106 protein-coding genes (1 of these 106 cut by a window edge) are annotated in these 115,343 nt (G+C 35.8%); 69 read left to right on the top strand and 37 right to left on the bottom strand.

The window, feature by feature from the left end; genetic code table 11:
* Positions 1-287, top strand: the 3' portion of a protein-coding gene (gene lepB / locus ATZ35_RS16705) for a signal peptidase I (protein ID WP_341843832.1). Its footprint begins 235 nt before the window's first position; 287 of the gene's 522 nt are visible here — the last part of the coding sequence; its start codon lies off the left edge, out of view; its stop codon occupies positions 285-287.
* 38 nt (positions 288-325) lie between these two features.
* The gene (locus ATZ35_RS16700; protein ID WP_208928233.1) at positions 326-2,929 is read left to right on the top strand and encodes a YfhO family protein; all 2,604 of its coding nucleotides are present in this window, start codon (positions 326-328) and stop codon (positions 2,927-2,929) included.
* Positions 2,930-3,186: 257 nt separating this feature from the next.
* Here the strand turns inward: ATZ35_RS16700 and ATZ35_RS16695 are convergent, their stop codons facing one another.
* Complete coding sequence (locus tag ATZ35_RS16695) at positions 3,187-3,792, bottom strand: Crp/Fnr family transcriptional regulator (RefSeq protein ID WP_208928232.1); 606 nt, start codon at positions 3,790-3,792, stop codon at positions 3,187-3,189.
* Between the two features lie 217 nt (positions 3,793-4,009).
* Here ATZ35_RS16695 and ATZ35_RS16690 point away from each other — a divergent pair, with 217 nt between their 5' ends.
* The 12 genes from ATZ35_RS16690 (at position 4,010) to ATZ35_RS16635 (ending at position 12,957) form a co-directional block, all read left to right on the top strand.
* Positions 4,010-4,381 carry a GntR family transcriptional regulator gene (locus ATZ35_RS16690; protein WP_208928231.1) on the top strand — a complete coding sequence of 124 codons (372 nt, stop codon included), beginning with the start codon at positions 4,010-4,012 and terminating at the stop codon, positions 4,379-4,381.
* Entirely contained in the window at positions 4,374-5,078 is a 705-nt protein-coding gene (locus ATZ35_RS16685; protein WP_208928230.1) for an ATP-binding cassette domain-containing protein, read from the top strand. Before ATZ35_RS16690 ends, ATZ35_RS16685 begins: the two co-directional genes overlap by 8 nt.
* Positions 5,062-5,727 (top strand): hypothetical protein, encoded by a 666-nt coding sequence (locus tag ATZ35_RS16680; protein ID WP_208928229.1) that lies wholly within the window; start codon positions 5,062-5,064, stop codon positions 5,725-5,727. The genes ATZ35_RS16685 and ATZ35_RS16680 overlap by 17 nt, the downstream gene beginning before the upstream one ends.
* A gap of 13 nt (positions 5,728-5,740) precedes the next feature.
* Positions 5,741-6,091, top strand: a complete 351-nt coding sequence (locus ATZ35_RS16675; RefSeq protein WP_244148185.1) for an ABC transporter permease — start codon at positions 5,741-5,743, stop codon at positions 6,089-6,091.
* A 21-nt stretch (positions 6,092-6,112) separates the two neighbouring features.
* Positions 6,113-6,643 (top strand): hypothetical protein, encoded by a 531-nt coding sequence (locus ATZ35_RS16670; protein WP_208928228.1) that lies wholly within the window; start codon positions 6,113-6,115, stop codon positions 6,641-6,643.
* Positions 6,644-6,732: 89 nt separating this feature from the next.
* A complete protein-coding gene (locus ATZ35_RS16665; RefSeq protein WP_208928227.1) occupies positions 6,733-7,134 on the top strand; it encodes a DUF3224 domain-containing protein in 402 nt (133 codons plus the stop codon).
* A complete protein-coding gene (locus tag ATZ35_RS16660) occupies positions 7,127-8,014 on the top strand; it encodes a helix-turn-helix transcriptional regulator (RefSeq protein ID WP_208928226.1) in 888 nt (295 codons plus the stop codon). Before ATZ35_RS16665 ends, ATZ35_RS16660 begins: the two co-directional genes overlap by 8 nt.
* A gap of 72 nt (positions 8,015-8,086) precedes the next feature.
* Positions 8,087-8,518, top strand: coding sequence for a hypothetical protein (locus ATZ35_RS16655; protein WP_208928225.1), 432 nt, complete (start codon positions 8,087-8,089; stop codon positions 8,516-8,518).
* A gap of 317 nt (positions 8,519-8,835) precedes the next feature.
* Positions 8,836-9,105, top strand: coding sequence for an ACT domain-containing protein (locus tag ATZ35_RS16650; protein ID WP_208928224.1), 270 nt, complete (start codon positions 8,836-8,838; stop codon positions 9,103-9,105).
* 139 nt (positions 9,106-9,244) lie between these two features.
* Positions 9,245-10,588, top strand: coding sequence for a PFL family protein (locus ATZ35_RS16645; RefSeq protein WP_208928223.1), 1,344 nt, complete (start codon positions 9,245-9,247; stop codon positions 10,586-10,588).
* A gap of 125 nt (positions 10,589-10,713) precedes the next feature.
* A complete protein-coding gene (locus ATZ35_RS16640) occupies positions 10,714-11,100 on the top strand; it encodes a DUF1149 family protein (RefSeq protein WP_208928222.1) in 387 nt (128 codons plus the stop codon).
* A 465-nt stretch (positions 11,101-11,565) separates the two neighbouring features.
* Positions 11,566-12,957, top strand: coding sequence for an L-cystine transporter (locus ATZ35_RS16635; RefSeq protein WP_208928221.1), 1,392 nt, complete (start codon positions 11,566-11,568; stop codon positions 12,955-12,957).
* 79 nt (positions 12,958-13,036) lie between these two features.
* Here the strand turns inward: ATZ35_RS16635 and ATZ35_RS16630 are convergent, their stop codons facing one another.
* The 9 genes from ATZ35_RS16630 to ATZ35_RS16590 all read right to left on the bottom strand — a co-directional run bounded on the left by ATZ35_RS16630 (position 13,037) and on the right by ATZ35_RS16590 (position 22,892).
* Complete coding sequence (locus ATZ35_RS16630; protein ID WP_208928220.1) at positions 13,037-13,846, bottom strand: MBL fold metallo-hydrolase; 810 nt, start codon at positions 13,844-13,846, stop codon at positions 13,037-13,039.
* A gap of 106 nt (positions 13,847-13,952) precedes the next feature.
* A complete protein-coding gene (locus ATZ35_RS16625) occupies positions 13,953-15,620 on the bottom strand; it encodes a recombinase family protein (protein ID WP_208928219.1) in 1,668 nt (555 codons plus the stop codon).
* 236 nt (positions 15,621-15,856) lie between these two features.
* Entirely contained in the window at positions 15,857-16,609 is a 753-nt protein-coding gene (locus tag ATZ35_RS16620) for a replication-relaxation family protein (RefSeq protein WP_208928218.1), read from the bottom strand.
* A 235-nt stretch (positions 16,610-16,844) separates the two neighbouring features.
* A complete protein-coding gene (locus ATZ35_RS16615; protein ID WP_208928217.1) occupies positions 16,845-19,049 on the bottom strand; it encodes a type IV secretory system conjugative DNA transfer family protein in 2,205 nt (734 codons plus the stop codon).
* Positions 19,050-19,053: 4 nt separating this feature from the next.
* A complete protein-coding gene (locus ATZ35_RS16610) occupies positions 19,054-19,263 on the bottom strand; it encodes a hypothetical protein (protein WP_208928216.1) in 210 nt (69 codons plus the stop codon).
* Positions 19,264-19,447: 184 nt separating this feature from the next.
* The gene (locus tag ATZ35_RS16605) at positions 19,448-19,618 is read right to left on the bottom strand and encodes a hypothetical protein (protein ID WP_208928215.1); all 171 of its coding nucleotides are present in this window, start codon (positions 19,616-19,618) and stop codon (positions 19,448-19,450) included.
* A 65-nt stretch (positions 19,619-19,683) separates the two neighbouring features.
* A complete protein-coding gene (locus tag ATZ35_RS16600) occupies positions 19,684-19,923 on the bottom strand; it encodes a hypothetical protein (protein WP_208928214.1) in 240 nt (79 codons plus the stop codon).
* A 15-nt stretch (positions 19,924-19,938) separates the two neighbouring features.
* Positions 19,939-20,238 (bottom strand): hypothetical protein, encoded by a 300-nt coding sequence (locus ATZ35_RS16595; protein WP_208928213.1) that lies wholly within the window; start codon positions 20,236-20,238, stop codon positions 19,939-19,941.
* Between the two features lie 110 nt (positions 20,239-20,348).
* Positions 20,349-22,892: a tetratricopeptide repeat protein gene (locus tag ATZ35_RS16590; protein WP_208928212.1), complete on the bottom strand. Its 2,544-nt coding sequence runs from the start codon at positions 22,890-22,892 to the stop codon at positions 20,349-20,351.
* A 262-nt stretch (positions 22,893-23,154) separates the two neighbouring features.
* Here ATZ35_RS16590 and ATZ35_RS16585 point away from each other — a divergent pair, with 262 nt between their 5' ends.
* Both ATZ35_RS16585 and ATZ35_RS16580 read left to right on the top strand, forming a co-directional pair.
* The gene (locus tag ATZ35_RS16585; RefSeq protein ID WP_208928211.1) at positions 23,155-23,595 is read left to right on the top strand and encodes a hypothetical protein; all 441 of its coding nucleotides are present in this window, start codon (positions 23,155-23,157) and stop codon (positions 23,593-23,595) included.
* 166 nt (positions 23,596-23,761) lie between these two features.
* On the top strand, positions 23,762-24,067 hold the full coding sequence (locus ATZ35_RS16580) for a hypothetical protein (protein ID WP_208928210.1): 306 nt from the start codon (positions 23,762-23,764) through the stop codon (positions 24,065-24,067).
* Between the two features lie 85 nt (positions 24,068-24,152).
* Here ATZ35_RS16580 and ATZ35_RS16575 read toward each other — a convergent pair whose 3' ends face one another.
* Both ATZ35_RS16575 and ATZ35_RS16570 read right to left on the bottom strand, forming a co-directional pair.
* Positions 24,153-26,123 (bottom strand): LPXTG cell wall anchor domain-containing protein, encoded by a 1,971-nt coding sequence (locus tag ATZ35_RS16575; RefSeq protein ID WP_208928209.1) that lies wholly within the window; start codon positions 26,121-26,123, stop codon positions 24,153-24,155.
* Positions 26,124-26,376: 253 nt separating this feature from the next.
* Positions 26,377-27,042: a recombinase family protein gene (locus tag ATZ35_RS16570; protein WP_244148184.1), complete on the bottom strand. Its 666-nt coding sequence runs from the start codon at positions 27,040-27,042 to the stop codon at positions 26,377-26,379.
* 144 nt (positions 27,043-27,186) lie between these two features.
* Here ATZ35_RS16570 and ATZ35_RS16565 point away from each other — a divergent pair, with 144 nt between their 5' ends.
* The 3 genes from ATZ35_RS16565 (at position 27,187) to trhO (ending at position 32,942) form a co-directional block, all read left to right on the top strand.
* The gene (locus tag ATZ35_RS16565) at positions 27,187-31,083 is read left to right on the top strand and encodes a YobI family P-loop NTPase (protein WP_208928208.1); all 3,897 of its coding nucleotides are present in this window, start codon (positions 27,187-27,189) and stop codon (positions 31,081-31,083) included.
* A 226-nt stretch (positions 31,084-31,309) separates the two neighbouring features.
* On the top strand, positions 31,310-31,681 hold the full coding sequence (locus tag ATZ35_RS16560) for a VOC family protein (RefSeq protein WP_208928207.1): 372 nt from the start codon (positions 31,310-31,312) through the stop codon (positions 31,679-31,681).
* A gap of 319 nt (positions 31,682-32,000) precedes the next feature.
* The gene (gene trhO, locus ATZ35_RS16555) at positions 32,001-32,942 is read left to right on the top strand and encodes an oxygen-dependent tRNA uridine(34) hydroxylase TrhO (protein WP_208928206.1); all 942 of its coding nucleotides are present in this window, start codon (positions 32,001-32,003) and stop codon (positions 32,940-32,942) included.
* A 55-nt stretch (positions 32,943-32,997) separates the two neighbouring features.
* Here the strand turns inward: trhO and ATZ35_RS16550 are convergent, their stop codons facing one another.
* The 3 genes from ATZ35_RS16550 to ATZ35_RS16540 form a co-directional block, all read right to left on the bottom strand.
* Complete coding sequence (locus ATZ35_RS16550) at positions 32,998-34,101, bottom strand: SLC13 family permease (protein WP_208928205.1); 1,104 nt, start codon at positions 34,099-34,101, stop codon at positions 32,998-33,000.
* Between the two features lie 131 nt (positions 34,102-34,232).
* Positions 34,233-34,970 carry an amino acid ABC transporter ATP-binding protein gene (locus ATZ35_RS16545; RefSeq protein ID WP_010760672.1) on the bottom strand — a complete coding sequence of 246 codons (738 nt, stop codon included), beginning with the start codon at positions 34,968-34,970 and terminating at the stop codon, positions 34,233-34,235.
* A 1-nt stretch (position 34,971) separates the two neighbouring features.
* Complete coding sequence (locus ATZ35_RS16540) at positions 34,972-37,125, bottom strand: amino acid ABC transporter substrate-binding protein/permease (protein WP_208928204.1); 2,154 nt, start codon at positions 37,123-37,125, stop codon at positions 34,972-34,974.
* A 403-nt stretch (positions 37,126-37,528) separates the two neighbouring features.
* Between ATZ35_RS16540 and uvrB the strand changes: the two genes are divergently transcribed.
* The 7 genes from uvrB (at position 37,529) to ATZ35_RS16505 (ending at position 46,854) form a co-directional block, all read left to right on the top strand.
* Entirely contained in the window at positions 37,529-39,523 is a 1,995-nt protein-coding gene (uvrB, locus tag ATZ35_RS16535; RefSeq protein ID WP_208928203.1) for an excinuclease ABC subunit UvrB, read from the top strand.
* A 396-nt stretch (positions 39,524-39,919) separates the two neighbouring features.
* The gene (gene uvrA, locus ATZ35_RS16530; RefSeq protein WP_208928202.1) at positions 39,920-42,736 is read left to right on the top strand and encodes an excinuclease ABC subunit UvrA; all 2,817 of its coding nucleotides are present in this window, start codon (positions 39,920-39,922) and stop codon (positions 42,734-42,736) included.
* Positions 42,737-43,178: 442 nt separating this feature from the next.
* Entirely contained in the window at positions 43,179-43,385 is a 207-nt protein-coding gene (locus ATZ35_RS16525) for a hypothetical protein (RefSeq protein WP_086278899.1), read from the top strand.
* Positions 43,386-43,758: 373 nt separating this feature from the next.
* Positions 43,759-44,643, top strand: coding sequence for an RNase adapter RapZ (gene rapZ, locus ATZ35_RS16520; protein ID WP_208928201.1), 885 nt, complete (start codon positions 43,759-43,761; stop codon positions 44,641-44,643).
* Positions 44,640-45,638: a gluconeogenesis factor YvcK family protein gene (locus ATZ35_RS16515; RefSeq protein WP_208928200.1), complete on the top strand. Its 999-nt coding sequence runs from the start codon at positions 44,640-44,642 to the stop codon at positions 45,636-45,638. The genes rapZ and ATZ35_RS16515 overlap by 4 nt, the downstream gene beginning before the upstream one ends.
* A gap of 31 nt (positions 45,639-45,669) precedes the next feature.
* Complete coding sequence (whiA, locus tag ATZ35_RS16510; protein WP_208928199.1) at positions 45,670-46,605, top strand: DNA-binding protein WhiA; 936 nt, start codon at positions 45,670-45,672, stop codon at positions 46,603-46,605.
* A gap of 48 nt (positions 46,606-46,653) precedes the next feature.
* Positions 46,654-46,854: a hypothetical protein gene (locus ATZ35_RS16505; protein ID WP_208928198.1), complete on the top strand. Its 201-nt coding sequence runs from the start codon at positions 46,654-46,656 to the stop codon at positions 46,852-46,854.
* 15 nt (positions 46,855-46,869) lie between these two features.
* Here ATZ35_RS16505 and ATZ35_RS16500 read toward each other — a convergent pair whose 3' ends face one another.
* Together ATZ35_RS16500 and clpP are read right to left on the bottom strand one after the other, a co-directional pair.
* Positions 46,870-47,391, bottom strand: a complete 522-nt coding sequence (locus tag ATZ35_RS16500; RefSeq protein ID WP_208928197.1) for a DsbA family protein — start codon at positions 47,389-47,391, stop codon at positions 46,870-46,872.
* Between the two features lie 104 nt (positions 47,392-47,495).
* Positions 47,496-48,092: an ATP-dependent Clp endopeptidase proteolytic subunit ClpP gene (gene clpP / locus ATZ35_RS16495; protein ID WP_010760682.1), complete on the bottom strand. Its 597-nt coding sequence runs from the start codon at positions 48,090-48,092 to the stop codon at positions 47,496-47,498.
* Positions 48,093-48,342: 250 nt separating this feature from the next.
* Between clpP and ATZ35_RS16490 the strand changes: the two genes are divergently transcribed.
* From ATZ35_RS16490 to ATZ35_RS16460, 7 genes are all read left to right on the top strand, one after another.
* Positions 48,343-48,858 (top strand): hypothetical protein, encoded by a 516-nt coding sequence (locus ATZ35_RS16490; RefSeq protein WP_086278904.1) that lies wholly within the window; start codon positions 48,343-48,345, stop codon positions 48,856-48,858.
* 476 nt (positions 48,859-49,334) lie between these two features.
* Entirely contained in the window at positions 49,335-51,026 is a 1,692-nt protein-coding gene (gene ilvD / locus ATZ35_RS16485; protein ID WP_208928196.1) for a dihydroxy-acid dehydratase, read from the top strand.
* Positions 51,027-51,039: 13 nt separating this feature from the next.
* Entirely contained in the window at positions 51,040-52,734 is a 1,695-nt protein-coding gene (gene ilvB, locus ATZ35_RS16480) for a biosynthetic-type acetolactate synthase large subunit (RefSeq protein WP_208928195.1), read from the top strand.
* 1 nt (position 52,735) lies between these two features.
* Positions 52,736-53,218, top strand: a complete 483-nt coding sequence (ilvN, locus tag ATZ35_RS16475) for an acetolactate synthase small subunit (protein ID WP_086278907.1) — start codon at positions 52,736-52,738, stop codon at positions 53,216-53,218.
* A gap of 54 nt (positions 53,219-53,272) precedes the next feature.
* Positions 53,273-54,268 (top strand): ketol-acid reductoisomerase, encoded by a 996-nt coding sequence (gene ilvC / locus ATZ35_RS16470; protein ID WP_208928194.1) that lies wholly within the window; start codon positions 53,273-53,275, stop codon positions 54,266-54,268.
* Between the two features lie 82 nt (positions 54,269-54,350).
* Positions 54,351-55,604, top strand: coding sequence for a threonine ammonia-lyase IlvA (ilvA, locus tag ATZ35_RS16465; protein ID WP_208928193.1), 1,254 nt, complete (start codon positions 54,351-54,353; stop codon positions 55,602-55,604).
* Between the two features lie 427 nt (positions 55,605-56,031).
* On the top strand, positions 56,032-57,900 hold the full coding sequence (locus ATZ35_RS16460) for an acyltransferase family protein (RefSeq protein WP_208928192.1): 1,869 nt from the start codon (positions 56,032-56,034) through the stop codon (positions 57,898-57,900).
* Between the two features lie 157 nt (positions 57,901-58,057).
* Here the strand turns inward: ATZ35_RS16460 and ATZ35_RS16455 are convergent, their stop codons facing one another.
* Entirely contained in the window at positions 58,058-58,579 is a 522-nt protein-coding gene (locus ATZ35_RS16455; RefSeq protein ID WP_208928191.1) for a GNAT family N-acetyltransferase, read from the bottom strand.
* Between the two features lie 39 nt (positions 58,580-58,618).
* Positions 58,619-59,446, bottom strand: a complete 828-nt coding sequence (locus tag ATZ35_RS16450; protein WP_208930521.1) for an NUDIX domain-containing protein — start codon at positions 59,444-59,446, stop codon at positions 58,619-58,621.
* A 195-nt stretch (positions 59,447-59,641) separates the two neighbouring features.
* On the opposite strand from ATZ35_RS16450, the gene ATZ35_RS16445 reads away from it, so the two are divergent.
* The 6 genes from ATZ35_RS16445 to ATZ35_RS16420 all read left to right on the top strand — a co-directional run bounded on the left by ATZ35_RS16445 (position 59,642) and on the right by ATZ35_RS16420 (position 65,928).
* A complete protein-coding gene (locus ATZ35_RS16445; protein ID WP_208928190.1) occupies positions 59,642-60,187 on the top strand; it encodes a biotin transporter BioY in 546 nt (181 codons plus the stop codon).
* 1 nt (position 60,188) lies between these two features.
* Entirely contained in the window at positions 60,189-60,503 is a 315-nt protein-coding gene (locus ATZ35_RS16440) for a CHY zinc finger protein (protein WP_208928189.1), read from the top strand.
* Positions 60,504-60,787: 284 nt separating this feature from the next.
* Positions 60,788-62,233: a PTS mannitol transporter subunit IIBC gene (locus ATZ35_RS16435; protein ID WP_208928188.1), complete on the top strand. Its 1,446-nt coding sequence runs from the start codon at positions 60,788-60,790 to the stop codon at positions 62,231-62,233.
* Positions 62,234-62,262: 29 nt separating this feature from the next.
* Positions 62,263-64,344 (top strand): BglG family transcription antiterminator, encoded by a 2,082-nt coding sequence (locus ATZ35_RS16430; RefSeq protein ID WP_208928187.1) that lies wholly within the window; start codon positions 62,263-62,265, stop codon positions 64,342-64,344.
* A gap of 1 nt (position 64,345) precedes the next feature.
* On the top strand, positions 64,346-64,780 hold the full coding sequence (locus ATZ35_RS16425) for a PTS mannitol transporter subunit IIA (protein WP_208928186.1): 435 nt from the start codon (positions 64,346-64,348) through the stop codon (positions 64,778-64,780).
* Positions 64,777-65,928, top strand: coding sequence for a mannitol-1-phosphate 5-dehydrogenase (locus tag ATZ35_RS16420; RefSeq protein WP_208928185.1), 1,152 nt, complete (start codon positions 64,777-64,779; stop codon positions 65,926-65,928). The genes ATZ35_RS16425 and ATZ35_RS16420 overlap by 4 nt, the downstream gene beginning before the upstream one ends.
* A 56-nt stretch (positions 65,929-65,984) precedes the next feature.
* Here the strand turns inward: ATZ35_RS16420 and ATZ35_RS16415 are convergent, their stop codons facing one another.
* Both ATZ35_RS16415 and ATZ35_RS16410 read right to left on the bottom strand, forming a co-directional pair.
* Positions 65,985-67,172, bottom strand: a complete 1,188-nt coding sequence (locus ATZ35_RS16415) for a toxic anion resistance protein (RefSeq protein WP_208928184.1) — start codon at positions 67,170-67,172, stop codon at positions 65,985-65,987.
* A 198-nt stretch (positions 67,173-67,370) separates the two neighbouring features.
* Positions 67,371-68,036 carry a 5-bromo-4-chloroindolyl phosphate hydrolysis family protein gene (locus ATZ35_RS16410; protein WP_208928183.1) on the bottom strand — a complete coding sequence of 222 codons (666 nt, stop codon included), beginning with the start codon at positions 68,034-68,036 and terminating at the stop codon, positions 67,371-67,373.
* Positions 68,037-68,310: 274 nt separating this feature from the next.
* Here ATZ35_RS16410 and ATZ35_RS16405 point away from each other — a divergent pair, with 274 nt between their 5' ends.
* The 6 genes from ATZ35_RS16405 to ATZ35_RS16380 all read left to right on the top strand — a co-directional run bounded on the left by ATZ35_RS16405 (position 68,311) and on the right by ATZ35_RS16380 (position 72,643).
* Positions 68,311-69,003, top strand: a complete 693-nt coding sequence (locus ATZ35_RS16405; RefSeq protein ID WP_208928182.1) for a hypothetical protein — start codon at positions 68,311-68,313, stop codon at positions 69,001-69,003.
* Between the two features lie 199 nt (positions 69,004-69,202).
* On the top strand, positions 69,203-69,787 hold the full coding sequence (locus tag ATZ35_RS16400; protein ID WP_208928181.1) for an NUDIX domain-containing protein: 585 nt from the start codon (positions 69,203-69,205) through the stop codon (positions 69,785-69,787).
* Positions 69,784-70,080, top strand: a complete 297-nt coding sequence (macP, locus tag ATZ35_RS16395) for a cell wall synthase accessory phosphoprotein MacP (RefSeq protein ID WP_208928180.1) — start codon at positions 69,784-69,786, stop codon at positions 70,078-70,080. The genes ATZ35_RS16400 and macP overlap by 4 nt, the downstream gene beginning before the upstream one ends.
* Positions 70,081-70,096: 16 nt before the next feature.
* On the top strand, positions 70,097-70,789 hold the full coding sequence (locus ATZ35_RS16390; protein WP_208928179.1) for a 5'-methylthioadenosine/adenosylhomocysteine nucleosidase: 693 nt from the start codon (positions 70,097-70,099) through the stop codon (positions 70,787-70,789).
* A gap of 27 nt (positions 70,790-70,816) precedes the next feature.
* A complete protein-coding gene (locus ATZ35_RS16385; RefSeq protein ID WP_208928178.1) occupies positions 70,817-71,365 on the top strand; it encodes a cysteine hydrolase family protein in 549 nt (182 codons plus the stop codon).
* 177 nt (positions 71,366-71,542) lie between these two features.
* The gene (locus tag ATZ35_RS16380) at positions 71,543-72,643 is read left to right on the top strand and encodes a low temperature requirement protein A (protein ID WP_208928177.1); all 1,101 of its coding nucleotides are present in this window, start codon (positions 71,543-71,545) and stop codon (positions 72,641-72,643) included.
* A 44-nt stretch (positions 72,644-72,687) separates the two neighbouring features.
* Here the strand turns inward: ATZ35_RS16380 and ATZ35_RS16375 are convergent, their stop codons facing one another.
* From ATZ35_RS16375 to ATZ35_RS16360, 4 genes are read right to left on the bottom strand one after another with little or no spacing between them, the layout of a single operon-like run.
* Positions 72,688-73,161 (bottom strand): GNAT family N-acetyltransferase, encoded by a 474-nt coding sequence (locus tag ATZ35_RS16375; protein ID WP_208928176.1) that lies wholly within the window; start codon positions 73,159-73,161, stop codon positions 72,688-72,690.
* Entirely contained in the window at positions 73,152-73,427 is a 276-nt protein-coding gene (locus ATZ35_RS16370; protein ID WP_208928175.1) for a GIY-YIG nuclease family protein, read from the bottom strand. Before ATZ35_RS16370 ends, ATZ35_RS16375 begins: the two co-directional genes overlap by 10 nt.
* Positions 73,417-74,151 carry a tRNA1(Val) (adenine(37)-N6)-methyltransferase gene (locus ATZ35_RS16365; protein WP_208928174.1) on the bottom strand — a complete coding sequence of 245 codons (735 nt, stop codon included), beginning with the start codon at positions 74,149-74,151 and terminating at the stop codon, positions 73,417-73,419. The genes ATZ35_RS16370 and ATZ35_RS16365 overlap by 11 nt, the downstream gene beginning before the upstream one ends.
* Positions 74,152-74,181: 30 nt before the next feature.
* Positions 74,182-74,598, bottom strand: a complete 417-nt coding sequence (locus ATZ35_RS16360) for a GNAT family N-acetyltransferase (RefSeq protein WP_208928173.1) — start codon at positions 74,596-74,598, stop codon at positions 74,182-74,184.
* A gap of 159 nt (positions 74,599-74,757) precedes the next feature.
* On the opposite strand from ATZ35_RS16360, the gene ATZ35_RS16355 reads away from it, so the two are divergent.
* From ATZ35_RS16355 to ATZ35_RS16340, 4 genes are all read left to right on the top strand, one after another.
* The gene (locus ATZ35_RS16355) at positions 74,758-75,378 is read left to right on the top strand and encodes a lysophospholipid acyltransferase family protein (protein ID WP_208928172.1); all 621 of its coding nucleotides are present in this window, start codon (positions 74,758-74,760) and stop codon (positions 75,376-75,378) included.
* A gap of 199 nt (positions 75,379-75,577) precedes the next feature.
* On the top strand, positions 75,578-76,717 hold the full coding sequence (locus tag ATZ35_RS16350; protein WP_208928171.1) for an exonuclease SbcCD subunit D: 1,140 nt from the start codon (positions 75,578-75,580) through the stop codon (positions 76,715-76,717).
* Between the two features lies 1 nt (position 76,718).
* Positions 76,719-79,862 (top strand): AAA family ATPase, encoded by a 3,144-nt coding sequence (locus ATZ35_RS16345; RefSeq protein WP_208928170.1) that lies wholly within the window; start codon positions 76,719-76,721, stop codon positions 79,860-79,862.
* Positions 79,863-79,882: 20 nt separating this feature from the next.
* Entirely contained in the window at positions 79,883-83,080 is a 3,198-nt protein-coding gene (locus ATZ35_RS16340) for a DEAD/DEAH box helicase (RefSeq protein ID WP_208928169.1), read from the top strand.
* Between the two features lie 49 nt (positions 83,081-83,129).
* On the opposite strand, the gene ATZ35_RS16335 is transcribed toward ATZ35_RS16340, so the two are convergent.
* Complete coding sequence (locus tag ATZ35_RS16335) at positions 83,130-83,840, bottom strand: HAD family hydrolase (RefSeq protein ID WP_208928168.1); 711 nt, start codon at positions 83,838-83,840, stop codon at positions 83,130-83,132.
* Positions 83,841-84,358: 518 nt separating this feature from the next.
* Positions 84,359-84,706: a hypothetical protein gene (locus ATZ35_RS16330; protein WP_208928167.1), complete on the bottom strand. Its 348-nt coding sequence runs from the start codon at positions 84,704-84,706 to the stop codon at positions 84,359-84,361.
* 271 nt (positions 84,707-84,977) lie between these two features.
* On the opposite strand from ATZ35_RS16330, the gene ATZ35_RS16325 reads away from it, so the two are divergent.
* Positions 84,978-86,693: an ABC transporter ATP-binding protein gene (locus ATZ35_RS16325; RefSeq protein ID WP_208928166.1), complete on the top strand. Its 1,716-nt coding sequence runs from the start codon at positions 84,978-84,980 to the stop codon at positions 86,691-86,693.
* Positions 86,694-86,730: 37 nt separating this feature from the next.
* Here ATZ35_RS16325 and trpS read toward each other — a convergent pair whose 3' ends face one another.
* Positions 86,731-87,747: a tryptophan--tRNA ligase gene (trpS, locus tag ATZ35_RS16320; RefSeq protein WP_208928165.1), complete on the bottom strand. Its 1,017-nt coding sequence runs from the start codon at positions 87,745-87,747 to the stop codon at positions 86,731-86,733.
* Positions 87,748-88,110: 363 nt separating this feature from the next.
* Between trpS and spxA the strand changes: the two genes are divergently transcribed.
* The 4 genes from spxA (at position 88,111) to pepF (ending at position 92,553) form a co-directional block, all read left to right on the top strand.
* Positions 88,111-88,509, top strand: a complete 399-nt coding sequence (gene spxA / locus ATZ35_RS16315) for a transcriptional regulator SpxA (protein WP_010760718.1) — start codon at positions 88,111-88,113, stop codon at positions 88,507-88,509.
* A 256-nt stretch (positions 88,510-88,765) separates the two neighbouring features.
* A complete protein-coding gene (locus tag ATZ35_RS16310; protein ID WP_208928164.1) occupies positions 88,766-89,416 on the top strand; it encodes an adaptor protein MecA in 651 nt (216 codons plus the stop codon).
* 92 nt (positions 89,417-89,508) lie between these two features.
* Entirely contained in the window at positions 89,509-90,699 is a 1,191-nt protein-coding gene (locus ATZ35_RS16305; RefSeq protein WP_208928163.1) for a competence protein CoiA, read from the top strand.
* 36 nt (positions 90,700-90,735) lie between these two features.
* A complete protein-coding gene (pepF, locus tag ATZ35_RS16300; RefSeq protein WP_208928162.1) occupies positions 90,736-92,553 on the top strand; it encodes an oligoendopeptidase F in 1,818 nt (605 codons plus the stop codon).
* Between the two features lie 56 nt (positions 92,554-92,609).
* Here the strand turns inward: pepF and ATZ35_RS16295 are convergent, their stop codons facing one another.
* Together ATZ35_RS16295 and ATZ35_RS16290 are read right to left on the bottom strand one after the other, a co-directional pair.
* Entirely contained in the window at positions 92,610-93,260 is a 651-nt protein-coding gene (locus tag ATZ35_RS16295; protein ID WP_208928161.1) for a ClpXP adapter SpxH family protein, read from the bottom strand.
* Between the two features lie 117 nt (positions 93,261-93,377).
* The gene (locus ATZ35_RS16290) at positions 93,378-93,962 is read right to left on the bottom strand and encodes a CYTH domain-containing protein (RefSeq protein ID WP_208928160.1); all 585 of its coding nucleotides are present in this window, start codon (positions 93,960-93,962) and stop codon (positions 93,378-93,380) included.
* 194 nt (positions 93,963-94,156) lie between these two features.
* On the opposite strand from ATZ35_RS16290, the gene yjbM reads away from it, so the two are divergent.
* The 6 genes from yjbM to ATZ35_RS16260 all read left to right on the top strand — a co-directional run bounded on the left by yjbM (position 94,157) and on the right by ATZ35_RS16260 (position 99,134).
* Complete coding sequence (gene yjbM / locus ATZ35_RS16285) at positions 94,157-94,837, top strand: GTP diphosphokinase (RefSeq protein ID WP_208928159.1); 681 nt, start codon at positions 94,157-94,159, stop codon at positions 94,835-94,837.
* Positions 94,838-94,847: 10 nt separating this feature from the next.
* On the top strand, positions 94,848-95,645 hold the full coding sequence (locus ATZ35_RS16280) for an NAD kinase (protein WP_208928158.1): 798 nt from the start codon (positions 94,848-94,850) through the stop codon (positions 95,643-95,645).
* A 7-nt stretch (positions 95,646-95,652) separates the two neighbouring features.
* Positions 95,653-96,546, top strand: a complete 894-nt coding sequence (locus tag ATZ35_RS16275; RefSeq protein WP_208928157.1) for an RluA family pseudouridine synthase — start codon at positions 95,653-95,655, stop codon at positions 96,544-96,546.
* A 37-nt stretch (positions 96,547-96,583) separates the two neighbouring features.
* On the top strand, positions 96,584-97,927 hold the full coding sequence (gene mgtE, locus ATZ35_RS16270; RefSeq protein WP_375179625.1) for a magnesium transporter: 1,344 nt from the start codon (positions 96,584-96,586) through the stop codon (positions 97,925-97,927).
* 196 nt (positions 97,928-98,123) lie between these two features.
* Positions 98,124-98,762 (top strand): TetR/AcrR family transcriptional regulator, encoded by a 639-nt coding sequence (locus ATZ35_RS16265; RefSeq protein WP_208928156.1) that lies wholly within the window; start codon positions 98,124-98,126, stop codon positions 98,760-98,762.
* 123 nt (positions 98,763-98,885) lie between these two features.
* A complete protein-coding gene (locus ATZ35_RS16260) occupies positions 98,886-99,134 on the top strand; it encodes a hypothetical protein (RefSeq protein ID WP_208928155.1) in 249 nt (82 codons plus the stop codon).
* 59 nt (positions 99,135-99,193) lie between these two features.
* Here ATZ35_RS16260 and ATZ35_RS16255 read toward each other — a convergent pair whose 3' ends face one another.
* On the bottom strand, positions 99,194-99,826 hold the full coding sequence (locus ATZ35_RS16255; protein ID WP_208928154.1) for a copper homeostasis protein CutC: 633 nt from the start codon (positions 99,824-99,826) through the stop codon (positions 99,194-99,196).
* Between the two features lie 138 nt (positions 99,827-99,964).
* Here ATZ35_RS16255 and ATZ35_RS16250 point away from each other — a divergent pair, with 138 nt between their 5' ends.
* A complete protein-coding gene (locus ATZ35_RS16250; protein WP_208928153.1) occupies positions 99,965-100,810 on the top strand; it encodes a methyltransferase domain-containing protein in 846 nt (281 codons plus the stop codon).
* 241 nt (positions 100,811-101,051) lie between these two features.
* Positions 101,052-101,558, top strand: a complete 507-nt coding sequence (trmL, locus tag ATZ35_RS16245; protein WP_208928152.1) for a tRNA (uridine(34)/cytosine(34)/5-carboxymethylaminomethyluridine(34)-2'-O)-methyltransferase TrmL — start codon at positions 101,052-101,054, stop codon at positions 101,556-101,558.
* A gap of 68 nt (positions 101,559-101,626) precedes the next feature.
* On the opposite strand, the gene gloA2 is transcribed toward trmL, so the two are convergent.
* Positions 101,627-102,007, bottom strand: coding sequence for an SMU1112c/YaeR family gloxylase I-like metalloprotein (gloA2, locus tag ATZ35_RS16240; protein WP_208928151.1), 381 nt, complete (start codon positions 102,005-102,007; stop codon positions 101,627-101,629).
* Positions 102,008-102,224: 217 nt separating this feature from the next.
* Here gloA2 and ATZ35_RS16235 point away from each other — a divergent pair, with 217 nt between their 5' ends.
* The 3 genes from ATZ35_RS16235 to ATZ35_RS16225 all read left to right on the top strand — a co-directional run bounded on the left by ATZ35_RS16235 (position 102,225) and on the right by ATZ35_RS16225 (position 106,886).
* Entirely contained in the window at positions 102,225-102,854 is a 630-nt protein-coding gene (locus tag ATZ35_RS16235; RefSeq protein ID WP_208930520.1) for a histidine phosphatase family protein, read from the top strand.
* Between the two features lie 32 nt (positions 102,855-102,886).
* The gene (gene recD2, locus ATZ35_RS16230; RefSeq protein WP_208928150.1) at positions 102,887-105,478 is read left to right on the top strand and encodes an SF1B family DNA helicase RecD2; all 2,592 of its coding nucleotides are present in this window, start codon (positions 102,887-102,889) and stop codon (positions 105,476-105,478) included.
* Between the two features lie 292 nt (positions 105,479-105,770).
* On the top strand, positions 105,771-106,886 hold the full coding sequence (locus ATZ35_RS16225; protein WP_208928149.1) for a PLP-dependent transferase: 1,116 nt from the start codon (positions 105,771-105,773) through the stop codon (positions 106,884-106,886).
* Positions 106,887-106,936: 50 nt separating this feature from the next.
* Here the strand turns inward: ATZ35_RS16225 and ATZ35_RS16220 are convergent, their stop codons facing one another.
* Positions 106,937-107,896: a diacylglycerol/lipid kinase family protein gene (locus tag ATZ35_RS16220; protein ID WP_208928148.1), complete on the bottom strand. Its 960-nt coding sequence runs from the start codon at positions 107,894-107,896 to the stop codon at positions 106,937-106,939.
* Positions 107,897-108,128: 232 nt separating this feature from the next.
* Between ATZ35_RS16220 and ATZ35_RS16215 the strand changes: the two genes are divergently transcribed.
* Together ATZ35_RS16215 and ATZ35_RS16210 are read left to right on the top strand one after the other, a co-directional pair.
* On the top strand, positions 108,129-108,635 hold the full coding sequence (locus ATZ35_RS16215) for a QueT transporter family protein (protein WP_086278954.1): 507 nt from the start codon (positions 108,129-108,131) through the stop codon (positions 108,633-108,635).
* A 158-nt stretch (positions 108,636-108,793) separates the two neighbouring features.
* Positions 108,794-109,999 (top strand): aminoacyltransferase, encoded by a 1,206-nt coding sequence (locus ATZ35_RS16210; RefSeq protein WP_208928147.1) that lies wholly within the window; start codon positions 108,794-108,796, stop codon positions 109,997-109,999.
* A 32-nt stretch (positions 110,000-110,031) separates the two neighbouring features.
* Here the strand turns inward: ATZ35_RS16210 and ATZ35_RS16205 are convergent, their stop codons facing one another.
* From ATZ35_RS16205 to ATZ35_RS16190, 4 genes are read right to left on the bottom strand one after another with little or no spacing between them, the layout of a single operon-like run.
* On the bottom strand, positions 110,032-110,676 hold the full coding sequence (locus tag ATZ35_RS16205; RefSeq protein ID WP_208928146.1) for an ECF transporter S component: 645 nt from the start codon (positions 110,674-110,676) through the stop codon (positions 110,032-110,034).
* 16 nt (positions 110,677-110,692) lie between these two features.
* On the bottom strand, positions 110,693-111,235 hold the full coding sequence (gene coaC, locus ATZ35_RS16200) for a phosphopantothenoylcysteine decarboxylase (protein ID WP_208930519.1): 543 nt from the start codon (positions 111,233-111,235) through the stop codon (positions 110,693-110,695).
* Between the two features lie 2 nt (positions 111,236-111,237).
* Positions 111,238-112,005, bottom strand: coding sequence for a phosphopantothenate--cysteine ligase (gene coaB / locus ATZ35_RS16195; RefSeq protein ID WP_208928145.1), 768 nt, complete (start codon positions 112,003-112,005; stop codon positions 111,238-111,240).
* Between the two features lie 15 nt (positions 112,006-112,020).
* A complete protein-coding gene (locus tag ATZ35_RS16190; RefSeq protein ID WP_208928144.1) occupies positions 112,021-113,010 on the bottom strand; it encodes an oxidoreductase in 990 nt (329 codons plus the stop codon).
* Positions 113,011-113,820: 810 nt separating this feature from the next.
* Here ATZ35_RS16190 and ATZ35_RS16185 point away from each other — a divergent pair.
* Together ATZ35_RS16185 and ATZ35_RS16180 are read left to right on the top strand one after the other, a co-directional pair.
* The gene (locus tag ATZ35_RS16185; RefSeq protein WP_208928143.1) at positions 113,821-114,363 is read left to right on the top strand and encodes an FUSC family protein; all 543 of its coding nucleotides are present in this window, start codon (positions 113,821-113,823) and stop codon (positions 114,361-114,363) included.
* 243 nt (positions 114,364-114,606) lie between these two features.
* Entirely contained in the window at positions 114,607-115,149 is a 543-nt protein-coding gene (locus tag ATZ35_RS16180) for a helix-turn-helix domain-containing protein (protein WP_208928142.1), read from the top strand.
* The last annotated feature ends 194 nt before the right edge of the window (positions 115,150-115,343 follow it).

The raw sequence follows: 115,343 nt of genomic DNA, 5'->3' as shown, positions 1-115,343 counted from the left end.
GTATCATTGGACTGCCTGGTGAAAAAATTGAGTATCAAGAAGGACGATTATTAATTGATGGTTATGAGCAACCAGAACGATTTTTAACTAGATCAGAAAAAGAAATGGGAAACATAAATGGAGTAGCTGATTTTAATTCTGGTCAATTGATTGGAAATGATCATGCTCGAGTACCTAAAGGAAAATATTTGGTAATGGGAGACAATCGTTTCTATGCCTCTGATAGTCGTTTTTATGGATTTGTGGATGAAAAAGAGATTATCGGGGTAGTAAAGTCAAGTACTTAAACAAAATATACAAAAGAAAGCAGAGAAGTGAGGATTTTATGAAAATAAAGATAATAAGTTATCTGAAGGCTAATTGGTGGATGGCTATGTTAAGCTTTTTTATCCCCATAATTGTTTTAGGATATGTTTATTTCAAAATGGGGATATACCCTGGAAGCCAAGACAGAACGATTTTAGTTAGTGACGCTTTTTCGCAGTATTCCAATTTCCATGCTAGTTTCAATAACGTATTAAAAGGAAAACAGAATATATTCTATAGTTGGAATGCATCGATGGGATTAAATTATTGGTCATTTTTATCCTATTATCTCGGGGGAATTTTTACGCCGCTAGTCTTCTTTTTTGATAATATACAAATGGCTGACTATTTATATTATCTAACATTATTAAAAATTGGTTCATTAGGACTGTCTTTTTGGGTATTTGCGAATCAAACTTTTAAAATCCCTAAAATAGCTTATGTTGTATTGAGTATTTGTTATGCACTAATGTCCTATGTTATTGCGTTTTCCGAAATACTTATGTGGATGGATGCATTGATGTATTTGCCACTTGTCATTTTAGGCATTCATCGTGTAATGGATCAGAAAAAGCCATTAGTATTGTTTATTAGTTATTTTCTATTATTTATATCCAATTTTTATATGGCATTTATCGTCGGCCTATTTTCTTTTTTCTATTTTCTGGCAAGAGTTTTGACAAATCCTAAAGTTTATATCAAACAAGTTCCCATGTATCTTATTACTTCTTTTCTCGCTGGAGGAGCTTCAATGGTTCTCTTGTTGCCGACAATTTTAGATTTGAGAAATAATGGTGAAGCACTTACACCTATTACGACTCTATTAACAAAAGCAACGGGACCACTAGATATTGTTATAAAAAATATGGTTGGAGTATATGATACCACAAAATTTGGTTCAATTCCGTTCCTATTCATAGGATTACTACCGCTTATTTTCTGTGTATACTTCTTCATTGCAACGACTATTTCACTAAAAGAAAAACTTTGTTATGGTAGTTTATTTCTCTTGTTAATAATTAGTTTCTACTTTGAACCACTGAATTTATTTTGGCAAGGAATGCATGCACCGAATATGTTCTTGTTCCGTTACAGTTTTTTATTTTCTTTTTTAGTAGTTTTACTAGCTGGATATGGTTGGGAAAAATTCGACAGTAAAAAAGCTGATCAATTGACTACAATTATTCTTATTCTATTAGGATTGTTTATTGGAACAAAAATGATTACTGATCGTGGCTCTTACGATTATCTAAATCCTTGGTCTCTTATCTGGACAATCTTCTTTCTAATTGCTTATCTGGGAATTTTTTATGTTATAAAGAAAAAATCAAACTATGGAAAGGTCATTAGTGTGTTATTTGTTTTAGTAGTGACACTTGAGATGGGGATAAACTCGTTTCAATTAATCAATGGGATTGGAAGTGAATGGAATTATCCAGCAAGGCACTACTATGATGAATCTTATTCATCTATAAAAAAATTGGTGGACTATACAAAAGAGAATAATTCTTCTTTTTATAGGATGGAAAATTTAAATCCAGTTTCAGCAAATGATAGTTTTAATTATGGTTACAGTGGTATTTCAATGTTTTCATCCATTCGCAACCGCCATTCTTCCTACTATTTAAATGCACTTGGTTATCGTTCTTTAGGAACAAATTTAAACATTCGATATGCTAATAATACATTGCTGATGGATTCACTAATAGGCATGAAATATAATTTATCTAAAGAATCTTTGAATAAATTTGGGTATAAAAAAATAGCAACAGCTGATAATTTTTCTTTGTACGAAAATAACTATCAATTACCGCTAGGTGTAATGACAGACGATGAAATTTATGAGGCTGGAGCCGTCGAAACACAAGCAACTCTTTTTAACCATTTAGCAGAAACAGATGAAAATTTCTTTACTTTCGATTCTTTAAAACAAATAACAAGTAAAAACCTCATAGAAACATCAAAAAAAATAAATCAAACGAAGATTTCAATATACGCTCCTAAAAATATTGAAGAGCCAATGGAAGTTGAGTGGGAAGCAAAAATACCTGCAAACAAGCAAGCGTATTTTAGTTTTTATCCAATTAATTACCAAACGTTAGGAAGTACAAAGTTATCAGTAGAAGTCAATGGGGAAACATATACTACTGGTGCATTTGATACTGGTCAATATTATTCGCTAGGTTATTACGACAAAGAGAGCACTGTTCGTTTTAAAACCATCTTTTCAAATTTAAAAGACAAAAATAAAGTTGAATATGTAGCACCTGATTTGGCTTTAATGGATACACAAAAGTTTGCAGCTGCCTTTGATAAAGTAAAAGAAAAAGGAATTGAGTTATCGATTAAGGGGAGGAAAGTCAACGGAACAGTTGACCTAAAACAAGACCAAGTACTTTTGACCAGTATTCCTTATGATAAAGGATGGAAAGCGTATATTGATGGAAAAAAAGTATCGATACCTACCTTTAAAAGTGCACTGTTAACGTTACCGATACCAGCCGGAAAGCACAAGATACAATTTGTATTTTTGCCTGAAGGATTAGTGGTGGGGCTTCTCCTATTGATAGTGTGTTTTAGTACTTTTATTGTGTATCTGAAGTTAATAGCTCGGAAAGAATAGAACAGTTTAGATTATCTGCCAAAATTGATACATGCAAACCCGTATGTAAACCAATATCAAATTGATTCTATTATAGATAAATTTGAAGTCGTGATTTCATTTATTAAATAGAAAAAGAGATTTTATGTAATAAATAAAAAAAATAGAAAAATTGACGAAGTTGGACAAGTATTCTATATACAATCCATTGAGCTGATACAATAAAAAAGCTAGTAATAAACAGTAGTGAAGATTGCTGTTTGTTACTAGCTCTTTTTTCATTTTATAGTAATCGGCACTTTCTTCTTTAATAACCAGCCTGTTTTTTTTAACTCACTTAAAGAAACAGAAACTCTTGATTGAGATGTACGGCAGAATTTTGATAGTGTTTCTTGTGTGATAAATTTCGGCAATTCTAAATGCTCTATCTCAGTGACAATACCAATATGATCACTTAAATAATGCAATGCATTTTTTATTCGTTCTGTAGTTGGCAAATAAAGAAAATTGAAATAACCATAATGTCGCTGAAAAATATCTGAAAAATTAGTTAGTAGCAATTCATAATATTCAGGAGCGTCATTTAATGAAATTAGAAGTTTTTTTTTAGATAAACAAAAAACTGTAGCATGTTCACTAATAACGCGAATCTCATGTTCTTTTTGTTTAAAAGTGGAAAAGCTATCCAAGCCGAAAAAATCATTTTGAAAAATAAAAGAGGAGATATATCGTTTGCCATCATTAAGAATTTCAACACAAATGACTCCTTCTAAAACATAATAGATATTTTCGGTTTTTTCATATTCATTAATGATCAAGGAATCTTTTTTAAATGCTTTTTCAGTCCATTTGTTGCGAGGGTCATTTTTTAAATAATTAATCAACGTCAGATTATTTTTATATAATTCGATCGTTCTCCTCCCCTTTCAAGTATAAAAAGTATAGCATAATCTGGTTATTTTTGGAGGTAAGATTCATAAAAAGACAATTTCAAACAATTTATATCAACGGTATAAATTGTTTTTTTGTTTTTCTCTAAAATAAGATTTATCAGCTGAGTGTGTGGCTAAAGCAGTACAGTGAAGAACTAGAAAAGGGAGGATGCATGTGAATTATGACGGGAATAGACCGATCTATCAACAAATTATTGAGCAAGTCGAGCATTGGATCGCAAGTAATCATTGGCAACAAAATGAAAAAGTTCCATCTGTCAGGCAATTAGCCGAAGATATGGAAGTGAACCCAACCACGATTCAAAGAGCCTACAGTGTTTTAGAACAAGAAGAAATTTTGATCAGTCAGAGAGGAATCGGGAAGTTCGTGACAAATAAAACCGAAAAAATCAACGATTTACGTTTGCGATTGATTGAAGCGCATTTGGCAGCATTTATCACGCAGTTACGAAAATTAGAACTAACAGAAAATGAAAGGGAGCATATCATTGAACGGATTGTGAGGAGTGCAAATGAATAAACTACAAGTAATAGAGATTGGTAAGCACTATAAGAAAAGCATTTTTCAAGATTTGTCTTTTCATTTAAATGGAGGTCAGATTCTTGGAATCCTCGGGAAAAATGGCACAGGAAAAACAACGTTGCTCGATTGTATATCAGGGAAAAAACAAGTAAGTGCAGGAACGGTTCAATATAATGGATACCTGCAAAACAGCGTAAATTTTAAAACAAGTGTTGCGTACGTTTCAACGAGAAACTATTTTGAACCTACGGAAACGATCCGACAAATTTTACTGGAATACAGGATCTTGTTTCCGACCTTTCAGTTAGAAAAAGCTGTGGAGCAACTGGAGTTATGGCAGATTTCTCCTAAGCAAAAATGGCAAGAACTTTCGGAAGGAAGTAAAGTCAAAGTCAAACTAGTGTGTGAATATGCAAAAGCCACAAGTCTTCTTCTATTAGATGAACCCTTTGCTTACTTGGACTATTCTTCCCGTATTCAAGTAAAAAAGATGTTGAGAAAAGCTAGTGGTGAAAACAAAATAATTATCGTTTCCACTAATTTTATCGAAGATATGGATACGTTATTTACAGATGTTTTGTTTATGAATCCCTTTAGATATTGTGATGTCATTAATTTAGAAGACTTACGAGAACGAAAGGGGAAATCCCTGAAAGAAATCTATGAGGAGGAAGCCGATGATTCATTTATTTAATTTTTATCATGAAAAAAGTAAAAAGTTTTTTTTGAGCAGTGTGCTATTAATTTTAACTAGCTATTTTGCTAAATCAATTTTTCAATTGATCATGCCTGAATCTCAATGGGAACGTCTGCCGATCTTACTCTCAGTTATTGCCGCTGCTGTATTGACGTTTCGGATCAATCAGCTTGATATACAGTCAAATCATCAAACGCTAGCGAGTACAGCAGGACAGTCGGAATTTGAGAAAATCATTGCAAAGTACTTACTTTCTTATTTTCAAGTGTTAGTGATTGGGGCTGTCAACTTAGTGTTTAATGCCACGACGATTTCGTTGGGAGGAACTCAGCTATTGATTATAGCGCTAGAGATAGCAGTTTACTTGGCGGGGATGATTAGCTATTTGATCTTGTTTAGAGGTATTATCGCTCAGCTTTGGCTGCCAAATGTTTCGAAACCATTCGTTATTGCTGTTGGTTGGATCGTAATCGTCCTACTAAATGACGTCGCACGCTATTACTTCCCTCACAACATGAATAGTCTATTTACAGTCAATGAGGGCACCTTTTATCCGAGTACCTTTATTTTAAATACTTGTTTATCCGCTGCAATCGTGTTCGTCTATCTTTGGCTGGAAAAAAATCAAATGAAAGACGATCAATAATAGGAGGAGTAAGATGTATCAACTAAAAAAAGTATCCAAAAGTTTTATGATCGACAACAAAAAAGATCCCGTCTTGCATTCTATAGGGTACAAAAAAGATTATATCAAGCGTCTATTCAGGATGGAAGCAATCTATATTATGGTGTTATCAAATGTTATCTCGGTCATTTTTGCTTATGTGATTCAATTGCTGGCAAATCCGTTGATTGAATCAAGTATTGGTTTTACTCAAGTTATTCAGGTAGCCCCTCTTAACGCGTTCGTTACGTTAGCAATAACAGGAATACTAGGAGTGATTTTTGCACTATATCCAGCTGCAAAAGCAGTAAAATTAGATTTTATAACAGCATTACGCTATGAATAAAAAGGAAAGTGGGAAAAATAAATGAAAAAACTATGGAAAAACAAACCGTTTAAGTATGGTGTGATCAGTATCTTTTTACTTGTTCTAGGTGGTGCTGGATTTTTAGGGTATTACCGTATAGCCAGAATCCAAAATGTTAGCTTAAGTTATGAAATAAATGGAGAATTGAAGGATAAAGAAAATTCATACAAAGCGGTCATTTATACGCAAGATCGTGCCTTTAAAAATGATGTAATCGATGAAGTCAAAAATAACTTAGCAGATGAAAATATTTATATAAAAGTCGAACCTGTTGAAGAAATCGGAGAAAATAGACTTGAGGATTGGGATAAAGTCATTATATTGTCAACAGTACAATCAAGTGATCCGCCCAAGCCAGCACTAGATTACATGAATAAGCATAAAGATGAAGCTAAATTGAGTGTTTTTTTAACGGCAGATTCAGGTGGTTGGTCGAAAGACCCAGGTCATCTAGATGTGACAACAGCAGCATCCAAATCAGAAAATGTGACAGTATTTAGTCGGAAAATCAAAGAATTTTTACTAAATTAGCGAGAAGTTCAATGTGAAAAAATATGGGAGTGTTCGCTTGTAAAAAGAACGTATGTTTGCTATTCTGTTATTCATAAGGGGGAATAAGTATGAATGCAACATTTCACGTGACAAAATGGGACGAACAAACAGCGGATGAGCAAAAGCCGGAATTCTCTGTGAACCGAGTTCAAGCAGAATACGAGCTTGAAGGGGATCTACAAGGCAAAGCGTGGATAGAATATCTTCTATACTATTTAGAAAGCAATAAAGAAGATGGTCATTTGGCGACTGCGAGAATCAGTGGATTTCTTTTATTTGAAGGCCAATATAAAGGAAAAACAGGAACTTTTACTGCGGCTGAAAAAGGAATTTTCGATAAAGGGTTGCTTGACTCTCCAGGGATGATCATTAAGAGTAGTGGAGAACTATTGGGGCTAACAGGTTCATATCAATATGATTTCGTTGGAGAAGATAGCAAGTTGATTTTGGATTTTAAGGATTATGAATAGTCTATCTAGATTGTTTTATATTCTACATTCTCTAACCTTGCATAGTAATATTAAAGCAACAATCTTGGCTGAACAGTTGGAAGTCTCTGTACGTACAATTTACCGCGATATTGATACATTATCCTCGTTAGGATTTCCAGTGTATGCTCAAAGCGGTCGAACTGGTGGGATTCGTTTGTTGGATACGCACCAGTTGTCCGCTACTTTTGTCGATGATGATGAACAAGATCAGATTATGCTCGCTTTACAGCATTTAGCAGCGACCGATTTAAAAAACGTCACACCATTAGTCAATAAGCTATCCTCCTTATTTAACAAAGAAGTGGAACCGTGGATCGATATTGATTTTTCAACTTGGGGACGTGAAGATGAGTCAGTGGCGATTGAACGGATTACTAAAGCTAAAAAACAAAAGAAATGTATTCTTTTTTCCTATACGAATGGCAAAGGCAAAAAATCAACAAGAGAAGCAATGCCAAATAAATTGATTTTTAAACAGAATGCGTGGTATTTAGCTGGCTATTGTTGTGTTAGAAAAACAACTAGGTTATTTAAATTAAGACGAATGACTAACCTGAGTATTTCAATAAATGATATTGATGAAGCCTATTTGATCAAAGATTATCAGCCAGAGTTTTCAAAGATGTTAATTGAATTCAAGATAAAAAATGATTTACTCTATCGAGTGCAAGAAGACATACTAGATCTTGAATTAGAGGAGTTTGCAGAATATACGGTGGTGAAAAGTTGGCAGGTGGAAGGAACGTGGTTGACTGCTTACTTGCTATCATTTGGTTCTGCTATTGAAGTGGTAAAACCAACCGAATTAAAAGAGAAGATCAAAGACGAAATTATGAAAATCAACCAAATTTATTTTTGATTTATTTGTCTCATTTTCCCCCTTGAAAGAATACTCATTGATTGAGATAATAGCTAAGAAAAGAGGGATTATATGGGACAAATTTGGCTTGAACGATTACTTCGTTGGAATGCAAAGATTCAAAAATTATTGATAGGAAGATATGCTCAGATGGATCGGTTGAACAATATGTTGATGAAAAGCAGTTTAGTCTTGCTATTGCTAAACCTATTCATACCAACTTCAATTGCTTTTTGGTTAGCAGCAGCTCTTTTAGTCTGGATTAACTACCGCTTTTTCTCAAAAAGAATCTATCCACGTTCCAATGAAAATACGCGTTATGTCTTAATAATGCAGCAATTAAGAAAGAAATTCACCAATGCAAAGGAAAAAGTTCAGGCACGTAAGATCTATACTTTTTTTAAATGCCCAAATTGTAAACAACAATTACGGGCACCAAAAGGAAAAGGAAAGATTAAAGTAACCTGTTCAACTTGCAAAGAACAATTCACTAAAATAGTATAAAGAAAACTTCTGAGACTCTGCTAAATCTCAGAAGTTTTTCTTGATCTATATAAAAAACGAACGATATTTCTTTTTATGAGTCTTTCGTTCTGATTTTTTGTTAATAATCAAACAAATTATGATATAATAGGAAAAACTTATTTAGGATTAGAAGATGGATAGTTTGATCAGCTTTTAAAATTATCTAGCTTCATGGGCTAGCACCTCGGAAAAAAGATAAAACCTGAATGAGGCAGAGAGCGCCTCAGTCTTGTTTTTCTATTTTTCAGTCGTTGCTAAACGAGCTCACTTAGCTTTTAAAATTAGGAGGAATGGATATGCGCGCAGTATTAACTGTAATTGGGAAAGACAAAGTAGGAATTATTGCAGGTGTTAGTCAAAAATTAGCTGAGCTTGATATGAATATTCTTGATGTTTCTCAAACGATCATGGATAGCTATTTTACAATGATGATGGTGTTAGAAATTTCTAAAGAAAAAAGTGATTTTGAGGAGATTCGTTCTGAATTGAACACGTTAGGAGAAAAATTAGGCGTGACAATCAGTATTCAAAATGAAGAAATCTTCAATGTTATGCATAAACTATAATAAAGGTCCGTTCCATCAGCTAGCACTTTGGGGAAAAGATAAACCACAAATGAGGCAAAAGGCGCCTCAGGTATGATTTTCTATTTTTCTGTCAGAACTAAACAAGCTCATTCAGCTTTTAAAATTAGGAGGAATCATTTTGGAAACAAATCAGATTTTGGAAACGATCCGTATGATCGAAGAAGAAAATTTAGATATTAGAACCATTACAATGGGGATTTCATTGTTAGATTGTATTGATAGTGACAGTGATCGTGCTTGTCAAAAAATTTATGACAAAATAACGCGTTTAGCGAAGAATCTAGTCAAAGTTGGAGAAGAGATTGAATCTGAGTACGGGATTCCAATCATCAACAAGCGGATTTCTGTAACGCCGATTGGAATCGTAGCAGCAGCTAGTTCGGATTCAAATTATGTTAAATATGCGAAGGTTTTAGACAAAGCGGCTCGAGCAGTTGGGGTTAATTTTATCGGTGGATTTAGTGCTTTAGTTGAAAAAGGGTATCAACACGGAGATGAGATTTTGATCAATTCTATTCCGCAAGCTTTAGCTGAAACCGAATTTGTTTGTTCTTCAGTAAATATCGGTTCAACAAGAGCTGGGATCAATATGGATGCTGTTCGTCATATGGGGTATGTCATCAAAGAAACGGCGGCCCAATCTGATATGGGTTGTGCTAAATTAGTCGTATTTGCAAATGCGGTGGAAGATAATCCCTTTATGGCGGGTGCTTTTCATGGTGTGGGGGAAGCTGATTGCGTAATCAATGTTGGTGTGAGTGGACCTGGCGTTGTCAAACGTGCATTAGAGAAGGTCAAAGGAGAACCTTTTGATGTAGTCGCAGAAGTCGTCAAACAAACGGCATTTAAAATTACTAGAATGGGTCAACTAGTTGGGAAAATTGCGTCAGAACGTTTGAATGTTCCCTTTGGCATTGTGGATCTATCGTTAGCTCCAACGCCGGCTGTGGGTGATAGTGTGGCTTACATTTTAGAAGAGATGGGTTTAGAAAGTGTTGGGACACATGGAACGACTGCTGCACTAGCTTTATTGAATGATGCAGTAAAAAAAGGCGGCGTGATGGCATGTAATCATGTTGGAGGATTATCAGGTGCGTTTATCCCTGTTTCAGAAGATGCAGGAATGATCGATGCAGTCAATAATGGTGCGTTGAATTTAGAAAAATTAGAAGCGATGACGGCAATTTGTTCCGTTGGTTTAGATATGATCGCTATTCCCGGTGAAACATCAGCTGAGACGATTGCCGCAATGATCGCAGACGAAGCAGCAATCGGTGTGATCAATCACAAAACAACAGCTGTCCGTATCATTCCAGCTGAAGGGACAAAAGTCGGTGATATGGTCGAGTTTGGTGGTTTGTTAGGAAGAGCACCCGTTATGAAAGTTAATGATTATGCTTCAACAGACTTTATTCTCCGTGGTGGTAGAATCCCTGCACCAATCCATTCATTTAAAAATTAGATTAGAAAAAATGAGTATAACTATTTGTGATAAAAAGATGTATGGTATAATAAAAACATAGATAAACTATATTCATTATAGAGTGAACGAATAGTTATTGAACATAAAAAAGGAGATTTTAATACATGGAAATAAAACGTCAACAAGAAGTCGTAGAGGCTTTTCATTATGATATGCGTACGCAGGATATGGAAGAAGTAGAAACGGATCTTAGAGTAGGCTTTTCACCAATTGAATCAACTGATGAAAATTATCCAAAAGAAAATTCAATTATCGCAGCTCGTTTAGAGTTTCGTCTCGTTTTTGAAGAGTATGTTTTATCAGGTTCAGTGAGTCAAATCAATCATGTGATCAATCATAAAATTGAAAATCAAGAAGATATCTCACAAGAAGAAGTAGATGAATTGGTTAGTCCATTATTCAGCATTGTTCAACGTATGGCGTATGAAGTGACTGAAATTGCATTGGATAAACCAGGGATTCAATTGAACTTTCAATCAGCTGCTGAATAATATTGACAGCGACAAAGTAAAATAAAAGAGTTGGTGATAGTTTTTAGCTATCACCAACTCTTTTTTCTATCATTCTAGAAACAAAATAATACCCCATGACCTATTAAATCAGGTACAATAGAGCTATCACTGAAAATGAAATGCTTTTATTTTTAGGGGGATCGTTGAAGAATGATCCCCGGGAACCTTTACTTCCTTTGATGTACTTGTCATTTGTATTATCTAGCTTTATGAGTTACAACCTCGGAAAACAAAAAAATATGGATGAGGCAAAAACACCCCAGTCCTATTTTTTCAGTTGATACAAGGCGAGCCCGTTCAGCTTTTAATACATCTAGCTGCGCAAATCAATTCTTAGGAAAATAGATAAAATGTCAATGAAACATAGATCGTTTCAATGCCGATTTCCTAATTTTCTACAGGATTAATCTATTTGCTATGCTTATAAATTTAGGAGGGAAAAAAATGACAACACTCATCACTGTTTTAGTGGTCCTTGCTTTTCTTGCAGTGTTATACGTCTTTTATCGTATGCAAACAAAACACTATAAGTTCTCTACACGTGTTTTTGCAGCATTAGGTGTCGGGATTGTATTAGGTGCAATTATTCAATTCGCATTCGGTACCCAAGACAAAGTTACAACGCAAGCAATGGAATGGATCGGTATTGTAGGTAATGGATATGTAGCATTTTTACAAATGCTCGTAATCCCCTTAGTTTTTGTTTCTATCGTAGGAGCATTCACTAAGATGAAAGAATCCAAACAGCTAGGTAAAATCAGTTTCAATGTATTAGCTACATTGCTAGGCACAACAGCTGTTGCTGCCTTGATAGGAATTGGTACAACATTATTGTTTGGGCTACAAGGCGCACAATTTACGCAAGGAACGGCAGAAACAGCACGAATTGCAGAACTTGCAACGAGACAGGAAACCGTTGAAAACCTATCGATTCCTCAACAAATTTTAGCTTTTATTCCTAAAAATGTGTTTGCAGATTTTGCAGGCACTCGTCCAACAAGTACGATCGGTGTTGTAATCTTTGCTGCATTTGTAGGAGTTGCTTATCTAGGTGTGAAGAGAAAAGCACCGAAAGAAGCAGAATTTTTTGCTAATTTGATCGACAGTCTTTATAAAATCACAATGCGTATTGTGACTTTGGTTTTACGTTTAACACCATATGGGGTTTTAGCGTTGATGACCAATGTTGTTGCAACCAGTGATTTTGATGCGATCCTTAACTTAGGAAAATTTGTGCTAGCTTCCTATACTGCGTTGATTATTGTAATGCTCGTTCACTTATTGATTTTAGTGGCGGTGAAAGTAAACCCGGTGAATTATTTGAAAAAATCATTCCCAGTTTTGAGTTTTGCTTTTACATCAAGATCAAGTGCTGGAGCATTGCCTTTAAATATTGAAACACAAACCAAAGCCTTAGGTGTTGATGATGCAACAGCAAACTTTGCTGCAAGTTTTGGCTTATCCATTGGTCAAAACGGCTGTGCTGGAGTTTATCCTGCGATGTTGGCGACAATCGTTGCACCAACTGTGGGAATCAATGTCTTTAGTTTAGAATTTATATTAATGTTAGTTGCAATCGTCACAATCAGCTCATTTGGTGTAGCTGGTGTTGGCGGTGGAGCAACATTTGCTTCATTGATCGTTTTAGGTGCTATGAATTTACCGGTCGCAATCGTTGGTTTAGTTATTTCTGTAGAACCATTGATCGATATGGCAAGAACTGCTGTTAACGTTAGTGACAGTATGGTAGCTGGTATCGTGACAAGTTCTCGAATCAAAGAATTAGATCGTGACGTATTAAATGATAGTAACTTAGTGATTGAAGAAAATGCTTAAGATGTGATCCGCTTCTCTTCCCCAAGAGAGTTATAATAAAAAGAAGGTAAGATCGTTTAAATGTGATCTTACCTTTTTTTTAATGCCATTCAAGCTGCAGACCAACGCCAACTTCCTCGATTGGTATATGATAATGAAGTTTAGCTTTGGCTTGAAAGGAAACACAGTGACAAGGATAGAGCGTAGTAATTTGATTTTTTTCAAAATAGTCAATCGTTTTGTCTAACTGTTGATCCTCCTCAAATAAGTGGAACCCGCCAATAATACTCTTAATCGTCTGGATACCGGTAACTTGCTTGGCGTACTCACAAATATTACTAATACCACTGTGAGAACAACCAGTGATAATATAAAGACCATCATGACCTTCATAGACCAAGGCAGAGTCGTCTAGCACATAGTCAGGTGTAAAATGATCGGATAATTTTGTTTCGCCTACTTGTTTACGTGGCTCAAAATCTACTAGTTCAGGTATCTCCCCTAAAAATGTAATATTAGGTGAAAGTTTAACTGGATCTTTTGTAAGCACCAGCTCATAGTTTTCTTTGAGTTCTTCTTTAGTCACAGCTGAACCGATAACTAATTCTTCTTCTTTTTTAGGAAAAAAAGTGAGCGGGTGGGCAATGATTTGTGGTTTCTCTTTTGTAAAAATGCTAGAAATTAGTTTCAAACCACCAGTGTGATCGTTGTGACCATGAGATAACGCTAACTTTGTAACTTGGCTCAGGTCAATAGAAAGCAAGTCTGCATTTTTTATAAAAACATCACTGTAACCTGTGTCAAAGAGAATTTTTTCGTCACCATCTTCTAGATAAAAAGATAAAGCGGGTTCTCCTAAGTAATAGTGATCGATATAGACATTATTATCTACCAAAACAGTTAAGTTCATTTTTTCTCCTTTTTGAAGCAAATTTATTTTCATAAAGCTTACCATATGGTAACTTATCATAAAGACTAATAATAGCGAAATGCTCGCCATTATTAGTCTATTCTTTTTAGACAGATTCAACAATTTTATTGTAGGTATTCGCAAACTTAAATTCAATTGTAATACTTTTATCCGCATGAACATAAATTCTCTCTACTAAATCAAGTAAAATTGCTCGATTGAGTTCTGTCACATTTTTGTGTTCTCGAAAGGTTTCTAAATAGGGTGTGATTTCATCAGCCTTATTTTTTCGATCTTCAAGTTCATATTTAATAGTCTCTATAACTTGCTTCAAGTGTGAAATTTTCTCTTCAAAAGACGACTTCATGCGGATATACTCACTTTTGGTTAAAACCTCACTTTTCCAGTCAATATACAGATTATCTGCGATTTTCTCCATCTTACTCAATTCATTCAGTTTAATTCTTAACGTTTTATCAAGGCGATTCTGTTCGGTCTTTGCAATTTTTCCGCGTTGAGCTTGGTCAAGTAGTTGCTCTAGATTACAAACTGTTTCAATTTGATTTTGAATAGCCTTTAAAACCACCTGTTTCAAGCTTTTCTGATTGATATAGTGGTTAGAGCAAGCTATTTTTGATCTCATTACATATGTTGAGCAGAGGTAACAAGGGCTAGCTCTTTCACCTTTTTTAGTTATATAGGTGTTTTGCCTAAAAACCATTGTCATTTTGCAATCTGCACACTTTAAAAACCCAGAAAACAAATCGACAGATTTCCTATTTTTAGGCGTACGGTGCCGAACAACTCGTAAGCTTTGAGCTTTCTCAAACAATTCATCTGAAATAATCGGCTCATGGGTGTTTTTTACGATAACCCATTCTTCTTTAGGAACTTGCTCGCTTTTCTTTAATACAGGGCTAATTGTTTTATACCTACCTTGAACCATGTTTCCGATATATACTTCATGACTAAGGATAGCGCCAACTGTCGTGATATTCCATAAACCGTCATTCATTGGAAATCTACCTTTATACTTTGTTCCTTTAATGCGTTTATAAGTCGTTGGGTTAGGTACTCCTAAAGAGTTGAGTTTTTCGGTGATTGTTCGCATTCGCATACCATCATAGACAAACCAGTTAAAAATCTTTCTAACAGTTTCGGCCGCTTCTTCATCAATAAATAGTTTATGACGAGTTTCCTCAGTGTCACCCTTGGTATATCCATATGGGGCAAATCCACCAGTAAACTTGCCATCCTCACGCATAGACTTAAATGTTTTATTGATCTCTTCTGAAATCATTAGCGGATAACTTTCATTAAAGGCACCGTAAAAACTAACATCCATAGCGAAAGCCTGTTTAGGATTCAAGTAAGTGTCAATGTGTGGCGTGTCAGTCGTGATAAAACGAGTTTTGTGTTGAGGAAAGAAAACTCTTAGATATTCGGCTTGGTCGCCAGAATTACGAAAGGCACGAGATAAACTTTTACAAATTACTGTATCAATTCGTCCTTTAGTAATATCTGTTGTCATGCGTAAAAATTCAGGTCGATGAATTGCTGTAATCCCACTAATACCATCATCAATATAAGTATCAATGATTTCATATTCACCAGAAAACCGATTATCTAGATAATCTAAGATGATTTTACGCTGATTGGATATGCTTTGGCTTTCTTCTTTGCCGTCTTCTTGAGAAAGTCGCAAGTAAATTGCGACTTTCCACACTTTTCTAGTTGTCAATGTTCGATTATAAGCAGTTTCAAGTTGTTCCATTTATAGGTCCTCCTCAAATCTTGCCCACATGTCTATTTTACCATATTGCAAGCTATTTTTCACTATCATTCACACCTTTAAAGTGCCTAAATAACAAGGTTTCTAAGCTCTCGCCGTCTTTGTTAAAGGTTATAAATACAGTCGTTTCACCAACTTCAATTTTAGTGATTTTTTCTGGTAAATTAGAAGACAGAGGCACTTTTTTAGGCTTAATATTCTTGTCTTGGTTTTCGTTTTTAATCCTCCTCCTTATTAGTGTCAAAGGTCAACGTTTCTAATTCCTCCATTGTAATTATTCTGAAAATCCGCTCGGCGTTTGGGATAGCTTCATGAATATATCGAGTTAACTGTTCTCGTCGTTTTTTAATTGGCGTTATCCAGACTACCCAAGGTAAAACGCCGTTTACTCGCTGTTCAATGCCAGATTTATAGTAAGCTAAAAACTGTTTACACTTCCTAACGACTCGTGACGGTGCTTGCGTTGCTTGATCTAATTCATAATATACGAAGTCTTCCGTTTCATCATCAACAGCGAAACGAGCGAACAAATCAGGCTTCAAAAAGGTAGCCACGCCGTCTTTTTTCATATAGGAGCGCCAACATTGAGGTTCAAAACTTACTTGTAAATCATGAATCTTATTCTTTTGGTTCATCTCATGCAAGCGAGTATAGGTTTCAGTGATTGCTAAAGTATGCTCTAAGAATAAAATGTTTGGTTCATAGAGTCTTTTTCTAGTTGCATTTAGTGTCATGTCGTCTAATCTTAGAAACTGGTAACCTGCGGAGGTGATAGCCCAAATTGTTGAACTACTGCCAGATTTCCGCCCTCCAACCTGTCTTGGTAGGTCAGCGATTAAACCAAAGTTCTTTAATCGTCGTAACTTTCGATTACATCTTCTAAGATTTGTAACTCGGTTATCTGTTTTAGTAAAATATAGCCGTTGTAATTGATTAGCTGTAATAAATTTTACTTGGTTAATTGTTTGCACAATTTCAATTTCGCGCGAGTCCAGTAGTGCCGATAGGCGACGTAACTCGGGTTTAGATATACGTTTATTTTCTTTGTCGTTCATGGTAGGTTCCCCCTCGGGAGAGTTTAGATTTATACATTTAATTAGAAAAAATTATAAATATAAAGTCCTCTCCACTAATTTTAAATTGCTTAGTTTTTCCACCTTTAACAAACCGCGCTTGGTTAACTCGATAGGTCAGGCGGTCAGACAGTTAATTGTCTGCTTTTTTCTTTGGTTTTTTGCCTATGATTAGGTCAATATCTAAATCGTTTAGGTCATCATCTTGTGAATTACTTTGATTCATTAGGTCGATATATTCTTTTTCAATTTCAGCAATATCTCGTCCGTATTTTTCGGCACTTCGAGCAAAAACTTCAATCGGTAATCGCTTGCTAGGTTTGGAGGGAAAAGTTTTTCCGCTTAACCAAACATTAGCAATATCTTTTCTATTTAGAGTCGCGTATACTCTAAATTGAGGTAGTGTAAAATCTATCTCACTCAACTGGGACGCTGTTAGGTCTGCAAACTGAACAGCGTCTCTTTTATTTGGAACTGAAAAAATTATCTTTGATTTTGCATTAGCAAATACTAACTCCTTTAATTCCTTTGAAAGTTGTCCTAAATTCTGACAAACAAGAGTATAGCCGACGCCTAGAGAACGGCACATTTCTAACATTTGTTGAAAATTAGCTTCTGAATATTTTAAAAAACTATGGAACTCGTCAATATAAATCATGACCGGCTTACGGTCTTTTTCAGGTTGTTCGGCACGTTTTAAAATGATATTCCACAGCAAGTTAATGACTAGACTACCTACAAGCTCCGCCGCCGTCTCACCGACAATCCCAGAGTTGAGCGGAATGAGTAGAATGGTATTTTTATTCTTATCAAAGACATCCTCTAGGTTAAACTTTGGGTATGGCTGTCCTAACAAATTTCTAAGAGCTGGACGCATTAGAAGAACATTCAAGCGGCGATTTAACGCACCTAGCTGCACTTTACGCTCTTTCTCTGGCATGGCCTCAAAATTTGCCCAATAGCTCTTTAAATACATATCCGTCAGCTTCGAAGTGACTTTGTGGCGAAAACTAGCATTAGTGAATAGAATCGGTAAATGTAATAGAGTCATATTTTTACTTTGTGCTAGTGTCAATAGACCTGTTGTGAGTAGTTCTTCTGTAAAGACTCCAAATTCAGGAAATAACCCTCTTAAAGCCGATAAAACAGATTCGGCGACTATTTCTGAATTTTTACCGTCAATAAATTGAAGCGGGTTTATGCCTATTGGGTTATATCCGCCAATTTCAAGCACTACACAATCTTTTAGGCGGTGTTCTGGTAATCTTTCAGCTACTGATTCGACTAGACTTTGCTTTACGTCTAGCAAAACAAAACCATGCCCATTTTGCGCATCTGCTAGGCAAAGATTTTCAAGAATGACTGACTTACCTGAGCCAGTACTTCCGACAATAAAAGTATTTGTTCTTGCATCATTTGCGGATAAGTGGAGTAATCGTCTATCTTCTGAATTTTCGTTTAGCGTTGTTCCAAATGCTCGAGCTTGATTTTTCGGTGGGTCTTTCATGCCAAGGGGCGGAAGTAGCAGTTTCGGATGAATTGGCGTAATTCCGCTTAAATCCTCTTGTCCGATTGGGGCAATCATAAAGTTAGCTAACTCAGGAACAGAAAGCTTAGAATACTTCCATGGTAATTTAGCCGTATCAATATTGAGTGGGTCTTCTGGGTGAAGGTTTAGCTTATTTCCGCCAGCTTCTAACATTCTAAATGCCGACAAAACGCTTAGAATATAGCTACGAGCTTTAGCTTCATCTTTGCAAGAAGCACCAATTCTAATCATCGTTCTAAGGCGGTGTGATTTAACCTTGTTCTTAATAGCCGTTCTAGTATCACTTGAAGCAACTGGTGGATTGCCGTTGCTGATTATCTGCCACCAACTAGTGTGCGGATCAGGAACGTTTTTATTAGGTAAATGTTCAGGCGGAAGGCTAGAAGCTACAAGCAACTGAATTACTATTTCGTCTTTAAGACTAGCTTGTGCAATGGTAGCTGTTATTATGCGGGTTAGCTCATTAGCTTTGTCTGTCTTAAGGGAAAGTATCGGTTTAGCTATCGAAAGCTTTCTAGCGACCTTTATAGTCTTTCTAGTACTAGTATCTTTGATTAGTTCCGTCCCAAAGTCTACACCATGCGTTTTAAAGATTTTCTGAATTTTCGCAAACTCGTCTTTTTCAGTACCTAAAAAATAAGTAATCTTACCACTAGTAGCTCTAATCTCATATGCAACAGGCTTTTTCTCTGTAACTGCTAAGTGATGAACTAAATTCTGGATATTTTCAAATTCAATGGGTCTAGTCCATGAGAGTTTATGCCAGGTCAGGTTTTCAATTTTTTTCATTTTATCATCTCCAATCGTTAAACCTTTTTAGCCGATAGCCGATAACTAGTAAGACAATGAAGATGACTAAACAGACTAGAGGAAGCCAGACTTCGGCTAATAATTTGATAGCAATGTTTAAAGCCACACAGCCAACAAATATGCTGAAAATCCAACCTGATATTTTGCCTTTCAAAGAAACCACGTCCTTTTTTTCGTTGTCTTGTTTTTTCATTATTCATATACAACTCCTTTCATGGGTTTTAAGCGAATAATAGAGCCATTAAAAACTATTATTCATTCAATGTAAATCTTCTCCACAGGCTCTTAGTTGACCGAAAAACCAACTTCTTTCTGATCAGAATACAACGTTAAAGGAGGAGTATTTGGCTATTGTTTTATTTACATCGGGTAACCTATTACGGCGGAATTTCTGGTTCTTTTTCGACTTGATTTTTTAGTCCAGTGATTTCACTGAAAGGCTTGCCCCAATGTATATAAAATTCTTGGACAGCTCTAGGGTTTGAATTTGTTGCTTGGTCTTGTTTTATTTCTTCGTATAGGTCATTGAAATTGAAAGATTTGCTCATGATTGATTCACCTCCTTAGAGGTAAGTGCTAGCTATAAAGCCAGCACCATATTTTAGTGTTTATATCATCGGTCATCTTTTCTTGCAGTGTCATGCATCATTTGTCTAAATACTTGGTAGCGTGTATCTGACCTTGCTTTAGCTTCGAGATATTGAGCCATGCGAATTTCATCATCAGTGTACTTGCTTTCAACTGGTTTATTTTCTTTTCTCGGACTAGCCAATTTATTCCATATGAAACCTATAACCTCTAGGACAACATAGAAAGTACCTATTGCACATAAGAAAAATAGAATATCACTCATTTTCAAGTTCCTCCTTTATAATAAATCTTGAGCAGTTAAGTACGTAAAATAGTCAGCAAGATACCGCAAACGACTGCTAGCTTCTGGATTTTGCATAGACAATTCAGCAGCCTGTAAAGAGATGCTAGACACTTTCTGCATGCCATCTGAGAGAATAAGTTCACGAGCGGTATTTTTCTTTAATTGCCCCTCCACTTGACGAGCCAGTTCTAAAGAATCGGTCTTAAGAATTAACTGTTGAGTCGGTGTAGTTATCTCATTACTTACATTTACACTTGATAAGAAGCTTGCTAAATTGTTAGTTGGTGTTGTCATGATAAAAACCTCTTTCTTTTTTATTTTAAGCAAGGCGCCTTTGCTTGGTTTCAGAATACTAAAAAATCCACTTCTGTGGGTAGAAGTGGAAAATAACTAGGATATAAATCCTAAAGTCCATTTTTTTTAATTTTAGCACGTATATCTGCCAAAAAATTTGTGAGGTCTGAGGCCCTAACCTCTAAATCCAAAAATTTTGTTTCCGACAACACAGCATATAAAGTAGATATATAGAATTCTGACTCTACATATTGATGTTCTTCACAACAAACTATTCCTAGCTGTAAATAGACATTTACAGTACCGATATGATTTTTACCATATAGTTTTTCGAATATTTCTTTCGAATTTAAAAGATAGCTTTTTGCATCAGAATACTTTTTTTGGTTTATATAGATTGAGCCTAGTGATATGCAACTACGAGCAATGTAATAATATAAGTCTATTTTTTCAGCATTTTCAATATTCATTTTCTCTTGCTTATTGTAATAGCTGGCACAATCGATGTAGTATTTTTCTGCTTTATCTATTTTATTTTCTATACTATATATCTCCCCAAGATTATGAAGCGCTTGAGTTATCCCAACTTGATTGTTGAATTTTTTTGATAATTGTAGTGCTCGTAATGAATAGTATCTAGATTTTTTATTATTATTTCTTTTTTTATGCATCTCAGCAAGGTTATTACAATGATTAATATGAACCGGATTATCTGCTCCGTAAGTTGCTTCATCTTTTTGTAGTCTTTTGTACAAATATTTATCAATTTCTATATTCCCCTGAGTATACGCAGATAAGTTATTTATCCATTCCTTTGTTTTGTTAGCAATTAAAGGATTAGCAAAAATAATCTCTTCAGCTAATAGCAGGAGTCTTTTTTGAGTTTCAAATTGTTGCCATGATTTAAACCAATTTGAAAAACTTCCAATAAAAACTACATGTTCCGATGAATTAAATAACTCTTTACAGACATTTATAAAAGAGAGAATATGTTCTAAGATTTTAAACTGTTCAATTGGTGTAAAATAATTCTCTGAGTCTATGACTACCTGAAATTTTTCAAACATTTCTGTAAATATCAAGTTTAAATCAGTTTGCTCACAAATTGCTATAGATGCAATCCTGTGAATTGAGAAAGAGTCATATTTTAAATCAAAATTCTTAGTTATATTTTTTTTCTTTAACCACCCATGATTGACTAAAGAATGCAGTACACTAAAATCTTCAAGACCGAACCAATCGGTAATTTGTGATATATTTAATTCCAAACCGCCAAAAATCGATATTTTTTGTAAAAGCATCAATTCGTTGTTGTCTAAAGTGTTCTCATAAATAGAAAATAATAGTTTCACTTGATTTATAACTGTTTCTTCCTTCAATCTTTCATGTTCTGACATAACTTTCAAATTACTGTAGTCTAGTTTATTTTGCTTTAGCTTATCAAGAATAGATTCCAAAGTTATCTTGTCATTGCTAGCAACTTTAGCTGTTAGCTCTATTGCTAGTGTATGAAATCCTAATTCTTTTACTATAGACTTAGTTATAGCGGGGGCAATTATTTCTTTTTGGTAATGCTCACAAAAAAGTTCAATACTCTGTTTACAGTTCAATAAGGGAAGGTCATAATTTAAAAAACCCCTGTAATGAATATTTTCTATGGTTGTAATCATAACTTTACAGTGCATTCCACCAAGCACTCTCAAAAAATTGTCATTGCTATTTGATCTATAATTGTCAATGATTATAAATAGATCTTTTCCGCATTCCATCAGAATAGACTTCATTATTCTTTTCTGTTCTTCTATTTTAATAGTCTGAGAAATACTTAAAAAAGATTTGCACAATGATAGCTCTATATCCTCATTGAAATCTACCCATGCTATAAATTTCACTGAGCCATTACTAGACAAATCGTGAAAAATTTTTCTTGCTATCTCACTTTTTCCCACTCCTGAAATGCCAGTTAAAACTATCTTATTATTTCTAGAAGTGATTATATTTTTAATTTGCTCCACTTCTTTTCTTTCCACGAATGTATCTATTAAAGAAAATGCGGGTGTAGTTAGAAAGATTGTCTCTTCTTTGACAGGAAAGTTATTTGTTTCATTTTTTAAAATACGTCTGTATTCTGCAACATATCTAAAAACTTCAAGTATATAATATCCTGCGCCATTTATTTTTGCGTCATTAAAAGAGTCAATATCCTTTTTAGTAATCTTTGAGTCTTTTTCTAGACAAAAATCAATATTAGCTTTTAATTCATTAAAATCAAAACTGTTAATAAACTTATCAAAATTAGGAACATTATATCCCTCTTTAACTAGAAAATATTCTTTGCTTTTAAAACTGTCCAACAGCACATTAATGCTAAACTTATTCATAAATATTGAATATTTTTCTGGAAAATCGTCTGTTCGCTTAAACAAATTACTTGGTTGACTTTTATTTAAAGCATACCCATTCTTTTTCAAGCTGTTCTCCCATTCTCTTTCAAAGTATTCTTCATCTAAAATACTACAGATAAATGCAATATTCGTGGATAAGTCCATTAATATTTTTCTTTTTGCCTTTTTTGTTTTCTTATCTTCTAACAATGACTTTTCTAAACACTCAATAAAAACCACTACATCAAAATTTTCATCTGATATATTCAAATCTTCCACCCCCTTTTAAGTAATTTTACACTAGAAAGTAAATATTTCCAGTACTGGTACATAACTGGAAATATTTTTTTAATAATGACATAAACTAGTTAGTGAGCTCAATTTATATAAAGGCGGATGATAAAATAAAAAAATTCTTTTTAATTGTAGAACTACTTTATATATCCTTTGAAAACAGTGGCATCTAAAATCTTAGCAATACCGAATAGAACCATATATATTATTGAATATTTAGATAGGGAGGAGAGGCATTATGAATATACAAAAGCTAAATAGTATAGAAGATGAACTAGTCTATTTAAGAAAGAATACAGGTTTTACTCTTGCACGTTTTGAAGATTTAATTACTTTACCAGAGGTGCTAGGTGGGAAAAATTTATCATTTTTACAGCATAAAGCAAAATTCATCATTGCTATAAATATGCTGGGTGATAAACAGTCTATAAACTGCCTTTTAGCTGCTTATGGACTGAAAGAAGGATTTGATTCTATCCCATTATTGAAAAATAGGAGGAAACTCTACTGCACGGAACATTGTTTGGATAGAGACAGAATTCTTTACTTGGAACGGGCTGCTATTAAATCTTTAGCCAAATTATTATACACCTTCGATAATGACCCTATGAGGTTACCGAATGGATATGAGCAAATTTTGTCAGAAGCTATCAAGGTTTATATTGTTTTTGAAAAATAATCTTCCTATACGCACTTGACAAAATAACTGAATTGTGATTAAATACAATCGCATATGAGCGTAGTCCCTTAATATTTTTCAAATTAAATAACACTTACCTGTAGATTTCTATTTACTAGTCTACGGGTAAGCGTGGACTAAATTCATTGAATTGGAGCTCTAAAACATGGAAAAAGATAAACGGTATTATCAAAAACTGCAACTAGAAAGAGATGCATTAGAAAAGAGAGACGAAATTTTTGATACTGGTTCGTCTATTGAAATTAGGCTGGAGATTATTAGGAGGTTACTGAGTGAAGATGTACCTCCAGAGGTAATTAAAAGGGCTACTGGAATAAAAATGACGGGGATTCTTCATATTCAAAGAGATCTTATTGATGAAAAAATAAAGAGCGAACGAGCAAAAGAGCATGATACTTTTAATCAATTCAAAAAATTAGAATTGTGGGAAGAAAACTCTTGTAATGACTAGACTCATATAGAACATTTTGGCACCCTTGCTATTGGAGCAAGAGTGCCTTTTTCATATACATAATGTCTAATTTATGCTTAATTTGTCATCTAACCCGTTTTCTTATCTTTGTAATAAAACAGAATAAAATAGTACTTATTAATGCAAATCCACTTAAGATCATACTATAAGCTGAAGTCTCTCCAGTTGTTGGTAAGTTCTTGTTTAGGTCTTGGTTTGAGGTGTTAATGGCTTTAGTACTATTTACTTTATGTTTCTTATTGTCAACGTTACCGTCATTGTTTCTATCTCCACTAGTGTCTATGTTGTTATTACTACCAGAACCAGCTTTGTTTTCGTCATCATTCCCCGATCCGTCTCCACCTGCTTCTGGATTTAGTACTGCCGTATCTTTAGATATAGTGACGGTTAAACCAATTATTTTAGTAATAGCTTTAGTTTTACTTGTAAAAGTAACTTCTCTTGTTCCTTCTTCTCCAAACTTAATACTATTATTTGTAATGACGTCAGAAGTATTTGAGCTTGTTAGATTGTATCCTTTTGGGATAGTAATATTTTTATTTAGCTTCACACTATCATCACTGAAAGTGATTTTTTCATCAACGCCATAAGCTTTAGTTTCACCTTGTTTTGCTGTAGTTTCACCAGTTACAATCCATTGGGTTGATTTAATTGTTGGTGGTGTAGGTTTAATAGTTTCTCCTGATACTATTACCGTTAGCGGTTCAGAAGTGGCAGCACCAGACAATTGATAAGTTCCAGGTTTAAGGAATTTTATTTTTCCAGCAGTAATTTCCGCAGCAGATGGGTCTGAAATTACAATTGGGTTATTCGTTTCAAAGTTTAAATAATCGATTCTAGGATCACCATAATTAAAGTAGGTCGTTGATTCCATAATATAGTCTTTAGTTTCACCAACATTAGCAATTGTTGCACCTAAGATGATAACATCATTCATAGTAGCCATGATTTTTTCGTAGTTGAATGTAATAACTGCTCCTTCGCTTGCAGATGCAATTGTTTGAGAAGCATCACTAGTTCTATAGAACTTAGGTCCAGTTGACTGTGTAAACGTATCTGGCGCAGTGGCAGTGAAAGGCTTACCTTCAATAGCTTCTTGCGTCAGAGTATTGATAGTTCCATTTTCAGGGCTAACGTAATTGATAGTAACATTTACTTTGTCTTCTGAATCAGTTGCTAAAACTAACTGGTCGAATCTGTAGTTTAACTCGTTAATTGTGACCCAGTAACCTGCATATGCTCGATAATATTGGTCAATGGTATAAGTTTTATTGAGAATTTCATAACCTTGATTAATTATCTGATCTAACGTACCCCCTTCTGAATCATCTTCAAACAGAGCAAAAGATTCAGGCGTGTATTTTTCTTTGTTAGCTTTAACTTCCTCAGCTTTATCTAAGACGTCTTTTAGAACAGATGAATCTAAGCCAAATTCGTCCAGTGTTTTAAAGTCATTCGCAATCTCATTTCTCAAGGCTTGCAAATCACTTAAATTCTTTTGTAATTCTGGGATAGCGTAGCTATACCAAGAGTCCCAGCCAGATGAATTTATATAGTTTTCTTTAGAGGAAATTATATTATTATAGACTGGCTCAAGAGATTCATAACTTTCCCGATATTCAAAATCTCTCGTGATTAGTTCTAAATCTGTGAGTAAGGCTTCTATGTCTGAACTTAATTGCTCGATTTCTGCATCTTTAGCAGGGTCTTGTTGTCCAGTAGTTTCTGCTACTTCTTTTAAATCAGTTTCTTCCTCTGGTTTAGCTAGATTAGGAACCATTTCAAGGAGTGGCTCTTCTTCCTTAGCTACATCATTGTTTTCTGTGTCCTCTAACTTTAAATCTTCTGTTTTTTCTTTCTCAGCTACTGCTGGGGTAACTTCTTCCGTTACTGGTATTTCTTCTACATTTTCCGCCAGAGCTTTAACCGCTCCAATTGCTAAAGGGCAGACTAACATTGCTACTGTGGCAAAATTAGCTAGTTTTTTAACTCGTTTATTGCGGATAAGCCTTGCAATACGTGTGTTTTGTTTCACTCTTCATTTCATCTCCTCATTGTGATTTAAAACCATTTTTCCATTTAGTAAAGCTACTTTTCACCTCCGTTATTCAACTGTTTATATCGAACGAAATAAGAAGATAACAAAAAACGCCAACCTAACAAGGTAAAAACCTTATTAAATCAGCGTTTTGAAGTAAATATTTATATGTATAATTGCTTAATCAGTTGTCTGTTTTTAACGTTCGATATAAAAACAAATGGCTATATCAAAAGTTTAACATAAATTACTAGTGTTTTAAAGAACTGTTTTTCGGTTTACGTCGCTTAACTTGGCTATCTCGTAGTGTTTTGTAGATTGAGCTCTCACTAATATTGAGGCGTTTTGATATATCCGCCACCGTCATTGAGTTTAATTGGTATAGGTCTAATATCTGCTGTTTTTTCTTTTCGGTTAAATCAGGTCTTCCTAATCTCACTCCGTTTTCACGGGCTTTTTGTAGCCCTTCACGAGTTCGTTGTTTAATATTGTTTAGCTCAAATTCTGCAAATATACCAAGTAACTGGTACATTAGTATGCCTGTTGGCGTAGATGTATCTATATTTTCTTTAATACTGACAAATTCGATATTTGCTTCTTTTAGTTCTTCTACAATTTTTAGGAGAGTAGAGGTTTTACGGCTTAGCCTGTCCATCTTGTAGACACAAAACATTACTTGTTTGCCGTCACTGGCTAGTTGTTTGGTAAGTTTAATTGCTTTATCGAGCTGTGGGCGATCGTCATCACTTCCTGATTTTTTCTCTTTGAATAGAACGTTGCAATCCTTCAATGCCTCTGTCTGGATGGACAGCCCCAGTTTTTGCCGATCATCTAATGAGCTAACTCTAGCATATCCAACCTTTACTACATCTAGTTTTTCTAGATCCTTGAACTTCATATTTTGGTATCTTATCATTTCATCTGCCTCCATATACATTATTTTGTTGATATATGTATATAGTACAGGAGGTTTTTATAAATATATTATACTAATTACTAATGAATATACATGTTATAATATGTATAAAAGGATTGACTGCAAGGAGATGTTAAGAAAACCATGGAAAATAATCAAAAACTCTTAAAAAACGATGGTCTAATGAAAGAAGTGGAAGAAAGTATCGAAGATATTGAGCCTGAATTTAATCCTAATTTTCAAAAGTTAACTCCTGAAAAAAGCATAAGCGATGAAGCCCTTTCTGGGTACAAAGAAGCACTTGATTATGTATTTACAGATGAAGACATAGATAATATAGCCTTGACAGGGGTTTATGGATCTGGTAAGAGCAGTATCTTGGAAAGTTATAAGCAAAATTCAAAATTAAAATTTCTTCATATTTCATTAGCTCATTTTGATAAAAACGAAAATACTAAGACCCCAGAAGAAATTAGTGACGCTCAAGAAAAGATATTAGAGGGAAAAATTCTCAATCAATTGCTTCATCAGATAGATTCTAAAGAGATTCCCCAGACAATATTTCGAACTAAGAAGAAAGTAAAAAGACAATCCATATTTCTTATTACTAGTTTGTTTTTATTATCCGTACTGTCAATATTATATCTTCTCAATGCAACTCCTTGGGTAAGCTATTTAAAGATTTTTTTCTTAGACTTTTATAAGTTACAATCAATTTTTCCAGTCCCGAGTAAAAACACCATGGATAAATTAGCTATTATGATAATTTTATTATCTTCCTTTTATTTGATATATAAACTAATTGTTACTCAGCTAAACAGAAGGATATTTAAAGGATTCTCTTTTAAAAGTAGTGGTATTGAAAGTGATATAGAAATATTTGCAGAAACAGATGCTTCTTACTTTGACAAATTTCTTGATGATGTTTTATACTTGTTTGTGCAATCCAAAGCGGATGTCATAGTATTGGAAGATATTGATAGATTTGAAGTTGATGGGATCTTTGAGAAGCTAAAGGAAATTAATACACTAGTTAATAATAAGCTAGAATCTGAAAAAAATTGGTTTAAATCTAAGAAAAGAAATAAAATAAGATTTCTATATCTTTTAAAAGATGATCTCTTTTTATCAAAAGATAGAACTAAATTTTTTGATTTTATTATCCCAATTGTACCCGTTATAACAAGTACAAATTCCTATGAAAAATTGAAGGAATTATTAGATGCAAGTTCAATTTATAAAAAATTTGATCGGAATTTTTTACAAAAAATTTCTCTTTATATAGATGATATGAGATTAATGAAGAATATCTATAATGAATTTCTAATTTATTCCAGAAGAATTAATATCAAAAAATTAAACTTAAACAATAATGAACTATTAGCACTTCTTACTTATAAAAATATTTTTCCTAAAGACTTTTCTGATTTATTATTTAACAGAGGTTTTGTATATAACCTGTTTGAAGAGAAAAAAAATTATATTCTAACTCGTGAGGTAGATATAAAAGAAGACATTGAGATTTTACAAAAACGTCTCAGTAATGCCGATAACGAGCTCGCTTCTTCAATAGACGAGCTTATGTCTTTCTATATGCCATATACTTTACGAATTGGCATTGATAAGCGTCTAGAGCATTTTTCTAATGGTGGAAAATTTATTTCTGCAATGAGAGATACACAAGAAACAATTCAATATATGTCTGATAATTACAATTGGTCTAGTATTACTTTTGAGACGATTAAGAATAAAATTGAAGAGAAGCCTGATTTTATTAAACGAAAAGAATTACTTTTAGATAGACATGCAAAAACAAGTATTCAAGAGGAATTAGATAATCTAAGTATAGAACTAAAATCATTAAAAAACTGTAAAATTAAGGATATTATTTCAAAAGATGAAATTGTTAAATTAGCAAAAGATTCTTATAAAACTATAGAAAAAAATGAATATTTTGAATTAATAGTCTTTTTAATTCGCAATGGTTATATTAATGAAGGCTACTCAGATTACATTACTTATTTTTATGATAACAGTTTGAGAATAAATGATAAAAACTTCCTAAGAAGTATTTCTGATGAAAAAGCATTAGATTGGAGCTTTTCTTTAACAAAACAGGAAGATGTGAAAGCCGAAGTCTTAGATAGGATGGATGTTTCTGACTTTTCAAGAACGGAGTCTTTAAATTTTGATTTACTAGAGTATATGCTTTTAACAAAATTTAATCCTCATATAACTAATTACCTAGATATATATTTTCAGATGATTAAGAATCATGGGAAAATTCAGTTTATCATAGAGTCATTTTTACACTACGAAATAGATACCCAGAATGAGCTTATCTTATCAATATTGAAATATGACAATAGTTTGTTTGCAGATGTTTTTTCTATTAACTACTTCTCGGATGATCAGTTGAGCAAATTTTCAATGGCACTATTGACATTTTTAGATAGTAGTCAGTTTAAAACCAGTAACTTAGCCACCAATGCATTACTGAGAGAATTTATTAGTACGTCAACTAATTTCTTGACTGAGCCTATAGACGCTAACGGATATCTCATTGAAAATATAACAACCCTCTCTCCCTGTTTTAAAGTGGTAAGTTTCTCAGAAATAAATGAGAACATAGCGGATGTAATATTTAAAAATAATTTATACGAAATCAATTTCGATAACTTATCTAATGCACTAGGCCATTTTTTCAATATAACCGATGATTCGCAAATTAGACATAAAAATTACGCAACCATCCATAATATAGATGATAACTCAATTCTAAACTATATTGAAAGTGCAGATGAAATAGATAACTATGTAAATAAGTATATTAGCTTCTCTAAAGAAAGAATAGATGATGATTTAGAGAGCATTTATAGATTACTGAATAACGAATATTTATCTTTTACAGAAAGCGATAAGTACATTCGCAGTTTAGAAGTAAATGATTTAGAACTAGATAAAATAAATTACAAAGAAAACTATCCCTCTATAATCAATAATAGGAAAGCCAGAGCGAATGAAACAAATATCATGAATTATTTCTCTAGCCAAAAAAATGAGTGGTCAGATGAATTAATAGAATTTATAAAAGATGAAAATACTGACTATTCTTTTGATAAAGTAAAAGCCAATGAACTTATTAAAAGTGGAAAGACTAAAAGCTTCTTCGGAAAAACTGCGCAGAACAATAATATACCCAATGAATTATATAGAGACATTATAAAGAAAGTTAGCAGACACTTCGTTGCTTTTGAATATGAAAACATATCTGCAGAAAAAATTGAAATACTAATAGAATGCAATAGTATTGCATTGAATGAGACATCATTAGAAACTTTCAGAAACAGTTATCCAGAGTATTTAACAAAATTCATATTGAAAAATATCGACGATTATATTGATCTCGTACAAGCTGTAGATCTCACAGAGGAAGAAAATAAAGTGTATTATGAAGAGCTATATACTGTACTATATCAAAGTAAAGATTTATCAATTGAACAACAGAAGGCACTTGTGGAATGTTTCGAGACAGATGAAAAAATTTCTATAAGTAATGACTATTTTAGCAATGAGTTGGTAGCATATATATTGTCCAATCGTTTCAATACTAAAGATTTAGAATATATTTGCGAAGTATATGACACTCAACCTAATATAATCAAAACTGAAGTGTACAAACAAGTTAAAATCAATTTAAACTCTATAATTAATCAAAGTATTAATCTATCAAAAAAACTATTAGATACTATACTGAATGATGAAAATATAGAATTAGAGGATAAACAATTATTAATGAGCAGAAATATTAAAAATATTGGCCTCAATAACCTTGTTGAGACCCTTACTAATCTAAGTCTCCCAATATTTGCAACTCTATTTGATAAAAAAGAACCCACTTTCGAGATAAATGAAACAAGTGAAAATATATTAACATATCTTAATAATCAGAATGTGATTTCTAGTTTTAGAGAAGATAATGGAAAATACAAAGCATACAATAGGAGTAGAAAAAAGAAACGCCCTAATTTTATTGATTAACCTAAATAAAATATTACGAAATTCTATCCATCTCATTATGTTCAGCTTTTTCAAATCAAAAAATAAAAGTCTGTAGATTTAATCGCTACAGGCTTTATATGTGGGCAAGATTATTAATTTTTATATTATTGTTCTTTATGATAAGCTATCATAAGCTATGATAAAAAGTATATAATGAAAAAGCATTTAGTTTAAAATGAGAAAAAAATGATGAGGAGCTAAAACCATGTTTACCAATCAAATCAAAATCATGTTATACGTCACAAATGTAGAAGAATCAAGCCAATTCTGGCAAAAAATTGGCTTTGTAGAAAAAGAAAGAGATGCAGTGGACGGTACCCTAGTAGTAGAGATTGCACCAATTGAAACTGCAGAAACAATGATTGTGTTATATGACTTAGCATTTATCCAAAAACATTCACCAGAAGTTGCAGGAAATACACCATCATTGATGTTTTTTGCAGAAGATGTAGTGGAGCTATATAAAAAAATGAAAGATGCTGACGTGCGTGTTGGTGAATTAGTACAATTACCAACTGGTTTAGTCTTCAACTTTGCAGACAATGATGAAAATTATTTTGCAGTATCTGGTCAATAAAGAGTCAATTTAAATGAACTACCCACATTTTTTTTAAGTGCGGGTAGTTTTTCTATTTTCAGTGCGTGTTAATGGTTCATTCCGCTTTTCATGATCTAGCTATATAAACCAGCTCTTCGGAAAAAAGATGAATTCTATTTTTCTGTCAGAGCTAATCGGTTCATTTCGCCTTTCGCTTTATGTTCACTATTCCACAAGCAAATACCTCGCTTTTCGTATTTCTTTTTTTATATACTTAGTACGTATGAATAGAAAATGGGAATTGTACGGTTATTTTGGAGATAGCTAAGCAGTTTCTAGAAAAAAGGAGTAAGATAAAATGGATTACCGCGTATTACTGTATTACAAATATACGACGATCGAAAACCCAGAAGAATTTGCAAAGGAGCATTTAGCTTTTTGTAAATCGTTGAACTTAAAAGGTAGAATTTTAGTAGCGACTGAAGGGATCAATGGGACACTTTCAGGTACGATTGCTGATACAGATGCTTATATGGAAGCAATGTTAGCAGATGAGCGTTTCAAGGATACGTATTTCAAAATCGATGAGGTGCCAGAAAATGCCTTTCATAAAATGTTTGTCCGTCCTAGAAAAGAACTGGTTTCTTTGAGTCTGGAAGAAGATGTGAATCCATTAGAGTTAACAGGGAAATATTTGGAGCCTACTGAATTTAAAGAAGCACTTCTAGATGAAGATACAGTAGTGATTGATGCTCGAAATGATTATGAGTATGATCTAGGTCACTTTAGAGGGGCTGTTCGTCCTGATATTCGTAACTTTAGAGAATTACCACAATGGATCAGAGACAATAAAGAACAATTTATGGATAAAAAAGTGGTAACATACTGTACTGGCGGTATTCGCTGTGAGAAATTTTCTGGATGGTTGATCAAAGAAGGCTTTGAAGATGTTGCTCAGCTACATGGCGGTATCGCTGTTTATGGGAAAGACCCAGAAACAAGAGGTGAGTTATGGGATGGGAAGATGTACGTCTTTGATGAACGAATCAGTGTTGAAATCAATCATGTTGATAAAAAAATCATCGGAAAAGATTGGTTTGATGGCACGCCTTGCGAACGTTATATTAATTGTGCTAATCCATTCTGTAATAAACAAATTTTAGCCTCAGAAGAAAATGAAGCAAAATACCTTGGCAGCTGTTCAGATGAGTGTCGTCATCATCCAGCAAATCGTTATGTGATGAGAAATGAACTTTCTGAACAAGATGTAAAAGCTAGACTTGAAGCGATTGCGAATTAATTACTAAAACAAAAAATTCGACACAAAGCGATTGATCGTTGTGTGTCGAATTTTTTTATAGTATAAAAGCAAAAAATAAGAGAAAGAAAAGTAAAAATACTAGATTCACAGCAGTGAACTGCCAAAGAAATGTTTTTGATTGGGTAGGATAATACTCTTTATACAATTTGAATCCGATCAGATTTGCTAAAGAAGCAATAATAGTTCCTAAACCGCCAACATTCACACCCCAAAAAAGTGCTTGAGCTTGGTCTGTAAATGGCGCAATCAAAATGGCTGCGGGAACATTACTAATAATTTGACTGACTAGAATACTGCCAAAAAAAGTCCGAGTACTTGTCGTAAATTGTACCTTTATAAATGAAGAAAGTAATTCTACTTGTGCAAAATTTCCAACAGCAATAAAGAAAAAAATGAACGTCCCTAACAATTTATAGTCAAGTTGTGTAAGCAACTCTTTATCATAAACAGTGAGGATTATCACAGCAATTGGAATGACAATATAATAAGGCAGAGCATTAAAAATGCCTAAAAGAATCAACCCTCCAATCATACTTAAGAAAACTGTTTTCTTCTTGTTGATTGTTGGAATCAAAGTATGCTGTGTGGGAATCACGCTTTTCTTTATAAACAGAAAAGAAATCAATAAAAACAAAGTTGAAGAAAAAAGTAGTACAATAGACCACTTAAAAAAAATCAACGTGGAGAGAGAATAATACGAAAATAAAAAGAGGTTTTGTGGATTCCCAAAGGGGAAAAAACTACTCCCTAAATTTGCCGCAACAATCAGTAAAACGGCCCCAAAAACCTTATTTTCCATTTCTGGAAATTTTTTGATGATCGTTAAGTAAATTGGCATTAATGTAAGTATTGCGACATCATTCGTCAAAATCATAGAACTAATAAAGGATAAGATCACAATATTTCGGATCAAACTGCGGGTATTAGCAGAATAATCGATCATCTTATCAGCAAAATAAGTTAGAATCCCTAGTTTTTCAAAATTTTTAACCAAAAGCATCAAACCCAATAAACAAAAAATAACTTTAAAATCAATTGAGTCTAAAGAGAATCGACCAAATGCACAACTGATGAGAGCAACCAGAAGCGAAAGTGAAAATAATAAATCATCGGTAAAAAAAGTGTATAATCGTTTCATTTAGTAACACTCCTTTTTTAGGAAAAGATATTCTGAAGACTGTTCAAATTTACTTTAAAAAGACTAAATTATCAAGTGTAAAGCAAAAAAGAGAGATTGCCCTGCAATAGAAGCATTCTCTCTTTTTTTGTCTAAATATTAAGCACTTTATCCAAGAAATCTTTTGTCCGTTCGTTTTGCGGATTTTCAAAGATTTGTTGCGGCGTGCCATCTTCTAAGAAATTACCGCCATCAATAAACATCACGCGATTTGCAACTTCTTTAGCAAAGCCCATCTCATGTGTTACGATCACCATGGTCATGCCTTGTTTTGCTAATTTTTTCATAACGTTCAGTACATCACCGACCATCTCTGGATCAAGTGCAGATGTTGGTTCATCGAACAACATGATATCAGGATTCATCGCTAAGGCACGAGCAATCGCTACCCGTTGTTTTTGTCCACCAGATAATGATTCAGGATAGCTATCTTTTTTATCCGCTAGACCAACCGTATCTAAAAGCTTTATGGCTTTTTCTTCTGCTTCTTTTTTTGAAAGACGACCTAGGTCAGTCGGGGCTAATGTAATATTTTCCATGATCGATAAGTGAGGGAACAAATTAAAATGTTGAAACACCATACCGATATGTTGACGCACTTTGTTGATATTTGTATTTTTATCCGTTAGATTAGCACCATCGATGATAATATCACCACTAGTTGCTTCTTCAAGTTGATTCAAACAACGAAGAAAGGTACTTTTACCAGAACCAGAAGGACCGATAACACAAACTACATCACCTTCTTGAATGGACACATTGATATCGTTAAGCACGGTATTATCACCGTACTTTTTTACTAAATGTTCTACTAGAATTTTTTCAGCCATATTATTTCACCTTCTTTTCTAAAACTTTAGCTAATTTCGTCAAGGCTGTGATCAAGATCAAATACATCATGGCAATTACGAAGTAGACCATGGTACTTTGTAAGTTTCTAGCAACGATGATTTTACCTGTTTGCAACAACTCGATCAAACCAATTGCAGAAAGGATCGTTGTATCTTTTAATGAGATAACAAATTGATTGACGAAAGAAGGAATCATGATTTTGATAGCTTGTGGTAAAATGATTTTTTGCATCGTACGATTGTATGACAGACCTAAACTACGTGATGCTTCCATTTGACCGACTGGTACTGCATTGATCCCGCCACGGACAATTTCAGAGATATAGGCACTTGCGTTTAAGGTCAGTGTAATGATTCCGGCAAGAAATACTGGAATATTGAAACCTAGGATTCCTGGTAAACCAAAGTAGATAAAGAATGCTAATACCATTAAGGGAATCCCACGAATAATATCAACATAAATCGTCGAAATCACGCGTAAAGTTTTTGATGGTGAGGCACTGAATAATCCAAAAAGTACTCCCACGATCAGGGCTAAAATAAATGAAATCAAGGTTAATTGAATCGTCATCCATAATCCGTTTAATAATCGTTTCCAGTTATTTTGAATCATGCCGACGAATGTTGATTCATCCACTTTATTTTCAGTAGAGCCGTCTTTTACGTATTTTCCGATGATTTCATCATATTCACCAGTTCGTTTTAATTCTGCTAAACCTTCATTAAACATTTGAATCAGTTCAGGATTTTTACCTTTTTTAACAGCAAATCCATATTTTCCACCTTCTTCACGTGGAATTGGCGTTGTTAATGGTTGTTTTTGAGCCACACCATAACCAATGACAGGATAGTCATCCATCATAGCATCGATCTCATTGATTTCAAGTGCACTGTATAATGCGTCTGTCGTATCTAGATATTTGATCGAATAACCATACTTATCTTTGTTCGTTTCAAGGAAATCAGCACTTTCAGTTCCGATTTTAGCGCCGACTTTTTTATCTTTTAAATCCTCGTAAGAATGGATTTTGTCATTGCCTTTTTTTACAGCAATTTGAATTCCACTATTGAAGTAAGGAGTAGAAAAGTCAAAGGATTTTTCACGTTCATCTGTGATCGTCATGCCGGCGATCATTGCATCGGCTTGACCAGACTCGACGGCTTGAACAGCTGAGCTGAAACCAATAAATTTAAACTCAATAGTAAAATCTTGTAGTTCTGCGATTCGATTGACTAAATCAACATCGATTCCTTCATATTTGCCATCAGAATTTTGAAATTCAAATGGAGCGAAAGTCGAATCGCTAGCGACTACATAAGTGTCTTTTTTTGGTTGGATTTTTTTCATTTTAGATTCTGAGTCGCTTTCAGTTCCAGTAGAAATATACTTACTTACGATCTCATCATATTTGCCTGAACTTTTTAGTTTTTTTAAACCAGCATTGAATTTTTCAATCAATTCTTTTTTTTCGCCCTTTTTCACAGCGAAACCGTAAGAACTACCAGTTTCTTTTTCACCGACTAACTGTAATTTTTGACCATTTGTTATGGCATATCCTAAAACCGGATAATCATCAAAGATAGCATCGGCTTCACCATTTTCAAGAGCTTGATAAAGACCTGTAGCATCATCAAAATTTTTGATTGTATAGTCATATTTTTCTTGATTCTTTTCCAAGAAAGTGGCGCTTTCCGTCCCTACTTTTGCGGCTACAGTTTTTCCTTTTAAGTCTTCATAGCCTTTGATTTTATCATTGCCTTTTTTGACGGCCATTTGTAAGCCACTATCAAAATAAGGTTCTGAAAAGTCGAATGATTTTTTACGTTCATCTGTAATACTCATACCTGCGATCATGCCATCGACTTGTTTTGATTGGACAGCTTGAATGGCACTATCAAAGCCCAAAGGTTTCAAATTCACTTCAAAATTCTGATCCTCAGCGATCGCATGAAGTAAATCAACATCGATTCCTACATATTCTCCTTTAGAATCTTGAAATTCAAATGGGGCAAATGTCAAATCTGTTCCTATATTATATGTTTTTTCCTCAGCCTGAGCATTCTGCCCAAGGGTAAATGTCAGTAGACTTGCCATCATTACAATGAATGAAAGTAAAAAGTGTTTCCTTTTCATAAAATACCTCCTATATTTGCATATTGGATAATTATATAGTAAGAAAAGGCAAAAACACAAGTCATTCACCATGATAAAGTCAAAAAAAAATCATTTCCTTACATCACATGTTACGTAATATAACATATCCGAGATGAGTTAAAAATCTTAACGGCTATTTTTGGGTGGCAGAAGGATGCAAACAAAAGATTAAATAAAATGTAAATCAGCAAAGAATGCGTATACGCAATCCGTTCTAAAACTAGCGAAAATATGTTCGGTATGTTAAAATAATTTCAGAAGTTTCTTTTCAATTTTAAGGTGATCATTCAAAAAAATAGAATATATTTTGGTGTAACACATGATCGTTTTCATTTTGATTGAATTGAATTTACAATTATTATAGGCAAGAGGAGGATGTTGAATGATAGAAAGAGAGACCTCCAATACATTTGACTTAGTATCAAAATATAAGCCAGATGGAGATCAACCAGAAGCAATCAAAAGGTTAGTAGAAGGTATCGAAGGCGGAGAGAAAGCACAGATTTTGTTAGGTGCTACGGGAACCGGTAAAACATTTACGATGTCTAATGTCATTACGGAAGTAAACAAACCGACATTAGTTATTGCTCATAATAAGACATTAGCTGGACAGCTTTATGGAGAGTTCAAAGAATTCTTTCCAAATAACGCGGTCGAGTATTTTGTTAGTTATTATGACTACTATCAACCAGAAGCTTATGTTCCTTCAAGTGATACATATATTGAAAAAGATGCTAGTATCAATGACGAAATCGATAAATTGCGACATTCGGCAACTAGTTCATTATTAGAACGAAACGATGTGATCGTAGTGGCATCTGTCTCATGTATTTTTGGTTTAGGTGATCCCAAAGAGTATAGTGAGCAAGTTGTTTCGATTCGTGTAGGCATGGAGATGGATCGTAGTCAGCTGTTGACTGATTTAGTAAATATTCAATTTGAGCGAAACGATATAGATTTTCAACGTGGGCGCTTTCGTGTTCGTGGCGATGTTGTTGAAATTTTCCCAGCATCACGAGATGATCATGCGTTACGAGTTGAATTTTTTGGCGATGAAATTGAGCGGATTCGAGAAGTTGATGCATTGACTGGTGAAGTGATCGGTGAGACAGAACATGTCGCAATCTTTCCAGCAACGCACTTTGTGACCAATGAAGATCATATGGAACATGCTATTTCGCAAATCCAAGAAGAGCTGGACGCTCGTCTAACTGTTTTACGTAATGAAAATAAATTATTAGAAGCACAACGTTTGGAGCAGAGAACAAATTACGATATCGAAATGATGCGAGAAATGGGCTATACATCTGGTATCGAAAATTATTCTCGTCATATGGATGGCCGATCAGAAGGCGAACCGCCGTATACATTGATTGACTTTTTCCCAGATGACTTTTTACTTGTGATCGATGAGTCACACGTGTCGATGCCGCAAATTCGTGGTATGTATAATGGTGACCGTGCTAGAAAACAAATGCTGGTAGATTATGGTTTCCGTTTACCTAGTGCTTTGGATAATCGCCCGTTACGGTTAGAAGAATTTGAAAAACATGTGCATCAAGTGGTGTACGTTTCTGCAACACCTGGACCATACGAGTATGAACAAACAGATACTGTTATTCCTCAGATCATTCGTCCGACAGGCTTATTAGATCCATTGATCGAAGTTCGTCCGATCATGGGACAAATCGATGATTTAGTAGGCGAGATCCATGAACGAGTTGAGAAGGATCAACGTGTATTCATCACCACTTTAACGAAAAAAATGTCTGAAGACTTAACCGATTATCTTAAAGAGTTGGGGATCAAAGTCAAATACCTGCATAGTGACATTAAGACCTTAGAACGAACAGAAATCATTCGAGATTTACGTTTAGGTGAATTTGATGTCTTGATCGGGATCAACTTGCTCCGTGAAGGGTTAGATGTACCTGAAGTATCATTGATTGCGATTTTAGATGCTGATAAGGAAGGTTTCTTGAGAAGTGAGCGTTCACTGATCCAAACCATTGGTCGTGCCGCTCGTAATTCAGATGGTCGCGTTATTATGTATGCTGATAAAATCACTGATTCGATGCAAAAAGCGATGGATGAAACAGCACGACGCCGTTCGATCCAAGAAAAATATAACGAAGAACATGGTATTACACCGAAAACAATCATTAAAGAAATCCGTGAGTTGATTTCAATCTCTAAAACAAATGAAAAAGGTGAACCAATCAAGATCGATAAATCTTATCATGAATTGAGTCGTCAAGAAAAAGCCGATTTATTAATGAAGCTAGAAAAAGAAATGCGCGATGCAGCTAAAGCATTGGACTTTGAAACCGCGGCGACTTTAAGAGATACGATTTTGGAGTTGAAAGCAGCAGAGTAAGGCGGATGGGCTAAAGGGAAATAATAAGGATCAATGTCTTAGTAACAGAAGGAAGCAACGTTCCTTGCAGTCACCTTGTACCAAGTCTTTTCGTGCGACGAGTAATCGCAGGAGCATTCAACATCAACTCATTTCTTCGTTGTGTTTCTTGGCATGTTTCACAGCAAAGGAGAGCCGTTACTCTTGCGAATTTATTCGTTAAGAGGTAAGGGACATCAGGTAAAGGGAATAGAAGATACTAAGGATCAACGTTCCCTGCGGTCACCTTGTACTGTTCAACATCAGTTCAGAAAAACATTATCACTGTGTTTCACAGCAAAGGAGAGCCGTTACTCTTGCGAATTTATTCGCTAAGAAGTAAGGGGCATCGGACCAATAAGTATAAGGAGAGTAGTAATGGCAAATGATAAAATCGTCATTCATGGCGCACGTGCACATAATTTAAAAGATATAGATGTTACGATTCCTCGTGACAAAATGGTTGTAGTAACTGGGCTTTCTGGTTCTGGGAAAAGTTCACTAGCTTTTGATACGCTATACGCAGAAGGGCAACGCCGTTATGTGGAAAGTCTTTCAGCTTACGCAAGACAATTTTTGGGTCAGATGGATAAACCTGATGTAGACAGTATTGATGGGTTGAGTCCAGCGATTTCGATCGATCAAAAAACGACAAGTAAAAACCCACGCTCAACAGTAGGAACCGTAACCGAGATCAATGATTACTTAAGATTGTTGTTTGCTCGAGTAGGGCATCCAATTTGCCCAAATGATGGTACTGAAATCACGAGTCAATCTGTTGAACAGATGGTAGACAAAGTCTTAGAACTGCCGGAAAAAACGAAGCTCCAAGTACTAGCACCTGTGATCGTGAAGAAAAAAGGGCAACACAAAAAAGTATTTGAAATGATTCAACGAGAAGGCTATGTTCGGATGCGGGTAGATGGGGAAACCTATGATGTAAGCGAAGCACCTGAACTTGAAAAAAATAAAAAGCATGATATTGCGATCGTGATCGATCGTATTGTTGTAAAGGAAGGCATCCGTTCCCGTTTATTTGATTCATTTGAAGCAGCCTTAAGATTGGCAGACGGTTATGCACTAGTTGACGTAATTGGTGGAGAAGAAATGTTGTTCAGCGAACATTATGCTTGTCCATACTGTGGTTTTACAGTAGGTGAATTAGAACCAAGATTGTTTTCTTTTAATGCGCCATTTGGAGCGTGTCCTGATTGTGATGGATTAGGAATAAAATTGGAAGTCGATCGTGATCTAGTCATTCCAGATCCAACTAAAACATTGCGAGAAGGGGCAATTGCACCTTGGAATCCAATCAGTTCTCAATATTATCCGCAAATGTTGGAACAAGCAGCTGACAGTTTCAATATTGACATGGATACACCATTCAACGAACTTCCCGAGGAACATCAAGAAATTATTTTGAATGGTTCGAATGGAGAACCTTTCCACTTTCATTATGAAAATGATTTTGGCGGAGTGCGTGATGTGGAAGTTCCATTTGAGGGTGTCTTAACAAATATCAAACGTCGATACCATGAAACAAATAGTGACTTTACTCGTGATCAAATGCGATTATATATGACTGAATTAACTTGTCAAACATGTAAAGGGTACCGTTTGAATCCCCAAGCTTTATCCGTTAAAATCGATAACACGAATATCGGTCAAGTCAGTGAATTAGCTATTAAAAATGCAGTAAAATTTTTCGAAACAGTGACGTTATCTGAACAAGAACAAATGATTGCCAAACCGATTTTAAAGGAAGTTGAGGATCGTCTGAACTTTTTAAAAAATGTCGGGCTGGATTATTTAACTCTTAGCAGAGCAGCTGGGACATTGTCGGGTGGTGAAGCACAGCGGATTCGTTTAGCGACTCAAATTGGTTCTAATTTGTCGGGTGTTTTATATATTTTAGATGAGCCATCGATTGGACTTCATCAAAGAGATAATGATCGTCTGATCGAATCATTGAAGAAAATGCGTGATCTAGGCAATACCTTGATCGTCGTGGAGCATGATGAAGACACAATGCGAGCGTCTGATTACTTGATCGATGTGGGACCTGGTGCTGGACATTTAGGCGGAGAAATCGTAGCTTCTGGTACGCCGGATGAAGTCGCAAAAAATCCTAATTCTTTAACTGGTCAGTATTTATCTGGGAAAAAAGTAATCCCAGTTCCTAAAGAACGCCGTAAAGGGAACGGTAAAGTAATCAAAGTTACTGGTGCAGCTGAAAATAACTTGAAAAATGTTACAGTAGAATTTCCTTTAGGAGAATTTGTGGCTGTAACTGGCGTTTCAGGGTCTGGGAAAAGTACCTTGGTCAACCAAATTTTGAAAAAAGCTTTAGCTCAAAAAATCAATCGTAATTCGAATAAACCTGGAAAACACAAAAGTATTACTGGATACAAACATATCGAAAAGATCATTGATATCGATCAAAGTCCGATTGGGCGCACGCCTAGAAGTAATCCAGCGACCTATACAAGTGTGTTTGATGACATTCGCGATTTATTCGCAAAGACTAATGAAGCTAAGGTTCGTGGATACAAAAAAGGACGTTTTAGTTTTAACGTGAAGGGCGGTCGTTGTGAAGCATGTCGTGGCGACGGAATTATTAAGATTGAAATGCATTTTTTACCAGATGTCTATGTTCCTTGTGAAGTTTGTCATGGTAAACGTTATAACTCAGAAACACTAGAAGTTCATTATAAAGGAAAGAATATTTCTGATATATTGGATATGACTGTTGAAGATGCAGTGGCATTCTTCCAACATATCCCTAAGATTCATCGTAAATTGAAAACAATTGTAGATGTAGGATTAGGCTATGTTACTTTAGGCCAACCAGCAACTACGCTATCTGGTGGAGAAGCACAGCGAATGAAACTTGCTAGTGAGCTACACAAAAATTCAAATGGTAAAAATTTCTATATATTAGATGAGCCGACAACAGGATTGCATACTGATGATATTGCGAGATTGCTAGTCGTTTTGGAACGATTGGTCGAAGCTGGAAATACGGTTCTTGTAATTGAGCATAATTTAGATGTGATAAAATCGGCTGACCATGTAATTGATTTGGGTCCAGAAGGTGGAGATGGTGGTGGAACGATCGTAGCAACAGGGACGCCAGAAGACATCGCCAAAGTCAAAGCCAGCTACACGGGTAAGTATTTAAAACGAGTTTTATAAATTGGTATACTCCATTTTGAAAGTATTACCGTTGTTTTTAAAGAAAGTATGAAGTTTGGAACAAAATTGTCTATTGGTATTGATTTCTTAAAGTGGTTGCAGTAGAATCACAATCAGATAGATATATTGTTCAACCTAATTGGTATATATCTTTCCTTCTATAAATAATCCGTTCAAAAAAGAAAAGTACAGCCTTCATCACTGAAGGTTGTCTTTTTTTTGAAAAAATAAGGACTATTCTGTAAAAAGTAAATATAAGAGAACTATTTGGTAAATAAAAATGAGAATAAAATGATAAAACGAACGGAAACGCATGTTTTTTAATCACTTTCATTTAAAAAAAGTCAAAAAAAGAAAGAATCTATACGTAAGTTGAATGATAATTTCTTAAAAAACATGATATTCTATAGATATCAAAATAGTATGAAAGGATGATTTTTTCTTGAAAAAAAGAGAAGTAAAAATTGGTGAACATTATGTTTGTCATGAATCAAATTTTTCTTGGTTTTTTGTAGGGGAAGCCATCTCCAAAAAAGAAGAAGATGTGCAAGTCAAAGTGGTTAAATGCCACCCGTCTGATCGTCCAGTCATAAGTTGTGATGAGCCTATTTTAAATTTAGCCTATTTTAATGTCATTGAGAATGCATAGTTAGGTAGAGAGACTTGCTTAAATTATTTTATTCAAACATATATAAACAAAAAACAAGAGAACAAAACATTTGTTTTGTTCTCTTGTTTTTTTACGAATGTTTTTTTATTCATTATATATATATACTAAATATATTGAATCCATTATTATATGGTTATAATATAGCAGAAAAGTGTCTTTGGCTCTAATCGAAGTGATTTAGTAATCCATTAAATACTCATCTGAAGCAATACTACTAGATAATACTGTTCCAATTTTTATTTGCATCGATTCATAAGAAAATCCGAATAAATCAATAGAATCGTTTGAAAAGCTTTCTTTGATACGCCCGGGATGCTATAATTAGTAAAATGTTTCCAAAGGAGCGTTAAAAATGGCTGATAATTTACAATTAGTGATAATCACTGGAATGAGCGGGGCAGGGAAGACTGTAGCCATTCAAAGTTTTGAAGATATGGGGTATTTTTGCATCGATAATATGCCTCCAAGTTTAATCCCTAAGTTTTGGGAATTGATCAAAGAATCTGGAAAAGTAACGAAAATTGCTTTAGTAATTGATTTACGTTCTCGTAACTTTTTTAGAGAAATCCAAGATATGTTAGTTGAATTAGAAAATACTAATTTGATCGACACAACGATCATGTTTTTAGATGCAACAGATGAAGAATTAGTTTCTCGTTATAAAGAAACGCGCCGTGCGCATCCATTAGCAATGGATGGCCTAATCACAGAAGGCATTAGAAAAGAGCGAGCGATTCTTGAAGAGATCAGAGGTGATGCTCAAGTTGTGATCGATACGACTGAACTATCTCCAAGACAATTACGAGAAAGAATCAATGAAGAATTCAAATCAAGAGATACACATGAATTTCGTGTTGAGCTGATTTCATTTGGCTTTAAATATGGGTTGCCGATCGATGCTGATATTGTGATGGATGTGCGTTTTTTACCAAATCCTCATTATATCCCTGAACTAAGACCGCTGACAGGTCAAGATTCATCTGTTTATGATTATGTCATGAGTTTTCCAGAGACAGAAAGTTTTTATACTCGCTTTATCGATTTGTTGAAAAACGTGATGCCTGGTTATGAAAAAGAAGGTAAATCCAGTGTTACAATTGCTATCGGCTGTACGGGTGGCCAACATCGCTCAGTAGCTTTGACGGAACGGGTGGCTAAAGAACTTGAACAGGACTATCATGTAAACATCACACATCGTGATAAAGGCAAGCGGAAAGAGACGGTGAACCGTTCATGAAAATGAAAACATACCGGATTAGAAAACCTAAAATCGTCGTTGTTGGCGGTGGGACGGGTTTGCCAGTTATTTTAAAAAGCTTGCGGAACCAAAGTGCTGATATCACAGCTGTTGTGACTGTTGCTGATGATGGCGGCAGCAGTGGAGCGATTCGTGAGTCAATGAATATGACACCACCAGGAGATTTACGTAATGTGTTGGTTGCATTGTCTGATATGCCTCAGCTTTATGAAGATATTTTTCAATATCGGTTTGATAAATCAGACAATTATTTTGCTAATCACGCAATTGGTAATTTGATTATTGCTGCTGTTTCAGAAATGCGCGGGAGCACCTATGAAGCAATTCAGCTATTATCAAAAATGATGCATGTAGATGGGCATATCTATCCTTCATCAGAAAGACCATTGACTCTTCATGCGGTATTTAAAGATGGTACGACTGCGATCGGTGAATCAAGCATTGCCGTTGATCGTAAAACAATTGATCATGTTTTTGTAACCAATACGAATGATGATGAGCAACCCAAAGCGGCTAGAAAAGTCGTTAAAGCAATTGAGGAAGCGGATATGATCGTGTTGGGACCAGGTAGTATGTTCACAAGTATTTTACCTAATTTGGTGATCAACGAAATCGGAGAGGCGATCATTAACGCGGAAGGCGAAGTCGTCTATATTTGTAATATCATGACTCAAAAAGGTGAAACAGAACATTTTACGGATGCTGATCATGTGTGTGTACTTCATGAACATTTAAATAGTAAATTTGTTGATACTGTTTTAGTCAATACAGAAAACGTTCCTGATGGGTATATGGATCCAGAAGTTTATGATGAGTACTTAGTTCAAGTGGAACATGACTTCCAAAAATTACGAGATGAAGGCTGTCGTGTGATTTCCACGGACTTTTTAAAATTACGAGATGGCGGCGTTTTTCACGATGGGGACAAAGTAGTAGATGAACTATTCCGAATCGTATTTGGCGCAAGATATTAAGGACTTATCAACAAGAGAGGAGGGCTGAAGCTTGTCATTTGCAGCAGATGTAAAAAAAGAACTGACGACATTAGAGGTTCATCGAGAGCATGCTAGGGCTGAGTTAGCTGCTTTGATTCGGATGAACGGATCATTAAGTATTGTAAACCAGCAATTTGTACTGAATGTTCAAACCGAAAATGCAGCGATTGCTAGACGAATCTATTCTCTTTTAAAAGATCATTACGATGTTCGATCGGAATTGTTAGTCCGCAAAAAAATGAAACTAAAAAAAAATAACGTGTATATCGTTCGACTAAAGCAAGACACGAAAAGTGTCCTAGCAGATTTGGATATTTTAGATGGCATGATGTTCAACACCCATGTATCCGATGATATTATCGGAAATGCACAAAAAATGAGATCATATTTAAGAGGAGCATTTATGGCTTCCGGTTCAGTCAATAATCCGGAAACAAGTCGTTATCATTTGGAAATATTTTCGATTTACGAAGAACATAATGACGATATTTGCCAGATGCTGAACTACTATGATTTAAATGCCAGGACGTTAGAGCGGCGCAATGGTTACATTTCTTATTTGAAAGGTGCCGAAAGAATTGCTGATTTCTTAACCTTGATCGGTGCGACAAATTCAATGCTAAAATTTGAAGATGTCCGTATTGTTCGTGACATGCGTAATTCAGTGAATCGCTTAGTAAATTGTGAAACCGCAAATCTAAATAAAACTATTGATGCAGCATCGAAACAAATTGAAAATATTCAGTATATTGAAAGTGTTGTTGGACTGGCTGCTTTACCAGGGAAACTGCAGGAGATTGCAGAGTTACGCTTAGAATATCCGGAAGTCAGTTTGAAAGAGTTGGGTGAGATGATTCCATCTGGCGCTATTTCAAAATCAGGCATCAATCATCGGATTCGGAAAATCAATGAATTTGCAGATAAACTAAGAGAAAAAAGTGCATAGTTCCGTGTAGATGGCTATATCTAAATAGCAGAGGGCTAGGTGAGTAGAATGGGTGTAGAAGATAAAGATTTTATCATGAGGCAAATCAAACAACTGGGAGAAGGAATAGGGACTTTTCTTGGAAAAGAAGATGTAGATAAGATTTTGAGCTTTGGTCAAGATGCTAAAAAAGAAGTAGAAGACTCCTCAATAGATAAAAGCGTAAATACCGATCATGAAAATAAAAAAAGTGAGACAAAGCCCAAATAGCTTTGTCTCATTTTTTTAGTACCGTTCAATATAGCGAATTAATTCTTCTTTTGTCACTGACTCATCAAAGATATGCTCACCAATTACGATGGTTGGCACAAATTTAATATTAGCAGCTTCCGCTTCCGCTACGATGGCTTGAACAATTGCAGGTTCTTCTTTTTTAGCTAGTTGCAAATTATCTTCTGCAAATATCGCGACATCTTCTAAAGAAAGATGTCCCCATTGATCTTGGGTATCATACATTTGTTTTAAATCGGTCAAACCCTTTTCAGGTAGATCATAATTGATATGATGATGCATGACATTACCACGTTGCAAACTTTCTTTTTCCTTATCTAAAAGTTTGATGATTCGTTGAACTTTGCCAGCTTTAACATATTCATTTAATAAGTCAAAAGATTCCTCAAACCATTTTTTACAATATGGGCAGCGAACATTCATAAATTCTACCATTTTTACGGGTGCTGAATCATTACCGATCGCTAAACCGTTCTTTGTTGTAACTTTTGTTGCATCAATTACTGAAATATCCATTTTAATACCATCCTTTCATTTCTTCTCTCTTTAGTGTAGCGCTTTTTGTTCGTAGTTTAAATAAAAATGCCCAAAATTCTTAAAAGAAATTTTGGGCATTGCGTTTATTTGCTTAATGAGCTGCTATTTTCCATTACTTCATCGATCAAGCCGTATTCTTTTGCTTGTTGAGCTGTCATAAAGTTATCACGATCAGTATCACGTTCGATAACTTCAAGTGGTTGACCCGTGCGCTCTGCTAAAATTTTATTTAAGCGATCGCGCGTGTCAAGAATGTGTTTCGCTGCGATTTCGATCTCAGTTGCTTGACCTTGAGCGCCGCCTAGCGGTTGATGGATCATAATTTCAGCGTTTGGTAAGGCAAAACGTTTGCCTTTTGTACCAGCTGTTAGTAAGAAACTCCCCATAGAAGCAGCCATGCCAAGGACGATTGTTTGAACATCTGCTTTAACAAAATTCATTGTATCGAAAATAGCTAAACCAGCAGAAACACTTCCGCCTGGTGAGTTGATATAAATATAGATATCTTTTTCAGAGTCTTGCGCATCCAAAAATAGTAATTGCGCAATGACTGAGTTGGCTACATTATCATCGATCGGACCACTCAACATAATGATTCTATCTTTTAATAATCGTGAATAAATGTCATACGCTCTTTCTCCACGAGATGACTGTTCAATGACTGTTGGTATTAAATTCATAGTATATTCCTCCTATATAAAAAACTCTTCAAAATCATTTTATCACAAAGCATACCTTAATGCTTAAAAAAAGTATACTTTATTGGTCAAAAAAGGTCAACACTAATGCTCTCAAATAAACTGAAAAATCGAATGATATTATTTGCTGATTTCATTCCTAAATCTTTGTTTTTTTTCTCTTATTTTTTTGCGCATATGAAAGAGTGTGTTATACTAAAAAAACAAGAATGAAAAGAGTGAGGGAATCCCAATGGTTGTTTTTATTGCAGGTATTACAGGTGTTTTGATCGGTGCTGTGATCGTATCAGTCGGGGTAGCATTACGTGTGACCTATGAGGAGCGTAAGGCTGTCCGGTATCGAGAACTAGAAAACTATGTCAAGGAAATAGAGACATTGAATCTTCTGAACAAGAAAATCAATGAGATCCTCCAAAAAAGAGACATCTATGTCGACAAATCAGTCAATTTTATTTCAATGGATGATTGTTATATCAGTATTGACGATTTTATCTATTTAGAATCGTTTTCGGCTCAAAATAATTTCTATTTGCCTACATACTTGATTGAAGAGTTTTTCAAAAAAATTGCACATAGAAAAGTCATTTTAACGCCTGATGAAGTAATCTCAATGGGCGGTAGCACGTATAAAGGCGGTCGGGTCATCTTAGAAAGTTTTTCAGATGAGTTACTTTCAATCATCGAAGACAAGAAACGACAAATGAAGCGATTAACACATAAACCGTTATATTATTTCCAAAGAGGTTAAAAATAGCTGACACTCCAATCATTTGGGGTGTCTTTTTTTATATAGTCAAAAATACAAACGATAAGTAAGAAAAGCAATGCGGATGTTTTTAGAATTTTCTGAATCTTTTTATCAAATTTTATTGACATTCTCATTTATTCGGTTTATAGTTAACAAAAGCTTTTATTTATCACATGCTATTTTAATCTTTATAGATTTTATAAAAGAGGAGACCATTGCCATGAAAAAGACAAACAACAACCACGTATTAGTCATTATTTTATCGTGTAGGACTTAGAACGCTGAGAAATTTCGCAGATGTTTGAGTCCTGTTTGTCTTTGGTAGATGGGGTTCTTACTAAGACATCCCATTTAATCAATGGGATGTTTTTTTTGTAGAAAGTGCTGTAAAGAGGCAAGGCATAAATAAGAAACCAAAGCAGAAGAATCTGACAAATAGAATTCTCTGCAGATAACAGAATTGGAGTGGATGAAACATGCGTAGTGATCAAATCAAAAAAGGAATCGAAGCCGCCCCTGCTAGAAGCTTACTTTATGCGACTGGACAGGTTAAAAATGCCAAAGATATGGACAAGCCGTTTATTGCAATTTGTAATTCTTATATTGATATTGTCCCAGGTCATGTGCATTTGAGAGAATTAGCGGATGTGGCAAAAGAAGCGATCCGTGAAGCTGGAGGAATTCCTTTTGAATTCAATACGATCGGTGTAGACGATGGGATTGCTATGGGACATATTGGTATGCGTTATTCACTGCCAAGTCGAGAAATTATTGCAGATGCTGCAGAAACTGTCATTAATGCGCATTGGTTTGATGGTGTTTTTTACATCCCAAACTGTGACAAAATCACTCCAGGAATGCTGATGGCCAGCGTTCGAACCAATGTCCCAGCAATTTTTTGTTCAGGCGGACCTATGAAAGCTGGCGTTGATCCGAGAGGCCATACAACAACACTTTCTAATATGTTTGAAGCAGTCGGTACCTTTAAAGAAGGAAAAATGACTGAAGAAGAATTTAATTTTATGGAACAAAATGCTTGCCCAACTTGCGGTTCATGTGCAGGAATGTTTACGGCAAACTCTATGAACTGTTTGATGGAAGTTTTAGGAATGGCTTTACCGGGTAATGGTACGATTTTAGCTGTATCAGATGAACGTAGAGAATTAGTTAGAAAATCAGCTTTTCATTTGATGGATCTAGTCAAAAATCAAGTGAAACCTAGAGATATCATCACCAAAGAAGCAATCGATGATGCATTCGCCTTAGATATGGCAATGGGTGGTTCAACCAATACTGTCTTGCATACCTTAGCAATCGCTAATGAAGCTGAGATTGATTACAACTTAGAGGAAGTCAATGCGATTGCAGAACGTGTTCCATATCTTTCTAAAATTGCACCATCTTCTGCATACTCAATGCATGATGTACATGAAGCTGGCGGCGTTCCAGCAATCATGAAAGAGTTAGTCGATCTAGGTAATGCTATTCATCCAGATCGGATCACGGTTACAGGAAAAACGATTCGTGAAAATGTTCAGGATGCTGTAATCAAAAATGAAGAAGTCATCCATCCAAAAGAAAATCCATACAGCCCAGTCGGTGGTTTATCGATTTTATATGGCAATATTGCGCCAAAAGGTAGTGTCATCAAAGTCGGTGGTGTTGATCCATCAATCAAAAAATTTGTAGGAAAAGCGATTTGTTTCAGTTCTCATGATGAGGCTGTTGCAGCAATTGATGATCATACTGTAACCAAAGGACATGTTGTCGTAATTCGTTATGAAGGACCAAAAGGCGGTCCAGGTATGCCAGAAATGTTAGCACCCACCTCGAGTATTGTTGGACGTGGCTTAGGTAAAGATGTTGCCTTGATCACTGATGGCCGATTCTCAGGAGCAACTCGGGGAATTGCTGTCGGACATATTTCTCCAGAGGCAGCGGCTGGAGGACCCATCGCATTGATTGAAGATGGAGACGAGATCGAAATTGATTTGATTAATCGAACGTTAGAATTACATGTTTCTGATGAAGAGCTGGCGAAACGAAATGACCAATTGCCAAAATTCAAAGCTAAGGTAAAAACAGGATACCTAGCTCGCTATACAGCTTTGGTAACGTCAGCTCATACAGGTGGGATCATGCAGATTCCAGAAGATTTGCTAGACTAGAGGAGGGAAGCTCATGGCAGAACAACAGAGAAAAATGAAAAATGGCTCAAAGATTTTGATTGAAGCGTTGTTGAAGCAAAAGGTAGAAATGATTTTTGGTTATCCTGGTGGAGCAGTCCTTCCTTTATATGACGCTTTATATGATGGCGATATTCCTCATATTTTGACGCGACATGAACAAGGCGCTGTGCATGCGGCTGAAGGTTATGCCAAAGCAACTGGGAAGCCTGGTGTTGTGATTGTAACCAGCGGTCCTGGTGCAACGAATGCAATTACAGGGATTGCGGATGCAATGAGTGATTCGATTCCGATGGTTGTGTTTACAGGTCAAGTTCTCACAGATGGTATCGGAAAAGATGCTTTTCAGGAAGCCGATGTGATCGGATTAACCATGCCAATCACCAAAAATAATTATCAGGTTAGAGAAACCAAAGAGCTACCAAGAATTATCGAAGAAGCCTTTCATATTGCAACAACGGGCAGAAAAGGACCAGTTGTGATCGATTTGCCAAAGGATATCACCATAATGGAATCAGACGCAGAGATTGAGGTCAAACTAAACTTACCAAGCTATCAACCAACCGTGAAACCGAATAAACTTCAGGTGAAAAAATTGATGGAAGCTCTTGCTACAGCCAAAAAACCACTAGTACTTGTCGGTGCGGGTGTCTTACACGCTGATGCAGGAAAAGAATTACTAGCGTTTATCAATAAATATCAAGTACCAGCATTGAGTTCTTTGTTAGGGTTAGGGGCTATTCCAACTGAACACGAGTTATTCTTAGGGATGGGTGGTATGCATGGATCGTTTGCAGCCAATATGGCGCTGACAGATTGCGATTTGCTGATTAATATCGGCTCTCGTTTTGATGATCGTTTAGCCAGTGCGCCAAAAGAATTTGCTTCAAATGCGATGATTGCTCATGTGGATATCGATCCAGCGGAAATTGGGAAAATCATTGAAACACAAATTCCGATTGTAGCCGATGCTAAAGAGACCTTAAAAGAAATGCTGAAAATCGAAGTCACATGTACCGATACGACTGATTGGAAAAAGTTAAATCTTTCTAGAAAAAAATTACATCCGTTTAAATACGATAAAGAGCAAACCACTGAAATCAAGCCGCAAAAAGTCATCGAATTCATCGGTGAATTGACGAAGGGTGAAGCGATTGTGGCAACGGATGTTGGTCAGCATCAAATGTGGGCAGCTCAGTTTTATCCATTCAAAAATGAGAAGCAATTGATCACGAGCGGCGGTCTTGGAACAATGGGATATGGTATTCCTGCGGCAATCGGTGCAAAACTGGGCTGCCCAGATAAAGAAGTCGTATTATTCGTTGGTGACGGTGGTTTTCAAATGACCAATCAAGAATTAGCTATTTTGAACATTTATAATAGCCCGATCAAGATTGTGATCCTAAACAATCGATCATTAGGAATGGTTCGCCAGTGGCAGGAAAGTTTCTTTAACGAACGTCGTTCAGAATCAGTTTTTGAGAGCCAGCCAGACTTTGTTAAAATGGCAGAAGCTTATCATATCAAAGGCGTTAGGCTCGATAATCCGGCGACCGTTGAAGCTGATTTGACTGAAGCATTTAAAGAAACTGGTTCGATTTTGATCGAAGTGATGGTTTCGCCGACTGAACATGTACTACCAATGGTTCCAGCTGGCAAAGCAAACTATCAAATGCTGGGGGTGGACTAAAATGAAACGGATTATTACAGCAACAGTCAATAATAATTCTGGTGTCTTGAATCGCTTCAGTGGTGTGCTGACACGCAGACAAGTCAATATCGACAGCATTTCAGTCGGTCCAACAGAGTTAGATCATGTATCACGAATCACCATTGTGGTTCAAGTATCAGATTTAAAAGAAGCAGAACAGGTTACTAAACAATTAAATAAACAAATCGATGTGATCAAGGTCTCAGATATCACAGATGAAGCACATTTAGAAAGAGAGCTAGCATTGGTAAAAGTCAATGCACCAGCAGCAGTTCGAGCTGAATTATTCTCAGTGATCGATCCGTTTAGAGCCAATGTGATCGATGTCGGCACTCGCTCAGTGGTGATCCAAGTTACAGGAACGAGTGAAAAAATAAGTGCTTTCGTTGATGTTGTCGCACCATATGGCATCAAACAATTAGCAAGAACAGGCGTCACTGGATTTACCAGAGGCAACAACTAAAAACAGGTCTTAAAGCATACGCTTATAAGCATAAAAAATTTGGAGGGTTCAACAATGGCAAAAGTATATTACGATAATTCAGTAGAGAACAATCAATTAGAAGGAAAAACAATTGCAATCATCGGTTATGGCTCACAAGGTCATGCTCATGCGCAAAACCTAAGAGATAACGGTAATCAAGTGATCATCGGAATCCGTGAAGGAAAATCAGCAGAAGCTGCTCGTAATGATGGTTTCGACGTATTATCTGTTGAAGAAGCATCTAAAAAAGCAGATGTTGTGATGATCTTAGCACCAGACGAAATTCAAGGAGATCTTTATGACAAAGAGATTGCACCAAATCTAGAGGCAGGTAACGCATTAGCCTTCGGACACGGCTTCAATATTCATTTTGATGTAATCAACCCACCAAAAGATGTGGATGTTTTCTTAGTTGCTCCTAAAGGACCAGGACACCTGGTTCGTCGTACCTTTACAGAAGGGTTTGCGGTACCTGCATTATTTGCGGTTTATCAAGATGCAACAGGAAAAGCTAGTGATGTTGCCTTATCTTATGCCAAAGGAATCGGCGCAACACGTGTTGGTGTGTTAGAAACAACCTTTAAAGAAGAAACTGAAACTGATTTATTCGGTGAACAAGCAGTATTATGTGGTGGTTTGACAAGCTTGATCGAAGCTGGATTTGAAACGTTGACAGAAGCTGGTTACCAACCAGAATTGGCATACTTTGAAGTATGTCATGAATTGAAATTGATCGTTGACCTGATTTATGAAGGAGGATTTGAGAAAATGCGTAACTCAATCTCAAATACTGCAGAATACGGCGATTATGTTTCAGGACCTCGTGTCGTAACCGCTGAAGCTAAAGCAAACATGAAAGAGGTTCTAACGGACATCCAAAACGGCAAGTTTGCAAAAGGCTTCATTGATGACAACAAAAACGGCTTTAAAGAATTCAATCAAATGCGTAAAGAAAATGCTGGACACCCAATCGAAAAAGTTGGAGCAGAACTACGCAAAATGATGCCATTTGTTTCAAGAGAAGACTAAATTAAACGATTAGCGAGCAGAGGCTGGGAAAATAGTCATTTTTCTCGGTCTCTCTTACATACTGAAAGGTGGGGAGAATTTGTTGACATTAACAAAAACAAATGTTGAAGAAGCATATGATGTGCTAAAAGACGTGGTAACCAAAACGCCATTGCAATATGATATGTATCTATCACAAAAATATCAATGCAACGTTTATTTAAAAAGAGAAGATCTACAGAAAGTTCGTTCATTCAAATTAAGAGGGGCCTATTATGCGATTAAACAAACTCCTCATGAGATGCTGAAAAACGGTGTGGTTTGTGCAAGTGCGGGGAATCATGCTCAAGGAGTTGCATACACTTGCCATGAAATGAACGTTGCGGCAACGATTTTTATGCCGACAACAACGCCACAACAAAAAATCTCTCAAGTAAAGTTTTTTGGTGGAGATGAAGTAACGGTCAAATTAATTGGTGATACTTTTGATGCATCCGCTAAAGCTGCTAAAGAATATGCTAGCGCCAATCATCAAGCTTTTATAGATCCCTTTAATGATTTAAATATCATGGCTGGACAAGGGACAGTAGCCGTTGAAATATTTCAAGAAGCGAATGAAGCTGAATTTCAAGTAGATTACTTGCTGGCAGCAATCGGTGGCGGTGGTTTAGTTAGTGGTGTTTCTACCTATACTAAAAGCGTTAGTCCAACGACGGCTGTCATTGGCGTAGAACCATTAGGTGCCCAATCGATGCGGGCGGCTTTTGATGAAGGTAAACCGGTAATGCTGGACAGTGTAGAAAAATTTGTTGATGGGGCAGCAGTGAAACAAGTGGGCAAGTTAACGTATGAACATACGCTTGAATATGTTGATGAGCTTTTAGCTGTGGATGAAGGGCAAGTCTGTTCTACGATTTTAGAGTTATACACTAAACAAGCAATTGTAGTCGAGCCAGCAGGAGCTCTGAGTGTTTCAGCGTTAGAACTGATCAAAGATGAGATTAAAGGGAAAAATGTTGTTTGTATCATCAGTGGTGGTAATAATGATATCAATCGAATGGAAGAAATCGAAGAACGTTCTTTGATTTCTGAAGGACTAAAACATTACTTTGTGATCAATTTCCCCCAACGACCAGGCGCATTAAGAGAATTCGTAACAGATATCTTAGGTCCAAATGATGATATCACCCGGTTTGAGTATACGAAAAAAGTCAATCGTGGAACAGGCCCAGTAGTGTTGGGTATTTTACTGAAAGACAAAGAGGAATTACCTAATTTACTACAGAAAATGGCTGAGTTTGATCCTAAATATATTGATTTAAGTGATAATCCGTCATTGTATGCGTTACTTGTTTAGAAGCCGAGATAAAAGGTTTAGCTCCTAGAAATAAGAAGGGGCTGCTTTTTTCTCGCCGTTGATTCGCTCTCGTGCAAATGAATGAAAAATGAGTTGTCGGTTAGATAAAATTCTAACTGACAACTCATTTTTTTTATTTCAAAAGAATGTCTAAAATTTACTTAAAAAATGGAAAATAGGAGAGAGAGTTCTTGCCATTTGTCTGGAAAGAACGTATATTTAACTTACTACATTAAATCGGTCAGAAAAACACCGACCGTCAAAGAACATGATCCCAGATAGAATTTTTTTAACACTTCAACAGACCACCTTTTTCGGGTCAAATAAGACTTATTTTTTCTATCGTCTATCATTTTTAAAATCATGTTCCTTTGTTAAAAATTACTCGAAATATAAAAAAGAATATTAGTAAAGTTGGAAAATATAAATGAATAATAAGAAAAGGTTAGAAAATCGCCGTTATATTACCGGGTTCGATGGGATACGAACTATTGCGGTCGTCGGCGTGATTCTGTATCATTTGTTCCCTAATATAATGCATGGGGGCTATTTAGGCGTCCCTATTTTTTTTGCAGTCTCTGGTTATTTAATTACTGATTTACTAAGGCAAGAATGGTTACAAACCGAAACAATCGATGTTAAAAGTTTTTATATACGCCGTATGAAACGGCTCTATCCAGGCTTAGTTGCCATGCTGGTAGCAGCTTCAGCCTATATTGTCTTTTTCCAGCAAGACTTACTCAATAATTTACGTAGTGTAGTCGCCAGTAGTGTCTTTTACTATAATAATTGGTGGCAAATTTTTAAAGGATTTTCTTATTTTGATCGATTTACCACCCAGTCACCATTTACACATATTTGGTCTCTTGCAGTTGAAGCACAGAATTATTTGATCTGGCCGTTGTTATTTATTGTGCTAAAAAAATATGTTAAGCACAGTGGTAAAATTTTTGGTTTGATCATGGCGGCGGCTGTTGGATCTGGTATTTTGATGGCAGTTTTGTATACTCCTGGTGCCGACCCGACAAGAGTTTATTATGGAACAGACACAAGATTATTTTCGATTTTAATGGGAAGTGGGTTGGCCTTTGTTTGGCCAAGTTTCCGTTTGAAAGAAGAAATTCCGATAAAGGCTAAAAATTTACTGAATGGCGTTGGAATTACCTCCTTGGTTGTCTTACTGCTTTCCTTCCTATTTTTAGCAGACCATCTAGCTTTTGTCTATTATGGTGGAATGTTTATCGTCAGTATTTTTGCAACGATTCTAGTGGCAGTTACAGCTCATCCAGGCGCCGATTTAAATCGTTGGCTGACAAATCCTGTTTTCACATGGTTTGGAAAAAGAAGTTACGGAATTTATTTGTATCAGTTCCCAGTCATGATTTTTTATGAAGCTAAAGTCAAAAATTTAAGTGATCATGTGTTGTTGCATTCTTTGATCGAGATTGCTTTGATTTTAGGCATTAGTGAATTATCCTATCGATTTATCGAGAAACCATTGGGCAAATTTTATTATCAGTATACGTGGTTTGCTATCAAAGATTTTTTCCGTAAACCATGGTTTACAGTGGCTAAAGTGACAGCTTTGATCAGTGTTGTTTTATCTTGTTTTGCACTCTTTGCTCTAGCTGTTGCGCCTTCCAATGAAGTTACTGCAGAACAGCAACAACTACAAAAAAATATTGAAGCAAACAAAAAGAAAGCAGAACAGAGAAAAGCAGAAGAAAAAGCCAAAAACGAAGGCAAAACGACCGATTCGACAAAAGCGGCAACGCCAGAGCCAGAGGCGAATTTTGATTTAACTGCTGAAGAAGCGAAGAAAGCCAAAGAGATGGACGTTACAGCTTTCGGTGATTCTGTTATCTTAGATGCAGCTGCAGGATTACAAGAGATTTTTCCTAAGATGATTGTGGATGGTGAAGTGGGGAGACAATTATATACCAGTACACCAGTCATTGAAAAACTAGAGAAAGAAAAATTATTGAAAGATAATGTTTTAGTTGGTCTTGGGACGAATGGATCATTTACCGAAGCGCAATTTGATGAATTCATGACAGCAATCGGTTCAAAACGAAAGGTCTATTGGATCAATGTTCGCGTTCCTACTCGTAGATGGCAAAATGAAGTCAATGGAATGCTCGAAACAATGAAGAAAAAGTACAAAAACCTTGTCATTATTGACTGGTACGGCTACAGTAATGAGCATGAGGAATGGTTTTATGATGACCGAGTTCATCCGAATGTAGATGGACAAGTAAAATACTCAAGTTTTATTGCAAAACAGTTAGTGAAATAAGAGTCAGATAAGGAACGCTGCAACGTCTGAACTAACACGACATAGTTGCACTACGTCTGTTAGGATGACGTTCACTAGATAGAAAAGAAGAAAGTAAGGCACGAATTAAGCCTAAAACAAACGATTGAATTGTTTGTTTTAGGCTTTTTAGTTTATTTTAAGTCAATACCAATTGATAAGCGAATCGTTCGCCATCAGCTACAGGCAGTAAAATGTCACCGCAATAAGTGAAACCGGCTTTTTGAATCAATTGTTGCATTGTTTTATTTTCTGGGTGAGTATCAATTCGAATATCAAGACAACCATTCAATCTAGATGTCGTAATCAATAGATTCATTAAAAGCAATGCTAATCCTTTTCCTTGATAGGTAGGAGCAAGAGCGACTCTGTGAATCGCTGAATAATTTCCAGGAGTCTGTTGCCATTGTCCATTTTTTATTTGTTCATATGGCGGTTCAGGACTGGTTGAAAGGATGCCCAGACCAGCAATTTGTTGATCGACGATCAAGACATAACACTGTTGTAAAACAATATCTTGTTTCAACTGTTCTTCATTAGGACCTTCACCATTTTGCCATTGAGGAATATTTTTATCATGGAGCATTTGTCTCGCAGCAGCAATAATTTCCATGATGTTAACTAGATCAGTTGCTTCAGCTTTTCTTAAATAAACGACCATTTCATCCGCCTTTCTTCACCGTAACTATGTGAGGAGCTATTATTTTTTATCGGAGTTTTCAGGTTTTAGCTGATAAATTTTTGAAGGGCGACCAATACCTACCGGACGTTCTCCAATTTCTTCAAAATGATGAAGCATGGCTTTTTTAAAGTTTGAGTGGTCGATTGTTTTATAATCAATACCAGAAAATTTTGCAAATACTTTGCGAGCTTCTGTGATCGTAAAATCTTTCCCTAAAACTTGCAATACCTGAGGATCATGTTCCATTTTATTCGCCACTCGATTGAAAGCTTTCAGAATAATTTCACTGTGGTCGAAAGCTAAAGTATCTTTCCCAGTTGAAGCACCTGTCTGTAAATCCAAAATGATTTCTACATCACCATTGGTAAGAGCCAGTGTGTTTTCTTTCCGCTCCATTGTAAACCAACGGACTTCTTTAGCATCATCTCCTGCAATCAATGGTTCTTCACCAATAAAAGCGAGATAACTAACTGTTACGACCCAGCCGCGAGGATCTCGATCAGGCCGGCTGAAACTATGTAGTTGTTCGATGTTTTCTTTAGAAATAACCACGCCAGTTTCTTCTTTCGTCTCCCGTAAAACACTTTCTCCAGTTGATTCATTTCTATTGACGAATCCGCCAGGTAAGGCCCAAGAATTTCTATAAGGATGTCCTTTTCTTTTAATCAGCAGTATTTTAAGTTGATCTTCTTCTTTGTTATAGCACATTAAAACAATATCTACAGTCAGAGAAGGCTTTTCATATTCAGGAAGTTCTTGTTGGTGATACCATTTTAAAAACTCAGTTTCGCTGGCTTCTTGTTCATAATATTGCTTTTCCGCTTCCTTTGAACTAAAGTGTGTCAAGTTGCTCATCCTCTCTACATCCGATAAAAGTACTTTGTACTTTATTGTATCATTATCAACAAGAAAAACAACTAAAGACTGATAACACTTGAAATAAATTCTCTTGGTTAACCAGTTTAATTAAAAGGTTGACATTGGTGCTTTTAAATAGTATTTTAGAGAGACAAAATATTATTTTACGTTTGGAGAGAACAAATGAAAACAAAAGATATTACGAGAATTGCTATTATGATCAGCATTATTATTGTTTTAGGCTTTTTCCCACCGATACCGCTTGGTTTATTACCGGTACCGATTGTGATTCAAAATGCTGGCTTTATGTTAAGTGGATTGCTACTCGGTAAGAAAAATGGAACGATTGCAACTTTACTGTTTTTACTACTTGTTGCGATTGGTTTTCCTATATTAGCTGGAGGAAGAGGGGGAATCGCCGTTTTTCTCGGTATCACAGCAGGTTACCTTTTTGCCTATCCATTTGCGACTTTTTTGATAGGCTGGGCTAGTGAAAGGGTCAATCCTTATAATCAAAATATTTTCTGGGGATTTGGAATTACCTTCCTTTTTGGTGCATTATTTATTGATTTTTGTGGAGCAGTCGGGATGAGTATTTTATCTGATATGAGTTTGTCTAAAAGTTTGATGGCAAACCTAGCGTTTATTCCTGGAGATACGATTAAAGCATTTTTGACTGTTTTTATAGCACAAAGAATATCAAAATCGTTCGATCAAAGGAGAAACTAGTATGGTGAAACTATATGGGGCGACGATCGATCATGAAGGACGGTGTGTTCATTATAGTTCACCAGTCGATGTAGTGGCGAATAAATGTTATTCTTGTAAAAAGTATTACGCTTGTTTTCAGTGCCATGATGAGCTGGAAGATCATCTTTTTTCTGCTTGGCCAGTTTCAAATGAAAAAATCGTTCTTTGTGGTTCATGCCGCACTGAATTAAGTGCAATGGAATATAAAACAAATACTAAATGTGTAAATTGTGGGCATTTATTTAACCCAAACTGCGCATTGCATAGTCATATTTATTTTAGTGAACAGGAATAACATGTTAAAAAGATAATTCGAATTTAAGGAGTCAATCAAAACGTATATTTCGTTTTGGTCGACTTTTTTTGTTGTCCCTAAAAGGTTTGGACTCATTTCATTTGATAAGTGAAACCTATTGTTCAATTTTTGTCCAAAGACCTTGGACAAAACTGAATTTTCATCTTCTTGAATCATCTTTAGTGAGCGTTTACAATGTAAAAGACAACGAAGGGTTGTCTGAGAAGATCTGCGCAGATCGATGACTCAACATTTTTCTTGTTATAAGAAGAAGGAGGAAAAAAATGGAACAAACACAAGGTAATTTAAAAGTGAAAGTTCAACAATTTGGCAGTTTTCTTAGTGGAATGATCATGCCCAATATCGGGGCATTTATTGCTTGGGGAATCTTGACCGCTTTATTTATTCCAACAGGTTGGTTTCCAAATGAACAATTAAATGAAATAACAGGTCCGACGATTACTTATTTATTGCCGATCTTGATAGGTTTTACAGGTGGGCGCTTGGTTTATGATATTCGCGGTGGAGTAGTTGGTGCAATGGTTACAATGGGCGTGATTACAGGTGCAGAGATTCCTATGTTCTTAGGAGCGATGATCGTAGGTCCTACTGGTGCATATTGTATTAAAAAATTTGATGAACTTGTCGATGGGAAAATCAAACCAGGGTTTGAAATGCTGGTCAATAACTTTTCATCAGGGATTTTATCCTCCATTTTAGCCATTATTGCATTTTTGATTGTTGGTCCTGCAGTTGAAGCATTGAATAATTTTTTGGCAACTGGAGTGGGTTTCTTGGTTGAAAACTCATTGTTGCCATTAGCAAGTATTTTCGTTGAGCCAGCTAAAGTGCTCTTTTTAAATAATGCCATCAATCATGGTGTAATCAGTCCAATTGCTATTGAACAAGCAGCCGAAACAGGGCGCTCAGTGTTATTTTTATTAGAATCAAATCCTGGACCAGGATTAGGTATTTTATTAGCCTATACAATCTTTGGTCGGGGCAGCGCTAAACAAACGGCACCTGGCGCGATTATTATTCATTTTTTAGGTGGTATTCATGAAATTTATTTTCCGTATATTTTGATGAAACCTGTTTTGATTCTTTCAGCAATCGGTGGTGGAATGGCAGGTGTCATGACGTTTTCATTATTTAATGCTGGATTAGTAGCTCCAGCTTCACCTGGTAGCATCTTTGCAATTTTAGCAATGACACCTCGTGATGGTTATGTGGGCGTATTAGCAGGAATCATAGTGGCGACCATCGTCTCATTTGCGATTTCTGCCGTTGTCTTGAAAACATCAAAAGCAACGGACACTACGATTGAAGATGCTTCTGAAAAAGCCAGTGCTTTAAAAGGGCGTAAGACAATAGTGCCAGAAGTTCAAAGTAGCTTTTCGTCTGCTGAAAAATTCAGTGATACTGTTGAAACTCTTGCGCATACGGAAAAAATTATTTTTGCTTGTGATGCAGGCATGGGGTCAAGTGCGATGGGCGCGTCTGTTTTACGAAACAAAGTGAAAAAAGCTGGGTTATCAATCGAGGTGATTAACTCTGCTATCGCACAATTACCTGAAGATGCGGATATTGTTGTAACCCATAAGGACTTAACTTCGCGAGCAAAGGAAAAATTACCTAAGGCGTACCATGTGTCTGTTGATAATTTCTTAAGCAATGATCGCTATGATGAATTAGTTGAAAAATTATTAGTTGTTAAAACATCTGTTTAACAACTAAAAGAGTTAGAGAGGAGAATTCCATGTATCTTTCAGCACGAGCTCGACTAATCATGGAACAGCTGTTAACAAGTAATCGTCCTGTTTCAATCAATGAACTAGCAGAAGATCTAAGTGTTAGTCACCGAACTATTCGACGTGATTTAAAGGAAGTCGAAAGTACGCTGACTTCTTATCAACTTACGTTAGCAAAAGAGCATGGAATTTTATCCTTAGTAGGCCTTGATTCTGATAAACAGCGCTTCCGTTGGCAATTGATGGATTTATCTTATAACGATTATAGTCCAGAAGAACGCCAACAGAAAATTCTTAAAGTTCTTCTAAAAGAAGAGTCAGTAAAATTAGCCGGACTAGCCAATGATTTAAGTGTCACAATTTCAACAATTAGTAATGATCTGACTAAAATAGAAGAACGATTACCGAATACAGTCAAAATTGAAAGAAGAAGAGGATTTGGTGTCTCTCTAAAAGCAAATGAAGTGCAAAAAAGACAGTTGATGAGCGAGCTTTTTGGGCAGCAATTTCCAGATTATCGTTTACTAAAATTTTTCCAAGAAAAATCTCGAGATCATACCACAAATGAATGGGTGGAAGATCGTCTACTCGATTTAGTTAGTGAAACGCTATTAAAAAAAGTGGAGCGCAGTGTTAAAAGCTGGCGCAATAACAATCTAGAAGGAATCAATGATGAAGCCTATGCGAATTTGATTGTGCATATTTCAATTTCAGTTGAACGAATGATCGCAGGTAATTTTATCCAACCCAATGTCACAGGTGAAAAAATGACACAATACCTCGAGTTTACAGTAGCGAAAAACATGCTGGCTGATATTTTGGATATGGAACCAGAATTCGTACCAGATGGTGAAGCGGCCTATGTTACAACGCATCTGAGAGGGGTTAAAAGCACTGAAAGTACAATATATTTCTTAGAAAATGAAGAACTGGAAGTCATGATGTTCGTCAAAAAATTAATTGCAAATGTTGAAACAGAATTGGGTCAAAAATTACCGAAAGAGCTTTTAACAAAAGGATTAATCGCTCATTTACGCCCAACACTAAGACGATTAAAACAAGGTATGCGTATTTACAATCCCTTGATTCAATCAATCAAGCAAGATTATGAAGCTTTGTTTAAAGTAGTCAGACGAGCATTTGATCAAGTCTATCAAGACAAGACAGTACCAGATGAAGAAATCGGGTATTTAGTATTACATTTTGGGGCAGTCTTGTTGCAATTAGAGAGTGAAAATAGTTTTTCTGGGTTGGTTGTGTGCGCTAGTGGTATTGGCACTTCTAGGATGCTTGTTACCCGATTACGGCAACGAATTCCTCAATTAAAAAAATTAGAAACAGTCTCTTTATTTGAGTTAGGGAAAAGGAAAGCTGAAGGTAAATACAATGTCATTATTTCTACAATTGATCTAGGTCAAGTGGATTTTGATTATTTTTTAGTGTCACCTATTTTGACGGAAAGAGAACTTTCGCAAATCAGTGTTTTCTTGAAAAGTTTACACAGTGGCTATCATAAAAAAATTGCCGAAGAAGAGCAAGCAGTGCAGCTAACCTTGCTGGAAGCCACTCATTTTTTAGAACAGCAGCAAATGTTCACGTCAATCGTTTTAGCCATTTTAAAAAACTTTAACTATTCTAAGTTAAATGAAAACGTAGGGACAATGGAAGATACGATTCGAGTTATTTGTACGCAATTGTTAGAAAAAGCGCCAGGATTAGACGTGGAGTCATTAGTCAGTACTTTTTTACATGATGGAAATTGGAAAGCTTTTGGCATTCCAGATACAAAAATTGGACTGTTCCACGCTCGCAATGAATCAATCAAAGAGCCATTTTTTCAATTGTTTTCATTAGAGCAGCCTATTCTCATTGAAACAATGGATCATACAAAAATGCCCGTTGATCGAATCGCTTTACTTTTAGTTCCTGAGAAATTTTCGCAAGAAGGCTTAGAAGTGATCAGCTATATCAGCACTTTATTTGTAGATAATCAACAAATGATCCAACTTTTGGAACATGGAGCGAACGAAGAGATCACGTCTTATTTTGTTCAAAAACTATTATCTTATTTAGAAATGAGGAAAAAATAATATGATTACATTGAAAAAAGATGATATAGTATTGCAACAACATTTTTCAAATAAAAAAGAAGCTATCCGAGCAGCAGGGAAACAATTATCGAATCAGGGGTATGTATCGGCTGATTATATTGAAAAGATGATTGAACGTGATTGTCTAACAACCACTTATATCGGCAATATGGTAGCGATTCCTCATGGAACAGACGATTCAAAATCGTTGATCAAGCAATCTGGGATCGTTGTTTTACAAGTGCCAGAAGGGGTGGATTTTGATGGAAATCAAGTACGATTGATTATTGGAATCGCAGGATTAGGTGATGAACACTTAGCGCTTTTATCTAGTATTGCATTAGTTTGTGCCGAGATGGAAAACGTACATCAGTTGATTGCTGCTGAGTCCAAAGAAGAAATTATCGATTTGTTTAAAGAAGAGGTGATCGCATGACAAAATTAGCTGTTCATTTTGGTGCTGGTAATATTGGGCGAGGATTTATTGGCTGGTTATTGGTTCAAGCAGGCTATAAACTGGTATTTGCTGATGTGAATGAAGCAATTGTAGCTCAAATCAAGGAGCAAGGAGAATATGAGGTTATTTTGGCGAATGAGGAACAAGAGCAATTTACTGTTCAAGGAATCAAGGCCGTTAATAGTATAACTGAAACTGAAGCGTTAGCGACTTATATTAGCAAAGCTGAGATAATAACAACTGCGGTCGGGCCAACAATTTTACCAAAATTGGCAGAAATCATTGCTAAAGGGATTGAGCTAAGAAAAAATGAGCAACACTATTTGACTGTGATTGCTTGTGAAAATATGATCGGGGGCTCTGAAATTCTTCAATCAGCCGTGTTGCCACTAGTATCTACTGAGGCTAAAGAATATGCGAATGAATTTGTTGCGTTTCCTAATTCTGCGGTGGATCGAATCGTACCTAACCAACACCATAAAAATCCTTTAACTGTAACGGTAGAGCCATTTTATGAATGGGTAGTAGAAGCACCTATGAATAAACATAATGCACCAAAAATCGCCGGATTAAACTATGTGCCAGATCTAACGCCTTATATTGAGCGGAAACTATTTACCGTTAATACAGGTCATGCTGTGACAGCTTACTTTGGGCATATGCGAAATATAGAATCAATTGAAGATGCGATCCATAATGAAAAAGTGCTCTTTATCGTACGTAGTGCCTTGGAGGAGACGGGGGCATTATTAGAAAAAAAATTTCAATTTTCCCACCAAGAACATCAAGCGTATATCGATAAAATTATTGAACGTTTCAAAAATCCGTACGTTTCAGATTATGTCACTCGCGTCGGCCGCTCGCCAATTAGGAAAATTGGTGAAAATGATCGGTTTATTCAACCAGCGAGACAATTTGTGGAAGCCTTTAATGAAACACCAAAAGCGTTGGCGATTGCGATTGCGGCAGCAATGAAATTTGAAGAGCCAACAGATGCCGAAGCATGCGCACTACAAGAGGCGATTAAAGAGCAGGGATTGGATCAAGCGATTGAACAGTACACTGGATTAAAACCATATACAAAATTATTTGAAAAAATTCGCACATCTTATCATGAATTAGTTTAAAACATAAGCGTGAGACAAAACTTATTTTTAGTTTTGCCTCACGCTTATGCTTATCGTTATTGAGTTAATTCTAATAATTTACTCTTCAAATCTTCTTCCATATGGCCTAATTCAATTTCAGCTGCACGGCGTTTTTCTTTACCTTCTTGCTGAATTCTTAGGGTTTCTTGAATTGTTTCAACTAAATCATTTTGTGTTTTTTGTAATGTATCAATGTCAACGATACCACGTTCATTTTCTTTAGCGGTTTCGATTGCAGAGATTTTAAGCATTTCAGAATTTTTCTTCAATAGGTCATTGGTTGTTTCAGAAACTTGGCGTTGTGCTGTAACAGCATCTTTTTGTCGTAAGAGTGTTAGAGCAATGACCACTTGGTTTTTCCACAGTGGGATGGCAGTATTGATTGACGCTTGGATTTTTTCTGCCAATGCTTGGTTTGTATTTTGGATCAAACGAATTTGTGGTGCTTGTTGGATCGTGATTTGACGTGCCAAACGTAAGTCATGTGTTCGTTTATCTAAACGATCTAAAAATTGAGTATAGTCATTCGCGATTTGAACATCCATCTGATCACCAGAGGCTTCAGCCTTTTTCATGGCTTCGGGAATGATGGTGGTTTGTAATTCTTCCATCTTCAATTCTCCAGCCGCAATATAAATATTCAACGCATCAAAATAGTCTTTATTTTTATTATATAGTTGATCCAACATTAAGTTGTCTTTTAAAAGACCATTTTTTTCATGATCTAACTTGATTGAAATTTTATCGATTTGAGCACCGATTTTTTGATATTTTGCAGTGATTTCAAAAACAGATTGTTTTACTTTCCCAAGCATTTTTGAAAAGAAATTTCCTTCGCCAGCTCTAAGCTGATCAGGGTTTGCTTCGCTTAAACGATACATCAAATCAGTCAATGAATCACCGACAGGTCCGATATCTTGTGCTTGTACATGGTTTAACATTGATTGTGAAAATTCACTTAGCTTTGTTTGTGCAGCTGATCCATACGTGATAACTGCTTGCGAATCTTGAACATCGATTTTTGAAGCAAGCTCTCTTGCTTGAGCTTGTCTATCAGCAGGTAGTTTATCAACTAAACGTTCAGCAACTTGTTGATCTTGCAATGCAGAAATTTCACTTTGTTGCGTCGTGGTCAACGAATCAACAGGTGTTGAAAAGGGATTATTTAATAAATCATCCAGCGTATCATTCACTGGTGTTACATCTTTTTGGTCATTTTCCATTTTTGGTCCTCCTAATTTTAAAAGCGTAGCTAGATAACATGCGGTAACAACGTTCCGCTTCGTTTCACCTTGTGCTTTTCAAGATCTTAATAACAAAAGAAAGCAACGTTCCTTTCAGTCACCTTGTACCATTCAACATCAACTCAGTTCTTCGTTGTGTTTCTTGGCATGTTTCAAAGCAAAAGCGAAACAAAACGATTATTCCTGATTATTGTTACTTTCATTATCTCTTTTTAAGCTATTTTTAGCAACAGAAATCTCAACATCTAAGTCTTCTAAATCCTCTGCTACAAACTGTTCATAGTCCTTTTTGATCAATTTAGAGACTTGATCGATGATTTGTGCACTTTCCTCTAACTTTTCATAAGTTTGTTTATTTTTGATCTCATGATCATCGATTTCCAAGTATTTGCTTGTTAAATCAACTAAGTTAGGTAGGTGAGTGTAAAGAAAGTGATTCGCTAAATGCAATTTTTTTGGTTCTTTCACTAATTCTTTAAACAATGCTTTTGAAACTCTTAATGTATCATTACGCAAGTCTATCGCTCTTAATTTAGTAGAGGCATTCATATTCTCTTGTAGCCGAACGATTTGTTTCTTGGTAATGTTCATTGTATCACGGAAAAAATCGATTTCCTGATCGGTCATTCCTAAACTGGCATAATGCTCTTCTTTAGTTTTCGTAAGGTTAGGCAGTGGATCTTCTGTTTTTCCAGACTTTTTCTTTGATCCGACAAAAAATAAAATCAATAGGATCAAAAGAGCCACAGCAATAACTGGTGTATGGATACCAGTGACAAGGCGCAAAATTAAACCTACTAAAAATAAACCTGCAATTATTTTGAACATGTTTCTATTTCTCATTTAAATTCCCTCCAATCATTCATTCCATCGAAAGTGGTTAACCTTCGCTACATAAGTTATTTTAGCACATTCTGATATAGAAAGAATATCAGTCCAAAGGTTGATTTTGATATTTAGAGAAAATGTAAGAAATGGCAAGGCAAAATCGTGTTTTTTCCTACCCTAGATGTAGAATGAACTAAATTGTTCACAAAAAAGTCAAAAGAAAAAAGAGAAAAAATTAAAAACGTGAGGTATAATGGAAGGTAACGATCTGGATAAAAGGAGAAACATTGTGAAGAAAATAAAAATCATAACAATACTGTTGGTTGGCTTATTGGTCACGGGCTGTTCTGGACGTAAAGTTGAAGAAGAAGATTTCGATGCTTATCGGGATCAAACTAGTTCTAGTGTTGAGGAATCAAGTTCATATAGTGACGATGAAGTTTTCTATGAACCACGTGATAAAACAAAAACAAGCGATACTGTTGATGAGAATAAAACAGCCACTGAAACAACCCAAGATTCGTCAAAAGAGGCGAAGGGCAAGATAGAGGTAGTCAAAACTAAAAATGGCAATTTTAAAATAGAATTGACGGATGGTTGGCAAACGGTTGAGGCAAAAGAGTTAAGTGATAATGCCGATGTTAGTTTGAAAAATGCGGTAAATGAAGAATATTATATGGTATTAAGTGAAGCTAAAAAGGATTTTGAGAACTTTGATGCTTTCAAGAGTTCCGTGGATCTATCTGATTTAGGTGAGATCAAAGATGAAAAAAAAGAAGAGATCAAATACCATGAACTAAAAGGTGAACGTCGCAAGTTTACTGCTAGTAAAGATGGTGTCGAGGTTTATTATATCTATGATTTAATGGAAGGGAAAGATCATTATTTACAATGTATCAGTTGGACATTAGATAGTAAGAAAAGTGATAATGAATCTGATTTAATTAAAATCATGAACTCTCTAGCCGAATTAGAAAAATAATAAAATGATTGAAGATCAAGATCTTTAGAGAGCGATAAAACTAGATTCTTAGTTTTATTCCTCTCTATTTTTATTAAATTGCTTAAATAAACTCAAAAAACACCTCGATAGAGTCTGTAAAGGATTCACAAAAAGACCGATAAGTGATAAAATTTCAAAATTAGGGTATGATATATCCGTAGAAAGATTGGTGAACTGCATGATGAACTTTGAAGAGTTTGAAGAAAAGACGATTTCTAGAAAAGAAATATTTAAAGGTAAGATCATTGACGTTGTTTTAGACGAAGTCCGCTTACCAAATGGAGAAACTGGTACTCGTGAATTGGTTTTCCATCCAGGAGCGGTTGCGGTCATTCCGATTACAGCCGATCATAAAATGATCATGGTCAAACAATTTAGAAAACCGATGGAAAAAATTCTTTTAGAGATTCCTGCTGGGAAAATCGATCCTGGTGAACATGATCATCCCAAAGAAACAGCAGAGCGAGAATTAGAAGAAGAGACTGGCTATCGGGCTAATAAATTTACCTTTGTAACGTCGATGTACGTTTCGCCTGGGTTCGCTGATGAACTCCTTCATATTTATTATGCAGAAGACTTAGAAAAAGTGCCTAATCCTCGTCCTCAAGATGAGGATGAAGTTTTAGAATTATATACACTAACATTGGATGAAGCAAAAGCAGAAATCGCCAGTGGCTTGATTTGCGATGCAAAAACGATATTTGCTGTACAATATTGGGAACTGCAGCAAATGAAAGAGCTGCTGAAGGAGGATAAACGATGAGTAAAGGTCCGCTGGTCACTCGGACAGAATTACGGAGACGAAAAGAAGAAGAAGAAAAGGCCGCACAACGAATATTTGAGCAAGAACAAAAAGAAGCGGATAAAGAGTACCGTAAAAAGGAAAAAGAAATCTCGAGTTTCTACCGAAAAGAACACAAGAAGCAAAAAGAAATAACCAAATCACGCTCAAATGAGCAAACAAAAATTCGCGAACGCAGCAGTACGCTGACCAAAGCAATTATTGTTGTAGCGATTTTGTTGGCTATAGTAATATTTATAGTATTGAATTTATAGAGAAGAGGATGTCACAATGAAAATTGGAATTATCGGTGCGATGGATCAAGAAGTAAAAATCTTAAAAGAGGGCTTATCTGATATGCGTTCTTGGGAAAGAGCAGGTGCAGTATTCGTTTCAGGTTCTTTAGGTCGTCATGAAGTGATCGTTGTCCGTTCTGGAATTGGGAAAGTGTTATCTGCAGTTACAACAACCTTGTTGATTCATCAATATGGTGTGAACATGGTGATCAACACAGGATCTGCTGGCGGTATCGGTCAAGGCTTAGCTGTAGGTGATGTCGTGATTGCCGATAAATTAGCGTATTTTGATGTAGATGTCACAGGATTTGGCTACAAACCTGGTCAATTGCCTGGTATGCCGTTATATTATGAATCAAGTGATTATTTAAAACTGGAAATGAAAAAAGCGGCTGAAAAGACAGGTATGTCGATCCGTCATGGATTGATCGTAACTGGGGATTCATTTGTGAATGACAAAGAAAAAGTCAAAGAGATCATCCACGAATTTCCTGAAGCATTAGCTTGTGAAATGGAAGGTGCAGCGATCGCTCAAGCAGCGGCACAATTCAATATTCCATTTTTAGTTGTTAGAGCAATCAGTGATACAGCTGACCATGAAGCGTCACAAACATTTGATGAATTTATTGAAGAAGCGGGAGAAAAGTCAGCTCAAATGGTGATTCATTTTGTAGAGCACCTTGTCTAGTCGATTATACGAATTGGAGGTCTTAGAATGAAGGCATTGATTTCGATTGATTATACAAATGATTTTGTCGCAACAAAGGGTGCTTTGACCACGGGAGCTGCTGGACAAGCAATTGAAGAAGCAATCGTAATGGTGACAAAAGAATTTACTCAAAATAAAGATTTCGTCGTTTATGCGATTGATAGGCACGACCAAAAAGATCCGTATCATCCAGAAAATGCTCTGTTTCCACCTCATAATCTCGCGAATAGTTCTGGTCGAAATCTGTATGGGAAACTTGCAGAAGTATATGAAAAAAGCCGTGAAAAAGCTAATGTTTATTGGATCGATAAACGCCACTATTCAGCTTTCAGTGGAACAGATCTAGATATTCGTTTGAGAGAAAGAGGCATTTCAGAAGTTCATTTAGTGGGTGTTTGTACAGATATTTGTGTATTGCATACCGCTGTGGATGCTTATAATTTAGGTTATAAAATCGTGATCCATAAACATTCCGTTGCAAGTTTTGATCCAGTTGGTCACGAATGGGCTTTGAACCATTTTAAACAAACCTTAGGTGCGGAAATAATAGAATAGCAATGTTGCGTTGTCTCTCATTTTTTGGATTTAGAGTCTGAAACAAAACGGATAGTAAGTTTTGTTTCAGGGCTCTTTTTTTGACGACAAAAAGTCACTATTTTTGTATTAACTAGACCAACGCGATTATAATAAAACTAAACGATGATAACTATCAATCAGAATGGAAGTGATCGAATGCAGGTACTAAAAAAAGAGGTTTCCGAGTTCGAACTGTTTTATGATTTGATTTTTGCTTATGCCATTAGTCGGATTGCATCAATCTTGTTTGTTGATGCAAATCAAGTGTTATCTTTCCAAAGCCTAGGTGAATTTTTAATGTTGACGCTGGTATTTTGGACGATTTGGACCTATCAAACCGTTTTTGCTAATCGCTTTTCTATCAAAAATAAGACCAGTGCATTGTTTTTATTTTTTGATATGTTCTGGGTGATGGTTTTGGCTCAATCAATCAATGTGGATTTTGAAAAGACCCAGTTTACTTTTGCCGGAGCTACATCGATCTTATTTTTTAGCATTGCGTTACAGTATTATTTAAAAATGAGAAGTACAGAAGATCTTGTGGTCAAAAAATTATGTTATCAGCTGGCAATTATTTTATGTGCAAGTGGGTTGATCGGTTTTATTACCATTTTACCTTGGGGGACCTATGCAATTCGCTTTGCCGTATATGCTTTTTCAATTTTTATTACAGCCTTTTTCCCAATTGTAATGAAAAAAGCGTTAGAAGATTTTCCCACGAATTTTGGTCATTTGACGGAACGTTATAGTTTATTTACGTTATTATTATTTGGTGAAGCAGTGATTGCTGTGGCGAGTACATTTGCCTTTAATAAGATCAGCATTGGCAGTGTTTTGTTCTTTCTATTAGTTGTGGTGATGTTTCTCTTTTATAATGCTGTATACAAATCAGGGATTGACCGGGAAAAGTCGACAGCGGGCTTAGTATTGATCCATTCTCATTATTTTGTTTTTGTTGGTTTAGGACTGTCGATCGTTTTATATGAAAACTATGTAAATGGCGAAATTCAACCGCTATTCTTTATTTTATGTTTGGCAGTAAGTTTGGTATGTTTCTTGGGTGGAAGTATTGTGAATGTGGTTGTTTATAGCAAACGAGAGCATAACTATCTTCCCTTTATTAGTAAAAGTGTCTTGTATTTTGTAGCTTGGATCGTGGCAAGTTTACTATTACAAGATTTTATAGTACCATTTTTATTCGTTAATATTGTATTTCTACTATTCTTACTTTATAAAGTTAAACAAGAGCTTAGATAGATGAGCTATAAAAATCCTCCGTTGAATGAATGACGGAGGTTTTTTTAACATCGCTTTTCCATCCGAATATAGCCGTTCTCATCTTCAATGCCTTCAGCATGTTTTAGCTGATACCCTAAATGTAGATAAAATTCTTTGGCAGTTCTAGATGCAGGAACTTCGATTCGATTCGCTCTAAGATAAAATTCATCTTGTTCAAGGTACTTCATAATAGCTGAACCGATCCCTTGTCCATGGAATTCTGGTTGAACAAACAGACTCAAAATAATACTTTCCGTTTGACTATTCCAAAATGGACAAATCGTTCCTGTACCGACTAGAGTATCATTTATTTCAGCTACATAAGTATGACCAAATATTGCTTGAGTAGAAATTTTTTCTGGCGTATATTCAGCGGCTAATTTGTGCATCTGGACAAGTGGATAGTCGTTACTGTTTATTTCTAAGAAGTTTCTTTTTAAGAGCAGGGCAATTTTAGGCGCATCATTATTGTTGAATGGTCGAATGATTAAGGCCATTTTTTTACTCCTTTCTCTCTTAAATAAGCAATTTTATGCTTTCTTGTTAATTTTTTAAACGCATATTCTGCTTTAGTCGCATCACTGCGGCTAGTGAATTTTTCGATATGGATCATTTTAGCAGGTAAGCGGGAGGAAAGTCGTGTGTATTTTGCCCCTATACCACTATTATGTTCTTTTAATCGTCGCGCGGGATCAGTTGTGTAGCCACCGTAAAAAGTATCATCTTTGCAGTGCAGTACATAAAAATAATGATCAGTTTCCATACAACATCGCCTTCATTTCTGGTGAGTAGTTATTTTGTTCATCATACGTGAACAAGGGTGGTAAAACCCGAAAGCCGTCTTTTTTCCCTTGTTTGATTCCTTCAATCAACAAGGTGTTTGCTTCTTTACCGACTTTAGGATAGACGAAACGAACTCGTTTGGGTGCAATATGGGCAGATTCCATTGCGTGTAAAATGTCTAAAAAGCGATCAGGACGATGAACCATTGCCAAACGACCATTTGTTTTTAGTAGTTTTGCGGAGACTTCAACGACTTCGGTTAATGTAGTATGAATCTCATGGCGAGCGATCGCTAAATGAGGGTTAGGATTTTTTTGACTAGTAGGCAGCTCTTTGAAGTAAGGGGGATTACACAAAACTAAATCAACTGAGTCTGGTTTAATTATGGTAGTTGCTTGTTTTAAATCCAGTTCAACCATCGACAGTTGCTCTTCCAATTGATTTAGTTGAATACTTCTTTGACCCATATCAGCTAGACGCTCTTGCAGCTCGATTTGCGAGATTTTTGCATTAGTTTTGCGACTAGCAAATAAACCAACGGCTCCATTTCCAGCACAGAGATCTACAATACTGCCATTTTTAGGATATGCTGGGAAATTTGCTAGTAAGACAGCATCGATGGAAAAAGAGAAAACTTCTTTGCTTTGAATGATTTGAATATCATCTGCAAATAGTTGATCGATTCGTTCGCCTGGTAATAACATGTATGATTCATTCCTTTAATTTTTCTTGCGTTAAATTTGCTTAACTAAATAATATTTTGTGGTTCCAACAAAAGGCGTATCAGCTAGTTGTCCAAAAACGTGATAGCCCTGTTTTTCATAGAATGTTTTTGCTTGATAATCTTGAGTATTGATTGTGATAAGTGTTGCACCTTCTTGTTTAGCAAAAGTTTCGGCTTTTTTTAGTAACTGTGTACCATAGCCTTGATGACGGTAGGATTTACTGAGTGCTAATAGTGAAATATGGGTAGCGTTCATCCATTTATTCGCTGTAATGCCACCGATATATTGATTGCCATCATATAGTGCTAGTGAAAATGCTCTATTTTCTTCGACAGGAACTTTTTTGACTTCTACTTGATTTTCAGAAAGTAAATCAATCAGGCAAGCTTCGTTTTCCGTAATAGCAAGTGGTTTAAATTCGATCATAAGTGGCACCTCCAGTTTTTCATAACACTCTTTAATGGAACATAACATATCCTTATATTATACTACGATTAAGATACAGAAGAAACCTATGAAAAAAGACTTGTCAAAAGCAACAGTTTTCGGCATACTTATAGCTAGTGAAAAGAAAGGAAGAAGACTATGTTTTTTACGTTTATGCGTGGCGTTGTCCGGGTTGTTTTATTGATTATCAACGGCAATGCACACTATGAAAAGAAAGACCGTATTCCTCAAAATGAAAATTTTATTTTAGTTGCTCCTCATAGAACCTGGTGGGAGCCGTTATATTTAGCGGTTGGCGGATCACCAAAAAAGTTTAGTTTTATGGCGAAAAAAGAATTATTTAAAAATCCATTTTTAAGTTTTATTTTAAAACATGCGAATGCCTTCCCAGTAGATCGGGAAAAACCAGGTCCAAGTGCCATCAAAACACCTGTGAAAAGCTTAAAAAATACTGATTTAAGTTTAGTGATGTTTCCAAGTGGAACACGTCATTCGTCTGAGTTAAAAGGCGGCGTTGCCTTGATTGCAAAAATGGCGAAGGTGCCAATTGTTCCTGCAGTTTATCAAGGACCATTAAAATTGAAAGATTTATTTAAACGTCGTCGTGTGACCGTTCGTTTTGGTGAACCGATCGATGTAAGTGATATTGTTAAGATGGATAAAGAGGGTATTGCAGAAGTTGAACGTAGAATGCAGGCTTCTTTTGATACTCTAGACAAAGAAATCGATCCTAATTTTAAATACGAAGTACAAGAATAGAACATAACGAATCAAAACAAGCATAGTTTTGGTTCGTTTTTTTGATTAGCTCGATCGTTAATCAAGGTTCAAATTAATCCTATTTAGACCCGTTAAGGCATAATTTTTTGGCAGTAATTAAAATAGGATACATTTGAACAATATATTTCTCCATAAATTTGGTATAATAGTAAGAAGGACTTTTTTAGGTGGTGGGAAAATGCGTTTTTTACATACAGCAGATTGGCATATTGGTAAAAAATTACATGGCTATGATTTATTAGAAGAACAGACTGATGCATTCAAGCAGATTTTAATGATTGCTAAAGAAGAACAAGTGGATGCAATCGTTGTAGCGGGCGATTTGTATGATCGTTCAGTTCCCTCAGTAGAAGCAATCGAGGTCTTTAATCGGATGATCGTAGAAATGAACTTGCAGGAAAAATTTCCTGTGTTGGCAATTTCTGGAAATCATGATAGTAGCACTCGTTTAGAGACGGGAGGACCATGGTTTATTCAATCGGATTTTCACTTGAATACGCGTCTAGACCAAGCGTTTCAGCCAGTGGAACTGGCGAATACACAATTTTTCTTATTGCCATATTTTGAACCAATTTCAGCTCGTTTGTACTTTGATAATGAAGAGATTCGGACGATTGAACAAGCAATGAAGGAAGTCATTGCAGCAATGGAAAAACAATTCAAGCCTAATATGGCCCATGTTCTGGTTAGTCATTTTTTTGTCGCTGGCAGTGAAAAGTCTGACTCAGAAACCAAACTGATGGTTGGTGGTTTAGATACAGTTCCATTGTCATTATTAGAATCATTTGATTATGTCGCATTAGGTCATTTGCACGGAAAAAATGCGTTGCAAGCTGAAAATGCTCGTTATAGTGGATCACCACTAAAATTTTCTTTGTCAGAAATGAACCAGAAAAAAGGGGTTTGGATCGTTGACGCTCGAGTAAATGAGACGACATTTGAGTTTAAAGAGATCACACCACTAAGAGATGTGTTGCAAATCGAAGGTAGTTTTAAAGAGCTGACGACACCAGAAATTTATGAGGCGATCAATCGTGAAAATTATTTACATATTCAATTAACAGATCGCGCTGTGATTCCAAATATGATGAATCAGCTGCGGCAAATTTATCCGCGAGTGATCGGTGTTGAGCGTCTATTTGGAAGAGAAGAGCGACAAAAAAGCAATAAAGCCAAAAAAGAGATCAAAACCTTAGCGCCAACAGAGTTAGTTGACCAATTCTTTTCAGAAGTAACAGGAGAGGAATTGACGGCACAACAACAGGTATGGATCAAAGAAAATCTAGCAGATATTCATCAAGCAGAAAGAGGGAAATAAGTTGAAACCATTAGCACTAACATTGAAAAACTTTGGACCTTATATTGATGAAATAATCGATTTTACTAAATTTGAAGATTCATCTTTATTTTTAATCAGCGGAAAAACAGGTTCTGGTAAAACTACGATTTTTGATGGGATGAGCTATGCTTTATTTGGCGAAAGCTCAGGGAAATTACGGCAAGGAAAAGAAATGCGTTCAACGTTTGCTGATCCATCGGAGCCGACAGAAGTGCATTTGGCTTTTTCTCATGGCGATTATTTTTATGATATCACGAGAAAGCCAGAACAAGAGCTGTACAAAAAACGTGGTGACGGTACTAGGACTCAAAGCGCAAAGGTTTCATTGATCGTTAAAGATCATGCTGGCAAAGAGCTGAGAGAGTACACGAAAAGACGAGAAGTTGATAATTTTATCCAAGAGCTTCTACATTTAGATGCGACTCAATTTGCGCAAATCGTTCTTTTACCGCAAGGAGAATTCCGCACCTTTTTGATTGCCAATAGTAATGATAAAGAAAAAGTTTTGCGTAACTTGTTTGGCACGCAATTGTATCAGACCTTAAATGAACAGCTAAAGCTACAACTGAAGGTAGTGAATAAAGACATTGAGGGAACACAGCAGACGATCCAAGCAAAATTGGATCAATTATATTGGCAAGAGCCATTGTCAGAAGAATTGACGGTAGAGCAACAATTAACCGCATTAGCTCAGCAACAAGAGACACTAACTAAGCAACAAGAAACTGAAAAAACTGCATTATCCAGTTTGCAAAAACAAAAACAGCAAAAAGAACAAGAAAAGTTTGCTTTAGAAGAACTAGCTAATGAATTTACAAAACAAAGTCAACTAAAAAAACAAAAAGAAGAGCTAGATCAAGCAGCTATTATGATCGAAAAGCTACGCTCAGAAGAGCAACAACTTCAATGGGTGCAAAAGCATCAAAGCATGATTGAAAAAATCGATGAAAAAACCAAATTGATTTCAAACTATGATCAAGAACTAAAAACAAATCAAAACGAGCAAGTAACGCAGCTACAATTGATCCAGCAATTGGAACAAAAGCAAGAAGAAAATCTTAACCGAGCTACTGAAATGAATGCTCTAAAAGAACAAGTAACCAAGCTGAAATTTCAACTTCCTTTATATGAAGAAAAGGAAAAAGTAGCAAGCAAAATTGAACAGGCTCAGATTGAGTTAGACCTATTAGCAACTCAGCTTACAGCAATAAAGAAAATCCAAGAGAGCGCTGAGCAAACCTATCAAAAGGAACTTGTCGTTATCGAAGGAAAAGCCCAAATTGAAAAAAATCAATTGGAACTAGAGCGACAACAGGATCAGTGGCTGACTTTTATAGAAAGCTGGGAAAAACAGCAACAACTTGAAACAAAAACAAGCAACATGATAGAGCAATTAACCGCAAAGGAAGCAGAACTAAAAGACGCGGTGCTTAAAAAAGAGGCGATCTACCATCAAGTTGCGCAACAAAAAAGTCAGTGGGCTAAGATGCAAATTAGCCGTTTAAGTTTATTTTTAGTAGATGGAGAGCCTTGCCCAGTCTGTGGCTCTATGGAACATCCAAGTCAAAAAGAACATCAAGAGTTTACATTAGAGGAAATTCAATCAATTGAACATCAACTCAATGTAATTGAACAGACTGCTCAAAAACAAGAAGCGAGCGTTGCTAAATTAGAAACTCAAGCGGCTCAAATGAAGCTTGCTGAACAAGAATTACAAAAGGAATTAACTCAACAAAAGAGCAAGGTTAGTTCATTATTTGAACAACTACAAGAAAAACAAGTCATTACCTTACAGGCACCGTTAAATTCAAAAGAAATCGACCAATTGACCACTGATTTAAATAGTAGAGCTGACCAACTCAAATTTGAATTAGACCAAATCAAAACTGCTGAAGCTAGCCTTATTGAGATAGAAAAAACAGTTAAAGCGCAACAACAAAAAGTTCATGAACAAGAAAAAATCGTTATTGAAAAACAGCAAGAGCAAGCAACCAATCAAACAAAACTAAAAACAATCTTAGAACAATTGAACGATGAAACACTTTCCTTAGCTGAAATAACAGAAAAACAAGAGCAACTTGAACAACAAGTTGCACAGTGGGAACAACAAAAACAAGAAATTGAAACGCAACTAGCAAACGTAAAAGAGCGTCGCTTACTACTAAAAAATAGTGAAAAACACCTAGAAAAAGAGCAAGCGACAAACCTAGCTGAAAAAATATCATTAGAGCGACAGTTGACTAAAGCGTTAAAAGAGTCAAGCTTCGATTTAGACGAGAAAGTTGTACGAGTTTTATTGAGAGAAGTCCCTAAATTAGAAGCTATCAAAGAAGAACTAACTGCATTTGATAAGAAAAAGGATCAGCTGACATTTCAATTGATAGAACTAGAAAATAAATTGGCAAATAAAGCGAAACCAGAGCTAAGAAGTTTGTTAGAGGAAATTGAAGCATTAACAATCTCGCTTCAAACGAAAGAAGCTAATTATTATCAACAACAAGAAAAAATCCAAGCAAACGAAAAAATTCAAAAACAAGTCAAAGAATTGATCGCTTCAATCGAACAGCAATGGGAATCAGTGACAGCTTTGCATCAATTGGCAACCACTGTCAATGGGGATAATCCCAGAAAAACTAGTCTTGAAAGATACGTGCTACAGACCTATTTGGAAGAAGTTTTAAAAGTTGCAAATCAGCGTTTAGGCTTATTGACGAAAAATCGTTATCAATTTGAATTGAATCAGGATTCCGGGAGTTTTAAAAATCAAACTGGGCTTGAAATCAATGTGTATGACGATAATGCAGGGAATGCACGTAGCGCTCATACCTTGTCAGGTGGAGAAAGCTTTATTGCAGCCCTAGCATTAGCCTTATCTCTTGCAGAAGTAATTCAAGAGCAAGCTGGTGGTGTTTTAATCGAAGCGCTCTTCATTGATGAAGGGTTTGGCTCTTTAGATGAAGAAGCCTTGGAAATGGCGATGGAGGCATTGGAAACAATCGAAAACGAAGGAAGAATGATCGGTATTATCAGTCATGTAAGTGAATTAAAAGCAAGAATTCCACAACAATTACAAATCAAAACAAATGGAAATGGTCAAAGTCAAGTGACCTATCAAACGGCTTAAACAGCCTAGGAGGTGAGAACATGAAGTGGAGTATTCCAGAGCGAATTGTTGAACGAGGTCGAGAATATATGAAAGAAGGCAGAGTCCTGTCAGTTGTTCAAGACTCTGAACGTAAAATATGGCATGCGGAAGTCTTAGGCAATGAACTATATCGGGTGCAATTAGACGGTACAGCCAAAGAAAATGATATTTGTGAATGTCCTTATTGGAAGGATCATGGTTATTGCAAACATACAGTTGCCGTCGAATTATATTTACGTCAAAAAGGAACTGCTCGAATCATAAAGGCAGACCAACCTGTTACATTTGAAAAACGAGCTTTATCAATCTCAGAAATGTTTACGAAAGGTTTCGCTAAATTAAATCAGTTAGAGGAAAAAACGACTATTACACCGTTGACTGTCGAGTATATCGTTGATGTAATTGAAACGAATAGTTATTATCCTGAATTGGCCGTTTTAGGGATTTCACTGCGACTTGGCTTCCAAGGCGTTAAACCGAAAACCTATATCATTAAAAATATTGGTGAATTTTTTCAAACTTTTCAAAAAGAAGGCACTTTTTTGATCAATAAACAGCATCATTTTGATTTAAAGAAAGAAGCTTTTCCAATTGAAAATCAGGAGTTGTTAGAGCAATTAGCAGCGATCTATCAAACAAGTCAATTATTAGGTGCCAATGGACTTCAAGTTAAAGGGAAGATCGATAAGCGATATCTCGTTTTACCAATCGATCAAGGTCAAACACTACTTGAAAAAATGAGTAAAACCCCTCATTTTCAATTAAATGATGAAGGCAAAAAATATCGACATTTGTCCTTTGTAAAAGGATCGTTACCGATTTACTTTAGTCTGAATAAGCTAGAAGATAATCATTACCGACTAACGATCGACGACCAGTTGACCACCTTTTTAGCCCACTATCAATGGGGCTTTAGTCAAGAGCAAGTTTTTATTTTTACGCAAGAGCAAGAAGCAATTTATACGACATTACTGCAATTATTAAAGCGTGTGGAAAAACCAGAGATTCTGTATGAAAAAAATGAATTATCTGATTTATTTGGTTCAGTCATTCCTTTGTTGAAAAAAATTGGAACAGTTTCTGTTAGTGATGTGGTGGCAAAAGAAGTGGTTTATCATCCTTTAGAAACGATTTTCATTTTCCGTAAAATTAAAGGAATGATCAAAGTACGGGTAGACTTTACCTATGGAGCAGTCGTCTTTTCAACGGATAAAGAACATTCAGTTGCATCAGATGATAATCAGGAGGTCGTGCGCGACAGTAAGAAAGAACAAGAAATTTTAGAGCAATTAGCAGCTTTTTGTTATCAAAAAACAGCAGATGGCTATGAAAAAGCATTACCAGCCGGTGAACGGTTATACTACTTTTTCAAAGCAGAAGTACCGACTTTTCGACGTTTGGGAGAAGTTCGAATGGGCAAAAAACTACGAGAACTGTATTTAGATGCTGCCCATCATCAACCATTGATTGAAGTGTCTGATTCAGATTCTTGGTTAGATGTTCGTTTTGATGTCACAGGTATCGCTGAACAAGAAATCGATGCGGTACTGGCTAGCTTATTACGTAATGATCGTTTTTATACGTTGGAAACCGGAGAAGTCTTATCATTAGATTCGGAAGAATTTCAACAAACCAGTGAAGTCTTAACCATGTTGAGGCAAAATATGAAAAACGTTCAAGGAACGATCCAAGTACCACGAAACCAAGGACTAATGATCGAAAATATGCTGGAAAACAATAGTCGTGCGCATTTTTCAGATTCTTTTAAAGAAATGGTTTCAAATTTGACTCATCCGGAAGAGTTTGCAGTAACGTTGCCTGAAAATATTCAAGCGACTCTTAGAACCTATCAAATAGATGGATTCAAATGGTTAAAAATGCTTAGCTATTATCAATTTGGCGGTATTTTAGCGGATGAAATGGGGCTGGGGAAGACTTTACAAACGATCACCTATTTATTGTCTGAAAAAGAGGAACAAAAACAAAAAGGAGCTGCACTGATTGTGGCACCTGCTAGTTTGATTTATAACTGGGCAGCGGAAATCAAAAAATTTGCGCCAGAATTGCAAGCCGAAGTTGTTGCTGGAAATAAATCAGAACGTGAGCGGCTAGCTAATCAAGTGGGATTAGACATTGTGATCACTTCGTATGCTAGTTTAAGACAAGATATTGAGATGTATCAAGCTTTAAATCTGGGTTACTTGATTTTAGATGAAGCTCAAATGGTAAAAAATAGTGCGACAAAAACAGCACAAGCACTAAAAAGCTTGACCGTTCCTCAACGGTTTGCCTTAAGTGGGACACCAATCGAAAATAATATCGATGAATTATGGTCGATTTTCCAAATGATTTTGCCAGGATTATTTCCGTCTAAAACTTTGTTTAGATCGATGAAACCAGAAGAAATCGCTAAAATGATCCAACCGTTTATTTTAAGAAGAGATAAGAAAACGGTACTGGCCGACTTGCCTGATAAGATTGAAAGTAACTTGTACAGTGTTCTGACAGAAGAACAAAAAACAGTTTACCTGGCTTATCTGAAACAAATGCAAGAAGATGTCAGCCAAATGGACCAAGATTCCTTCAAGAAAAATCGTTTAAGTATTTTAGCTGGTTTGACTCGTTTACGTCAAATTTGTTGTGACCCTAGTTTATTCATTGATGATTATACAGGTGGCTCTGGAAAATTAGAGCAAGTTAAAGACTTACTAGTAGCGGCTAAAGAAAATAATCGACGAGTCTTACTTTTTTCACAGTTTACAAGTATGCTGTCGATTATCGAAGAAGAATTAACTGAATTAGGTTTAACGACCTTTTATCTACGAGGCAGTACAAAACCAAAAGAACGGATGGCTATGGCGGATGCATTCAATGCAGGTGAAAAAGATGTCTTCTTGATTTCATTGAAAGCTGGGGGAACAGGCTTAAACTTAACGGGTGCTGATACCGTGATTCTTTACGATTTATGGTGGAATCCAGCAGTGGAAGAACAAGCGGCTGGGCGCGCCCATCGAATCGGGCAAAAGAATGTTGTTGAAGTCTGGCGCATGATTGCTGAAGGAACTGTTGAAGAAAAAATGGATTCCTTACAACAAGAAAAGCGTGAGCTATTCCAAAAAGTAATTCAAGGAAATGAGGAGCAATTAGCCAAAATGACGGAAGACGATATTCGAACGATTTTGAGTATTGGTGAATAAAAAGAGCTTGGAGCATACCACTGGTATGCTCCAAGCTCTTTTGGATTTATTATGAGAATAATGATTGGATTGTTGGGAAAAGGTCTTCAAATGAAGTGACTTCTTTCAGATGATGTGCTTTTTTACCATCTGGTATTTCTCGTAAGCGGTGGTTGAACCATAAAGATTTCCAACCACCGTTGGTTGCACCGACAATATCGTTTTCAAAACTATCACCAACATATAATGTATGGGCGCATTCCATATTAAATTCTTTAGCAGCAAGGTCGAAAATTTCTCTCTCTGGTTTCTGGAAACCAGTGCTTTGGGAAATAATAATATTATCAGTAGGAACCCAATTTTCCAATTGAAGTTGTTTCACTTTTTTGAATTGATGATCTGTTGGACCATTTGTGATGATTCCCATCGGAATATTGTTTTCCTTTAAGAAATCGAACACTTTTTTTACTTCTGGATGCATTACGATATTATCCAGCTCTTCTTCATATGTTTTTTGAAAAATCAGCCCGTTATCTTGTGAAACACTTGGATAATTTAGGTCTTTTAATGACTCGTTAATTCGATAAAAGCGCATAAAATCTAGTGTCCAATCATCAGACATGACTTTGGGAAAAGTTTCATCACTATGAAAGCGAAAGCGAATATATAGCGCATGCATATCCTCAGGTTTTACATCTGGAAATACTGCGTTTATTGCATTTCTAAATGGTTGTTGCTGGTCATAAATCGTATCATCTACATCAAAAACAATGGTTTTCATTAAAAAAATTGCACCCCTTATTAATTTTCACAAAAATTTTCTGAATCCTTTTTCATTGTAGCGAAGTTCTTCACAAAAGAACAGAAAGAAATTTTTAATATAGATTAGAATGCTGTCAGGAAGGGGCTCTTAAAAAGTATGTTGGGGTAAATAAAATCATAAAAAATACATACGCTAAAAAATTCACTTTCATGATCAGAAAGCGAATAAAAAAACATATTTTGACAATTTGTTCTTCAAAAAAGTACTATCGATAATACTTTTTTGAAGTGGTGAAAAAACCCTACATTTAGTATAATAAAAACAGAAACACCGATCAGGCCTATCTTCCCCAAGACATAAGCAACTCATCGGTGTTTTTAATGATGTACATGTATATGTCTAATTTAACAAATTGCTTGCTGCTTTTCAAGTTATTGACATAACAGCAATTGGAGTTTTTCAAAATGTCTAAAAAACTGGAGAGAATGTCTTCTCCCCAGTTTGAAAACTCATTATTTACGATGTCGTTATCGTTGTTATTTTCTTTTTTTCGTATCCCCAATCACGAAAGTCGCCCCAAAAATAATTGACAATACAGACCAAATATATAGATCTCCATAGCCACCAGCAAGTAAGAAGGCTATAATCCCTCCAGCAATATAAAATCCAGCTGCGACAAAACCACCGTTACCAGACGAATTTCTAGTTGCAATCGCGACAATTCCAGCGACTAATAAACAGATAGCTAACAACATACCAGCGCTTCCGCCAGCTTCCCCATTATTACTGATACTGTTTGATAATCCGGCAACGCAAGATTGGAATAAAACTAATAATGATAAAATAATACTGATAATGCCAATCACTAATTTAGATGTTTTCACTTGAACACTCCTTATAATAATCAATATTGACTGTATAGTTAATTATACAACCCTATATATAATATAGTTAAAAGAACTTTTTTTCAATATGAATTTTGGTGATTATTATTCTATTTGGGGCTGTTTTTACCTTAAAATGAATAGAAATATGTTTTGAGCGGTTTTATGCCCAAATTTAGCGTTATTTTCTTACAATTTTATGTCTTTCAAACTTTGCATCCTATCATTCTTTGCGTATAATGGTGGTAGTGTCGAAAGAAAGAGGGAGATTATGTTAAAACGATTTTTTAGTTATTATCGACCATATAAGCACTTATTTATTTTAGATTTTGGTTGTGCAGTTTTAGCTGGTTTACTGGAATTATCATTTCCAGTAGTGGTAAATCAAGTCATTGATAAAATCATGCCTAAAGGAAATTTCCGATTGATCGCATTAGCGTGTCTAGGGTTGCTTTTATTTTATATACTTAACACTATTTTACAGTATATTGTGGTCTTTTTCGGTCATAAATTGGGGGTCAATATTGAAACAGATATGCGTCGCGAATTATATGGACACTTACAGACGCAACCGTTTGAGTATTATGATAATCAAAAGACTGGGAAATTGATGAGCCGGTTGACAACCGATTTATTTGAAATCTCAGAAGTTGCTCATCATGGTCCAGAGGATGTATTTATTACAATCATGACGCTAGTAGGCTCTTTTTATTTGATGCTGAGAATCCATGTACAACTGGCTCTGGCAACATTTATCGTCTTGCCGTTCATCACAGTCGCATTAGTCTTTTTCAATAAAAAGATGACAAAAGTCAATACCAAAATTTATGACAATCTAGGTGACTTTAATGCAGGTGTTGAAGCGTCAGTTAGTGGTATTCGTGTCACACAATCTTTTGCTAATGAACCATTTGAACGTCAGCGCTTTGAGGGATTGAATCAGGCATATCGCCAATCAAAAATTACCTTCTATAAAGTGATGGGGATCAGTTCAGCATATAATTACTTTTTGATTCGTTTGATCAATTTGTTTACACTGATTTTTGGGGCTTATTATACAATCAAAGGTGAGATCACTGATGGGCAATTTGTTGGATTTATTCTATTATCCAATGTTTTTGTTCGTCCAATCGAGAAGGTCAATAATATGATTGAAAGCTATCCGAAAGGGATTGCTGGTTTTAAACGTTTTACGGAAGAAATCGATAAGAAACCGACCATTGAAGACAAAGTTAATGCGATTTCTGTCGATCATTTACATGGAGATATTATTTATGATGATGTTTCATTTTCGTATGCTGACTCAACGAAAGTTTTAAACCATATCAATTTGCAGATTGTTCCTGGTGAAACGGTTGCTTTTGTGGGACAAAGCGGTTCAGGAAAAACGACACTATGTAACTTGTTGCCGCGTTTTTATGAAGTGACAGAAGGAAAAATCACAATAGATGGCATCGATGTTCAAGATATGACATTGGCTTCTTTAAGAAGTCAAATTGGGATCGTGCAACAAGACGTATTTCTATTTCCAGGAACGATTCGAGAAAATATTGCGTATGGTAAACTTGATGCCACTGAAGAAGAGATCCAAAGAGCTGTTCAGTTAGCTCATTTGGAAAAAGTAGTGGATCAAATGTCTGAAGGTTTAGATACGATGATCGGTGAACGTGGCGTCAAACTTTCCGGTGGACAAAAACAACGTGTAGCGATTGCACGAATGTTCCTAAAAAATCCACCAATCTTAATTTTAGATGAAGCAACTTCTGCCTTAGATACCGAAACAGAGCAAGTGATTCAAGAGTCTTTGAATTCATTAGCGGAAGGACGGACAACATTGATCATTGCCCATCGTTTGGCAACGATCAAACATGCGACAAGAATCATCGTTGTTAGTGATCAAGGCATCTTAGAAGAAGGAACTCACGAAGAATTATTAGCAAAAGGTGGGCATTATCGTCGATTGCACGATGCCCAATTTAGAGATTAACAAAAAGCCAAGCTGATTCGTTCAGCTTGGCTTTTTGTTAATTTCTTTTCCGTGGTTTTCTACCTAAACCAATCGCATTTTTCATACGTTGTAAGGTTTTATTGGCAACCAGACGAGCTTGTTCAGCTCCAGTATCAAGAATATCATCTAATTCATCAGAGGCTAATAATTCATGATAGCGCTCTTGAATCGGGGTAAGGAGCTCAACGACAGCTTCTGCTAAATCTGTTTTAAATTCGCCATAGCCTTTTCCAGCATACGCTGTAGCCAGTTCTTCAATTGGGCGACCTGTTGCAGCAGAGAAAATACTTAGCAGGTTGGAAATACCAGGTTTGTTCTCTGGATCATATTCAATGATCCCCGTTGAATCAGTGACAGCTGATTTGATTTTTTTACGGATTATATTTGGTTCATCCAACATAGAGATGAATCCTTTAGCATTTGTATCTGACTTACTCATTTTTTTAGTTGGATCTTGTAAGCTCATTACACGTCCGCCTTGTTCAGCGATTTTAACCTCTGGAAGCACTAGAATTTCTTGATTCGCTTGTCCGTAGCGTTTATTGAAGCGTTCAACAAAATCACGTGTTAATTCCAAATGTTGCTTTTGATCATCACCAACAGGAACTAAATTGGCATTGTACAAAACAATATCTCCGACCATCAATGGTGGATAAGTCAAAAGTCCGGCACTAACACCTGTCCGGCCATTTTTTTGAGATTTGTCTTTAAATTGAGTCATCCGTTCTAACTCACCAATCGTTGTGTTACATTGAATGATCCATGCAGCTTCAGCATGAGCTGAAACTTCTGATTGAATGAAGATTGTTGCTTTTTCAGGATTGAGTCCTACCGCTAAATACAAAGCCGCTAAACCACGTGTCTGTTGTCGTAATTTTATAGGATCTTGAGGGACTGTTATAGCATGTTCATCAACAATACAAAAATAACAGTCATAGTGATTTTGTAAATCAATAAATTGTTTCATTGCACCAATATAATTTCCAATAGTTGGTGTACCGCTTGGCTGAATGCCAGAAAATATCGTTTCCATAAAGTAACCACCTTAATCAATTAATAAAAAGTCATTGATATCATTATACCGCTAAAAGAAAAAAAAAACAGGATTACTCGAAAAAAATAAAATGTCAGAATTTTTAGACTAGTACAGTTATAGCAGTCTGTGAACGCTGTATCATTTTTATTCGTTTTGAAAACGTTATAATTTTATGTTGAAAAAAGGTTCGCTTTATTTCAATATTTAAAAAAAACTTGTAAAATAACGAAAAACTATGTTTTTTTTTGGAAAAAGAGCTAGTATTTTTATTAGAAGTTGGGTATACTAACATTAAATAGGAAAACAGTTTGATTTCCTGTTTCAAAACAGTGATGAAAATCACAAAAAGGAGTGATGCACATGTTGACACTTTATACTTCCCCAAGTTGTACGTCTTGCCGTAAGGCTCGTGCATGGTTGCAAGAACACGAGATTCCATTCAAGGAAAGAAATATTTTTTCAGAACCATTGAATATTTCTGAATTGAAAGCAATTTTGCGAATGACAGAAGATGGAACAGAGGAGATTATTTCTACTCGTTCTAAGGTTTTCCAAAAACTTAATATGGATTTGGATGAACTTCCGTTGCAAGACTTGCTAGAGTTAGTAAAAGAGAATCCTGGATTGTTGCGTCGACCAATAATGATTGATGAAAAAAGATTACAAGTTGGTTTTAATGAGGATGAAATTCGACGTTTCTTGCCAAGAGGAGTTCGGCAGTTGGAATTACGTCAAGCGCAATTGATGGCAGGTTTATAAAATGTACAGGAGAACCTTTGTCCTTGTGACAGAGGTTTTCTTTTTCTATTTTTCTTTACATAGTAAATGATTTATTGATTTTTTGTAAATATTTATAAAAAAAGTGCACATAGGTTTGTAAAACCAGTTTTAAGGAATATACTAAGACAACAGTTTATTTAGGAAGATTGTTACTTTTCCCTTTACATTTGGCGTGATTCCGCTACAATGTACGTAAGAATAAGTTTCCTGATTAGCAAAAGTGAGGTGTAGCGACATGGAAATGGAACATATCAATGAAAATACCATACGTGTGTTGATCGGCAATGAAGATCTAGCAGATAGAGGCATTACCTTTTTAGATCTACTTGGCAACCACAAAGAAGTAGAAAATTTTTTCTACAGTATTTTAGAAGAAGTTGATGTGGAAGATGAATTTCAAGGCAGTGAAGCTGTTACCTTTCAGGTTCTGCCAAAAAGTGATGGGTTAGAACTATTTATTAGTAAGAATGCCTCGATCGATGAAGTATCTAATTTTGAAGGCTTCAGTGATTTAAATTCAGAAGAAGTTAGTAATATAATTCGTAAACAAATCGAAGAAGATTTTGCTGATGAGACGCAAGAATTTGCTGATAACACAGTTAAAAGTTTAGTATTTGAACTGAACGATTTTGATACAATGGTTCAACTGGCAAATGAAGTTTTCTTACAGTCTGTGATAGCGAATCTATATACATTTAAAGGGACGTATTATCTCCAAACTATTTTCTTATTAGATGAATTAGGAAAAAATGATGTAGAAAATGAATTGGCTCAATTATTGGAATATGCTAATTTATCTGCTGTTACATCTGAAACCTTGAATGAATATGGTACATGCATCATGGAACGTAATGCTTTAGAACTAACAAGATATTACTTTGAATAATTTAAAAACTGAGACAAACGATTATCGTTTTGTCTCAGTTTTTTTGCTGAAAAAGCATTTTTCTTACGTATCTTCATTATGAGGTGAGTGATATGTTGAGTGCGTATTCAAATAACAAAGAAATCATAACACTATTGAATTTATCTAGAGAAAAAATCGAACAGTTAAAAACAGAACACTATTTTTGTCCTGCGTGTGATCATCCTGTCAGGATAAAAAATGGCAAGGTAAAAGTCCCACATTTCTCACATTATAATCAAAGTGCTTGCAGCGTTTATTCAGAAGGTGAGACGATTGAACATCTAACGTTAAAAGAGATGTTTGTTCGATGGTGTGAGCAAGAGGGCCTTTCTTATGAATTAGAAAAATATCTACCTGCTTTACATCAGCGGCCCGATATTTTAATAGGTAATATAGCTGTGGAAATTCAATGCAGTTCTCTAAGCATTTCAAGATTAGTAGAACGAACGCGTAGCTATCAGGAACACGGCTATATCCCACTTTGGATCTGCGGTAAAAAGTTATTCTCAAGGCATCATAGTTTAAATGAATTAGCCAAAAATTTATGTTATTATTCTGAAAAATTAGGCTTTTACTTATGGAGTGCGGACTGGGAGCAAGCAGAGTTAACGCTGCATTTCCATATTGAAGAAGATTGGAAAAAAATGCTGTTTGCTTCAAAGAAAACGTGGTCTTTTTACAGTGAGTCATTGATAAATATCGTTCATTTTCCCACTAAAGGTAATATTCATAGTCAGCGTAAATATAAAATAGGTGAGCTATTACATAGTTATTACTCTGACTTGAATAAAAAATTATATCGACGAGATGAGAAAATCCGAGTGATTCAAGCTGAATTATATAACAATCTTTTTCATCTGATTCAATTACCAAATTGGTTTTATTATCCAGGTTTACACATTTTCTGCTGTAGGGGATCAGACCTCTTGTTAAAAGTCCGAATTTGGAAATTGGTACAGTTTTTTGATCAGAATGTTATTAGCCATTTTGAGCTGATCGATGTGCTAGAAAAAGAGTTAGCAAAAGGAAGTGAGTTATTTTACGAGCTACCTAATATCCCTCATAAAGTTATCCAAGCTTATTGTCTGAACCAGGTATTCAATTATCTGATCGATTGTCATCATTTAATTAGAGTTCCAACAGGTTGGAAGGTCAGTCTTGGGCAACGAGATCAAAGCACCTCAACTATTTTAGAATGGTTGAAAAGAATTGAAAATAACTATCTAATCACTGCTACTCCATTAAAAAATGTGATAAGATAAGTTTGTTGTAAGAATAATTGAAAAGGGGTAGATGGAATGAGTGAAGCAAAACAATTACCAGAACGTTCAAGTTTACCAGTAGAAAAAACATGGGACTTAACGAAAATTTTTAAGGATGATCAAGCTTTTGATGAGGCATTTCAAGCTTTATCTGATAAGTTAAAAGAAGTTGAACAGTTTAAGGGATCTTTAGATAAAGGCAGTGATGCATTTCTAGGCAGTATTGAAATGTTATTAGCGATTTATCGTAAAGTCGAAGTCATTTATGTTTATGCTCATTTAAAAAATGACCAAGATACGACGAATACAACGTATCAAGCACTTTATGCTAGAGCAAGCTCTTTATTAGCACAGGCTAGTGAATCAGTTGCTTGGTTTGAACCAGAAGTATTATCGTTGGATGACGAGAGAATTTGGGGTTATTTTGATGAAAATCCTAAATTGGCAACTTATCGACATTTTATTGAAACTATTTTAAATGAACGTCCGCATATCTTGTCTGCTGATCAAGAAGCTTTATTGGCTGGTGCAGGGGAAATTTTTGAAGCGTCTAGTAATACGTTCTCCATCTTGAACAATGCCGATTTAAAATTTCCAGTTATCGAAAATGAAAATGGTGAGAAGATCCAATTGACACACGGTGTCTATGGACAATTGATGGAAAATACTCATAGAAGCGTCCGTGAAGAAGCATTTAAAGGACTCTATAGCGTTTATGAACAGTTTAAGAATACATTTGCACAAACGTTAAGTTCACATGTTAAAGCGCATAACTATAAAGCAAAAGTTCGCAACTATTCCTCAGCGAGAGCAGCAGCACTAAGTAACAACCATATTCCTGAAAGTGTTTATGATACATTGGTGGACGTAGTAAACCATAATTTACCATTGCTGCATCGTTATGTATCTTTACGTAAACGTCTATTGAAAGTGGACGAACTGCACATGTATGATATGTATACGCCTATTTTAGGAGAAGCATCGATCAAGTATTCTTATGATGAAGCAAAAGCAAAAGCGCTCACTGCATTGAAACCTATGGGAGAAGAATACCTAACGGTTGTTCAGTCCGCTTTTAATGATCGATGGATCGATGTTATTGAAAACCAAGGAAAACGTAGTGGAGCATATTCATCAGGGGCATATGACACAGCGCCATATATCTTAATGAATTGGCATGATAGTTTGGATCAACTATATACTTTAGTTCATGAAATGGGACATAGTGTTCATAGCTATTTTACTCGAAGCAATCAGCCATATGTTTATGGCGACTATTCAATTTTCCTAGCTGAGATAGCATCTACGACAAATGAAAATCTATTGACCGAATATCTATTGGAGACTGAGACAGATCCCCGAATTCGTGCGTATGTCTTGAATCATTATTTGGATGGTTTCAAAGGAACGATTTTCCGTCAAACACAATTTGCTGAATTCGAGCACTTTATTCATACGGAAGATGCCAAGGGGACACCTCTAACGAGTGAATATCTAGGTGAGTATTACGGAGATCTAAATCAGAAATATTATGGACCTGATGTTAAGAAAGATCCAGAAATTTCATTAGAGTGGTCTCGTATCCCTCATTTTTATTACAATTATTATGTCTATCAATATGCTACAGGTTTTTCAGCAGCATCAGCGCTAGCAAATAAAATATTAGCAAACGAGCCCTCAGCTTTAGAAAATTATTTAACTTATCTGAAGTCTGGAAGTAGTGATTATCCAATCGAGGTAATGAAAAAAGCTGGAGTAGATATGACAAAACCAGAGTATATCGAAGATGCGATGACAGTTTTTGAAGCGAGATTAAATGAATTAGAACAACTTATAGAATCTTTAGAGCAATAAAAAAGAATGATCAGATTTCCTCTTATTCAGAAGAGATCTGATCATTCTTTTTTTACTCAAAGTAAATGTAAATGACCATGAGGAACACGGGATTCCTCAAAGTGATTTAATTCAAATTTTTCATGAAAATACTGTAGATTATCTTCTGATGTTTCGCAAAGCCGTTTGATTTCATCCATTGATTCACAGTCTTCTACGAGTACACCAAAATCACGATCACATGTATAGTTATAAACTACTGCAGAAGGGTGTTTTACGATCCCCATTTCACGAGCAATTTGTTGATCTGTTTGAAAGGATTCCTTTACAAAGTCAGATTGACGATCTGCTTTAAACATATCTAGGTCACCGCCAGCTTCTACAACTAATTTTTCAGCTAACTCTGATGAATAAGGTATATTTTCCTCGGCTACAGCTTGTTGTAACCCAAGTAATAGATGACGCCCTTTTTTCTTTCCTTGCAATTGTGCTGCTTTGTAATCAAGTGCAGCTGAGTAAACATCTTCAAACAATTGATTCCGTTGTTCGATATCATGTGTTGGAATCTCGAACAACTTTATAAGATGGTTTATGGTCCGCATGTTCACGAGCGGAATGAAACGAAATTGAATTTTTTTATTCTCAGTTTCAACCAATTTTAAAATATCCTTTTCTACGTTGAGACAAATGCCCCCCAAAGGATTAACGAACAGATAGATTTCAATCATTCATACTTCCTCCAATTTGACTCTTTTGCGACTAGACATCATTTCTCAACTAAGTGACCCTAATTTATCAGAAAAACTAGGAAAAATGAAATGATATGTTTTTACTATTATAACTTCTTAATCTTTCTCTTTTGAGCTTAGCATCATGCGTTGGATTTTGTTAGGAGACGGGGATTCTTTGATAGTCAAAGTATCCAATAAGGAAAGAAAATCTTTCTTACCGTTGGTTGCGTCATTTACTTCTAACTCCAACTCAAAATCATGTTGCTCATTGTACCAACTTTCATCTAGCGCGAGTAAACCTTGGGGAAGTTTTATTTCTGCTCGTTTAGTTGTTAAGCTGCCGATTAAACGTAAATCACTTTGGTCAATTCCTAATTGATTCAATTTGTTGTAAACATTTCCAATAGTTGGAAGTGTGGCCGATTCAACGATAGCCTTTGCTTCATCAACAGAAAGCGTATCATTGATTTCCAACAAACCGACTTTTTCAGGGATTTTTAAAGTGATTTCTGCATTATCTGATAGGACACGAACTCTCAGACCCATCCGCCTTTTTCTAAGTTGAAAATCGGCTGAGTCAAAATAATAATTGATTTGGGTAAAAAATTGTTCTTCTTTAAATTGAAAGTAGTCAATCACACGTGAAAATTCTTCTATAGATAATAATGTCTTAAATTCTATTTCTAAATTTTCACTCACGTTTTTGGACCCACCTTCTTTAATTTAATTCAATTTTTGCATACTTTCCCCTATTACGTCAAGAAAAGTGAACTAGAAGTTAAAAAATTTCCTATTGTTGAAAAAATTTATACAATTTCTCAAATTACCCTATTTTTCTCAGCTCTATGGTAAAATAAGCAGTGAATCAAATTCAAGGAAATAGAGGGATTAGGATGGAGAAAGAGTGGGAGCTTTTTCTGGCACCTTATGAACAGGCTGTTGGAGAAATGAAAGTTAAACTGCGCGGTATTCGTAAGCAGTTTCGAGAGCAAAATAAACATACACCTATTGAGTTTGTAACAGGAAGAGTGAAACCTGTAGATAGTATTTTAACGAAAGCGGCATTGCGTAATATTTCTGTTGATCGTTTGGAAGAAGAGATGCAGGATATTGCAGGTCTGAGGATCATGTGTCAATTTGTTGAGGACATTCGGCAAGTGGTAGCGATTATCCGTAATCGAAAAGACTTGAAAATCATTCAAGAACGAGATTATATTACTAATAAAAAAGAGAGTGGCTATCGTTCGTATCATTTAGTGATCGAATATCCAGTTCAATTGATTACAGGCGAAAAAATGATTTTAGCTGAAATTCAAATTCGGACATTGGCGATGAACTTTTGGGCTACGATCGAACATTCATTAAATTATAAATATCAAGGTGCTTTTCCAGAAGAGATGAAAGAACGGCTGCAGCGTGCGGCTGAAGCTGCCTATCAATTAGATGAAGAAATGTCCACGATCCGTGAAGAAATTCAAGAAGCTCAGCATTTGTTCTCACATGGACGAGGAAAATCAAAAGCTAATTATTATCAAAATTTCAATGATCGTAAAGAGCAGTTAGAGAAAGAATAGGGGGAGCAAAATGAAAGTAGCCATTGTTCATAATCATGAACACAAATCAAGTGAAGTTACTCGCCATTTACTCCTGCTTCTGAAAAAAAATAAAATCGAAATCGATGATCATCAACCTGATCTTGTGATTTCTGTAGGTGGTGATGGGACGCTATTATCTGCTTTTCACCGTTTTAGTCATCGATTAGATGAAGTCAGTTTTTTAGGTGTTCACACTGGTCATTTAGGGTTTTATACGGACTGGCGGGATTATGAGCTAGAAGAATTAGTTCAAAGTTTGTTAGTTCATCAAGAAAAAAGTATTAGTTATCCCTTGTTGGATGTGAAAATCAGTTTTCATGGAAATAAACCGGATAAACATTTTCTGGCACTAAATGAGTCAACGATCAAGCGAGCCAATCGGACGATGGTTGCGGATGTATTGATCAAAGACGAACTGTTTGAGCGCTTCCGTGGCGATGGGTTGTCTGTTTCCACGCCGACAGGTTCAACAGCGTACAACAAGAGTATTGGCGGCGCTGTGCTGCATCCAAGTATTAATGCATTTCAATTAGCTGAAATTGCTTCATTGAATAATCGCGTATTTCGAACATTAGGCTCTCCGATCGTGATAGCTCATACAGAATGGTTGGAAATTAAATTACAGGAAAGCAATGATTATTTGATCACGGTCGACCAATTAGATATTTATCAAGATGATATCAAGTCGATTTATTATCGTATTGCGGATGAGCGGATCCACTTTGCCTCATATCGACATATGCATTTTTGGCATCGTGTAAAAGATGCCTTCATTAGCGAGGATTAATAACTTAATGGAATTTTATTGGACAGTAGAAAAAAAAGAATCACAACAAGTAAAAGTTTTTTTAAAAGAGCAAGGCATCTCAAAAGGTCTATTAGCGAAAATTAAGTTTCAAGGTGGTAAAATCGAAGTCAATCAGTCAGTTGAAAATGCCTTGTTCAAATTATCTTTCGGAGATCAAGTTAAAGTCACGATTCCAGATGAAAAAGAGCATGAGACATTACTTGTAGATGATGTGCCAATTGATATCGTATTTGAGGACGATCATTATCTAGTTGTGAATAAGCCAGCAGGAGTTGCCTCGATCCCTGCTCAATATCATCCTAATGGAACTATGGCCAATCGTGTAAAAGCCTATTACAAAAAGCAAGAATATAAAAATCAGGTGATACATGTCGTCACTCGCTTGGATCGAGATACGACAGGTTTAATGCTATTTGCTAAGCATGGTTTTGCTCATGCGATGCTGGATCAAGAATTGCGTAAAAAAGCAGTAATCAAAATTTATCAAGCACTAGTAGGCGGTTCGACTTCTGAATTAAAAGAGCATACAACCATTCAACTTCCAATCGGTCGGGATTTATCTTCTATTTTGAAACGAACGATTGTTGAAACCGGACAACAAGCTGAAACGGAATATTGGCTGACAAAACGCAAAGGCGATGAAGCTTTGGTCAATATTCAACTTCATACAGGTAGAACCCATCAAATTAGAGTGCATTTTGAGGCGATTGGGTGCCCTTTGTTGGGTGATGAGATGTATGGTGGTAAAATGGATAGTGGTATTGAGCGTCAGGCTCTACATTGCTGTAAATTGAGTTTTATTCATCCGTTTACCAAACAACGCTTAGAATTAACTTCTCCTTTAGCAGAAGATATGAATAAAATTGTAGATCGATTATAGATTGAAAGGAGCGGTTTAAGTGAATGAAGGGCAAGAAATGGACGATCATTTTTCGTTACTGCTAGAAAAATTGAAAGACCAACAAATGGCTGAATTCAGAGAATTGTTTTTAGAGCTCCACATATACGAACAAGGACAATTCTACCAATCGATTGACGAAACAGATCGAAAACAAATTTATAGTTATCTGTCACCAAAAGAATTGGCGGATATGTTTGATGTTATTGAAGAAGATAACGAAAACATGAAGGATTATATTGCTGAAATGCGTCCTAGCTATGCTGCAGAAATGTTATCAGAGATGTATACGGATAACGCAGTTGATTTATTAAATATGCTGGATAAAGGTCAAAAAGCGAAATATTTAAGTCTGATGAGCACAGAAGATGCTGGTGAGATTAAAGAACTATTGCATTATGAAGATGACACCGCAGGCTCGATCATGACAACTGAGTTTGTCTCTATCGTGGCTAACCAAACGGTGCGTTCTGCAATGTATGTCTTGAAAAATCAGGCAGATGTGGCCGAGACGATTTACTATGTTTATGTGGTCGATCAGGAAAACCATTTAGTCGGAGTTATTTCTTTGCGTGATTTGATCGTAAATGATGATGACACGATGATTTCTGATGTTCTAAGTGAGCGGGTTATTTCTGTTCATGTTGGCGATGACCAAGAAGATGTTGCCCAAACGATTCGGGATTACGATTTCTTAGCCTTACCGGTCACAGATTATGATGATCATCTTTTAGGGATCGTAACGGTTGATGATATCATCGATGTTATCGATGATGAAGCGGCCAGTGATTACTCTGGTTTGGCTGGGGTCAACGTCGAAGAAGTCAGTGAAAATCCATTCAAAGCAGCTTCAAAACGATTGCCGTGGTTGATTACGTTATTATTTTTAGGGATGTCTACAGCAACATTGATTAGCCATTATGAAGAATTAGTAAGTGAAGCAAGTATTTTGGCTGTATTCATCTCATTGATCACAGGGACTGCCGGAAATGCGGGCACCCAATCATTAGCGGTGGCAGTTAGAAGACTAGCAGTATCAGATGAAAAAGATAATAACTTTGGTCGCTTGATTGTCAGTGAAGTATTGACTGGTTTAGTAACAGGAGCAATTACAGGAGTAGCAATTTTTCTTGTTGTTGGTGTTTGGCAGCATAATTTCCCATTAGGTTTTGTCATTGGAATGGCGATGCTGTGTGCGATAACTGTAGCGAACCTAGCAGGAAGTTTGATTCCAATGCTGATGGATAAATTAGGCTTTGACCCAGCAGTAGCTAGTGGTCCATTTATTACAACTTTAAGTGATTTAACCAGTGTTTTGATTTATTTTAATATTGCTAGTCTTTTTATGCAGTATTTTGTGTGAAAGTAAATATAAGAATGGGTTTCTCCGTTAAATGGGTTAAAACGTTATTCATATCTAGGGAATGAAATAAAAGTGATTTTTTACTTTTATTCCATTCCCTATTTTGTATGATTTTGGCGGGAAAAAGGACTAGTGATTGACAAGAATAATATTTTTAGTTATGATACATACTAACGGTATGTATGGAGGAGAGTTTGTGGCACGTAATAAGTATCCAGAGGAAACAGTAAAAAAAATATTAGATGTATCAGAACAGCTCTTTTTAGAAAAAGGTTACGATCATACGACAATTCAAGATATAATTGATCATTTGGGGGGACTAACAAAAGGCGTTATCTATCACCATTTTAAATCAAAAGAAGAAATCTTTAATACTATATTAGAAAAAAGATATGCTATTGGGATAACGGATCAAATTGAATCAATGAAAGACATAAGCGGTTTTGAAAAAATTAAGAAAATCAATTCAATGAGTTTAAGATCATTGGAGCATCAAAAACTTGCTTTTTCTGCAAAATCATTGATTACAAACCCCAGAATTATTGGGGAACTGTATGCGGAAGCTTTTACAAATATTATTCCCTATATTAAAACATTCGTTGAAGAAGGGATCAAGGACGGTTCAATCAAAACGGATTATCCTCAAGAAATTGCCGAGTTGATTGTAATCTCGACAAATATCTGGTTAGCTCCTTCGTTTTATAAAATGGATGAAAACGCGCTTTTGAACAAGCTGTCATTTTTTAAAATGCTCTATGAAGGCGTAAATTTTCCGTTGATCGATGATGAGTATATAGATGATGTAGTGACGATGTTTAGGGCGATTCAAGAATAAAAATGCGTAGTTGCATTTTTTATTTTTAATAAATACATACCGTTAGTATGTATCTGTTTGAAGTAAAATAAGTCAGTGTAAGACAAATTAGTTCAATAGGAAAACAATCATAGGAGGAAAAAAATGATCAATGAAATGAATAAAAAAATAAACAAGATTAATAAAAAGTTGCGTGTAAATGTTGAATTACCGGAATTTACAAGTAAGAGATTGAATCAAAGTGCAACAGTTAATTTGATTATTGGTGGGGGATTAGCTAGTGCAGGAGTGTTCTTAAAGCGAAATGAGCTGTTTTTTTTAGGTAGCTTAGGTCTTTTAAGTAGCTTAGTTATGAGCATCGAGGCAAAAAAATTACAAGATAAGTCAGAGTAAATGATCAAAAATAGAGGGAGATGATTTATATGAAACAAACCTCTCTCTCTATCTATACATTATTCTACAATTTTTGTTCCGTGGACTTCGTTGACACCTAAAGAATTTAGAACAGTATCCGCGTTTTTACTAGAAATTCCCCCGCCTGGCAAGATGATAAGCCGTTTGTCAGCGTATTGAATGAGCTCTTTCAAATGATCAAAATTTTCTTCAATTGGGCTTCCAGCAGGACCTCCATGTGTGAGAATCCGGTGAACATCATGATCAGCCAACCAATCGATTGCTTTAAATTGATTTTCTTTATTTAATACATCAAAAGCCATATGAAACGTGATTTGTAATCCTTCTGCAGTATCGATCAATAACTCTAAAGCTTCTTCATCTAACCAGCCATCAGCTGTTAGACACCCTAAAACAACACCATCAGTTCCAATTTTTTTTGCTTCGATTAAATCTGTATGCATGATTTTAAGCTCAATATCATTGTAAACAAAATCTCCGCCTCTGGGTCTGATGATCGTCATAACAGGAATTGATTTTTCTCCAGCATATGCTACAGCTTCTTCGATCACACCAGTACTCGGGGTTGTACCACCTACGGCTAAATTATCACATAATTCGATTCTTCCAGCTCCGTTGCGAATAGCTGTTGGGATATTTGTGAAATTCTCAGCACAAAATTCTTTTATCATTGGATTCACTCCTCATTTTTTCTTCACAGGCATTGTACCATAATTCTAGCGGTTGCCAAAGTCTGGTTCTCGTTGTAAGATAAATAGCGATAGTTTAGCAGACAATTTCAGAAATTATAATGAATAGGAAGTAGCCTTATGTTAAAAAAAATTGATTTTGCACGTATTTTTTTAGAAACGCACCATGAACAGTTTCTTTGTCCAGTATGTAAGCAGTCATTTCAATTGGAAGGCTACAGTCTGATTTGTGCGCAGAATCATCAATTTGATTTATCAAAGAAGGGAACGATTTATTTTCTTTCCCATAGTGTTCAGACTGAATATAATAAAAAAATGTTGCTTCATAGAGGTCGCTTGATTCAAAGTGGCATGTATCAGCTTTTGTTGGAAAAAATCATTGCTGCAATGGATTTAACTGGTTCAACGTTAGATGTTGGCTGTGGTGAAGGAAGTTTCTTAGCTGAATTGTCTCAATTAGGATTAGCTGGTGCAAAATATGGTTTTGATATTTCAAAAGATGGCATTTACTTAGCGAGTAATCAGCCGATCGAGGCTTTTTGGTCAGTGGCAGATCTGACCAATTTACCGTTTGCAAATCAATCAATGGATACCATTTTGAATATTTTTTCGCCCTCTCATTATCAAGAATTTCAGCGTGTTTTGAAACAAGATGGAAATGTGATCAAAGTGATCCCCGAAGCTGATTATTTGAAAGAGTTAAGGGCAGCGTTTTATCCAGAAGATAAAACAAAACAAACCTATTCAAATGAAAAAGTTTTAGCCAAGTTTTCTAAAGAAATGACTGTTTTGAGCGATGAGCGAGTGAGCTTTACGTATGCTATTCCGAAAGAGTATCGTTTAGATTTATTGGAAATGTCTCCGCTTGAATGGGGAGTGGCTGAACAAGTAAAAGAAGCGCTTCAAGAAAATCCATTAACTGAAATTACAATTGACGTCCGCATGTTAAAAGGAAAGGTTAGATAACGCTTTCATTTAGTTAATTTACTAAAAGGTATTGCAAAGCTCTGATAATGGTGTTATATTACATACAAGTTGTTTTTTCGTTGGTTTTTATCAGGTTCCTGTTCTGATAAAAGTTAGTGAAAAGAGCTTCACTAACGTAGCGACTCGCAGTGATTGACACCGAGGCGATACGTTTTTTTTTATGTTGATTTTAATGGAGAAAATAGATAATGAGTCATCTAATCGAAAGGAAACTGTAATCATGACAAATCATATCGTATTGTTTGAACCACAAATCCCAGCGAACACTGGGAATATTGCCCGAACTTGTGCCGCAACTAATTCACCCTTACATCTCATCGAGCCGTTAGGTTTTTCAACAGATGACAAGCACTTGAAAAGAGCCGGATTAGACTATTGGAACGATGTTAATATTATGTATCATAAAGATTTAGCAGCCTTTTTAAGTTACTTAGAGGATCGTCCACTGCACTTGGTCACAAAGTTTGCAAATCAAACGTATAGCGAAATGGACTATGCTGATGGTAAAGATCATTACTTTATGTTCGGGAAAGAAACGACTGGATTACCAGAAGAGTTTATGCGTGAAAATGAGGAGAAGTGTTTACGAATTCCAATGAATGATGAGCATGTGCGTTCATTAAATTTATCAAACACAGTAGCGTTGGTGGTGTATGAAGCATTACGCCAACAGGATTTTCCAGCTTTAGAATTGAAACATCATTATGAAAATGATAAATTAGATTAAGAGTTTAAAAAACTGTTCCTTTGATTGCAAAGAGAACAGTTTTTTTTATCGAAGAGTAAGTGAATGGTTCATTCATGTAATTCTAGAGGCAGACCATCTGGATCAAAGAAAAAAGTCATTTTTTCACCTGTAAATGTATCTGTCCGAAGCGCCTCACATTCGATTCCTTTAGTATTTAAAAAGGCAATAACTTCTTCAATGTCCTCGACTTTAAAAGCAAGATGACGCAATCCTAAAGCTTCAGGATAAGATGGACGTTTAGGTGCATTAGGTGTTATAAAAATCTCTAATTCCTGTTGCCCTAGTTTTAAGTCCAGTTTGATATCCTTTTTATCTGTTCTTTGATTTTCACGGATAATTTCAAAACCTAGTTTTTCGACATAGAATTCTTTTGTCTTATGATAATCAGAACAATTGATGGCAATGTGATGAATGTGTTTAAAAAACAAATCAGGTTCCTCCTAGATCTAAATACTAGTAAAGTTAGTGAGTTAAAACTACCTAGTCTAATTTACTTTTTATTAGGCAGACAATCAAGTAGTTTGTTTAGAGAAACATTTTGGTTAAATGGAATTTTCACAGTGAAAATGATACACTAGATAAGATAACTTAGCGATAAGTAGGAAGCAACGAATGAATAAACCAGAATTAAGGGAGCAAAAGCAAATGAAATTATATTTTACTCGTCACGGAAAAACAGAATGGAATCAAGAGCTTAGATTTCAGGGAATGAGCGGTGATTCACCACTGCTTCCAACGAGTTATGATGAAATAAAGCAATTAGGTCAAATGATCAAAGATGTGCCTTTTGAAAAAATATTTTCAAGTACCTCAATGCGTGCGAGAAAAACAGCTGAAGGCATCAATCAGGAACTTGAACGGCCAGTAAAAATCGTTTACACAGATGAGCTGAAAGAACTAGGTTTAGGAAAATTAGAAGGACAATCGATTGCTGAAATGAGAAAAACATACGAAAAAGAATTAGAACATATGCGCTATCGATTGGATCGTTACAATCCAGAAGTCTTTCAAGGAGAACCGATCGAACAGGCAATTTCCCGTATTGCAACAGTAGTTGAAGCAGCGGTAGAATCAGGTGATGGACCTTATCTTTTTGTTGGGCATGGGGCATCGTTAACGGCTGCAATCCAAGCACTTACTGGCAAAGATTTAGCCGATTTACGTAGCATGGGCGGACTTAAAAATAATAGTTTGTCGATTCTAGAAACAACAGAATCAGAGGCTGATTCAGCTTACACGTTAAAATTATGGAATGATGATTCTTTTTTACAATAAAAAATACTGTTTGATGGAACGAGGTGAAAGTAATGGAAACATTGTTTGGTGATGAGGAAAAAGAATATGTGGTAGGCCAAGTTCAAGCGATCTTTTTTCAAAACCCTAGCAATTTTTATAAAGTTTTACTAGTAAAGATCACGGATACGAATACAGATTATTTAGAGAAAGAAATTGTAACAACGGGTAGCTTCGGTCAAATCCAAGAAGAAGAGATTTACCGTTTTTTTGGTCATTTCGTCGATCATCCTCGTTATGGTAAACAATTTCAAGTCGATAGCTACCAGCAAGAACGACCAACTTCTGCAAGTGGTGTGGTAAATTATCTTTCTAGTGAAAAATTTCCAGGAATCGGAAAGCGAACAGCTGAGAAAATTGTGGAAATCTTAGGGGAAGATGCAATTGACCGAATCATTGCTACACCTGATGTATTAGCAGAAGTTCCTCAATTAAATGAAAAAAAACGCCAAACAATTATCGAAACGATCCGCTTGAATCACGGAATGGAACAAGTAATTGTTGGGTTAAATCGTTATGGCTTTGGTAGTCAGCTGTCATTTGCGATTTATCAAACATATAAAGAAGAGACCTTAGATATTATTCATGAAAATCCCTACCAATTAGTGGAGGATATTGAGGGAATTGGCTTTAAACGAGCAGATAATATTGCAGAACAACTTGGCATTGGAGCTGATTCTGATAAACGAGTCAGAGCTGCGATCACACATGAGATTTTCCAACATTCTGTTCGGTCAGGAAATACCTATGTGGAAGCGGAAATACTCCTTCGTGAAACGATCAATACCTTGGAAGCCAGTCGTCCTGTTGAAATATCTTTAGATCAAGTAGCAGAACAAATCATTCATTTGGTGGAAGAAGGTAAAATCCAGCAAGAAGGCACTAAACTTTTTGAAAACAGCTTATATTTTTCTGAGTGGGGAATTGGGACCTCGATCCAGCGTTTACTTTCACGAAAAAAAGAAATTAAATACGAGAAAAAAGAGATTGAAAAAAATATACGAGGTGTGGAAAAACGTTTGGGGATTCTATATGGTGATTCTCAACAAGCAGCAATCGAAGAAGCGATCAAGTCGCCATTATTTATCTTAACTGGTGGACCAGGAACGGGGAAAACTACTGTCATCAATGGGATAGTTTCAGTTTTTGCTGAACTAAACGGACTTTCTCTCGATGTAAAAGATTACACTCAGGAAATGTTTCCAATTTTGCTAGCGGCTCCGACTGGTCGTGCAGCCAAGCGGATGAATGAAACAACAGGCTTGCCTGCCAGTACGATTCACCGTTTGTTGGGACTAACTGGGAGGGAAAAAAATCCCAGTATGACAGCCAAAGAACTAGAGGGTGGTCTCTTGATCGTCGATGAAATGTCGATGGTTGATACTTGGTTAGCCAATACCTTGTTTAAAGCTATTCCAACCAATATGCAAGTGATTTTCGTTGGGGATAAGGATCAATTACCTTCTGTTGGTCCGGGGCAAGTATTGCACGATTTGATGCAAATCAACGAAATTCCCCAAAAAGAGTTGACCGAAATCTATCGACAAGGGGATGGGTCAAGCATTATTCCGTTGGCTCACGAAATCAAGCAAGGCAAATTACCTCAGAATTTTACTGTAAATCAAAAAGACCGTTCATTTTTCCCTAGTGATGTCCATCATATTGAGACCTATGTCCGTCAAATCGTGACCAAGGCAAAGGCGAAAGGTTTTTCACCCCAAGATATTCAATTATTGGCTCCGATGTATCGTGGAGCTGCTGGGATCGATGCGCTGAATAAAATGATGCAAGAAATTTTCAATCCAAATGATGGCACAAAAAAAGAAGTAAAGTGGAATGAGTCGGTTTATCGTATTGGAGATAAGGTCCTACATTTGGTCAATACGCCGGAATTGAATGTTTTTAATGGTGATATGGGTGAAATTGTCGGAATTATTTTAGCTAAGGAATCAGAAGATAAAGTCGATGAATTAGTGATTCAATTTGATAACAATGAAGTTAGCTACAAACGTAATGAGTGGAATAAAATCACGCTTTCATATTGTTGTTCGATCCATAAAGCCCAAGGTAGTGAATTTAAAATGGTTATTTTACCAATGGTTCACCAGTATCATCGGATGCTGCAAAGAAACTTGCTTTATACGGCAGTTACTCGAAGTAAAGATATTCTGATTTTACTGGGAGAAGTTCAAGCGTTTAATACTTGTGTAGCCCATGAATCTGCGAGTCGCTTAACTATGTTGAAAGAACGAATTACTAGTGCTGATGATATGTCACTGACTACCAGAATGCAGCTGGAAGCTTATGAAGAAGGTTTAAATAAGGAGACACCATTTTCTGATACAGCGGGAGCAGACAAGTCGATCGTGTATGAGACAACCAATGAGAATAAAGCAGCGGTAATCGAAGAAACAACAGAGCCAATCAGTACAGTTGTTAAACCTAAAATAGAAGAAATGTCATTATTTAATGAACCGGCGCAAGAAAGTGCGGAGCAAGTCAACGAAGTCCTAGATCGATTACTAACGCCAGACCTAGTAAAAACGCAGACAATTGATCCAATGATCGGCATGGGGCAAACAACGCCTTATGATTTTATGAAATAATCGCTAAACTGGAAGGAACGCACCGCCGTTATTCCAGTTTTTTTCTTGCTTTGAGCAAAGACTGGTGTATATAATGAAAAGCAGAGGCTGGGACAAGTGTTTAACCTCGAGAACCAAGTAGGTACTGTGCAACATCAGCTCGTACCTCGCTGTGTTTTACAGCAATAAGAAGGGATTGCTTTTGCATCTACGGTTCTCGTTTCACTCCGATCCTCGAAGCATGGAGGACCGTTTGCTCCCGCCGTTTATTCGCATGAAGGTAGTTTAATTTTGGTAGAAATGAGGGAAGATAATGGAACAGCAAGAACAATCGGGACAAATTCAAACCGACACATTTTTGGCACAAATCGGTAATCATCAAAACCCAGTAACTGGATCGATCAATACGCCCATTTATTTTTCAACAACGTATGAACATCCAACCCTAGGTGAGTCGACGGGCTATGATTACACAAGAACTAAAAACCCAACCAGAGAGGTTGTAGAATCCGCTTTAGCTGTATTAGAAAATGGTGCAGTTGGTTTAGCAACAAGTTCTGGCATGAGTGCGATTCAATTAGTCTTCAGTCAGTTTCCTGTAGGCAGTCAAATCGTAGCATCAAGAGATTTATATGGTGGCAGTTACCGCTATTTTAAAGAACTAGAGTATCAAGGGATGTATCAATTTATTTATGTTGATGATGAAGCAGGTTTTGAAAAAGCCATTACAGACGAAACAGCAGCAGTGTTCATTGAAACCCCGACAAATCCTTTAATGAGTGAAGTATCACTTGAAAAAATTGCGATTTTTACCAAGCAACATCAAGCGCAATTGATCGTGGATAATACCTTTTACACACCGTTGATCCAGCGCCCATTAGACTTAGGAGCGGATATTGTATTGCATAGTGCAACTAAATATTTAGGTGGGCACAATGATTTATTAGCAGGTGCTGTGATTGCACGCTCTCAAGAAGTTGGCGAAAGACTAGCCTATAGTTTGAATACAACAGGAGCTGTCCTGTCACCTTTTGATAGTTGGTTGTTGATCAGAGGACTCAAGACGTTAGCTTTGCGTATGGAAAGACATGAAAAGAACGCGCAGGCAGTGGTAGCCTATCTAAAATCGAGTCCCTATGTTAACGAAGTAATGTATCCAGGACGTGGTGGTATGCTGAGTTTTAAAATCAAAAATCAAGAAATGATCAAAGAATTTCTACTGAATTTAACGATTTTCACCTACGCAGAAAGCTTAGGCGGTGTTGAAAGTTTGATCACTTATCCAACAACGCAAACCCATGCGGACATTCCAAAAGAATTAAGAGAATCATATGGTCTAACACCAGACTTATTAAGAATATCTACTGGAATTGAAGCAAGTGAAGATTTGATCGCTGACTTGAAGCAGGCATTTGAATTATTAGCATAAAAAATAAGGTTGAAAAAACATTCGCTGTTTTTTCAACCTTATTTTCATATTTAAAACCAAAATAATCTAGTTTCTGTCCCAAAAGAAATATCAGCACTTCTTTTCCCTAGAATTTCTCCATCAGCGTGAATATATTGGGGAACGGTAGAAACGATTCTTAATTTGCTAGATTGAAAATGATGAAAGTATTTCGATTTCATATGCTTCTTTTGAATCAATAAACTAATGAGCCAAAAAATTTTAAACATATTCACTCGTTCTACTAAAACAAAATCCAAAACAGGTTTACGTGGATCAGCAACTGGAGCAATCGGTACCCCGCCACCAAAATAGGGATGCTTTGTCACCGTACATAAAAAAGCTCGGTCAAATTCATGATTCTTTCCATTTACTTCAACAAGAATTGGAAAGCCTTTTTGCGTAAATAATACCTTTAGAATAGAAAAAATATAAGATAATGAGCCCATGTTGAATTTATTTAATGCATTTTTTGATGCAGAAGTATTGGCTGCGTTGACGATCGCAGCATCTAGGCCAATCCCGATATTATTGACCGCAAGTCCAGTTTCTTCTTGAATCGATTCATCATAAGTAATCACTTGGATTTCCTGCGGTATTTCTGCTTTGAGAAGTTGGAAGAACGCTTTTTCGGCTTGTCTATTGATTCCAACACCACGGGCAAAATCATTTCCCGAACCGCATGGAATATAGCCAATCGGAATCTTACTGCCAAAAGGTTGTAAGGCGTTAAGAACACTATGCAAGGTACCATCTCCGCCAAGAACAACTAAAAGTGGGAAAGTATCGATATCTAAATCAGTGCTCCATGGAATCAGAGTATCTTGTGCTAAATTTTGGACAATCTCGATTTCATGTCCAGCATGATCTGTATAAAAAGTCGTATAATCAATAGTAGCCGTTTGTAATTGTTTAATGATTTTATCTGCAGCTTTACGCCCAGTACCGCTGCCGGCATTCTCATTGATGACGAGATAAAAATGTTTCTTCATTTGTTTCCTCCTTGTACAAAGTCTTATTATAACAGACATGTGAAAAATTAAGAATAATGGATGCTTAAAAACGATAAATAAAACTGCACAAAAATGGATTTGTTTAGACTTTTTATTGTGAAACCATTAATAATGCGATATAATGCCTACGTATCAATTTTTGAGGAAACTGATCCTCAACAAGGTTCATCAACCATCCCTTGTAAAAAAACTCGGAGAAAGTGGGGAAACTATGCAAAAAACTGTTACAACAAACAGTAAAGTAAAAGCAATCACCATGAATGGTATTGTGATGGCGTTATACCTTGGCTTAACGATTTTAGTTGCACCTGTTTCGTCAGGGCCAGTCCAATTTAGAATTTCTGAAAGTTTGAATCACTTAGTTGTTTTCAATCGGAAATTGATGTGGGGCGTTTTAGGTGGCGTTGTAGTTTATAATTTTTTCTTTGGCTTTGGTGCAATTGATGCATTATATGGCGGACTACAATCCTTTATTTCGTTAGGGCTGACAGCATTATTACACAAAAGAGTACCGAATGTTATTGCACGCTTAGCACTAAATACGGTATTTTTCACTGCGACAATGTGTATTATTGCCTTTATGCTGGCACCAAATGGCGGTGCAGCTTTCTGGGGGAACTACGCAACACTTGCTCTTAGTGAATTTGCGACTATGGCAGTTGCGGCACCTGTAATGTACTGGATCAATAAATCCGTTCATTTTGAAAAACGACTTTGATCAATAAAGAATAATAAGAGGTACTCTCTAGTCTATTTTTAGTCTAGAAAGCACCTCTTATTATTTTTTAACCAATTTCATGAAAAACTTTACTGTTCCTGTACAATAAATTATGATATGGTAATACAGAAGCTAAAATGTAGAGGAGTTTTTTTATAATGTTTGAATTTAAAGTTGGCGTTGATGCCAAAGAACACGATAAATTTGTGGAAAGCCATCCCTTATGCAATTTATTACAGTCATCTGCATGGGCAAAAGTAAAAGATAATTGGGGCTCAGAAATTGTCGGAGTTTACGAAAATGGTACCTTAGTTGCCTCTAGCTTGGTATTGATTAGACCATTACCAATGAAATTTTCGATGCTTTATACACCACGCGGTCCAATCATGGATTATACAAATTCAGAACTAGTTGCATTCTTTTTAAAAGAGCTAAAGCAGTTCGGTAAGAAAAAACGTGCCTTATTTGTAAAAATGGATCCAACAGTTCATTATAAAGATTTTCATCTTGGCGAAGAACAAACAATTGATCCAATGGCACAATCAGTCATTGATAATATCGTCGCAAGTGGAGCGAAACACCAAGGCTTGACGATGGCGATGGATGCAACGATCCAACCCCGTTTTCAAGCAAATATATATAAAGAAGATTTCAGCGAAGAACAACTATCAAAAAGCACAAAAAAAATGATGAAACAAGCTCAGAAAAAAGGCGTTATGGTTAAAATGGGGCATACTGAATTAGTTGATGATTTTGCTAAAGTGATTGAATTGACGACGGAGCGTCAAAATATTTCATTGAGAAATAGTGACTATTTTGAAAAATTATTAAGGATCTATCCTGAGAGTTCATTTATCATGTTAGCACAAGTCAACTTGAAAGAACGTTTTGAAGAAACCAAACAACGCTTTGATAAAAATAAAGAAGATCTAGCAAATCTCAAAGAAAATCAAGTGAAAAAACGTCATAATTTAGAAGAGCTTGATTTTTCGCTAACCCGTGAAATGACGGAACTGGAAGAAAATATTGCACATTCTGGAGATGTTGCGGTCGTGGCTGGCGCTTTAGCGATTACCTTTGGATCAACTAGTGAGATTTTGTATGCTGGGATGGATGAACGGTATAAGCGCTATATGCCTGCATATCTAACCTGGTTTGACGCAATCAATGAATGTTTTGAACGAGGCTGTACATCTTGTAATATGGGTGGATTAGAAGGTAGTTTGAGTGATGGCTTGATCAAGTTTAAAGCGAACTTTAACCCAACCGTAAATGAATTTATAGGTGAATTTGATTTACCAGTTAATGGCTTGTTGTTTAAAGCGAGTGAATATGCTTATAAATTGAAAAAACAAAAAAAATAAAGATTGGGGCAGGATTAGCTGCCCCAATCTTTTTATAATTTTTGCGTAGCATTCCTTTTCACTAAACGTAATAATACTGAAGCAACCCCAACAGTCGCAACTGCTGCAACGATTGCTTCAACAACACCACTAGTAAAGATAACGGTCAAAATACCAGTATAAATTGCCGCGCCACTAACGCCGATACTTTGTCCATAAGAATCTTTAAATAGAAAATAAATCAAGTTCATTACAAGAATCGTATTAGTAGCTGATCCTAGGAAGCCTGCGATGAATAAACTGACTGGTTGAGAGCTCGGTTTATTTTTTGTTAGTTTTTTAAGACCGATAAAGACAAAATAAGGGACGATACCGATTAAAATTCTTGGGACCATAGCTACAATAATCGCTTTCCAGCTTCCTTGATCTGTTCCAATCACAGGAATAAATGGGGAGAAAATAAACGATAACGGAGATAGTATAATCGTACTACGAATCATACTGATAATTCCGAAGACACCACCTAAAAAAGCGCCAATTTTTGGGCCTAAAACAATAGAAGCTATAATCACAGGAATGTGCATAGTGGTTGCATTGATAGGTCCAATTGGAATAAACCCTAAAAAAGGAACGGCAGATAATAAAATCAAGATTGCTAAAAACATAGCGGTTAAGGTAAATGTTTTTGTATTTTTCATAAATGACTCCTCAAAATTATTTCGCTAAAACTTCATTGATCGTCGCAACAATCTCCTCAACGGTTGCCAGAGCGCCACGCCCAAAATCACCACAAGCTAATAGTGCTTCACGGGGATCAATTTCATGATACCCAACTTCTTTCAGTGTCGTCAAATTCCGTTGCGTGATCGGATTTTGATACATATACGTATTCATCGCTGGGGCGATAAACTTCGGAACTTCTTCTTTTAACGCTAAGGCAACAGTTGAAAGCATGTCATCTGCAATTCCGTTTGCCAATTTGGCTAGAATATTAGCAGAAGCTGGAGCGACTAAAAAAAGATCTGCTTTTTTGGCTAATTCAATATGGTTGATCTTATCTGGAGCAATTTCTTCCATAACATCTGTATGGACTGGATTTTTAGATAGTGATTGTAACGTCAATGGTGTGATGAATTTGGTACTATTCGTTGTCATGATGACGTCAATATCATACCCTAATTTCGTGAGTTGACTCGTTATATCTGCAGCTTTATAAGCAGATATGCTGCCGGAAACCCCTAACAGTATGTTTTTCATCATTAGTTCCTCCATTTTTCTTCAACTTTTTTAACGATCAGTTGAGCGATCTCGTTTTTAGTCTGAGCTGTCACAGTTTGACCTTGTGCGTCAATCAAGATACCTTTATGTTGGTCTCCATGAATCTCTTCAAGATCATTTGCTAATACGAAGTCACAATTATTTTTTGCTAAAATCGATTGTCCCACATGAATCAGTTCTTCTGTGGAAACGCCGACCAACAACTTAAATCCAACAAGAATGGCCTGTGGCTGTTGTTCCTTCAGCATTGCAATTATTTTAGGATTTTTCTTCAAAAAAAGCAAGAGTCGATCGGTTCCAGAAGGAATTTTTTTCTCTTGTTGGCTAGTTTTACCAATTTCGTCCAGACTAAGGTAAAGAGCTTCAGTTAATTTAGTTAAATCGGATAAAGCAGGCTGTTTTGCTAATGTAGCAGCCAGTTTTTCAATAAAGATCTCTTCTGACATAGTTGTTTCAGTTGTATAATCACTCACAGCCATGCTATGGATGATTCCGTCGAACGACTGCTGCTTAAATTGTTCAAGCAAAGCTGCTTCTAAGTCTTTTGTTGTTTCGATTTCGATAAGAGTCAAATTTTCTTCTGCTTTTGGTCTGACAGCTTGAGGAGTTGTTACATAGGTTAAGTGATGACCGTTAGCTAAAAAGTGTTCACCGATCTCTTTTCCTAAACGTCCTGTCGAATGATTCGTGATGGAACGGACATTATCAATCTTTTCTGAAGTTCCACCTGCTGTGATTAAAATATTCATTTATGTGATGCTCCTTTACTTCATTTTGACGATAGTACGACCATGATGAGTCCCAGATTGTAATTGTTCAAAGATCGTTGGAAGTTCTTCTAATGAAATCTCATTCGTTAGCGCCTGTTGACTTACATTTAAATCAGTTGCTAGACGTTGCCAAATAACTACTCGTTGAGGCATTGGCACGTTGACTGAGTCAATCCCTAATAGATTGGTTCCTCTTAAAATAAATGGTAACACAGTTGTATTTAACTTAATTCCTGCTGCATTTCCACAAATCGCAATATTACCACCATAACTAAGCTGGGGTAAAAGGGCACAAGTAACATCGCCACCAACAGTATCGATCGCAAAATCAATCGTTTGTTTTGCTAAGGGTTTGATTTTTTCAGGCATAAATTCATCTAGTAAAAGAACTTCAGCGGCTCCGATTTTTTTCAAGGAATCAGTAACTGTTTTTTTTCGACTTAAAGCAATGATATTCCCATAACCTAATTTTTTCAACATTGCAATTGCTAAAGTTCCCACACCGCCAGAAGCTCCAGTAACTAAAATTGTGGCTTCTTTATTTTGAGATAATCCATGTTGTTCAAGAGCTTGAACTGATAAGGCTGCAGTAAAACCGGCCGTACCGAAAAGCATAGCTTCTTTTAAACTTAGATTTTCTGGTAAAGGAACGACCCATTCTGCTGGGACTCGAGCGATTTGGGCAAAACCGCCTGTGTGTGTAACGCCTAATCCATAACCGGTCACGAGAACCTTATCAGATTTCTTAAAGCGATCATCTTGAGAGGACAAAACAGTCCCGCTTAAATCGATTCCAGGAATCATTGGATACGTACGAATGACACCGCCATTTGGTTTAACGGCAAGTGAATCTTTATAATTGACCGAGGAATAGGCAACTTGAATGACGACTTCACCTTGAGATAGTGTATCAATCGTTTTTTCTTCTATGTTTAGAGCAATATTTTCCTCGTTTTCATTGATTGTTAGTGCTGAAAATGACATAGTAGATAACCTCCTTTATTAGATGTTTCTTTGATTGTTACTATCATACCATATTCTGTTTTTTTTCTTTGGTAAAATCGACTGAAACTTCTTTTTTTAGAGTGAAAAAAAAAATGAAAAAGAAGCAGTCGATCAACTTTGGCAGGATTATATACACTACGGAATGAATAAATAATTATCAGTAAACAGGAAAAGAGACACGATCTGTGATGGATCATAAGAAAAAACAAAAGCAACGCATAGTGTGATTAAGAATTATTGCATTGATTGATACATATCTAGACTGGGAACAAAGAAAAAATATTACGCAATAAATTGAAAGCTTGAGAGAAGTCTTGATTGAACCAGATATTAAAAAGAATTTTCCAAAACGAACTATAGGAGAGTCATGATATGGAAAAAAATATCTGTACAGAATGCGGAGTGGCTTTATGGGGACTAGCTCTGAAAAATTGACAAAACAAGAAGTTGAAGAGTCTGAAGCCTTGTTTTTAGTTTTTTTTATACGACTGAGGAACAAGAACAGGTAATTAATACGTTTATTGCTTAACATCCGAGTATACCTGTTATGAATAAGAGTGATTACATTAAATAAAAAATGATTCCTAGTAGAACTTGTTTATCTGATCGTAATTATTTAAACAGATAGTTCATAAAATAATGTAAGAACTCTTTTGGATTTTAGGATGATACTTAAGCCGAAATAGGGTAGAATGAGAAAGAGTAGTCTTTACTTAGTTGACCCGGTCAACTAAAGTAAGTCATTGAGAGCCATTATTTTATGATCAAGTTTGAAAGGAATTTAGTTTGTTGAAATTTAAGATAGGTATGCGAACATTTAAAACAGGGTTAAGTGTCTTTTTTTGTATTTTAGTCAGTATTTTGTTAAAACGAGAAACTTACGTAGTTGCTGCAATTACAACTGTCTTCACTTTGAGAGAAGATATGGAAAATACCTTGAGATATGGCAAACATCGTATTATTGGGAATGTCATGGGTGCAATCATGTCTATCGCGGTGATCGCCATATTCAATTGGCTAGGTAGGACAGAATTAGTACAGTTGATTTTTATTCCAGTTATTATTACGCTGATGATTGCACTACTCGCTAGCTTAGGGTATCACGAAGGAACAGTTGGAGCGTGTGCAACACTGTTGACGATCGTTTTTATGATCCCAGCTAATCAATCATATGGTTATGCATTTGCAAGAGTAGTCGATAGCTTTATCGGTATGGGGATTGCGTTGTTGGTGAATTACGTAATTCCATGCAAAGTTGATAAAAAAAGATTTATAAGAACTGGCAAGAGTGAAGAAGAGGTTGGGGAAGAAGTGTTTAATCCCGAGAAATAAGCCGGAATTCATGTGTCAGGGACATAACTCGCAGAGTTATGTCCCTGACACTTTTTTATTTTGTCAAAATAATCCAATCAGTGTTAGCATAAAAGAATGAGATGATGCTAAAAAATGAAAATTTTTTATTAAAATTAGTTGCTATTTTTTGAAAAATTCGTATACTAGAAAAAGTAAAATTAAACTTGTAGTTTAGTATTAGCAAACTTTTAGATAGTTAAAAAATAGAAAAGGGGTGGGGCAATGGAGATTGGTGAGAAGCTCCGTAATTTACGAGTGCAGAAAAACTTGACACAAGAAGAATTAGGTGAGCGAACTGATTTAACGAAAGGCTATATTTCTCAGTTAGAACGTGATTTAAGTTCTCCCTCGATGGAAACGTTCTTTAATATTCTTGAAGTTTTAGGGATTACACCAGAACAATTTTTTAGTGAACGAACCTTGGCGCAAAAAATTGTTTATAGAGACGAAGATAGTACACTTTATTACGATGAAGAAAATAGTTATGAATTGAAATGGTTGATTCCCGAATCGAATGAAAAAGAAATGGAGCCAGTTTTGCTGACTTTTGATAAGAATGGTGAATATAAGACGTTTGAACCTTCTTTATCTGAGACTTTTATTTATGTGATCGATGGTTCAGTTTCTTTGATCTTAGGAGAATCGACTTATTCTGCTAAAAAAGGGGAAGCCATGTATTATCAAGCGACAGAACCACATCAGCTAATTAATCATTCAAAAGGGAAAAGTCGCGTATTGATTGTGGCTACGGAATCTTATTTATAGTATCTGGCTTTAAGGGCTAGCTTTTCGGGAAAAAGATAAAATCTGATTGTGGCATAAAGCGCCACCCTTCTATTTTCCTATTTTTCTGTCGGAGCTAAACGAGCCCGCTTCACTTTTAAATTTATCTAGCTACGCGGGCTAGCTCCTCGGAAAAAAGATAAAATCTGATTGTGGCAAAGAGCGCCACCCTCATA

The sequence above is a fragment of the Enterococcus rotai genome, assembly GCF_001465345.1.
GTDB lineage: Bacteria > Bacillota > Bacilli > Lactobacillales > Enterococcaceae > Enterococcus_L > Enterococcus_L rotai.
Note: the sequence above shows the minus strand (reverse complement) of the source record. Positions and strands in the feature narration are given on the sequence as shown.

What these genes read in the sequence shown, in the direction of transcription:
- ATZ35_RS16220 (WP_208928148.1), bottom strand. Translation starts at nt 107,896, where the DNA reads ATGAAGAAACATTTTTATCTCGTCATCAATGAGAATGCCGGCAGCGGT.
- ATZ35_RS16605 (WP_208928215.1), bottom strand. Translation starts at nt 19,618, where the DNA reads ATGAGCAAATCTTTCAATTTCAATGACCTATACGAAGAAATAAAACAA.
- ATZ35_RS16680 (WP_208928229.1), top strand. Translation starts at nt 5,062, where the DNA reads ATGATTCATTTATTTAATTTTTATCATGAAAAAAGTAAAAAGTTTTTT.
- ATZ35_RS16365 (WP_208928174.1), bottom strand. Translation starts at nt 74,151, where the DNA reads ATGTTATTACCAGGCGAACGAATCGATCAACTATTTGCAGATGATATT.
- ATZ35_RS16460 (WP_208928192.1), top strand. Translation starts at nt 56,032, where the DNA reads ATGAATAATAAGAAAAGGTTAGAAAATCGCCGTTATATTACCGGGTTC.
- ATZ35_RS16215 (WP_086278954.1), top strand. Translation starts at nt 108,129, where the DNA reads ATGCAAAAAACTGTTACAACAAACAGTAAAGTAAAAGCAATCACCATG.
- ATZ35_RS16335 (WP_208928168.1), bottom strand. Translation starts at nt 83,840, where the DNA reads ATGAAAACCATTGTTTTTGATGTAGATGATACGATTTATGACCAGCAA.
- recD2 (WP_208928150.1), top strand. Translation starts at nt 102,887, where the DNA reads ATGGAAACATTGTTTGGTGATGAGGAAAAAGAATATGTGGTAGGCCAA.
- ATZ35_RS16250 (WP_208928153.1), top strand. Translation starts at nt 99,965, where the DNA reads ATGTTAAAAAAAATTGATTTTGCACGTATTTTTTTAGAAACGCACCAT.
- ATZ35_RS16225 (WP_208928149.1), top strand. Translation starts at nt 105,771, where the DNA reads ATGGAACAGCAAGAACAATCGGGACAAATTCAAACCGACACATTTTTG.
- ATZ35_RS16325 (WP_208928166.1), top strand. Translation starts at nt 84,978, where the DNA reads ATGTTAAAACGATTTTTTAGTTATTATCGACCATATAAGCACTTATTT.
- trhO (WP_208928206.1), top strand. Translation starts at nt 32,001, where the DNA reads ATGGATTACCGCGTATTACTGTATTACAAATATACGACGATCGAAAAC.
- pepF (WP_208928162.1), top strand. Translation starts at nt 90,736, where the DNA reads ATGAGTGAAGCAAAACAATTACCAGAACGTTCAAGTTTACCAGTAGAA.
- ATZ35_RS16655 (WP_208928225.1), top strand. Translation starts at nt 8,087, where the DNA reads ATGGGACAAATTTGGCTTGAACGATTACTTCGTTGGAATGCAAAGATT.
- ATZ35_RS16255 (WP_208928154.1), bottom strand. Translation starts at nt 99,826, where the DNA reads ATGATAAAAGAATTTTGTGCTGAGAATTTCACAAATATCCCAACAGCT.
- ilvD (WP_208928196.1), top strand. Translation starts at nt 49,335, where the DNA reads ATGCGTAGTGATCAAATCAAAAAAGGAATCGAAGCCGCCCCTGCTAGA.
- ATZ35_RS16610 (WP_208928216.1), bottom strand. Translation starts at nt 19,263, where the DNA reads ATGAAAAAACAAGACAACGAAAAAAAGGACGTGGTTTCTTTGAAAGGC.
- ATZ35_RS16400 (WP_208928181.1), top strand. Translation starts at nt 69,203, where the DNA reads ATGATGAACTTTGAAGAGTTTGAAGAAAAGACGATTTCTAGAAAAGAA.
- ATZ35_RS16630 (WP_208928220.1), bottom strand. Translation starts at nt 13,846, where the DNA reads ATGAACTTAACTGTTTTGGTAGATAATAATGTCTATATCGATCACTAT.
- ATZ35_RS16275 (WP_208928157.1), top strand. Translation starts at nt 95,653, where the DNA reads ATGGAATTTTATTGGACAGTAGAAAAAAAAGAATCACAACAAGTAAAA.
- ATZ35_RS16455 (WP_208928191.1), bottom strand. Translation starts at nt 58,579, where the DNA reads ATGGTCGTTTATTTAAGAAAAGCTGAAGCAACTGATCTAGTTAACATC.
- ATZ35_RS16595 (WP_208928213.1), bottom strand. Translation starts at nt 20,238, where the DNA reads ATGACAACACCAACTAACAATTTAGCAAGCTTCTTATCAAGTGTAAAT.
- ATZ35_RS16375 (WP_208928176.1), bottom strand. Translation starts at nt 73,161, where the DNA reads ATGGCCTTAATCATTCGACCATTCAACAATAATGATGCGCCTAAAATT.
- ATZ35_RS16580 (WP_208928210.1), top strand. Translation starts at nt 23,762, where the DNA reads ATGGAAAAAGATAAACGGTATTATCAAAAACTGCAACTAGAAAGAGAT.
- ATZ35_RS16355 (WP_208928172.1), top strand. Translation starts at nt 74,758, where the DNA reads ATGTTTTTTACGTTTATGCGTGGCGTTGTCCGGGTTGTTTTATTGATT.
- ATZ35_RS16180 (WP_208928142.1), top strand. Translation starts at nt 114,607, where the DNA reads ATGGAGATTGGTGAGAAGCTCCGTAATTTACGAGTGCAGAAAAACTTG.
- trmL (WP_208928152.1), top strand. Translation starts at nt 101,052, where the DNA reads ATGACAAATCATATCGTATTGTTTGAACCACAAATCCCAGCGAACACT.
- ATZ35_RS16445 (WP_208928190.1), top strand. Translation starts at nt 59,642, where the DNA reads ATGAAAACAAAAGATATTACGAGAATTGCTATTATGATCAGCATTATT.
- ilvN (WP_086278907.1), top strand. Translation starts at nt 52,736, where the DNA reads ATGAAACGGATTATTACAGCAACAGTCAATAATAATTCTGGTGTCTTG.
- ATZ35_RS16660 (WP_208928226.1), top strand. Translation starts at nt 7,127, where the DNA reads ATGAATAGTCTATCTAGATTGTTTTATATTCTACATTCTCTAACCTTG.
- ATZ35_RS16260 (WP_208928155.1), top strand. Translation starts at nt 98,886, where the DNA reads ATGATCAATGAAATGAATAAAAAAATAAACAAGATTAATAAAAAGTTG.
- clpP (WP_010760682.1), bottom strand. Translation starts at nt 48,092, where the DNA reads ATGAATTTAATACCAACAGTCATTGAACAGTCATCTCGTGGAGAAAGA.
- ATZ35_RS16515 (WP_208928200.1), top strand. Translation starts at nt 44,640, where the DNA reads ATGAAAATGAAAACATACCGGATTAGAAAACCTAAAATCGTCGTTGTT.
- ATZ35_RS16565 (WP_208928208.1), top strand. Translation starts at nt 27,187, where the DNA reads ATGGAAAATAATCAAAAACTCTTAAAAAACGATGGTCTAATGAAAGAA.
- ATZ35_RS16410 (WP_208928183.1), bottom strand. Translation starts at nt 68,036, where the DNA reads ATGAGAAATAGAAACATGTTCAAAATAATTGCAGGTTTATTTTTAGTA.
- ATZ35_RS16350 (WP_208928171.1), top strand. Translation starts at nt 75,578, where the DNA reads ATGCGTTTTTTACATACAGCAGATTGGCATATTGGTAAAAAATTACAT.
- ATZ35_RS16585 (WP_208928211.1), top strand. Translation starts at nt 23,155, where the DNA reads ATGAATATACAAAAGCTAAATAGTATAGAAGATGAACTAGTCTATTTA.
- coaB (WP_208928145.1), bottom strand. Translation starts at nt 112,005, where the DNA reads ATGAATATTTTAATCACAGCAGGTGGAACTTCAGAAAAGATTGATAAT.
- ATZ35_RS16415 (WP_208928184.1), bottom strand. Translation starts at nt 67,172, where the DNA reads ATGGAAAATGACCAAAAAGATGTAACACCAGTGAATGATACGCTGGAT.
- ATZ35_RS16490 (WP_086278904.1), top strand. Translation starts at nt 48,343, where the DNA reads ATGGTTGTTTTTATTGCAGGTATTACAGGTGTTTTGATCGGTGCTGTG.
- ATZ35_RS16280 (WP_208928158.1), top strand. Translation starts at nt 94,848, where the DNA reads ATGAAAGTAGCCATTGTTCATAATCATGAACACAAATCAAGTGAAGTT.
- ATZ35_RS16670 (WP_208928228.1), top strand. Translation starts at nt 6,113, where the DNA reads ATGAAAAAACTATGGAAAAACAAACCGTTTAAGTATGGTGTGATCAGT.
- ATZ35_RS16360 (WP_208928173.1), bottom strand. Translation starts at nt 74,598, where the DNA reads ATGATCGAATTTAAACCACTTGCTATTACGGAAAACGAAGCTTGCCTG.
- ATZ35_RS16440 (WP_208928189.1), top strand. Translation starts at nt 60,189, where the DNA reads ATGGTGAAACTATATGGGGCGACGATCGATCATGAAGGACGGTGTGTT.
- ATZ35_RS16640 (WP_208928222.1), top strand. Translation starts at nt 10,714, where the DNA reads ATGGAAATAAAACGTCAACAAGAAGTCGTAGAGGCTTTTCATTATGAT.
- uvrB (WP_208928203.1), top strand. Translation starts at nt 37,529, where the DNA reads ATGATAGAAAGAGAGACCTCCAATACATTTGACTTAGTATCAAAATAT.
- ATZ35_RS16235 (WP_208930520.1), top strand. Translation starts at nt 102,225, where the DNA reads ATGAAATTATATTTTACTCGTCACGGAAAAACAGAATGGAATCAAGAG.
- ATZ35_RS16675 (WP_244148185.1), top strand. Translation starts at nt 5,741, where the DNA reads ATGTATCAACTAAAAAAAGTATCCAAAAGTTTTATGATCGACAACAAA.
- rapZ (WP_208928201.1), top strand. Translation starts at nt 43,759, where the DNA reads ATGGCTGATAATTTACAATTAGTGATAATCACTGGAATGAGCGGGGCA.
- yjbM (WP_208928159.1), top strand. Translation starts at nt 94,157, where the DNA reads ATGGAGAAAGAGTGGGAGCTTTTTCTGGCACCTTATGAACAGGCTGTT.
- ATZ35_RS16550 (WP_208928205.1), bottom strand. Translation starts at nt 34,101, where the DNA reads ATGAAACGATTATACACTTTTTTTACCGATGATTTATTATTTTCACTT.
- ATZ35_RS16310 (WP_208928164.1), top strand. Translation starts at nt 88,766, where the DNA reads ATGGAAATGGAACATATCAATGAAAATACCATACGTGTGTTGATCGGC.
- ATZ35_RS16500 (WP_208928197.1), bottom strand. Translation starts at nt 47,391, where the DNA reads ATGGATATTTCAGTAATTGATGCAACAAAAGTTACAACAAAGAACGGT.
- uvrA (WP_208928202.1), top strand. Translation starts at nt 39,920, where the DNA reads ATGGCAAATGATAAAATCGTCATTCATGGCGCACGTGCACATAATTTA.
- ATZ35_RS16380 (WP_208928177.1), top strand. Translation starts at nt 71,543, where the DNA reads ATGCAGGTACTAAAAAAAGAGGTTTCCGAGTTCGAACTGTTTTATGAT.
- ATZ35_RS16665 (WP_208928227.1), top strand. Translation starts at nt 6,733, where the DNA reads ATGAATGCAACATTTCACGTGACAAAATGGGACGAACAAACAGCGGAT.
- ATZ35_RS16295 (WP_208928161.1), bottom strand. Translation starts at nt 93,260, where the DNA reads ATGATTGAAATCTATCTGTTCGTTAATCCTTTGGGGGGCATTTGTCTC.
- ATZ35_RS16435 (WP_208928188.1), top strand. Translation starts at nt 60,788, where the DNA reads ATGGAACAAACACAAGGTAATTTAAAAGTGAAAGTTCAACAATTTGGC.
- ATZ35_RS16615 (WP_208928217.1), bottom strand. Translation starts at nt 19,049, where the DNA reads ATGAAAAAAATTGAAAACCTGACCTGGCATAAACTCTCATGGACTAGA.
- ATZ35_RS16545 (WP_010760672.1), bottom strand. Translation starts at nt 34,970, where the DNA reads ATGGCTGAAAAAATTCTAGTAGAACATTTAGTAAAAAAGTACGGTGAT.
- ATZ35_RS16540 (WP_208928204.1), bottom strand. Translation starts at nt 37,125, where the DNA reads ATGAAAAGGAAACACTTTTTACTTTCATTCATTGTAATGATGGCAAGT.
- ATZ35_RS16570 (WP_244148184.1), bottom strand. Translation starts at nt 27,042, where the DNA reads ATGATAAGATACCAAAATATGAAGTTCAAGGATCTAGAAAAACTAGAT.
- ATZ35_RS16305 (WP_208928163.1), top strand. Translation starts at nt 89,509, where the DNA reads ATGTTGAGTGCGTATTCAAATAACAAAGAAATCATAACACTATTGAAT.
- ATZ35_RS16210 (WP_208928147.1), top strand. Translation starts at nt 108,794, where the DNA reads ATGTTTGAATTTAAAGTTGGCGTTGATGCCAAAGAACACGATAAATTT.
- ATZ35_RS16685 (WP_208928230.1), top strand. Translation starts at nt 4,374, where the DNA reads ATGAATAAACTACAAGTAATAGAGATTGGTAAGCACTATAAGAAAAGC.
- ATZ35_RS16430 (WP_208928187.1), top strand. Translation starts at nt 62,263, where the DNA reads ATGTATCTTTCAGCACGAGCTCGACTAATCATGGAACAGCTGTTAACA.
- ATZ35_RS16420 (WP_208928185.1), top strand. Translation starts at nt 64,777, where the DNA reads ATGACAAAATTAGCTGTTCATTTTGGTGCTGGTAATATTGGGCGAGGA.
- ATZ35_RS16385 (WP_208928178.1), top strand. Translation starts at nt 70,817, where the DNA reads ATGAAGGCATTGATTTCGATTGATTATACAAATGATTTTGTCGCAACA.
- trpS (WP_208928165.1), bottom strand. Translation starts at nt 87,747, where the DNA reads ATGGAAACGATATTTTCTGGCATTCAGCCAAGCGGTACACCAACTATT.
- mgtE (WP_375179625.1), top strand. Translation starts at nt 96,584, where the DNA reads ATGGACGATCATTTTTCGTTACTGCTAGAAAAATTGAAAGACCAACAA.
- ilvB (WP_208928195.1), top strand. Translation starts at nt 51,040, where the DNA reads ATGGCAGAACAACAGAGAAAAATGAAAAATGGCTCAAAGATTTTGATT.
- ATZ35_RS16425 (WP_208928186.1), top strand. Translation starts at nt 64,346, where the DNA reads ATGATTACATTGAAAAAAGATGATATAGTATTGCAACAACATTTTTCA.
- ATZ35_RS16505 (WP_208928198.1), top strand. Translation starts at nt 46,654, where the DNA reads ATGGGTGTAGAAGATAAAGATTTTATCATGAGGCAAATCAAACAACTG.
- ATZ35_RS16600 (WP_208928214.1), bottom strand. Translation starts at nt 19,923, where the DNA reads ATGAGTGATATTCTATTTTTCTTATGTGCAATAGGTACTTTCTATGTT.
- ATZ35_RS16205 (WP_208928146.1), bottom strand. Translation starts at nt 110,676, where the DNA reads ATGAAAAATACAAAAACATTTACCTTAACCGCTATGTTTTTAGCAATC.
- spxA (WP_010760718.1), top strand. Translation starts at nt 88,111, where the DNA reads ATGTTGACACTTTATACTTCCCCAAGTTGTACGTCTTGCCGTAAGGCT.
- ATZ35_RS16700 (WP_208928233.1), top strand. Translation starts at nt 326, where the DNA reads ATGAAAATAAAGATAATAAGTTATCTGAAGGCTAATTGGTGGATGGCT.
- coaC (WP_208930519.1), bottom strand. Translation starts at nt 111,235, where the DNA reads ATGAAAAACATACTGTTAGGGGTTTCCGGCAGCATATCTGCTTATAAA.
- ATZ35_RS16650 (WP_208928224.1), top strand. Translation starts at nt 8,836, where the DNA reads ATGCGCGCAGTATTAACTGTAATTGGGAAAGACAAAGTAGGAATTATT.
- ATZ35_RS16635 (WP_208928221.1), top strand. Translation starts at nt 11,566, where the DNA reads ATGACAACACTCATCACTGTTTTAGTGGTCCTTGCTTTTCTTGCAGTG.
- ATZ35_RS16625 (WP_208928219.1), bottom strand. Translation starts at nt 15,620, where the DNA reads ATGGAACAACTTGAAACTGCTTATAATCGAACATTGACAACTAGAAAA.
- ATZ35_RS16560 (WP_208928207.1), top strand. Translation starts at nt 31,310, where the DNA reads ATGTTTACCAATCAAATCAAAATCATGTTATACGTCACAAATGTAGAA.
- ilvC (WP_208928194.1), top strand. Translation starts at nt 53,273, where the DNA reads ATGGCAAAAGTATATTACGATAATTCAGTAGAGAACAATCAATTAGAA.
- macP (WP_208928180.1), top strand. Translation starts at nt 69,784, where the DNA reads ATGAGTAAAGGTCCGCTGGTCACTCGGACAGAATTACGGAGACGAAAA.
- ATZ35_RS16340 (WP_208928169.1), top strand. Translation starts at nt 79,883, where the DNA reads ATGAAGTGGAGTATTCCAGAGCGAATTGTTGAACGAGGTCGAGAATAT.
- ATZ35_RS16190 (WP_208928144.1), bottom strand. Translation starts at nt 113,010, where the DNA reads ATGTCATTTTCAGCACTAACAATCAATGAAAACGAGGAAAATATTGCT.
- ATZ35_RS16390 (WP_208928179.1), top strand. Translation starts at nt 70,097, where the DNA reads ATGAAAATTGGAATTATCGGTGCGATGGATCAAGAAGTAAAAATCTTA.
- ATZ35_RS16690 (WP_208928231.1), top strand. Translation starts at nt 4,010, where the DNA reads ATGCATGTGAATTATGACGGGAATAGACCGATCTATCAACAAATTATT.
- ATZ35_RS16370 (WP_208928175.1), bottom strand. Translation starts at nt 73,427, where the DNA reads ATGGAAACTGATCATTATTTTTATGTACTGCACTGCAAAGATGATACT.